Source organism: Streptomyces deccanensis (genome assembly GCF_022385335.1).
In the GTDB taxonomy this organism is placed as follows: Bacteria; Actinomycetota; Actinomycetes; order Streptomycetales; family Streptomycetaceae; genus Streptomyces; species Streptomyces deccanensis.
In genome coordinates this window covers 4228728-4344070 of record NZ_CP092431.1, presented here as the reverse complement: position 1 = coordinate 4344070, position 115343 = coordinate 4228728, and the positions used below count along the sequence as shown (strand labels likewise).

General features: G+C 71.3%; 96 protein-coding genes, 1 tRNA gene, 1 pseudogene and 1 riboswitch (2 of these 99 cut by a window edge). Of the genes and pseudogenes, 61 read left to right on the top strand and 37 right to left on the bottom strand.

The annotated features are described in order from the left end of the window. Positions 1 to 2917: the 5' portion of a S41 family peptidase gene (locus L3078_RS19265; protein ID WP_239755129.1), read on the bottom strand. The gene continues 446 nt to the left of window position 1, outside the view; only the first 2917 of its 3363 coding nucleotides appear in the window; it begins with the start codon at positions 2915 to 2917; the stop codon falls past the left edge of the window. A gap of 770 nt (positions 2918 to 3687) precedes the next feature. Here L3078_RS19265 and L3078_RS19260 point away from each other — a divergent pair. The 3 genes from L3078_RS19260 (at position 3688) to L3078_RS19250 (ending at position 7457) form a co-directional block, all read left to right on the top strand. Next, positions 3688 to 4293, top strand: coding sequence for a TetR/AcrR family transcriptional regulator (locus L3078_RS19260; protein WP_239755128.1), 606 nt, complete (start codon positions 3688 to 3690; stop codon positions 4291 to 4293). A 167-nt stretch (positions 4294 to 4460) separates the two neighbouring features. Beyond that, complete coding sequence (locus tag L3078_RS19255) at positions 4461 to 6782, top strand: MMPL family transporter (RefSeq protein ID WP_239755127.1); 2322 nt, start codon at positions 4461 to 4463, stop codon at positions 6780 to 6782. A 147-nt stretch (positions 6783 to 6929) separates the two neighbouring features. Then, positions 6930 to 7457: a DinB family protein gene (locus L3078_RS19250; RefSeq protein ID WP_239760379.1), complete on the top strand. Its 528-nt coding sequence runs from the start codon at positions 6930 to 6932 to the stop codon at positions 7455 to 7457. A 28-nt stretch (positions 7458 to 7485) separates the two neighbouring features. On the opposite strand, the gene L3078_RS19245 is transcribed toward L3078_RS19250, so the two are convergent. Then, positions 7486 to 7950: a hypothetical protein gene (locus L3078_RS19245; protein ID WP_239755126.1), complete on the bottom strand. Its 465-nt coding sequence runs from the start codon at positions 7948 to 7950 to the stop codon at positions 7486 to 7488. A gap of 71 nt (positions 7951 to 8021) precedes the next feature. Here L3078_RS19245 and L3078_RS19240 point away from each other — a divergent pair, with 71 nt between their 5' ends. The 3 genes from L3078_RS19240 to L3078_RS19230 all read left to right on the top strand — a co-directional run bounded on the left by L3078_RS19240 (position 8022) and on the right by L3078_RS19230 (position 9930). Further along, positions 8022 to 8549: a hypothetical protein gene (locus L3078_RS19240; protein WP_239755125.1), complete on the top strand. Its 528-nt coding sequence runs from the start codon at positions 8022 to 8024 to the stop codon at positions 8547 to 8549. Positions 8550 to 8607: 58 nt separating this feature from the next. Next, positions 8608 to 8925, top strand: coding sequence for a hypothetical protein (locus L3078_RS19235; protein WP_239755124.1), 318 nt, complete (start codon positions 8608 to 8610; stop codon positions 8923 to 8925). Between the two features lie 108 nt (positions 8926 to 9033). Beyond that, the gene (locus L3078_RS19230; RefSeq protein ID WP_239755123.1) at positions 9034 to 9930 is read left to right on the top strand and encodes an intradiol ring-cleavage dioxygenase; all 897 of its coding nucleotides are present in this window, start codon (positions 9034 to 9036) and stop codon (positions 9928 to 9930) included. On the opposite strand, the gene L3078_RS19225 is transcribed toward L3078_RS19230, so the two are convergent. Continuing rightward, entirely contained in the window at positions 9914 to 10612 is a 699-nt protein-coding gene (locus tag L3078_RS19225; protein ID WP_239760378.1) for a histidine phosphatase family protein, read from the bottom strand. The genes L3078_RS19230 and L3078_RS19225 overlap by 17 nt on opposite strands. Before the next feature lie 247 nt (positions 10613 to 10859). After that, positions 10860 to 11207: an SsgA family sporulation/cell division regulator gene (locus L3078_RS19220; protein ID WP_239755121.1), complete on the bottom strand. Its 348-nt coding sequence runs from the start codon at positions 11205 to 11207 to the stop codon at positions 10860 to 10862. Between the two features lie 285 nt (positions 11208 to 11492). Between L3078_RS19220 and L3078_RS19215 the strand changes: the two genes are divergently transcribed. The 6 genes from L3078_RS19215 to L3078_RS19190 all read left to right on the top strand — a co-directional run bounded on the left by L3078_RS19215 (position 11493) and on the right by L3078_RS19190 (position 16765). Beyond that, positions 11493 to 12569, top strand: coding sequence for an energy-coupling factor ABC transporter permease (locus L3078_RS19215; protein ID WP_239755119.1), 1077 nt, complete (start codon positions 11493 to 11495; stop codon positions 12567 to 12569). A 1-nt stretch (position 12570) separates the two neighbouring features. Beyond that, positions 12571 to 13332, top strand: coding sequence for a cobalt ECF transporter T component CbiQ (gene cbiQ / locus L3078_RS19210; protein ID WP_239755118.1), 762 nt, complete (start codon positions 12571 to 12573; stop codon positions 13330 to 13332). Beyond that, a complete protein-coding gene (locus L3078_RS19205) occupies positions 13320 to 14114 on the top strand; it encodes an energy-coupling factor ABC transporter ATP-binding protein (RefSeq protein ID WP_239755116.1) in 795 nt (264 codons plus the stop codon). The genes cbiQ and L3078_RS19205 overlap by 13 nt, the downstream gene beginning before the upstream one ends. Positions 14115 to 14331: 217 nt before the next feature. Further along, on the top strand, positions 14332 to 14805 hold the full coding sequence (locus tag L3078_RS19200) for a MarR family winged helix-turn-helix transcriptional regulator (protein ID WP_239755115.1): 474 nt from the start codon (positions 14332 to 14334) through the stop codon (positions 14803 to 14805). Positions 14806 to 14973: 168 nt separating this feature from the next. After that, positions 14974 to 15456, top strand: coding sequence for an organic hydroperoxide resistance protein (locus L3078_RS19195; RefSeq protein WP_239755114.1), 483 nt, complete (start codon positions 14974 to 14976; stop codon positions 15454 to 15456). Between the two features lie 133 nt (positions 15457 to 15589). Next, a complete protein-coding gene (locus tag L3078_RS19190; RefSeq protein ID WP_239755113.1) occupies positions 15590 to 16765 on the top strand; it encodes a serine hydrolase domain-containing protein in 1176 nt (391 codons plus the stop codon). Positions 16766 to 16977: 212 nt separating this feature from the next. Here L3078_RS19190 and L3078_RS19185 read toward each other — a convergent pair whose 3' ends face one another. The 5 genes from L3078_RS19185 to L3078_RS19165 all read right to left on the bottom strand — a co-directional run bounded on the left by L3078_RS19185 (position 16978) and on the right by L3078_RS19165 (position 20333). After that, complete coding sequence (locus L3078_RS19185; RefSeq protein ID WP_239755112.1) at positions 16978 to 17988, bottom strand: helix-turn-helix domain-containing protein; 1011 nt, start codon at positions 17986 to 17988, stop codon at positions 16978 to 16980. Between the two features lie 124 nt (positions 17989 to 18112). Next, positions 18113 to 18388 carry a DUF1876 domain-containing protein gene (locus L3078_RS19180; protein WP_033532019.1) on the bottom strand — a complete coding sequence of 92 codons (276 nt, stop codon included), beginning with the start codon at positions 18386 to 18388 and terminating at the stop codon, positions 18113 to 18115. A gap of 100 nt (positions 18389 to 18488) precedes the next feature. Then, a complete protein-coding gene (locus L3078_RS19175) occupies positions 18489 to 19334 on the bottom strand; it encodes a DMT family transporter (protein WP_239755111.1) in 846 nt (281 codons plus the stop codon). Next, entirely contained in the window at positions 19331 to 19849 is a 519-nt protein-coding gene (locus L3078_RS19170) for a YbaK/EbsC family protein (RefSeq protein WP_239755110.1), read from the bottom strand. Before L3078_RS19170 ends, L3078_RS19175 begins: the two co-directional genes overlap by 4 nt. Before the next feature lie 106 nt (positions 19850 to 19955). Beyond that, positions 19956 to 20333 (bottom strand): MerR family transcriptional regulator, encoded by a 378-nt coding sequence (locus L3078_RS19165; protein ID WP_239755109.1) that lies wholly within the window; start codon positions 20331 to 20333, stop codon positions 19956 to 19958. A gap of 76 nt (positions 20334 to 20409) precedes the next feature. Between L3078_RS19165 and L3078_RS19160 the strand changes: the two genes are divergently transcribed. Together L3078_RS19160 and L3078_RS19155 are read left to right on the top strand one after the other, a co-directional pair. Further along, positions 20410 to 21138 carry an SDR family oxidoreductase gene (locus L3078_RS19160; protein WP_239755108.1) on the top strand — a complete coding sequence of 243 codons (729 nt, stop codon included), beginning with the start codon at positions 20410 to 20412 and terminating at the stop codon, positions 21136 to 21138. A gap of 189 nt (positions 21139 to 21327) precedes the next feature. After that, entirely contained in the window at positions 21328 to 21987 is a 660-nt protein-coding gene (locus L3078_RS19155; protein ID WP_239755106.1) for an RBBP9/YdeN family alpha/beta hydrolase, read from the top strand. A 48-nt stretch (positions 21988 to 22035) separates the two neighbouring features. Here L3078_RS19155 and L3078_RS19150 read toward each other — a convergent pair whose 3' ends face one another. From L3078_RS19150 to L3078_RS19140, 3 genes are all read right to left on the bottom strand, one after another. Beyond that, the gene (locus tag L3078_RS19150; RefSeq protein ID WP_239755104.1) at positions 22036 to 23775 is read right to left on the bottom strand and encodes a penicillin-binding transpeptidase domain-containing protein; all 1740 of its coding nucleotides are present in this window, start codon (positions 23773 to 23775) and stop codon (positions 22036 to 22038) included. Between the two features lie 236 nt (positions 23776 to 24011). Then, positions 24012 to 25646 (bottom strand): penicillin-binding transpeptidase domain-containing protein, encoded by a 1635-nt coding sequence (locus L3078_RS19145; RefSeq protein ID WP_239755102.1) that lies wholly within the window; start codon positions 25644 to 25646, stop codon positions 24012 to 24014. Between the two features lie 249 nt (positions 25647 to 25895). Further along, a complete protein-coding gene (locus tag L3078_RS19140; RefSeq protein WP_239755101.1) occupies positions 25896 to 27635 on the bottom strand; it encodes a dolichyl-phosphate-mannose--protein mannosyltransferase in 1740 nt (579 codons plus the stop codon). 391 nt (positions 27636 to 28026) lie between these two features. On the opposite strand from L3078_RS19140, the gene rsmI reads away from it, so the two are divergent. The 14 genes from rsmI (at position 28027) to L3078_RS19070 (ending at position 46664) form a co-directional block, all read left to right on the top strand. Continuing rightward, positions 28027 to 28872, top strand: a complete 846-nt coding sequence (rsmI, locus tag L3078_RS19135) for a 16S rRNA (cytidine(1402)-2'-O)-methyltransferase (protein WP_239755100.1) — start codon at positions 28027 to 28029, stop codon at positions 28870 to 28872. Between the two features lie 326 nt (positions 28873 to 29198). Beyond that, the gene (locus tag L3078_RS19130) at positions 29199 to 29615 is read left to right on the top strand and encodes a hypothetical protein (RefSeq protein WP_239755099.1); all 417 of its coding nucleotides are present in this window, start codon (positions 29199 to 29201) and stop codon (positions 29613 to 29615) included. A 67-nt stretch (positions 29616 to 29682) separates the two neighbouring features. Further along, complete coding sequence (locus L3078_RS19125) at positions 29683 to 30558, top strand: TatD family hydrolase (RefSeq protein WP_239755098.1); 876 nt, start codon at positions 29683 to 29685, stop codon at positions 30556 to 30558. A gap of 155 nt (positions 30559 to 30713) precedes the next feature. Then, the gene (locus L3078_RS19120) at positions 30714 to 32030 is read left to right on the top strand and encodes a resuscitation-promoting factor (RefSeq protein WP_239755097.1); all 1317 of its coding nucleotides are present in this window, start codon (positions 30714 to 30716) and stop codon (positions 32028 to 32030) included. 255 nt (positions 32031 to 32285) lie between these two features. Continuing rightward, positions 32286 to 33173, top strand: coding sequence for a 16S rRNA (adenine(1518)-N(6)/adenine(1519)-N(6))-dimethyltransferase RsmA (gene rsmA, locus L3078_RS19115; RefSeq protein ID WP_239755096.1), 888 nt, complete (start codon positions 32286 to 32288; stop codon positions 33171 to 33173). 52 nt (positions 33174 to 33225) lie between these two features. Beyond that, positions 33226 to 34140: a 4-(cytidine 5'-diphospho)-2-C-methyl-D-erythritol kinase gene (locus L3078_RS19110; protein ID WP_239755095.1), complete on the top strand. Its 915-nt coding sequence runs from the start codon at positions 33226 to 33228 to the stop codon at positions 34138 to 34140. A 104-nt stretch (positions 34141 to 34244) separates the two neighbouring features. Further along, positions 34245 to 35651: an acyltransferase family protein gene (locus L3078_RS19105; protein WP_239755093.1), complete on the top strand. Its 1407-nt coding sequence runs from the start codon at positions 34245 to 34247 to the stop codon at positions 35649 to 35651. A 230-nt stretch (positions 35652 to 35881) separates the two neighbouring features. Beyond that, positions 35882 to 36661, top strand: a complete 780-nt coding sequence (locus L3078_RS19100) for an MHYT domain-containing protein (protein ID WP_239755092.1) — start codon at positions 35882 to 35884, stop codon at positions 36659 to 36661. 116 nt (positions 36662 to 36777) lie between these two features. Then, complete coding sequence (locus L3078_RS19095; protein ID WP_239755091.1) at positions 36778 to 38781, top strand: sensor histidine kinase; 2004 nt, start codon at positions 36778 to 36780, stop codon at positions 38779 to 38781. 378 nt (positions 38782 to 39159) lie between these two features. Further along, complete coding sequence (locus L3078_RS19090) at positions 39160 to 39753, top strand: DUF2269 domain-containing protein (protein WP_239755090.1); 594 nt, start codon at positions 39160 to 39162, stop codon at positions 39751 to 39753. Further along, complete coding sequence (locus L3078_RS19085) at positions 39753 to 41567, top strand: ABC-F family ATP-binding cassette domain-containing protein (protein WP_239755089.1); 1815 nt, start codon at positions 39753 to 39755, stop codon at positions 41565 to 41567. Before L3078_RS19090 ends, L3078_RS19085 begins: the two co-directional genes overlap by 1 nt. Before the next feature lie 254 nt (positions 41568 to 41821). Further along, positions 41822 to 43633, top strand: coding sequence for an outer membrane protein assembly factor BamB family protein (locus L3078_RS19080; protein ID WP_239755088.1), 1812 nt, complete (start codon positions 41822 to 41824; stop codon positions 43631 to 43633). Between the two features lie 55 nt (positions 43634 to 43688). Further along, positions 43689 to 45677: an outer membrane protein assembly factor BamB family protein gene (locus tag L3078_RS19075; protein ID WP_239755087.1), complete on the top strand. Its 1989-nt coding sequence runs from the start codon at positions 43689 to 43691 to the stop codon at positions 45675 to 45677. A 291-nt stretch (positions 45678 to 45968) separates the two neighbouring features. Next, the gene (locus L3078_RS19070) at positions 45969 to 46664 is read left to right on the top strand and encodes a helix-turn-helix transcriptional regulator (protein WP_239755086.1); all 696 of its coding nucleotides are present in this window, start codon (positions 45969 to 45971) and stop codon (positions 46662 to 46664) included. Between the two features lie 28 nt (positions 46665 to 46692). Here L3078_RS19070 and L3078_RS19065 read toward each other — a convergent pair whose 3' ends face one another. The 3 genes from L3078_RS19065 to L3078_RS19055 all read right to left on the bottom strand — a co-directional run bounded on the left by L3078_RS19065 (position 46693) and on the right by L3078_RS19055 (position 49008). After that, complete coding sequence (locus L3078_RS19065) at positions 46693 to 47877, bottom strand: serine hydrolase domain-containing protein (RefSeq protein WP_239755085.1); 1185 nt, start codon at positions 47875 to 47877, stop codon at positions 46693 to 46695. A gap of 71 nt (positions 47878 to 47948) precedes the next feature. Then, positions 47949 to 48149 carry a DUF397 domain-containing protein gene (locus L3078_RS19060; RefSeq protein WP_239755084.1) on the bottom strand — a complete coding sequence of 67 codons (201 nt, stop codon included), beginning with the start codon at positions 48147 to 48149 and terminating at the stop codon, positions 47949 to 47951. A 7-nt stretch (positions 48150 to 48156) separates the two neighbouring features. Next, entirely contained in the window at positions 48157 to 49008 is an 852-nt protein-coding gene (locus tag L3078_RS19055; RefSeq protein WP_239755082.1) for a helix-turn-helix domain-containing protein, read from the bottom strand. 214 nt (positions 49009 to 49222) lie between these two features. Between L3078_RS19055 and L3078_RS19050 the strand changes: the two genes are divergently transcribed. The 3 genes from L3078_RS19050 (at position 49223) to L3078_RS19040 (ending at position 51272) form a co-directional block, all read left to right on the top strand. After that, positions 49223 to 49633, top strand: a complete 411-nt coding sequence (locus L3078_RS19050; RefSeq protein ID WP_239755080.1) for an ATP-binding protein — start codon at positions 49223 to 49225, stop codon at positions 49631 to 49633. A 32-nt stretch (positions 49634 to 49665) separates the two neighbouring features. After that, positions 49666 to 50544, top strand: a complete 879-nt coding sequence (locus L3078_RS19045; protein ID WP_239755079.1) for an RpnC/YadD family protein — start codon at positions 49666 to 49668, stop codon at positions 50542 to 50544. 299 nt (positions 50545 to 50843) lie between these two features. Further along, positions 50844 to 51272, top strand: coding sequence for a VOC family protein (locus tag L3078_RS19040; RefSeq protein WP_239755078.1), 429 nt, complete (start codon positions 50844 to 50846; stop codon positions 51270 to 51272). Between the two features lie 83 nt (positions 51273 to 51355). Here the strand turns inward: L3078_RS19040 and L3078_RS19035 are convergent. The 4 genes and pseudogenes from L3078_RS19035 to L3078_RS19020 all read right to left on the bottom strand — a co-directional run. Next, positions 51356 to 51734, bottom strand: a pseudogene (locus L3078_RS19035) (transposase); the annotation flags it as partial. 28 nt (positions 51735 to 51762) lie between these two features. Beyond that, complete coding sequence (locus L3078_RS19030) at positions 51763 to 52305, bottom strand: MOSC domain-containing protein (RefSeq protein ID WP_239755077.1); 543 nt, start codon at positions 52303 to 52305, stop codon at positions 51763 to 51765. Between the two features lie 99 nt (positions 52306 to 52404). Continuing rightward, positions 52405 to 52737: a hypothetical protein gene (locus L3078_RS19025; RefSeq protein WP_239755076.1), complete on the bottom strand. Its 333-nt coding sequence runs from the start codon at positions 52735 to 52737 to the stop codon at positions 52405 to 52407. Between the two features lie 15 nt (positions 52738 to 52752). Continuing rightward, positions 52753 to 54519: a sodium:solute symporter family protein gene (locus L3078_RS19020; RefSeq protein WP_239755075.1), complete on the bottom strand. Its 1767-nt coding sequence runs from the start codon at positions 54517 to 54519 to the stop codon at positions 52753 to 52755. Between the two features lie 95 nt (positions 54520 to 54614). Here L3078_RS19020 and galT point away from each other — a divergent pair, with 95 nt between their 5' ends. From galT to galK, 3 genes are all read left to right on the top strand, one after another. Beyond that, complete coding sequence (gene galT, locus L3078_RS19015) at positions 54615 to 55676, top strand: galactose-1-phosphate uridylyltransferase (protein WP_239755074.1); 1062 nt, start codon at positions 54615 to 54617, stop codon at positions 55674 to 55676. Next, positions 55673 to 56635 carry a UDP-glucose 4-epimerase GalE gene (gene galE, locus L3078_RS19010; protein ID WP_239755073.1) on the top strand — a complete coding sequence of 321 codons (963 nt, stop codon included), beginning with the start codon at positions 55673 to 55675 and terminating at the stop codon, positions 56633 to 56635. The genes galT and galE overlap by 4 nt, the downstream gene beginning before the upstream one ends. 137 nt (positions 56636 to 56772) lie before the next feature. Next, positions 56773 to 57933: a galactokinase gene (gene galK, locus L3078_RS19005; protein WP_239755072.1), complete on the top strand. Its 1161-nt coding sequence runs from the start codon at positions 56773 to 56775 to the stop codon at positions 57931 to 57933. Between the two features lie 8 nt (positions 57934 to 57941). On the opposite strand, the gene L3078_RS19000 is transcribed toward galK, so the two are convergent. Beyond that, a complete protein-coding gene (locus tag L3078_RS19000; RefSeq protein WP_239755070.1) occupies positions 57942 to 58385 on the bottom strand; it encodes a GNAT family N-acetyltransferase in 444 nt (147 codons plus the stop codon). A gap of 261 nt (positions 58386 to 58646) precedes the next feature. On the opposite strand from L3078_RS19000, the gene L3078_RS18995 reads away from it, so the two are divergent. After that, positions 58647 to 59423: a LuxR C-terminal-related transcriptional regulator gene (locus L3078_RS18995; RefSeq protein WP_239755069.1), complete on the top strand. Its 777-nt coding sequence runs from the start codon at positions 58647 to 58649 to the stop codon at positions 59421 to 59423. Here L3078_RS18995 and L3078_RS18990 read toward each other — a convergent pair. Beyond that, the gene (locus tag L3078_RS18990) at positions 59382 to 59879 is read right to left on the bottom strand and encodes a MarR family winged helix-turn-helix transcriptional regulator (protein WP_239755068.1); all 498 of its coding nucleotides are present in this window, start codon (positions 59877 to 59879) and stop codon (positions 59382 to 59384) included. The two genes, L3078_RS18995 and L3078_RS18990, sit on opposite strands and share 42 nt — an antisense overlap. Positions 59880 to 59982: 103 nt before the next feature. Here L3078_RS18990 and L3078_RS18985 point away from each other — a divergent pair, with 103 nt between their 5' ends. The 3 genes from L3078_RS18985 (at position 59983) to L3078_RS18975 (ending at position 63690) form a co-directional block, all read left to right on the top strand. Then, a complete protein-coding gene (locus L3078_RS18985; protein WP_239755067.1) occupies positions 59983 to 60801 on the top strand; it encodes a trans-aconitate 2-methyltransferase in 819 nt (272 codons plus the stop codon). After that, positions 60798 to 61100 carry a VOC family protein gene (locus L3078_RS18980; protein ID WP_239755066.1) on the top strand — a complete coding sequence of 101 codons (303 nt, stop codon included), beginning with the start codon at positions 60798 to 60800 and terminating at the stop codon, positions 61098 to 61100. The genes L3078_RS18985 and L3078_RS18980 overlap by 4 nt, the downstream gene beginning before the upstream one ends. 502 nt (positions 61101 to 61602) lie before the next feature. Next, positions 61603 to 63690 (top strand): glycosyltransferase family 4 protein, encoded by a 2088-nt coding sequence (locus L3078_RS18975; protein WP_239755065.1) that lies wholly within the window; start codon positions 61603 to 61605, stop codon positions 63688 to 63690. Positions 63691 to 63916: 226 nt separating this feature from the next. Here the strand turns inward: L3078_RS18975 and L3078_RS18970 are convergent, their stop codons facing one another. Together L3078_RS18970 and L3078_RS18965 are read right to left on the bottom strand one after the other, a co-directional pair. Further along, a complete protein-coding gene (locus L3078_RS18970; RefSeq protein ID WP_239755064.1) occupies positions 63917 to 64594 on the bottom strand; it encodes a TetR/AcrR family transcriptional regulator in 678 nt (225 codons plus the stop codon). Further along, positions 64591 to 65622 (bottom strand): acyl-CoA desaturase, encoded by a 1032-nt coding sequence (locus L3078_RS18965; protein WP_239755063.1) that lies wholly within the window; start codon positions 65620 to 65622, stop codon positions 64591 to 64593. Before L3078_RS18965 ends, L3078_RS18970 begins: the two co-directional genes overlap by 4 nt. Positions 65623 to 66006: 384 nt before the next feature. On the opposite strand from L3078_RS18965, the gene ppc reads away from it, so the two are divergent. After that, the gene (gene ppc / locus L3078_RS18960; protein WP_239755061.1) at positions 66007 to 68739 is read left to right on the top strand and encodes a phosphoenolpyruvate carboxylase; all 2733 of its coding nucleotides are present in this window, start codon (positions 66007 to 66009) and stop codon (positions 68737 to 68739) included. 226 nt (positions 68740 to 68965) lie between these two features. On the opposite strand, the gene L3078_RS18955 is transcribed toward ppc, so the two are convergent. The 7 genes from L3078_RS18955 to L3078_RS18925 all read right to left on the bottom strand — a co-directional run bounded on the left by L3078_RS18955 (position 68966) and on the right by L3078_RS18925 (position 74652). Then, the gene (locus tag L3078_RS18955; protein WP_239755060.1) at positions 68966 to 69499 is read right to left on the bottom strand and encodes a hypothetical protein; all 534 of its coding nucleotides are present in this window, start codon (positions 69497 to 69499) and stop codon (positions 68966 to 68968) included. An 80-nt stretch (positions 69500 to 69579) separates the two neighbouring features. After that, positions 69580 to 70182: an aminoacyl-tRNA hydrolase gene (gene pth, locus L3078_RS18950; protein WP_239755059.1), complete on the bottom strand. Its 603-nt coding sequence runs from the start codon at positions 70180 to 70182 to the stop codon at positions 69580 to 69582. 93 nt (positions 70183 to 70275) lie between these two features. After that, entirely contained in the window at positions 70276 to 70869 is a 594-nt protein-coding gene (locus tag L3078_RS18945) for a 50S ribosomal protein L25/general stress protein Ctc (protein WP_239755058.1), read from the bottom strand. A gap of 177 nt (positions 70870 to 71046) precedes the next feature. Continuing rightward, positions 71047 to 72021: a ribose-phosphate diphosphokinase gene (locus tag L3078_RS18940; RefSeq protein ID WP_239755057.1), complete on the bottom strand. Its 975-nt coding sequence runs from the start codon at positions 72019 to 72021 to the stop codon at positions 71047 to 71049. Between the two features lie 110 nt (positions 72022 to 72131). Further along, positions 72132 to 73580 carry a bifunctional UDP-N-acetylglucosamine diphosphorylase/glucosamine-1-phosphate N-acetyltransferase GlmU gene (gene glmU, locus L3078_RS18935; RefSeq protein ID WP_239755056.1) on the bottom strand — a complete coding sequence of 483 codons (1449 nt, stop codon included), beginning with the start codon at positions 73578 to 73580 and terminating at the stop codon, positions 72132 to 72134. A gap of 123 nt (positions 73581 to 73703) precedes the next feature. Then, a tRNA-Gln gene (locus L3078_RS18930) sits at positions 73704 to 73776 on the bottom strand. 15 nt (positions 73777 to 73791) lie between these two features. Further along, entirely contained in the window at positions 73792 to 74652 is an 861-nt protein-coding gene (locus L3078_RS18925) for a hypothetical protein (RefSeq protein WP_239755055.1), read from the bottom strand. 168 nt (positions 74653 to 74820) lie between these two features. Between L3078_RS18925 and L3078_RS18920 the strand changes: the two genes are divergently transcribed. Next, complete coding sequence (locus L3078_RS18920; protein WP_239755054.1) at positions 74821 to 76179, top strand: sensor histidine kinase; 1359 nt, start codon at positions 74821 to 74823, stop codon at positions 76177 to 76179. A gap of 217 nt (positions 76180 to 76396) precedes the next feature. Here L3078_RS18920 and L3078_RS18915 read toward each other — a convergent pair whose 3' ends face one another. Then, positions 76397 to 76891: an SUKH-3 domain-containing protein gene (locus L3078_RS18915; protein WP_239755053.1), complete on the bottom strand. Its 495-nt coding sequence runs from the start codon at positions 76889 to 76891 to the stop codon at positions 76397 to 76399. A gap of 150 nt (positions 76892 to 77041) precedes the next feature. Further along, positions 77042 to 77542: a YwqJ-related putative deaminase gene (locus L3078_RS18910; RefSeq protein WP_239755052.1), complete on the bottom strand. Its 501-nt coding sequence runs from the start codon at positions 77540 to 77542 to the stop codon at positions 77042 to 77044. A 323-nt stretch (positions 77543 to 77865) separates the two neighbouring features. Between L3078_RS18910 and L3078_RS18905 the strand changes: the two genes are divergently transcribed. The 3 genes from L3078_RS18905 (at position 77866) to L3078_RS18895 (ending at position 83070) form a co-directional block, all read left to right on the top strand. After that, positions 77866 to 78897, top strand: a complete 1032-nt coding sequence (locus L3078_RS18905; RefSeq protein WP_239755051.1) for an SMI1/KNR4 family protein — start codon at positions 77866 to 77868, stop codon at positions 78895 to 78897. A gap of 7 nt (positions 78898 to 78904) precedes the next feature. After that, a complete protein-coding gene (locus tag L3078_RS18900) occupies positions 78905 to 81979 on the top strand; it encodes an SUKH-4 family immunity protein (RefSeq protein WP_239755049.1) in 3075 nt (1024 codons plus the stop codon). Positions 81980 to 82194: 215 nt separating this feature from the next. Continuing rightward, complete coding sequence (locus L3078_RS18895; RefSeq protein ID WP_239755048.1) at positions 82195 to 83070, top strand: V-type ATP synthase subunit E family protein; 876 nt, start codon at positions 82195 to 82197, stop codon at positions 83068 to 83070. Between the two features lie 362 nt (positions 83071 to 83432). On the opposite strand, the gene L3078_RS18890 is transcribed toward L3078_RS18895, so the two are convergent. The 3 genes from L3078_RS18890 to L3078_RS18880 all read right to left on the bottom strand — a co-directional run bounded on the left by L3078_RS18890 (position 83433) and on the right by L3078_RS18880 (position 87601). Further along, complete coding sequence (locus tag L3078_RS18890) at positions 83433 to 85016, bottom strand: sodium/solute symporter (RefSeq protein ID WP_239760377.1); 1584 nt, start codon at positions 85014 to 85016, stop codon at positions 83433 to 83435. A gap of 89 nt (positions 85017 to 85105) precedes the next feature. Then, positions 85106 to 85549, bottom strand: a complete 444-nt coding sequence (locus L3078_RS18885) for a DUF485 domain-containing protein (RefSeq protein ID WP_239755047.1) — start codon at positions 85547 to 85549, stop codon at positions 85106 to 85108. A gap of 264 nt (positions 85550 to 85813) precedes the next feature. Then, positions 85814 to 87601, bottom strand: coding sequence for an MFS transporter (locus L3078_RS18880; protein WP_468164170.1), 1788 nt, complete (start codon positions 87599 to 87601; stop codon positions 85814 to 85816). Between the two features lie 555 nt (positions 87602 to 88156). On the opposite strand from L3078_RS18880, the gene L3078_RS18875 reads away from it, so the two are divergent. Next, positions 88157 to 88945: an ABC transporter ATP-binding protein gene (locus tag L3078_RS18875; protein ID WP_239755046.1), complete on the top strand. Its 789-nt coding sequence runs from the start codon at positions 88157 to 88159 to the stop codon at positions 88943 to 88945. Beyond that, positions 88942 to 91521, top strand: coding sequence for an ABC transporter permease (locus tag L3078_RS18870; RefSeq protein ID WP_239755045.1), 2580 nt, complete (start codon positions 88942 to 88944; stop codon positions 91519 to 91521). The genes L3078_RS18875 and L3078_RS18870 overlap by 4 nt, the downstream gene beginning before the upstream one ends. 103 nt (positions 91522 to 91624) lie before the next feature. Here L3078_RS18870 and L3078_RS18865 read toward each other — a convergent pair whose 3' ends face one another. Then, positions 91625 to 93115 carry a DUF2079 domain-containing protein gene (locus tag L3078_RS18865; protein ID WP_239755044.1) on the bottom strand — a complete coding sequence of 497 codons (1491 nt, stop codon included), beginning with the start codon at positions 93113 to 93115 and terminating at the stop codon, positions 91625 to 91627. Between the two features lie 331 nt (positions 93116 to 93446). Here L3078_RS18865 and mfd point away from each other — a divergent pair, with 331 nt between their 5' ends. Next, positions 93447 to 96980, top strand: a complete 3534-nt coding sequence (mfd, locus tag L3078_RS18860; RefSeq protein WP_239755043.1) for a transcription-repair coupling factor — start codon at positions 93447 to 93449, stop codon at positions 96978 to 96980. Between the two features lie 133 nt (positions 96981 to 97113). Next, positions 97114 to 97833, top strand: coding sequence for an HNH endonuclease family protein (locus L3078_RS18855; RefSeq protein WP_239755042.1), 720 nt, complete (start codon positions 97114 to 97116; stop codon positions 97831 to 97833). A 198-nt stretch (positions 97834 to 98031) separates the two neighbouring features. Here the strand turns inward: L3078_RS18855 and L3078_RS18850 are convergent, their stop codons facing one another. Next, on the bottom strand, positions 98032 to 98769 hold the full coding sequence (locus L3078_RS18850) for a hypothetical protein (RefSeq protein WP_239755041.1): 738 nt from the start codon (positions 98767 to 98769) through the stop codon (positions 98032 to 98034). Between the two features lie 239 nt (positions 98770 to 99008). Between L3078_RS18850 and L3078_RS18845 the strand changes: the two genes are divergently transcribed. The 14 genes from L3078_RS18845 to L3078_RS18780 form a co-directional block, all read left to right on the top strand. Beyond that, positions 99009 to 101036 carry an N-6 DNA methylase gene (locus tag L3078_RS18845; protein ID WP_239755039.1) on the top strand — a complete coding sequence of 676 codons (2028 nt, stop codon included), beginning with the start codon at positions 99009 to 99011 and terminating at the stop codon, positions 101034 to 101036. A gap of 254 nt (positions 101037 to 101290) precedes the next feature. Then, on the top strand, positions 101291 to 101962 hold the full coding sequence (locus L3078_RS18840) for a hypothetical protein (protein WP_239755034.1): 672 nt from the start codon (positions 101291 to 101293) through the stop codon (positions 101960 to 101962). A 44-nt stretch (positions 101963 to 102006) separates the two neighbouring features. After that, entirely contained in the window at positions 102007 to 103500 is a 1494-nt protein-coding gene (locus L3078_RS18835) for a serine/threonine-protein kinase (protein WP_275593224.1), read from the top strand. A 136-nt stretch (positions 103501 to 103636) separates the two neighbouring features. After that, complete coding sequence (locus L3078_RS18830) at positions 103637 to 104308, top strand: SurA N-terminal domain-containing protein (RefSeq protein WP_239755033.1); 672 nt, start codon at positions 103637 to 103639, stop codon at positions 104306 to 104308. A 111-nt stretch (positions 104309 to 104419) separates the two neighbouring features. Continuing rightward, complete coding sequence (locus L3078_RS18825) at positions 104420 to 105436, top strand: nucleoside triphosphate pyrophosphohydrolase (RefSeq protein ID WP_239755032.1); 1017 nt, start codon at positions 104420 to 104422, stop codon at positions 105434 to 105436. A gap of 126 nt (positions 105437 to 105562) precedes the next feature. Beyond that, on the top strand, positions 105563 to 106855 hold the full coding sequence (locus tag L3078_RS18820) for a cytochrome P450 family protein (protein ID WP_239755031.1): 1293 nt from the start codon (positions 105563 to 105565) through the stop codon (positions 106853 to 106855). A 218-nt stretch (positions 106856 to 107073) separates the two neighbouring features. Further along, positions 107074 to 108132: a LysM peptidoglycan-binding domain-containing protein gene (locus L3078_RS18815; protein WP_239755030.1), complete on the top strand. Its 1059-nt coding sequence runs from the start codon at positions 107074 to 107076 to the stop codon at positions 108130 to 108132. Between the two features lie 182 nt (positions 108133 to 108314). Beyond that, positions 108315 to 108514: riboswitch (cyclic di-AMP (ydaO/yuaA leader) on the top strand. A gap of 4 nt (positions 108515 to 108518) precedes the next feature. After that, complete coding sequence (locus L3078_RS18810) at positions 108519 to 109211, top strand: transglycosylase family protein (protein WP_239755029.1); 693 nt, start codon at positions 108519 to 108521, stop codon at positions 109209 to 109211. Between the two features lie 424 nt (positions 109212 to 109635). Then, the gene (eno, locus tag L3078_RS18805; protein ID WP_239755028.1) at positions 109636 to 110916 is read left to right on the top strand and encodes a phosphopyruvate hydratase; all 1281 of its coding nucleotides are present in this window, start codon (positions 109636 to 109638) and stop codon (positions 110914 to 110916) included. A gap of 119 nt (positions 110917 to 111035) precedes the next feature. Beyond that, positions 111036 to 111518 carry an FtsB family cell division protein gene (locus tag L3078_RS18800; RefSeq protein ID WP_033524878.1) on the top strand — a complete coding sequence of 161 codons (483 nt, stop codon included), beginning with the start codon at positions 111036 to 111038 and terminating at the stop codon, positions 111516 to 111518. Between the two features lie 58 nt (positions 111519 to 111576). After that, on the top strand, positions 111577 to 112107 hold the full coding sequence (locus tag L3078_RS18795) for a DUF501 domain-containing protein (RefSeq protein WP_239755027.1): 531 nt from the start codon (positions 111577 to 111579) through the stop codon (positions 112105 to 112107). Next, on the top strand, positions 112104 to 113045 hold the full coding sequence (locus L3078_RS18790; protein WP_239755025.1) for a Ppx/GppA phosphatase family protein: 942 nt from the start codon (positions 112104 to 112106) through the stop codon (positions 113043 to 113045). Before L3078_RS18795 ends, L3078_RS18790 begins: the two co-directional genes overlap by 4 nt. Before the next feature lie 481 nt (positions 113046 to 113526). Next, complete coding sequence (locus tag L3078_RS18785) at positions 113527 to 114912, top strand: NAD(P)/FAD-dependent oxidoreductase (protein ID WP_239755024.1); 1386 nt, start codon at positions 113527 to 113529, stop codon at positions 114910 to 114912. Positions 114913 to 115247: 335 nt separating this feature from the next. Beyond that, positions 115248 to 115343: the start of a class I SAM-dependent methyltransferase gene (locus L3078_RS18780; protein WP_239755023.1), read on the top strand. It continues 1206 nt past the right edge of the window; the window shows 96 of its 1302 coding nt (coding positions 1–96); its start codon is at positions 115248 to 115250; its stop codon lies off the right edge, out of view.

Below are 115343 nucleotides of genomic sequence, written 5' to 3'. Positions count from 1 at the left end.
TCCTCGTCAGGTCCCACCCCAGGATGGTGCGGGTCAGCTTCTCCACCACCAGTTCGCTGATGTGGCCGCCCGCGTTGCCGCGCACGTCGACGATCAGGGCGGGCCGGGAGACCTCCAGGCGCAGGTCGCGGTTGAACTGGGCCCAGCCGGAACCGCCCATGTCCGGGATGTGCAGATAGCCGCAGTGGCCGCCGCTCAACTCCCGTACGACCTCACGGCGTTTGGCGACCCAGTCCTGGTAGCGCAGGGGGCGTTCGTCGATGAGGGGGACCACGGCGACCCGGCGGGGGCGCTCCTCCCCCTCGGTGTCGGAGGTGTCGGAGTTGTCGGACGTGTCGGTGGGGCCGTCGGGGGAGTGGTGCGCGAAGGTCAGCTCGACCGTCGTGCCGCCCGCGCCCGCCAGCAGGGGGTACGGGCCCGTCGTCGGGTCCACCGGACGGCCGTCGACGTGGGTGAGCGCCGCGCCCTCCCGGATGCCGGTGCCGGCCAGGGGCGAGCGCGCCTTGGAGTCGGAGGAGTCGCCGGGCAGGATGCGGCGGATCGTCCAGTCGTCGCCCCGGCGGACGAAGTTGGCGCCCAGGAAGCCCTGGCGGCGCTGGTAGTGGGGCGGGCCCTCGTTGCGGCGCGACGGGGAGACATAGGCGTGGGAGGTGCCGAGTTCGCCGAGCACCTCCCGCAGGAGGTCGGCGAACTCGTCGGGGGAGGCGACCCGTTCGACCAGCGGGCGGTACTGGGCGAGGACCCCGTCCCAGTCGATGCCGCTCATCCTCGGGTCCCAGAAGTACGCGCGGATCAGCCGGCCGGCCTCCTCGTACGACTGGCGCCACTCGGCGCCCGGGTCGACCTCGTGCGGGATGCGCCGCAGGTCGATCCAGACCGTCGTGTCGCTGTCGCCCAACTCGGTGGCGGGTACGGCCCGCAGGTCGCCCTCGTCCACGACGACGAGCCGTGAGCCGTCGCCGCTGACCGCGAACCAGTCCAGGTGGTCGACGAGTTCGGACTTCTTCGCCCTGCTGATGTTGAAGTATTCGAGGGTCGGGCGCCCGGTCATGTCGTCCGGGTTGGCGAAGGTCTCGCCCAGGGCGCCCGAGATCGGCCAGCGCAGCCAGACCAGGCCGCCGCCCGCGACCGGGTACAGCGCCGAGTACTTCGAGGCGGTGACCGGGAACGGCGTGACACGGTTCGCCAGGCCCTCCGTCTCCACGGTCACCGTGCCGTCGGAGCCCTCGTCCTCGGTCGGGTCCATGCCCCCGGCGACCGGGCGGCCGTCCGGGTTCAGGGCGAAGGGGGAGGGCGTGGCGGAGGAGAGCGGGACCAGGTAGGGGCGGCAGCCGAGCGGGAAGGACAGGTCGCCGGTGTGCACGTCGTACACCGGGTCGAAGCCGCGCCAGGACAGGAAGGCGAGGTAGCGGCCGTCGCTCGTGAACACCGGGTTCTCGTCCTCGAAGCGGCCGTTGGTGACGTCGACGACCGTCCGGTCCTTCATCCGGGCCATCTTGATCTGGCGCAGGCTGCGGCCGATGCCGGGGTGGGACCAGGTCAGCCAGGCGCCGTCGGGGGAGAAGGCGAGGTCGCGGACGGGGCCGTTGAGGGAGGTGATGAGTTCGGTGACCTCGCCGTCCGACTCCTCGGTCTCCGCGGCCGCGGCGGCCTTGTCGGGCACGGTCAGCAGGAGGACGCGGCCGTCGTGCGAGGCGACGGCGAGACGTTCGCCGCGCGGGTCGGACACGAGCTCCAGGACGCGGCCCAGCTCGCCGGAGGCGAGGCGGCGGGGCTCGCGCGCGCCGGTGGCCCGGGGGAGGTGGGCGATCTCGATCGCGTCCTCGCCGTCCGCGTCCGTCACGTACGCCACCTGGCCGCTGGAGCCCAGCATCTCCGGCAGCCGGACGCGGACGCCCGGGGTGTCGGCGATGGTGCGGGCGGGGCCGTCGCGGTGGGTCAGCCAGTAGAGGCTGCCGCGTACGACGACCGCGCTCGCCCGGCCGGTGTCGTCCACGGAGATGCCGTCGACGTGCTGGGCGGCCGGCACCTGGTACGGCCGCCGTCCGGTGCGCGCGCCGCCGAGCCGTACGTCGAGGCGGCGCGGGACGGCGTCGGCGGCGAGGTCGTCGACGAGCCACACCTCGCCCGCGCACTGGTACACCACCCGCGTGCCGTCGCTGGCCGCGTGCCGGGCGTAGAACGCGTCGTGGTCGGTGTGACGGCGCAGGTCGGAGCCGTCGTAGGCGCAGGAGTACAGGTTGCCGACGCCCTCGTGGTCGGAGAGGAAGGCGATCCGGCCGCCGACGAACATGGGCGAGTGCAGATGGCCGTCGAGGTCGGCCAGCAGCCGCTCGCCGTGCAGCCAGAGGCGGCCCGTGGCGCCGCCCCGGTAGCGCTTCCAGGAGGCCGGTTCGTGCGGGGGCGTGCCGGTGAGCAGCAGGGTGCGGCGCTCGCCGTCGATCTCGGCGGACTGGATGTCGGAGACCGGGCCCCAGGGCAGTTTGCGGCCGGGGTCGCCGTCGGGGCGGACCTTGTAGGCCCACGTGAAGTACGAGAACGGCTCGCCGTGGGAGGCGACGGCCAGGATGTCCGAGCGGCCCTCCCGGTCCGGGGGCGTCCAGCCGCGGACCTCGGTGTCGGGGCTGCCCCAGTGGGTGAGCCGGCGCGCGGGGGCGCCGCCGTCCACCGGGGTCAGGTGGATCTCCGGGAGGATGCTTCGCCAGCTCGTGTACGCGATGTGCCGGCCGTCGGGCGAGAAGCGCGGGGTGGCGACCTTCGTACGGTCGACGGTGAGCCGCCAGGCGCGGTCCGAGCCGTCGAGCGGGGCCAGCCACAGGTCGTCCTCGGCGACGAAGCAGAGGTGGTCGCCGCTGAGGTGGGGGTGGCGGAGGTAGCCGGAGTCCCGGCCCGTTCCTTGCTCGTAACTGTCGCTCACCTACCCATGTTTTTCCGACCGGGGGGCACCGGCAACTTCTACGCTCGGCGCCTGGGGCCGGGGGGCGACGGGGTGATCGACGGGGCGGCGGCCGGGTGATCGACGGGTGATCGGCTGGTGACTGATGAGTAGATCGGCCGGGTGACCCGTGGGTGGCTGGCCGGGTGGCCGGTGGGTGGTCGGCCGGGCGACCCGTGGGTGGTCGACCGGATGGGCCGACCCTCGCCCCCGTGTGCGGTGGGTGCTCGACTGGATGGCCGACGGGATGACCGGCCCCGCGACCCGGCGCGTGAGCGACCGCTTCACCGGCGACCGTGTGCGCACGGCGTGGGCGACTGCGTCGCCGCCCGTGTGACGACTGCTTGACCGGGCCGTGTGCCCACCGCGTGGCCGCCTGTGTGCCAACTGCGTGGCCGGTCGTGTGCCCACCGCGTGGCGGACCGCTTGACCGACCGTGTGCGCCCCGCGCGGCCGACCGCTTGGCCGCCGGTGTGCCCACCGCGTGTGCCCTCCGCGTGTGCCGACCGTGGGCTGACCGCGCGTGGCCGGACCCCGTGCCACCGCGTGGCCGACCGCCTGTCCGTCGCGTCGCCGGCCGCGTGACCCAGCGCACGAACGAAACGGTTTCGTTTTCTTCGGGTCTCGCGCTATCGTTAAGCGTACGAAACCGTTTCGTTCGGGAGCGGGTGTCCGGCCGGTGTCATGCGTGCCGTGTCGCACGGCCGGTAGCCTTGGCGCCTCGAACGCGCAACCGCAGCAAGGGGAGTGGGATGACTGAGACCGCGACGGCGCGCCGCAGTCGGATCACGCCCGAGCGCGAGGCCGAGCTCTACGCGGCCGTCCTCGACCTGCTCCGGGAGGTCGGCTACGACGCCCTCACCATGGACGCCGTGGCCGCCCGCACCCGGTCCAGCAAGGCCACCCTCTACCGCCAGTGGGGCGGCAAGGCCGAGCTGGTCGCGCGGGCGATGCGGCACAACAAGCCGCACTCCGACATCGGCTCGGTCGACACCGGATCCCTGCGGGGTGACCTGCACGCCCTGGTGATGACCACCGATGACTGCACCATGGAACAGAACAACGCGCTGATGCGGGGTCTGGCCATGGCGGTGCACGGAAACCCCGACCTGCTGAAGGCCTTCCGTGAACTGATCATCGAGCCGGAGATGCTGGAGCTCCGCCGTGTGGTGCAGCGCGCCGTCGACCGGGGCGAGGTCCGTCCGGACAACCCCGCCATCGACTACGTGGTGCACATGTTCGTGGGCGCCTTCGTCGCGCGGGGCATGATCGAGGACCGGCCGCCCACGCAGAGCTTCCTCCGGACGTACCTCGACGCCGTGGTGCTCCCCTCCCTCGGCGTGTCAACCACCCGCTAGATCCCCGTAGTTCGGCACGAACCCCGTCCGACCCACCGCTCAAGTCGTCGGGCTGATCACCCCTGCCCCACCGTGCCCCACCCCGCCCTGCCTCCTTCCTCCCCACGGCACGGGCTGATCCGTCCTGCCCTCCTGCACCTCCACGACCTGAACGGGAGTACGCCCCCGTGGCCACATTCCTCTACAAACTCGGTCGACTCGCCTTCCGGCGACGACACTTCGCAGCCCTGATCTGGGTGGCCCTGCTGACGCTCGCGGGCGTCGGTGCCGCCTCCGCGCCCGCCGCGGGCTCGTCCTCCTTCTCCATCCCCGGCACCGAGGCCCAGAAGGCCTTCGACCTGCTGGAACAGCGCTACCCCGGGATGAGCGCCGACGGTGCCACCGCCCGGGTCGTCTTCAAGGCGCCCGAGGGCGAGAAGATGGCCGACGCCGCCAACAAGGCGATCGTCGAGAAGACCGTCGCGGAGCTGGGCGACGGCTCCGAGGTGGTCTCCGTCAGCGACCCGTTCACCACCAGGGCGGTCAGCCGGGACGGGACGATCGCCTACGCCTCGGTGACGTACAAGGTCCCGGCCATGGAGCTGAAGGACTCCTCCAGGGAGGCGCTGGAGGCCACCGCGCACAAGGCGCAGGACGCCGGGCTGACCGTCGAGATGGGCGGCGACGCCCTCCAGGCCGAGCCCGAGACGGCCGTCGCCGGTGAGATCATCGGCCTGGCCATCGCCGCCGTCGTCCTCGTCATCACCCTGGGCTCGCTCGTCGCGGCCGGGCTGCCGCTGCTGACGGCGATCATCGGCGTCGGTATCGGTGTCTCCACCATCACCGCCCTCGCGAGCGCGCTCGACCTCGGCGACACCACCTCGACGCTCGCCCTGATGATCGGGCTCGCGGTCGGGATCGACTACGCGCTGTTCATCGTCTCCCGCTACCGGTCCGAACTGGCCGAGGGGCGTGAGCGCGAGGACGCGGTCGGCCGGGCCGTCGGCACCGCCGGGTCGGCGGTGGTCTTCGCGGGCCTCACCGTCGTGATCGCGCTGGCCGGCCTCGCGGTCGTCAACGTCCCGATGCTGACCAAGATGGGTCTCGCGGCGGCCGGCACGGTCGTCATCGCGGTCCTCATCGCCCTCACCATGATCCCGGCGCTGCTCGGCTACGCGGGCCGCAAGGTCCGGCCGACCGGCGAGAAGGGCGGGCTGCTGGGGCGCCGCAAGGGGAAGGGCTCCGCCAACGCCTCCGCCGAGGGACCCGCGAACGGCTCCGCCGGGGAGCACACGGAAGGGGCCGGCTCCGCCAAGGGGGCCGTCGCGAGCAAGCCCAGCCTGGGCACCCGCTGGGCGAGCTTCGTCGTCCGTCGTCCGGTCGCCGTGCTGCTGCTCGGCGTGGTCGGCCTCGGCGCGGTCGCGCTCCCCGCCACCCGGCTCGAACTCGGCCTGCCCGACGACGGTTCGCAGCCGACGTCCACCACGCAGCGCCGGGCGTACGACCTGCTCTCCGAGGGCTTCGGGCCCGGTTTCAACGGCCCCCTGATGGTCGTCGTCGACGCCGAGGACAGCGCGTCGCCGAAGGAGGCCGCCACCGCGGTGACCGACGAGATCAAGGGGCTCAAGGACGTCGTCACGGTGACCCCGGCGACGTTCAACAAGGCCGGTGACACCGCGATGATCACGGTGATCCCGGAGTCCAAGCCGTCCTCGACACAGACCGAGGACCTGGTGCACGCCATCCGTGACGCGGGCGCCGGCGTGGCGGCCGACACGGACGCGAAGGTGCTGGTCACCGGTGCCACCGCGATGAACATCGACTTCTCGCAGAAGCTCACCGACGCGCTGATCCCGTATCTGGCGCTGGTGGTGGGGCTCGCCTTCCTCCTGCTGATCGTGATCTTCCGGTCGATCCTGGTGCCGCTGAAGGCGGCCCTCGGCTTCCTGCTCAGCGTGCTGGCCGCGCTCGGCGCCGTGGTCGCGGTCTTCCAGTGGGGCTGGCTGGCGGGGCTCATCGGGGTCGAGGAGACCGGCCCGATCATGTCGATGATGCCGATCTTCATGGTGGGTGTCGTCTTCGGTCTGGCGATGGACTACGAGGTGTTCCTCGTGACCCGGATGCGTGAGGCGTACGTCCACGGCGAGAACCCGCACCAGGCCGTGGTGACCGGCTTCAAGTACAGCGCCCGGGTGGTCGCGGCCGCCGCGGCGATCATGATGGCCGTCTTCGCCGGCTTCATCGGCTCCGGCGAGTCGATGATCAAGATGATCGGCTTCGGGCTCGCCATCGCCGTCTTCTTCGACGCGTTCGTGGTCCGCATGGCCATCGTCCCGGCCGTCCTCGCCCTCCTGGGCGAGAAGGCCTGGTGGCTGCCGAAGTGGCTCGACCGCGCGCTGCCCAACGTCGACGTCGAGGGCGAGGGCCTGCGGGCGCACGACGACGCGGCGAGGACGTCGGCCGAGGACGACGAGGACAAGGACGAGGACAAGCCGCTGGTACGCGTCTGACGCGCGGCGAGGACCGCCGGTGAGGGCCCGTGGGGACGGGCGCCCTCACCGGCTCTCGCGTGCCGGGGTAACCATGACGGTGTGACCGAAGAGACGGAACAGACCGAACTGACCGAGCGGACCGAGCGGACCGAGCGGACCGCACAGATCAGCAGCACACCCCAGGGAACCCGTGACGACCGCGTCGGGCCGCCGCATCGCGGCACCGAGCGTGAGACGCTCCGGGCCTTTCTCGACTATCACCGCGCGACACTCGCCATGAAGTGCGCGGGGCTGACGGACGAGGAGCTGCGGCGGCGGTCGATGCCGCCGTCCACGCTGACCCTGCTGGGCCTCGTACGGCACATGGCCGAGGTGGAACGGGCGTGGTTCCGCCGGGTGTTCGAGGATCACGACGCGCCGATGGTGTGGTCGAAGGAGATCGACTTCCAGGCGGCGTACGACGCGAGCGCCTCGACGCGGGCGGAGGCGTTCGGGGCGTGGGAGGCGGAGGTGGAGACCTCGCGGCGGATCGAACGGGAGGCGGAGTCACTGGACCTCGTCGGCCACCAGCCGCGCTGGGGCGAGGACGTCTCGCTCCGCATGGTCATGGTCCACGTCCTGCTGGAGTACGGCCGCCACAACGGCCACGCGGACTTCCTGCGGGAGGGGGTGGACGGGACGGTGGGGGCGTGAGGGGCCGGGGCGCGGGGGCCGTCGTCGCCTAGAGGTGCTGCTTGGCGGTGTTGATGAGGTGGGCGATGCCGTCCCGGGTCCGCACCCGGCGCTCGACGAACTCCGGCTTGCTGTCGGTCTTGAGGACGGCGGTGACCTCGGCGAGTACGGTCTCGGCGGCCCGGCTCAGTTCCTCGTCGGCCGTGAGCATCTGTACGCGGAACAGGGCCTCCTGCGCGGCGGACCGCAGGTCGTACGCGCGGACGCGGACCGTGTCGGGGTCCTCGGGCGGGGGCTGTTCGTGCTCGCAGAACCACAGGTGGACCAGGGCGCGGCGGTAGTTGATCAGCGCGCCGGCGTACACGGAGTAGGCGTCGAGACGTTCCTGACGGAGCTTCTCGCGACGGGTGAACTCGTGGGTCCGGTCGGTGGCGCGCTGTTGATGGGCGAGCGTCAGCCCCGACCCGAGCAGCGTCCCGAGCACGGCCATGGCACTGGCGATGATGGTCTCCACCCGCCAAGCTGATCACGCGACGACAGCCCACGACAGTGGCTACCGGCGAAGCACGAGGGGATGGGGCGGGGGTGGCGGGATGGTCGGAGAGGCTGCGGCAGGCGTTCCTGAGGTTCGACCGGCGCCACGGTGGGGCGGAGCCGCCCCCGAGGGCGCAGGTGTTCCTGGCCCGGCATCCGGTGGCGGCCGGAGTGGTCTTCGGCGTGCTGCTGGGCGGCCTGGTCGGGTGGGCGCTCGCCGCGTTCCACGATCCGGCGCGGCTGCTGAGGGTGGTGGCGGTCGGTCTGTGCGGAGGCCTGTTCATCTGGCTCGTCTGCCGCTTCGAACGCCGCCGCCAGGCCCACTACGTCCGTGCCGGAGGCTTCCGCTGGGACGCTCCCCGGCCGCTCGTCCGGGACGCGGACACCCTGCCGGTCTGGCTGGAGGGCCTGCTCTGGCTCAGCCACTGGACCGTCTGCCTCGTACTGCTCTGGCTCGTCGGCCGACTGCGGGACCCGCCCTTCACCTGGGTCCAGTGCGCGGTCTACGCCGCGTTCATCGTGGTCGGCGGCTGGGCCGTGCACCTGGTCAAGGAGCGTCGCCGACGCCGAGGAGGCTGAGGAAGGGGCTTGCGACCAGGGAGGCAGAGGTGGACGTCGAGCCAGTGGTGGGGAGAGCGTGAGCTCCTTCGGAGTCCGGTCAGGGGGCCGTGCGGACCGGCGAGTCGCCGTCGGTGTCGGCGCCGGGAACGTCGTGCTGTGCTGTGTGCTGCTCCTGGTCGCCATCGGCGCGCTGTTCGTGGAGCCCACCACCCGGGCCGAGGAGACCGAGGCCGGGCAGCTCGCGGGCCGGATCTACGGGTGCTGGTTCCTGGGTGGGCTGGTCCTGTTCCCGGTGTTGCGGATGACGCGGACGTGGGTCGTCCACCTGGCCACGATGATCGTGACGCCCGTCGTGCTGTTCGCGTTCGTGGTGCTGTCGGCGGTGGCGCTGTGACGCGCCCCGACGCCCACGTCATGGGGAAGGCCTGGGAATCGCACAGGAAGTGCTCATAGCATCACGCGCATTCCATGACGGGAACATTCGGAAAGCGCGGTTCCGTAGATGAGCACAGCATCCAAGAGCGGTGGCGGTCAGGCGCACGGGCACGGGCATGGCCACGACCACCACCACGACGACGAGTTGGACAGAGGGCTCTCGTACGACCTGCCCGTGTTCGCCCGCCGTCGCATGATCAGACTGCTGGCCGGCGCGAGCATGGTCCCGCTGGTGGCGGCCTGTTCCTCGGACGACTCCGGCAGCGGCTCCGCCTCGGACCCGGCCTCCGCCGGCTCGTCCTCGTCCTCCTCGTCGTCCGGCACCTCCGGCGCCGACTGCGAGGTCATCCCCAGCGAGACGGCCGGCCCGTACCCCGGTGACGGCTCGAACGGACCGAACGTCCTCGAGGACAGCGGAGTCGTCCGGCGCGACCTCACCAGGAGCTTCGGCTCCTCCAGCGGTGTCGCCGAAGGCATCCCGCTGACGATCACGCTGACGGTCGTCGACCAGTCCTCCGGCTGCGACGCCCCGAAGAAGGGCGCGGCCGTCTACCTGTGGCACTGCGACCGGGAGGGCAGGTACTCGCTCTACTCCGACGGCGTCACCGAGGAGAACTACCTGCGCGGCGTCCAGGAGACCGACGCCGAGGGCCGGCTCACCTTCACCTCGATCTTCCCCGGCTGCTACCCCGGCCGCTGGCCCCACATCCACTTCGAGGTCTACGACAGCCTCGACGACGCCACCGCCACCCGGGACATCGCCGTCACCTCGCAGCTCGCCTTCCCCAAGGACGTCTGCGACACCGTGTACGCGACGGACGGCTACGGCGACAGCGTCCAGAACCTCGGCGAACTCTCCCTGGAGACCGACATGATCTTCAGAGACGGCTACGACCAGCAGCTCGCCACCGTCGAGGGCAGCACCGACAAGGGCTACACGGCCACGCTCACCGTGGCGGTGTAGGCGGCGTGGTCGGGGAGCCGGCCGGTTCCGGCGGGGCGAGGTGTGTCGTGTCGCCCCACCGCGCCAGCCGCAACCGCCGCCCGTCGTTCTCCCACCGCGAGACCGAGGCGTTGGGGACGGGCGGCAACCGGTCGGGGGCCGTCGCGCCGAGCCCCGCGCACACGAGGCGTACGGCGACGGCGATCGCGTCGTGGGCGATCAGGAGGACACGGCGGCCGGGCGCGACACGGTCCAGCTCGCCCACGAAGTCCCGTATCCGCAGCACCACATCGGCCAGCGCCTCACCGCCCGGCGGGCGGTAGAACCACTCGCCGACCTGGGCCCGCCGGGCCGCCTCCTCCGGTGCGCGGGCCCGCAACGCGGCCGGCGGGTGCATCTCGAACATCCCCATCTCCCGGTCCCGCAGCCGCTCGTCGACCAGCAGCGGGGGCGGGACCACACCGGGATGCCCCGCCATCACCTCCCACGTCTGCCGCGCCCGCGCGTACGGCGAACACACCACCAGATCCGGGCCCACGGGACCGGGCAACCCCGCCAGCCATCCACCCAGCGCCACGGCCTGCGTGCGGCCCAGGTCGGAGAGGGGGACGTCCGCGCCGCGGCCTGGGAGGGGCACCGTCGACCCCGTCCGCTCGGCCTCGTCGTAGGCCACGTTCGCCGTGCTCTGCCCGTGCCGCACCACCCACAGCGCGGCGAGTGCGTACGGCGGCGCGAGGCCCTCACCGGGCGCCGACGCGAGCCCCTCACCCGGGGCCGATGCGAGCCCCTCACCGGGCGCCGACGCCAGCCCCTCACCGGGCGCCGTCGTGCTCCCCGTACCGGTGGCGTCGTCCATCCGCGCTGTCATGTGTCCCCCATGCCTCGGCGACCCGGGCCTCCGTGTCGGTCGCCGTCATGCATACCCCCGGGGGCGCCCCGGACGCTTCGCGTCAGTGCGGCACCGGCGTCGCCGTGTACGTCCGCCGCAGGAAGCGGATCAGCGCCTTGGTGTCGAACTGCATCACCGCCACCTCCCCCTTGGCGGAGTGGAACTCCATGACGGCCTGGACCCGGCCGCAGGGCCAGATGCTCACGGGGCCCGAGGTGGTCGGGGTGCGCAGACCACGTTCGAGGAGCTCACGGGAGAAGGACCACTCGTCGGGGCCGGGGAGCCGTACGCGTACGGCCGAGGCATCGGTGTCGGGGTCGTAGCGGAGAAGGACCGGCACGGTGTCCCGGTCCTCGGGGGAGTCCGTGACGACATGGGCCCGGGCGTACTGCTCGACGGTGACGGACATCGAACGGCTCCTCACGCTGAGTGACACAAGCAGAAGCTGTGAATCCGCTGTCCACTGCCTCTCCAATGTCGCATATTTTCGGCCGCGCGCTCCCGGAAGTCCTGGAAGGGCGCTGCAAGGTGCCTGTAAGAGCCACCGGTGAGCCACGGCATCCGGCGACCCCTTGGCTAATAGGTAGGTCGGCGCTCTTGCAAGAGGGTCGCAATAAGGCTCTATCATCGTAAGGTTCCAGCCAGCGCGTCCCCACTCGGTGGCCCGGCCCCCACCAGGAGAGCGAGCCCTCGTATGCATGTCCCCGACGGATTCATCAACGCCCCCGTCTCGGCGGTCGCCGGAGTCGTCGCCGCCGGTGCGGTCGCCGTGAGTCTGCGTGGTGCCCGGCGTGAGCTGGACGAGCGGACGGCGCCCCTCGCCGGGCTCGTCGCCGCGTTCATCTTCGCGGTGCAGATGCTGAACTTCCCCGTCGCGGCCGGGACGAGCGGACATCTGCTCGGCGGGGCCCTGGCCGCGATACTCGTGGGCCCCTATACCGGGGTCCTCTGTGTGTCCGTGGTGCTCCTCATGCAGGGCATCCTCTTCGCGGACGGCGGTCTCACCGCCCTCGGCGTGAACATCACGATCATGGGGGTGGTCACCTCCGTCGTCGGTTACGCCGTCTTCCGCGCGCTGGTCAGGATCCTGCCCAGGACGAGGCGCTCGATCACCGCCTCCGCCTTCGTCGCCGCGCTGATCTCCGTGCCCGCCTCGGCCGCCGCCTTCACCCTCGTCTACGCGATCGGCGGCACCACGGACGTACCGATCGGCTCGGTCCTCACCGCGATGGTCGGCGTCCACACCCTCATCGGCATCGGTGAGGCCGCGATCACCGCCGCCACGGTCGGCGCGGTCGTCGCCGTACGCCCCGACCTCGTGCACGGCGCCCGGGGCCTGACCGCCCCGCTCAAGCTCCGGGTGAACGGCGAGCTGGTGGACGCGCCCGCCACCGCCCCCGCCACCCAGCCGGCCGGCCCGCCCGCCGCGGCCCACTCGACCCGCAAGGTGATCCTCGCCGGCCTCGGCGTCTCGCTCCTCCTCGCCGGAGTCGTCAGCTTCTACGCCTCCGCCGACCCCGACGGTCTGGAGAAGGTCGCCGCCGACAAGGGCTTCGACGCCAAGGTCGAGGACCATGCCGCCGCCGACTCCCCGCTCGCCGACTACGGCGTCGAGGGCCTCTCCGACGCCCGTCTCGCCGGTGGCCTCGCGGGCGTGATCGGGGTCGGCGTCACCGTCGTCGCCGGCACGGGGATCTTCTGGGCCGTCCGCAAGCGGCGCGCCGGAGAGGACGACGCCGCGTCCCCGACCTCCGTGCCCGAGAACGCCTGACATGGGCGCCGGCCACGTCCACAAGCTCTACCGGCACGCGCACTCGCCCGTGCACGCCCTGCCGCCGCACACCAAACTCGCGGCCGTCTTCGCCTTCGTGGTCGTCGTGGTGTCGACGCCCCGGGAGGCGATGTGGGCGTTCGGGCTGTACGCCGTGCTGTTGGGCGTGGTCGCGTACGTGGCCCGCGTGCCCGCCGGGTTCCTGCTCCGGCGGCTGCTGATCGAGGTCCCGTTCGTCGCGTTCGCCGTGCTGATGCCGTTCGTGGCGCAGGGCGAGCGCGTCGAGGTCCTCGGGATGTCGCTGAGCGTCAGTGGACTGTGGGGCGCCTGGAACGTCCTCGCGAAGGGGACGCTGGGCGTCGCCGCCTCCGTCCTCCTCGCCTCCACCACCGAACTCCGCGAGCTGCTGCTCGGCCTGCAACGCCTCAAACTCCCGCCGCTGCTCGTCCAGATCGCGTCCTTCATGATCCGCTACGGCGATGTGATCACCGACGAATTGCGGCGCATGCGGATCGCGCGCGAGTCACGCGGCTTCGAGGCGAGCGGCGTACGGCACTGGGGAGTGCTCGCCAAGACGGCCGGGGCGCTGTTCATCCGCTCCTACGAACGGGGCGAGCGGGTCCATCTGGCCATGGTCAGCCGGGGGTACGCGGGCACCATGCCCGTCATCGACGAGGTGACCGCGTCCCGGGCGCAGTGGTCGTACGCCTTCGCCCTCCCGGTCGCCGCGCTCGTCGTCTGTCTGCTGGGATGGAGCCTGTGACCGCGTCCGAGAACTCCGTGCCCCCATCCCTCGAAGTGCCCCCGTCCCTCGAAGTCGCCGGGCTCGCCTTCGCCTACCCGGACGGCCATCAGGCCCTGTTCGGGGTCGACTTCACCGTCGGACGCGGCGAACGCGTCGCGCTGCTCGGGCCGAACGGGGCCGGCAAGACCACCCTCGTGCTGCACCTCAACGGCATCCTCACCGGGGGCGCGGGCACGGTGACCGTCGCCGGGATGCCCGTCGGCAAGCGGCACATGGCCGAGATCCGGCGGAAGGTCGGCATCGTCTTCCAGGACCCCGACGACCAGCTCTTCATGCCGACCGTGCGGGAGGACGTGGCCTTCGGGCCGGCGGCGGCGGGCATGGCGGGGGCCGAGCTGGAGGCCCGGGTGGACCGGGCCCTCGAACAGGTCGGCATGGCGGAGTTCAAGCAACGGCCGCCGCACCACCTGTCCTTCGGGCAGCGGCGGCGGGTGGCCGTGGCGACGGTGCTCGCCATGGAGCCGGAGATCCTTGTCCTCGACGAGCCGTCCTCCAACCTCGACCCGGCGTCGCGGCGCGAACTGGCCGACATCCTGCGGTCGTTGGACGTCACAGTCCTCATGGTCACGCACGATCTGCCGTACGCGCTCGAACTGTGCCCGCGGTCGCTGATCCTCAGCGAGGGGGTGATCGCGGCGGACGGTCCGACGGGGGAACTCCTCGTCGACGACGCGCTGATGCGTGCGCATCGGCTGGAACTGCCGTTCGGGTTCGATCCACGGTCGGTGCGGGTGGGGTAGGGGCGGCGGTCGGGGGTTCGGGGTGCGTCGTCGGGTGCGGGTGCGGGTGCGGGTGCGGGTGCGGGTGCGTGGGGCTTCTCGCGCAGTTCCCCGCGCCCCTGAAAAGCAGGGGCTGCGCCCCGTGCTTTCAGGCCCGCAGCGCCTGACGCTTTCAGGGGCGCGGGGAACTGCGCGAGCGACCCCACCGGACCCGCGGACGAAAACGGCGTCCGCGACAATGGACCCTGTGACAGACCAAGCGGATGCGCCCCGGCATGGCTCACTGCTCCTAGACGAGCAGTTGTGCTTCGCGCTCTACGCGGCCCAGCGCGCGGTCACCGCCGCGTACCGCCCGCTGCTCGACGAACTCGGCCTGACCTACCCGCAGTACCTGGTCATGCTCTCCCTCTGGGAGCACGGCGAGACCAGCGTCAAGGAGCTGGCGGGCACCCTGCGGCTCGACTACGGCACGGTCTCGCCGTTGCTGAAGCGGCTGGAGGCGGCCGGACTGCTGCGTCGGGAGCGGTCGCCGCGCGACGAGCGCTCGGTGCGGATCGCCCTCACCGGCCGCGGTGAACAGCTCCGCGACCGCGCGGCCGCCGTCCCCGCCACCCTCGCCGCCACGACCGGCCTGCACGGCCCCGAAGTGGCCCGGCTGCGTGAGGAGCTGTGGCAGCTGACGGCGCGGGCGACCAAGGCGGCGGGCCGCTGAGCGCGCCCGCGGCGGGCCGTTGAGCGCGGCCGAAGGTGACCTTGTGTTACCCATGGTTACTACCCCCTGGTAACCGCTGTCCCCTACCGACCGGTACCTTGTGCACGATGTATTCGTGCGCGCCTGTCCTGGGGAGGCCACGCGCTCGTCCCGGGGGAGGCCAAGGGAATGACTGACGACACCGCGGTGGAGACCCGTTCCGATACGCGTCCCGACACCCGCACCGACACCCGCCCGACGAAGATCATGTACGTCGCCGAGGCCACCGCGCACGGCGGTCGGGACGGCTACATCAGCAGTCAGGACGGCCAGATCGACCTCAAGGTCGCCATGCCCCCGGCGATGGGCGGCGACGGCGACGGCACCAACCCCGAGCAGTTGTTCGCCGCCGGGTACAGCTCCTGCTTCCACAACGCGCTGGTCCTCGTCGGCCGCCGCGCGGGCTACGACCTCACCGGCTCCACCGTCGCCGCGAAGGTCGGCATCGGCCCCAACCAGCAGCGCGGTTACGGCCTCGCCGTCGCCCTCAGCGTCTCCCTCCCGATCATCGACCAGGAGATCGCGGCCAAGCTCGTCGACGCGGCTCACCAGGTCTGCCCGTACTCGAACGCGACCCGCGACAACATCGACGTCACGATCGTGCTGGGCTGAGGCGACCCACCCGGCAGGCCCGGCCCCGGCCGGAGGAATCCGGGGCCGCGCGTGTACGTTGCACCCGTCGTCGTGGCGAGTTCGTCGTGGCGAGTACGGCAGTACGGCGGGTGAACGGACAGGGAGCGCCGACGTGGACGTGAACGGCATGGTCGCCGAGGGCTTCGAGCCGGTCAGGGCCGCGTTCGTACGCAACTTCGAGGCGCTCGGCGAGCGGGGCGCGGCGGTCGTCGTGTACCGGCACGGGCGCAGGGTCGTCGACCTGTGGGCCGGCACCCGGGACGTCGACGGCACCGAACCCTGGCAGCGGGACACCGCCCAGATCATGCGCTCGGCGACCAAGGGCGTCGCCGCCGCCGTACCGCTGCTGCTGGCCGAGCGCGGGGAACTGGACCTCGACGCGCCGGTGGGCCGGTACTGGCCGGAGTTCAAGACGCAGGGCAAGGACCGAGTGTTGGTGCGGCACGTGCTCAACCACCGTGCCGGGCTCCCGGTCCTCGACCACCCCCTCACCCCCGCCGAGGCGCTGGACCCGCGCCGGGGCCCGGAGGCCGTCGCCGCGCAGGCCCCGGCCTGGGAGCCCGGCACCGCCCACGGCTACCACCCCCTCACCTACGGCTGGCTGCTCGACGAACTGGTCCGGCGGGTGACCGGCCGGGGCGCCGGCGAGTGGATCGCGTCCGACATCGCCGCCCCGCTGGGCCTGGCCGGGGACCTGTGGCTGGGCCTGCCGGACTCGGTGGCGGCGACGGGCCGGGTCGGCCGCGCCGGACGCCTGGAGTCGGCTCCCGAGCCCACCGGCGGCCTCCGGGTCCGCGCCAAGCGGTCGGTCACCGAGGCCTACGACGACCCCGACTCCCTCACGCGTCGCGCGTTCGCCGCGATCACCCCGTTCCCCGACCAGAACGACCCCGCGTACCGCGCGTCCGCGCTCCCGGCGACAAACGGCATCGCCACGGCGGACGGCCTGGCCCGCTTCTACGCGGCGCTCGCCGGAGAGGTCGACGGCGTACGGCTGTTCGCCCCGGCGACCCTGGCCGCGGCCCGCGCCGAGGAGTCCTCCGGTCCCGACCGCGTCCTCGTCATCAACACCCGCTTCGGACTCGGCTACATGCTCCACGGCACCGCCTCCCCGCTGCTGGCCCCGACCTCTTTCGGCCACCCCGGCCGAGGCGGCCCGCTCGGCTTCGCCGACCCCGAGTCCGGCATCGCCTTCGGCTACGTCACGAACGGCTACCGCAAGACGGTGACGGCGGACCCGAGGGCCCAGGCACTGGTGGCGGCGGTGAGAACGGCGCTGAAGGCGTGACGGGCGGCGGGGGCCACCGGCGCGCGGCGGCGCCGCGGAGCGCGGTCGTCACGGCGAGCGGCCGGACCGGCCCAGGGCTCCCCCGCGTTGTCCTGGCCCGATCCCGGAGGTCCGGACGGCCGCCCTCCGCGGCGGCGATCACCAGGATGCGCCGAAATCCCCCGCATGTCGTTGGCAGACGGTCCACGGTCACTTGGCAACGAGTGCACTGCTCACGCCCCGTCGGCGGCCACCCGGCGGCGCAGCTCACTTGGCGGCACCCCGTACGCCGTACGGAACGCCCGACTGAACTCGGCCGCCCGCGGAAACCCCCAGCGCGCCCCGATCGCGTGGATCGGCGTGGCCCGCAGCACGGGGTCGGGGGCGGTGAGATCGCGGTACGCGTTCCGCAGCCGCTGGTCGCGGACGTACGTCGCGACGGTCAGGCCCTCCGACTGGAACAGCCGGTGCAGATAGCTGCGTGAGATGTGGTGGGCGGTGGCGATGGCCGCCGGGGTGAGGTCGGGGTCGGCCAGATGCCGCCGTATGAACACCTTGACGTTCAGCAGCAGCGTCCGCCGGTGGGCCTCCGGCGTCAGCCGCGGCTCCGTGTCGGCGACGTGGCCGAAGAGCGCGGTGACCAGATCGGCGACGACCGTGCCGAGGCGGGGCGCGTCGGCCGGCCCGTACGGGCTCGTGTCCTCCGCCAGCCGCAGCAGGAACTGCGCGAGCAGCGCGCCGACGCCCTCCCGCCCCGACAGACGGTTGCCGACCACCCGGTCCGCCTTGTGCGCGGGCAGGGCGACGAGGGAGCGCGGTATCTCGACGCCGACGGTGGTGACCGGTTCGGTGCCGGTGAGGATGTCGTACGCCATCGAGGTGCAGTTGACGTGGAAGTCCTGCGCCTCGTACGCGATTTGCTGCCTGCCCCAGCTGGCGGCGCCCTCGCCCTGGAGGAGGAGGGAGAGATGGAACGTCTCCGGGTCGGACTGCCGCACCATCCTCGGCGTGCGGCGGAAGACGATCGGGTCGAAGGTGGCGGACCAGATCGTCACGTCGCCGAGGGCGATCAGACGCTGGTGGGCGTGATAGTCGGCGGCGGGGTGGTGGCCGCGGTCCGCCGTCGACAGGGGGATGGGGACCAGATCCATGGGCGCGTGCGTCCGCCGCAGCAGCTCCGCCCAGGCCTCGAACCGGGCGTCCACCGGGAGGTCCACGGACCGGAAGACCGACTCGTGCAACACGGAGTCAGTCAACCACAGGGCGGAACCTGGCCTGTTGGGCGCCCGGGACCCCGGCCGCGCGGGGGCGGCCGGGGTGGGACGCGCCTCGTCGCCGGGCGCTCGTGGGTGGTCTGTGCAGAGGGCTTCAGAGGGCTATCGGGTGGGACGTCCTGCCCGATGCCTCGTCTATCTCGTCGTGGGCCTTGGTGAGGAGCTTCATGGCGAGCTCGTTCAGGGCCCTGGCCCCGGCTATCTCCTCGCCGACCCGGGGCTGGTTGGCGTCGGTCTGGTGACGGCTGGCGTAGCCGTTGGCCCGCACCTCCTTCCCGTCGGGGAGCCGTACGAGGGCCGCCGCCCGTGTGCGCTGATCGTCCTCCTGGAACTCCAGCTCGATGTGCCATCCGACTGCGGTCTTCATCATCACGATCACCTCCGGAACCGCTCTTTCCAGAGTGCTCCTCCCCGCCGGGGGATGCACGGCCTGTGCGGTGTCCGTCCCGCCTCCTCGGCCTGCTCGGCGCCTACCCGGCCCGCAGCATCAGCCCGATCCCCACCACCAGCAGCCCCGCCGCCACCAGCCGGGGCGCCCCGAACCGCTCCTTGAAGAACACCGCCCCGATCGCCGCCCCCACGATGATCGACGACTCCCGCAGGGCGGCGATGGGTGCCAACTCCGCCTTGGTCTGGGCCCACAGGACCAGCCCGTACGCCACCACGGACAGCGCCGCGCCGAGGAGGCCCACCCCGGCGAACGGTCGGAGCAGCGCGACCGTCTCCCCGCGCCACCGCCAGGCCGCGTACGCGGGGATCGCGAGCCCCTCCAGCGCCATCAGCCAGGCGATGTAGCTCATGGCGGACCCGGAGGCCCGGACACCGAGACCGTCGACGACCGTGTACGCGGCGATCGACAGGCCCGTGGCCAGCGCCGCCCCGATCGCCGCCCAGTGCGGCCGGCCGCCGCGCAGACCCCACAGCGCGACCCCGGTCAGCCCGGCGCAGCTGAGCAGGATGCCGGCCGCCGCCCAGCCGTCCGGCACCTCGTGCGCGAAGACGGCGGCGAGGACGGTGACGACGAGGGGCGCCGAGCCGCGCGCGATCGGGTACGCCTGGCCGAAGTCGCCCAGCCTGAAGGACGTCATCAGCAGCACGTAGTACACGAGGTGGATGACCACCGAGGCGATCAGGTACGGCCACGCGGCGGAGTCCGGGAGCGGGACGAACGGCACCATCGCGAAACCGATCAGCGCGCCGCCGCCGGATATGAGCGTGAACCCGACGAGCTTGTCGGTGATCCGGTGGGCGATCGCGTTCCAGCTCGCGTGGGTGACGGCGGCGAGCAGCACCGCCGCGGTGACGAGGGGCGTCACGCGTCGCGCTCACGCTCGCGGACGTCCACCAGGGTGGCGCCCGCGTGTGCGATCAGCGCCTTCGGGTCCATGGGGAAGACGGTGTACGGGGTGCCGGCCGCCGCCCACACCGTCGCGTGGGCGAGGAGCGAGCGGTCCGCGAGGACACGTGTGCGCGTCCGGTGCCCGAAGGGCGGGACGCCGCCGATCGCGTACCCGGTCGTCTCCCGTACGACGTCGGCGCGGGCCCGGGTGACCTTCGTGGCGCCGAGTTCACGCCGGACCAGTTCCACGTCGACGCGGGACGCGCCGTCCATCAGCACCAGCACGGGGACGCCGTCCGCCGCGAAGATCAGCGACTTGCAGATCTCGCTCAACTCGCAGCCGAGGGCGGCGGCGGCCTCCGCGGCGGTGCGGGTGGCTTCCGGGAAACGGCGGATGCGGGGGTGGAGGTCGCCGAGGCCGAGGGTGGTGAGGGCCTCGGCGAAGCGGGGGTGGGCTGAGGAGCCGTCGGTGTCCTGCGCGTCGGTGGTCATGCGCGCACGGTAGTGGTGGGTGTAGCGGCCATGCGACTGGGTTCCCGCGCCCCTGCCGTCGGCTCGGATCGGCGGCTCCGGCCTCAGAGGTCTGGCGCGGCCGCGCCTACGGGTGCGTGTCCGTGATCGCGATGACCTTGTCGAGGTGGTCCAGGGCTGCCTGCAGGTCGTCGATCTGCGCCTGGATGCGCTCGCGCTCGGCGCGCAGCATGGCTCGTTGCCCGGCGTCGGTGTGCCCGGAGGCCCAGCACGGCATGAGTTCGGTGATCCTCCGGCTGGTCAGGCCGGCGGCGAACATCTGCTGGAAGAACCGGACCAGGGCGATGGCGTCCTGCCGGTACAGGCGCTGGCCGGACGGGCTGCGCTCCGGTACGAGCAGCCCTTGCTGCTCGTAGTAGCGCACGGCGCGCACCGAGACACCGGCACCTCGCGCCACCTCGCCGATGCGGATCAGCCGCTCGGCCGCGGCCCCTGTCACCGTCATGGTGATTCCTCTCACCCCGGGCCCTGACGATCAGCACTTGCCTCTGACGTTGGCGTCAGGTTTTAGCGTACCGGCCATGGACATCAACAACTCCGTCGCCCTTGTCACCGGAGCCAACCGCGGCCTGGGCCGCGCCTTCGCCCAGCGCCTGCTCGAACGGGGCGCCCGCAAGGTCTACGCGACGGCCCGTCGACCGGAGACCGTGGACCTGCCCGGGGTCGAGGTGCTGCCCCTCGACATCGCCGATCCCGCGTCCGTGAGGGCCGCCGCCGAGGCCGCCCCGGACGTCTCGCTGCTCATCAACAACGCGGGAATCAGCACGGGGACCGACCTGGTGACCGGTTCGCTGGACGCGGTGCGGCACGAGCTGGAGACCAACATGTTCGGCCACCTGGGAATGATCCGGGAGTTCGCGCCGACGCTCGCCGGCAACGGCGGGGGCGCGATCGTCAACGTCCTCTCCGCCATGTCGTGGTTCGGGGGCAAGGGCGCGGGCGCCTACCACCTGACCAAGGCCGCCGCCTGGGCCATGACCAACGGCGTCCGCCTGGAACTCGCCGAGCAGGGCACGCTCGTCACAGCGGTGCACCTCGGCCTGGCCGACACCGACATGGCGGCGGGCTGGCCCGTGGCCAAGCTCGCGCCGTCGGACCTGGCCGACGCGGCGCTCGACGGCGTCGAGGCGGGCTCCGCCGAGGTACTCGCCGACCAGTGGAGCCGGGACGTCAAGTCCCGGCTGCCGCTGACGCCGGAGGAGTTCAACGCCGCGATGGGCCGCGCACTGGCGGCGCTGATGGCGGCCTGAGGAGCCCCCCCCCGCGGGCCGCACGGACTTCGGCCGGCTGTTTCGTCATCCGTCGCCTGTCGCCCGTCGCCCGTCGCCCGTCGCCCGTCGGACTTCGGTCGGCTGCTTCGTCAGCCGTCTCCCGAACGAACCCATCCAGCCACAGAGACGGCACTGGACCGAGAGATCCGTTTCGCTGACGATCGGGGGATGACAGAAACCCCGGCCGCCGACGACACCCGCGCCTTCCTCATCCTGCACGGCTGGCAGAACCACCGCCCGCCCACCCACTGGCAGCACTGGCTGGCCGACCGCCTCACCGATCTGGGCCACGAGGTCGCCTACCCCCAGCTCCCGGAGGCGGACGACCCGGACCTGGAGCGCTGGCTGGCGGAACTGGACGCGCTGCTCGGCGAGTTGGCGGGGCGGCGGATCACCGTGGTCTGCCACAGCCTGGCCTGTCTGCTGTGGCTGCACGCGGTCGCCCGGGACGGCATCCTGTCCGGGCCGGTCGACCGCGTCCTCCTCGTGGCCCCGCCGTCCCCCGAGTTCGCCCTGAAGCAGCCGGAGATCGCCGAGTTCGCGCCACCGCCGCTGACCCCGGAGCGGCTGGCCGCGTCGGCGACGTACACCCGGGTCGTCGGCAGCGACAACGACCCGTACTGCCTGCCGGGCGCGGCCACCGCCTACGCGCAGCCCCTCGACCTGCCCGCCGACGTGCTGCCGGGCGAGGCCCACCTCAACCCGGACTCGGGCTACGGCCCCTGGCCGTCGATGCTCGACTGGTGTCTGCGCCCGGCGTCCGAGGCGTACGAGGACATGCCGATCCGGGAGCGCTCCGCGCAGCGGACGGACGCGGCGGGCGACTGAACCGCCCGCTACCGGACCCCACCATCGCCCGCCGGCCGTCGGCCAGGGTCAGCCGCCGCTGCCCGCCTTGAGCAGGGCGGCCACGATCGGGCCCGCCGACTCGCTGCCGTGGCCACCCTGTTGGACGACTCCGGCGGACGCCAGGTCGCCCTTCCAGGCGGTGAACCAGCCGTTGGGCTCCTTCTGGCCGTCGACCTCGGCGGAGCCGGTCTTGGCGCCGTAGTCGGGGCCGAGACCCGACATCGCCTCGGCCGCCGTACCGGCCGCGGCGGTGTACTGGAGGAGTTCGCGGAGCTGGGCGCGGACCGTGGCGGACATGGGCCGGGAGGCGGTGGCCAGGGTGCGGTCGTCGACGGACGGCGGGACCAGGTAGGGCTGCTTGAAGACGCCCGTCTTGGCGGTCGAGACCACCGACGCCATGTTCAGCGGGTTCATCCGCACCCCGCCCTGGCCGATCAGCGAGGCCGCCATCGGAGCGTCGCTCTGCACCGGCACCGCGCCGTCGAAGCTGGAGACGCCGATGGCCCAGTTGTTCAGGCCGAGCCCGAAGACCTGCTGGGCCTCCTGGGTCAGGGAGTCGTCGTCCAGCTTCTTCGCCTGGGAGATGAAGGCGGTGTTGCAGGAGCGGGCGAAACTCGCCTTGAACGTCCCGCCCTTGATCTCGAACTTGTCGTCGTTCTGGAACTTCCAGCCGCCGTACGACGAGAACTTGGGGCAGGGGTGGCCCTTGTTCGCCGAGGCCAGGCCCTTGTCGATGAGCAGGGCCGACGACACGATCTTCATGGTGGAGCCGGGGGCGAGCGAGCCCTGGAACGCCACGTTGAAACTGCTGGAGTTGGCCGCCGCGAGGATCTCGCCGGTCGAGGGCCGCATCACGACCACCGACGCCCGCTTCGTGGCCGCCACCTTCTCCTCGGCGGCGGCCTGCAGCGACGGGCTGAGCGTCGTCTTCACCTCACCCGGGGTGCCTTTGCTCAGCTCCAGCAGCGTCTTGTCGGCGGCCTTCTCCTTGGTGGACTTGGTGGAGTTCGCGGAGTCGGTCGCGTTGCCGGACTTCGAGGACTTGGCGGAGTCCTTGGGGTCGGCGCGGACGATCCGCAGTTCGACGCCCGCCTTGCCGCCCGCCTTCTTGCCGTACTTCTCCCGCAGACCGTCCAGCACCGAGCCCAGCGACGGGTACTTCTTCGTCGTCAGCTCGCCGCCGTCCCGGTCGAGGGCCTTCACCGGGGGAGTGCCCGCCTCGCCGGTCACCAGCCGGTCGCCCTCGGCGAGTTCGGGGTGGACGACGGACGGCTGCCAGCCGACGACGGGTTCGCCGTCCTTCTCCGCCCGTACGACGGTCAGGGCGGACTTGTAGGTCAGCGGCTTCTCGGTGCCCTTGAAGGAGACCGTGCCCTTCACCGTGAACGGCACGGTGTCGCCCGAGCGCTTGCCGCGGGTGAGGGTGACGTCCTTGATGTGGGCGTCCTTGGTGAAGCCGGTCAACGCCGTGGTGGCGGCCGCCGAGTCGTTCGTGGCGGCGGCGGCCTTCGCGACCGTGCCCTTCTGCCAGGCGGTGAGGAACGTGGTCGCGGCCGTGCGGACCTCGGCGGCGGACAGGGGGCCGCTCTTGACGGCCTTGGCGTCGGCCGAGCCGTCCTCGGCGGCCGCGCCCGCGCCGAACACCGTGTACACGGCCATCGCGCCGCCGCCGAGGGCCGCGACGGCGACTCCGCCCAGCACGAGGTGCCGCCGTGACCTCCCCGACTTCGCGGCCTTCCGCTCGTCGACACGCCTTCTCTTACCCACGCTCCCGACCTTCCGCTGCCCCCGGCTGCCTCTCGTCGCTCAACGAGAACCACCACACTAGAGTCCCGCGGATCACTCCGTGGGGTTGGGCCGAAGAGGGTGCGTTGTCGGGTGCGGGTGCGTGGGGCTTCTCGCGCAGTTCCCCGCGCCCCTGAAAGACCAGGCCCTGCGGGCCTGGAAGGCGACGGCCCTGCGGGCCTGAAAAGCACGGGGCGCAGCCCCTGCTGGCCCGCCCCTCACCCCCCGGCCTTCAGCACATCCACCACGATCGGCCCGGCCGCCTCACCGCCGCGGCCACCGCCCTCCGACATCGCCGCCGCGGCCACATCGCCCCGGAACCCGGTGAACCAACTGTCCGCCACCGCCTGCCCGTCGATCTCCGCGGACCCGGTCTTCGCCCCGATGTCCCCGCTCAGCCCGGCCATGACGGTCGCGGCGGTCCCCTGCGTCGCGGTCAGTCTCATCATCTGCTTCAACTGCGACGACGTACTGGCCTTCAGCCCCTCCGCAGTCGCCAACTCCCGGTCGTCCAGCTTCGGCGACACCAGATACGGCTGGCGGAACCGCCCCGTGATCGCCGTGGACGTCACCGACGCCATGTTCAGCGGGTTCATCAACACATCGCCCTGCCCGATGGCGTTGGCGGCCCGGTTCGGCCCGCCGGACGGCGGCACCTTGCCGTCCATGGAGGCGATGCCCGTCTTCCAGTCGTCCCGGCCGATCCCGAACCGGTTCTGCGCCTCCTCGGTCAACGAGGCGTCGGTCAGCGGCTTCTCGTCGATCAGCTTGATGAACGCCGTGTTGCAGGACCGCTCGAAGGCGTTGGCGAGCGTGGCGTTCGAGGTCTCGTCGGCCTTCAGACCCGGCAGGTTCTTGAAGGTCTGGCTCTGCCAGGTGGCCGTGTCGGGGCAGGGGGCGGGGCCGTTCATCGAGGTCACGCCGTTGTCGATGAGCATGGCGGCGGTGACGATCTTCATCGTGGAACCGGGCGGCAGTTCGCCCTGGAAGGCCGCGTTGAAGCCGTCCTGGCGGTTGTTGGCGACGGCCAGCACCTCCCCGCTGCTGGGCTGCAGCGCGACCACGGACGACTCGCCGAACTTCTTGACCGCGTTCTCGGCGGCCTCCTGCACGCGCGCGCTGAGCGTCGTCTCCAGCTTGCCGGCCTTGCCCTCGGCGAGGGTCAGCAGCGTGGTGTCGCCCGCGTTCGTGGTGGTGTGGCGGACGCCCAGCTCGATGCCAGGGGTGCCGCCCGCGTCGGCGCCGTAGCGTTCGCGCAGGGTGTCGAGGATCGGTCCCAGGGAGGGGTACTTCTCCTTGGTCAGCACCTTGCCGTCCCGGTCCACGGCCTCGATGGGCGGCGCCGCCGCCTCGCCGACGAACAGGCGGTCGCCGGCCTTGAGCTCGGGGTGCACGACGGTCGGCCGCCAGTCGACCAGGGCGCGACCGGTCGTCTTCCCGCGCACGACGGTCAGCCGGCTCTTGTAGGCGAGCTTCTTGGTCTTGCCGTCGTACGACACCGTGGCGGCGACGGAGTACGGGACGGTCCTGTCCCCGGAGCCGGTGGGCTCGCCCGGCTCGATCTTCACGTCCGCGATCCGGGCGGCGTCGACGAAACTGCCGAACACGGCCTGCGCGTCCGCCGCGTCGTTCGTGTACGAGGAGGCCGTGGCCGCGTCCCCCTTCTCCCAGGCGGCGAAGAACTTCTCCGTGGTCTCCCGCACCTCGTCCGCACTCGGCGGCCCGCTGCGCTTCTCGACGCCCCCGCCGTCCCCGTTGAGCGCGGTCACGAAGTTGTACCCGCCGTACCCGGCGCCCCCCACCATCGCGGCGAACACCCCGCCGACTATGGCGACCTTGACCCCCTTGCGCATGACGCGTTCCCTTCCCCGTTACCCCGTAGTGGCTCATGTGCGACCCCGAACGCCCTTTGAACACGTTCAGAAACCGCTTGCCGAGGCTCACTGTAAACACGAGCCAGTAACGCGTGGGAAAAATGCGCCCTGTGTGTGCCCTGATTGTTAGCCCAGAGCCCCCGCTGGCCCGGATTCAGGCCACCACGACCCCGTATCCGGCCACACGAGGCGCGGCCGCCGACCGCACCTCGCCACGTCCCCGAGTGGCTAGACCCACGTGTCCAGCCACATCCGGGACCGCCAGCTGTCGATCGGGATGGGCTGGCCGGTGTAGAGAGGCCAGAAGTAGATGAAGTTCCAGGTGATGAGGAGGATCAGGACGCCGGCGGCTGCGGCGCCTGCTACTCGGCGGCGTTCCGGGGCGCCCGGGGGGCCGAGGATCGCGCCGATCATCATCGTGACGGCGAGGCAGAGGAAGGGGAGGAACACGACGGCGTAGAAGAAGAAGATCGTGCGTTCCTGGTAGAGGAACCAGGGGAGGTAGCCGGCGGCGATGCCGCAGGCGATCGCGCCGGCGCGCCAGTCGCGGCGGAAGAACCAGCGCCACAGGACGTAGAGGACGGCGAAGGCGGCGGCCCACCACAGCAGGGGCGTGCCGATGGCCAGGACCTCGCGGGCGCACTTGTCGACGGTGTCCGCCGGGCAGCCGTCGTTGCCGGGGGACGGGGACTCGTAGAAGTACGAGACCGGGCGGCCGAGGACGATCCAGCTCCACGGGTTCGACTGGTACGTGTGGGGCGAGGACAGGCCGACGTGGAACTCGTAGACCGCGTGCTCGTAGTGCCACAGGCTGCGCAGCCAGTCCGGCAGCCAGCTGAACCAGCCGCCCCTTCCCTCGGTCGCGGCCCAGTCGCGGTAGTAGCCGCCGCTGCCGTCGTCGGGGGAGAGGATCCAGCCCGTCCAGGAGACCAGATACGTGACGATCATGACCGGGACCGTGGAGAGGAACGCCAGGCCCAGGTCGCGTTGCATCGTCGCGATCAGCGGCTGGCGGGCGCCGGCGACCTTGCGGGCCGCGTAGTCCCAGAGCACCGTCATGATTCCGAAGAACACCATGAAGTACAGGGCGTTCCACTTGGTGCCGAGCGCCAGGCCCAGGCAGAGTCCGGCCAGCCAGCGGTACGGGCGCCAGCCAAGGCGGGTGGTCTCGGCGATGAGGGAGTTGGGGCGTACGACCCCGTCGCCGTCCGGGGGGAGGGCCGCGGCCAGGCGTGCTCGTGCCCTGTCGCGGTCGATCACCAGACAGCCGAACGCCGCCAGGACGAAGAACATCAGCACCTGGTCCAGCAGCGCCGTACGGCTCATCACGAAGTGCAGGCCGTCGACCGCCATCAGGCCGCCCGCGAGGCAGCCGAGGAACGTCGAGCGGAAGATACGGCGGCCGATACGGCACAGCATGAGGACGGAGAGCGTGCCGAGCAGGGCGGTCATGAACCGCCAGCCGAACGGGTCGAAGCCGAACATCAGCTCGCCCAGACCGATCACGTACTTGCCGACGGGTGGGTGCACCACGTACGCCGGGTCCGTCGGGATCGGGACGTTCCCGTTGTTCTGGAGGATCAGCTCGTTGGCGTTCTTGGCCCAGTTGACCTCGTAGCCGCGGTGGACGATCGCCCACGCGTCCTTGGCGTAGTACGTCTCGTCGAATATCACCGCCTTGGGGCTGCCCAGGTTGTAGAACCGCATCAGCCCGGCGACCAGCGTGACCAGCAGGGGGCCGCCCCAGGACGACCAGCGGACGAGGCGGGCCGCGACCTCCTCGCGCAGCCCGAGGACGGCCCAGAAGCGCGGGCTGGGGCGGGTGTACGGGGGCACCAGCCGGCCGCGGACGTCGCCTCTCGGCGGTGCCGTGTAGCCGAAACGGCGCAGGCGGTGCTGCCACGACGGCCGCGGGTCTTCGGTGGCCTGGTCCTGCCGGGTGTCCGTGGAGGACGCGGTACTGGTCACCGCGCCATCGTAGGGAACACGGCTGTGGGAGTCCCGCGGGATGAGGATGTGGCCCGGCCGTCGCCGTGCCCGCGCCCCGGTTTCGTCCAGGCCTTCGCCGTCTCCGGCTTCTCGGTTTCGTCGAGGTCCTCGTCGTCTCCGGCTTCTCGGGTTCGCCCTGGTTCTCGGCGTCTCTGGCGTTCGGCTTCGCCCTGGTTCTCGCCGTGCCCGGCTCTGGGTTTCGTCCCGGTCTTCGGCGTTTCCGGCTTCTCGGGTTCGCCCTGGTTCTCGGCGTCTCGGCGTTCGGGTTCGCCCCGGTCCTCGCCGTGCCCGGCGCTCGGTTTCGTCCCGGTCCTCGTCGTCCCCGCCAGCGGCTGCGCCCCGGTCACGGCGTGGCTGGGAGGATGGGGGTGTGACTGGAATCCTTGTGTTGGCAGGTACTCCCATCGGTGAGATCGCGGACGCGCCGCCCCGGCTCGCCGAGGAGTTGGCCGGGGCGGATGTGATCGCCGCCGAGGACACGCGACGGCTGCGGCGGCTCACCCAGGCGCTGGGGGTGCAGCCGGGCGGGCGCATCGTCTCCTACTTCGAGGGCAACGAGGCCGCGCGTACGCCGGAACTCGTCGAGGCGCTGGTGGGCGGCTCCCGCGTGCTGTTGGTCACGGACGCGGGGATGCCGTCGGTCTCCGACCCCGGGTACCGGCTGGTCGCCGCCGCCGTGGAGAAGGACGTCCGGGTCACCGCCGTACCCGGGCCCTCGGCCGTCCTCACCGCCCTCGCGCTGTCCGGGCTGCCCGTCGACCGGTTCTGCTTCGAGGGGTTCCCGCCGCGCAAGGCCGGCGAACGGCTCGCCCGGCTCCGCGAGGTCGCGGAGGAGCGGCGCACGCTCGTGTACTTCGAGGCGCCCCACCGCCTCGACGCCACGCTCGCGGCGATGGCCGAGGCATTCGGCGCGGGGCGGCGGGCCGCCGTGTGCCGGGAGCTGACCAAGACGTACGAGGAGGTCAAGCGGGGGTCGCTCGGGGAGCTGGCCGAGTGGGCGGCGGACGGTGTGCGTGGGGAGATCACCGTGGTGGTCGAGGGGGCGCCGGAGCGGGGGCCGGAGGAGCTCGACGCGGAGGAGTTGGTGCGGCGGGTCCGCGTGCGCGAGGAGGCGGGGGAGCGGCGCAAGGAGGCGATCGCGGCGGTGGCGGTGGAGGCGGGGGTGCCGAAGAGGTTGGTCTTTGACGCTGTGGTCGCGGCGAAGAGGGCGACGTAGGGGCACCCAGTAGCTCGGGGGTTCGGGTGCGTGGGCGGGTGCGGGTGAGTGGGGGCTTCTCGCGCAGTTCCCCGCGCCCCTGAAAAGCAGGGGCTGCGCCCCGTGCTTTTCAACCCGCGGCCAGCGCATCCGGAACCGCGTGGCCCATGCCCCGGCAAAGCCGAGCAAAGCGCAGGCCTCGTATCGACGGGCTTCCCACAAGGGGAGGCCAAATGCCCTTCAACAGTCGGCAGATGGGGTGCACTCCGGGTCCGCCAGGGCGTCCACTGGGTGGTGAGGACGTACACGTCGCGTCCCCACCGTCCAGCGGACAAGAGGAGCTGGCAATGACCGAGATCGCAGAGCGCGCAGTGCTGCGCGACACCGCCACCGCCGTCGTTCACGAGTCGTACGCCTTCGCCTGCATGAAATGCGGGCACGGCTGGGAGCAGTCGTACGAGATAGAGCACCACAACGACGCCCAGGGGCGCGACTTCGTGATGTACGTGGCCGACGACACGGTCGTGCCGTCCCCGCTGTCCAGGCCCACGTGCCAGAACTGCGACGGTCATGTCGTCCGGATCATGAGGGCGGGCCAGGTGTCGTCGGTGCGGGACGCCGAGCGTCGTCGGCACCTGCCGAAGCCCCGTCCGGTGGCGGACGCCGACACCCCGGAAGCGGCGGAGGGACAGGACCAGCCGCACGACCACCACCACTGGCACCTGTCCGATCTGCTCCACCCGTTCCACCGCAAGGCGAGCTGACCTCCCCCCAGCGAGCCTGTGGGGCATGCCCCGATCGTGCGACACGTGCGATTCGTAGGATCGGGGCATGCCCTCGAACGACAAGAACGCCGCGCCCCCGCTCCCCGAACCCCTCCGGGTGGCGGTCGCCGACTCGCACACCCATCTGGACATGCAGTCCGGCACCGTCGAGGAGGGCCTCGCGAAGGCCGCGTCCGTGGGGGTGACGACGGTCGTCCAGGTCGGCTGTGACATCAAGGGCTCCCGCTGGGCCGCCGAGACGGCCGAGCGGTACGAGGCCGTGCACGCGACCGTCGCGCTGCATCCCAACGAGGCGCCGCGCATCGTCCACGGCGACCCGGACGGCTGGTCCCGGCAGGGCGCGCGGACGCCCGGCGGTGACGCGGCGCTCGACGACGCCCTCGCCGAGATCGACAGGCTGGCCGCGTTGCCGCAGGTCAAGGGCGTCGGGGAGACCGGGCTCGACTACTTCAGGACCGGGCCGGAGGGCAAGGCCGCCCAGGAGCGGTCCTTCCGCGCGCACATCGAGATCGCCAAACGGCACGGCAAGGCGCTGGTCATCCACGACCGCGACGCCCACGACGACGTGTTGCGGATCCTGAAGGAGGAGGGCGCGCCCGAGCGGACCGTCTTCCACTGCTACTCCGGCGACGCCGAGATGGCCGCGGTCTGCGCCGCGCACGGCTACTTCATGTCCTTCGCCGGGAACATGACGTTCAAGAACGCCCAGCCGCTGCGCGACGCCCTCGCCGTCGCGCCCCTCGAACTCGTCCTCGTGGAGACCGACGCGCCCTTCCTGACGCCCGCGCCGTACCGCGGACGGCCCAACGCGCCGTATCTCATTCCGATCACGGTTCGGGCGATGGCCGAGGTGCGGGGCATCGACGAGGACGCCCTGGCGACGGCGATCGCGACGAACACGGCGAGGGCGTTCGATTACTGACGGGTCACGTTCCGTCAGCCGTCCGGGGGACCCAAAAAGATGATCAGCGGCCCGTGTCGCGACACTGAGTGACCGCGTTGCTTTGGAGGGTGACCGAAGTCCGCTAGGTTCACGTCGCCCGACCCGGACCCGGATCCCCTCTGGAGCGTGTCGTCGTGAGCAATGCGCAGTCGCCGTACGAGGCCGAGACGCTGCCCTACGGGGTGTACGCGGACACCTACCGGCCCGCCTACGAGGATCGGCTCGGCCGGGAAGCCCCGGACGAGGGTGAGGATCCGCAAGGGGGCCACGATCCGGAAGGTGGCGACGAGCCGGCCCGTGAGGGTGGTCGGAGCGCGTCCCGGCGGGCCCTGCGGCGCAGGCGGGCCGCCGCCGACCGGCCCGGCTCGCTGCGGCGGCTGGTGCCGCAGGCCCTGGTGGTGGCCTTCCTCGCGGGCGGCACCTCCGCGTTCGTGGCGAAGGACAAGGCGATCGAGCTGACCGTCGACGGGCGGCCCCGCACGCTGCACACCTTCGCCGACGACGTCACCGAACTGCTCGCCGACGAAGGGGTCGCCTTCGGCGCGCACGATGTCGTCGCGCCCGCCCCCGGTACGGCGCTGAGCAGCGGGGACGAGGTCACCGTGCACTACGGGCGGCCCGTGGCCCTCACCCTCGACGGGCAGCGCCGCAAGGTGTGGACGACCGCCCGCACGGTGGACGGGGCGCTTCAGCAGCTCGGGGTGCGTGCGGAGGGCGCGTACGTGTCGACCTCGCGCTCCCAGCGGATCGGGCGTGCGGGGCTGGAGCTGGACGTCCGCACCGAGCGCACGGTCACGATCATGGCGGACGGGCGGACGCGGACGATCCGTACGAACGCGGCGACCGTGGGGGAGGCCGTGGAGCAGGCCGGGGTCACCCTGCGCGGGGAGGACACCACGTCGGTCGCGTGGTCGAGCTTCCCCCGGGACGGGCAGACGGTGACGGTGTTGCGGGTCACCGGGTCCGAGGAGGTCCGGGAGACGCCGATCCCGTTCCGGGTGCGCCGGACCGAGGATCCCTCGCTCTTCCGGGGCACGGAGGTCGTGGAGCGGGCCGGTCGGCCGGGGGTGCGGCGGGTCACGTACGCGATCCGGACGGTCAACGGGGTGCGGCAGCGGCCGCGGCTGGTGCGGAGCGAGGTCGTTCGTGAGCCGCAGGAGCAGGTGGTGAAGGTGGGCACGAAGGCGATGCCGACGTCCGTGGCGGGGGCGGAGGGGTTGAACTGGGGTGGTCTCGCCGCGTGCGAGTCGGGAGGACGGCCGAACGCGGTGGATCCCTCCGGGACGTACGGCGGGCTGTATCAGTTCGACACGGGGACCTGGCGGAGCCTTGGGGGGAGTGGGCGGCCTCAGGACGCGCCGGCGGCGGAGCAGACGATGCGGGCGAAGAAGCTGTATGTGCAGCGGGGGGCCAGTCCTTGGCCGCATTGCGGGGCTCGGTTGCGGGGTTAGGGCGCGTTCTGGGGTGGGGGGTGCCGGGTTCGTCGGCGGGTGCGGCCCGGTGGGGCTTCCCGCGCAGTTCCCCGCGCCCCTGAAAAGCAGGGGCTGCGCCCCGTGCTTTTCAGGCCCGCAGGGGCCTGGGCTTTCAGGGGCGCGGGGAACTGCGCGAGACGCCCCACCGGAGCCGCAGTCGCCAACGAACCCGCACCCCCGAGCGACCAGGCGCCCAAGAACCGGGCGAAGCCCCCCGCCCCGTACCCTGGTGCCGTGAGCAGCCCCTCCCCCGACGCCCTCCTCGGCCCCGCCGACGTCCGCGAACTCGCCGCCGCGCTCGGCGTGCGTCCGACCAAGCAGCGCGGCCAGAACTTCGTGATCGACGCGAACACGGTCCGCCGCATCGTGCGGACCGCAGGCGTTCGCCCCGAGGACACCGTCGTCGAGGTCGGCCCGGGCCTCGGCTCGCTCACCCTCGCCCTCCTAGAGGCGGCGGACCGGGTCACGGCCGTCGAGATCGACGACGTACTCGCCGCCGCCCTGCCCGCCACGATCGCCGCCCGCATGCCCACCCGCGCCGGGCGCTTCGCCCTCGTCCACTCGGACGCGATGGACGTGACGGAACTCCCCGGCCCGGCCCCCACCGCCCTCGTCGCGAACCTCCCCTACAACGTCGCCGTCCCCGTGCTCCTGCACATGCTCGAGACCTTTCCCACCATCGAGCGCACCCTCGTGATGGTCCAGGCCGAGGTCGCCGACCGGCTCGCCGCCGGCCCGGGCTCGAAGGTGTACGGCGTGCCGTCGGTGAAGGCCAACTGGTACGCGGAGGTCAAGCGCGCCGGCGCGATCGGGCGGAACGTATTCTGGCCCGCGCCGAACGTGGACAGCGGGCTCGTCTCCCTGGTCCGCCGTACGGAGCCGATCAAGACCACCGCCGCCAGGCGGGACGTGTTCGCGGTCGTCGACGCGGCCTTCGCCCAGCGGCGCAAGACCCTGCGGGCCGCCCTCGCCGGATGGGCCGGTTCCGCGGCCGCCGCCGAGGCCGCCCTCGTCGCCGCCGGGGTCTCCCCGCAGGCCCGCGGCGAGTCCCTGACGGTCGAGGAGTTCGCCGCCATCGCCGAGAACCGCGTCACCGAGGACGCCGGCGCGACCGGCCGATGAGCCGCCACAAGCCCCGCCACCCCCAGCCCCAGCACGAGGAGTCCCGTCAGTCGTGAGCGTCACCGTTCGCGTTCCCGCCAAGGTCAATGTGCAGCTCGCGGTCGGCGGTGCCCGGCCCGACGGGTTCCACGACCTGGCCAACGTCTTCCTCGCCGTCGGGCTGTACGACGAGGTCACCGCCACCCCCGCCGACGAACTGACCGTCACCTGCGAGGGCCCCGGCGCCGACCAGGTCCCCCTGGACCGGACCAACCTCGCCGCCCGCGCCGCGCTCGCGCTCGCGCGGCGGCACGGGATCGAGCCCGCCGTCCGACTGCACATCGTCAAGGACATCCCCGTCGCCGGCGGCATGGCCGGCGGCAGCGCGGACGCGGCCGGCGCGCTGCTGGCCTGCGACACGCTCTGGGGCACGAACACCCCGCGCAGCGAACTTCTCGACATCTGCGCCGAGTTGGGCAGCGACGTGCCGTTCAGTCTGGTGGGCGGGGCCGCCCTCGGGACGGGCCGGGGGGAACGGCTGCGGCCCCTCGACGTGGGCGGGACCTTCCACTGGGTGTTCGCCGTCGCCGACGGCGGCCTCTCCACGCCCGCCGTCTACCGGGAGTTCGACCGGCTCCACGAGCACGACGTCGTCCCCGAGCCCGTCGCCTCCGAGGTGCTGCTCGACGCGCTCGCCAAGGGCGACGTGGACGCGCTCGCCGCGTTCCTGCCGGGCTCCAACGGCCTCCAGCCCGCCGCCCTCTCCCTCTTCCCGGAACTGGCCGACACCCTCGCCGCAGGCCACGCGGCGGGCGCTCTCGCCGCGCTCGTCTCCGGCTCGGGCCCGACCACGGCCTTCCTCGCCCGGGACGCGGAGTCGGCCCGTGCCGTCGCCGACGGTCTCCTGGCGTCCGGTACGTGCAAGTCCGCCCGCGTGGCCGACTCGCCCGCGCCCGGGGCGACCGTGGTCCAGGGGCTACAGCCGTAGGCGCGGCGATCACCAAAAGCACGGGCAACCACCGTAGGTACTCAGACTCGACGTGAGTACGGAAGCGCTGCCGCCCACCCCGGCGCCCGCGCGACCGTACTCCCATGACCGCAACAGCCAGCGCCACAGCCGGCGCACGGGCCGGCGCGAGCGAACTCGCCGCCGCCACCCCGGCCTCCCGCGACCGGTACGTCGACCTCCTCCGCGTCGCCTCCCTCGGCACGGTCGTCCTCGGCCACTGGCTGATGGCGGCCGTGACCACCGGAAACGGCGGCGGTGTCGAGGTGGGCAACCTGCTCGCCGTCGAGCCGGGGCTCCAGATCCTCACCTGGGCCCTGCAGATCATGCCGGTGTTCTTCTTCGTCGGCGGCTTCTCGCACGCCCTCTCCTACCGCTCGCTCAGCCGGAAGGCACCGGACGGCGCCTCCGTCTACCCCGCGTTCCTCCGGGCCCGTCTGCAGCGGCTGTTGCGGCCGACCATGGTCTTCATAGGGGTGTGGGGCGCCGCCGCCGTGGTCCTCCATCTCGCGGGACAGGGCGGCGGGTTGCTCGACGTGGCGCTGCGACTGGTCGCGCAGCCGCTGTGGTTCATCGGGATCTATCTGGCGATGGTCGCCTTCACACCACCGCTGTTGAGGTTGCACGAGAGGTACGGATGGGGCGCGTTCGGCGGGCTGGTCGCGGCCGCCGCGCTCGTGGACGTCCTGCGCTTCGCGCTCGACGTGCCCTTCGTCGAGTTCCTCAACTTCGCCTTCGTGTGGCTGGCGATCCACCAACTCGGGTTCCTGCGTGCCGACGGACGGCTGACGCGGCCGTATCTGCTCGCCGGTGCCGGGCTCGCGGGGGCCGCGCTGCTGGTGGCGTACGGGCCGTATCCGCTGTCGATGGTCGGGATGCCGGGCGAGAAGGTGTCGAACATGGCGCCGCCGACCTTCGCGCTGCTGTGCCACGGGCTGTGGCTCATCGGCGCGGTGGAGTGGGTGCGCGGGCCGGTCGCGCGGTGGCTGGAGCGGCCGAAGGTGTGGCGGACGGTCGTGGCGGCCAACGGCATCTCGATGACCGCGTTCCTGTGGCATCTTTCGGCCATGCTAGGGGTGTACGGCGTACTGCTCGCCCTGGACGTCGACCTGCCGACGCCCGCGACGGGCACCTGGTGGGCCCAACTGCCCCTGCGGATCGTGGCCGCGGCCGTCCTCACGGCGGTTCTCGTCGCCGCCTTCCGGAGCTTCGAACGGCCTGCGGCCCGCCCCTCCCGACCGTCGTCTCAGCCCTCTCTGCCGAGCCGTTCCAGCAGGTCGGGCGCGTATTCCGGGCCTGCCGCGGCTCTCGGGGTGACGCTGTGTCTGTTCGGGGTGCTGGGGCTCTCCATGGTCGGATTCGGTGGGCTGTTCGAGGGGCGTACGGCCCTGTTGATCGCCGTTCAGGTCAGCGCGCCGGTGGCCGTGGCCATGACGCTCGCCGGGTGGGCGCTGGTGGAACTCATTGGTCGTGGCACACGGTCAAGTGCCTGACCGGAGCGGTCCGGTGGAGGAAATGTGCAGGTCACGCAATGGTCTGCCAAACCCCTCAGTTTGTAACCCACGCCACAGTACTTTAATGTTCACGGAAGTCCCTTCTGGTCCCCTTCGGGCGATTCGCCGCTCATTTTCGGGTGGCATGATCTCGATCCCCGGTGCCTCGTTACCGGCGGTACTTCCCGTGTGCGTGGTGTCGTCCCCGCGGCGGGCGAGAGGGGTTCCTCATGGAACACATCAACCACTTCAGCGCCGGATGGGTCACCCCCGTCCTCTCCTACGTCATGGCCTGCGTCGGCTCCGCGCTCGGACTGCGCTGCACCGTCAGGGCACTTGAGGCCGAGGGCGCCTCCAAGCGGAACTGGCTCACGCTGGCGTCGTTCGCGATCGGCTCCGGCATCTGGACCATGCACTTCGTCGCGATGATGGGCTTCGGCGTGCAGGGCACCCCGATCCGTTACGACGTCCCCATGACCGTGCTCAGCCTGGTCATGGCGATCGCCGTGGTCAGCGCCGGTGTCTTCACCGCCGGCTACGGCCGCTCCCGGATCCGCGCGGTGGCCTTCGGCGGCCTCGGCACCGGCCTCGGCGTGGCCGCGATGCACTACACCGGCATGGCCGCGCTCGACCTGCACGGCGAGATCAGCTACGACCCTTCCCTGGTCATCGCCTCCGTGGCGATCGCCGTCGTCGCGGCGACCGCCGCGCTCACGCTCACGCTGATCGTGCGGGGCGGGGTGCTCGCCGCGATCGCCGCGCTGGTCATGGGGCTCGCGGTGAGCAGCATGCACTACACCGCGATGTACGCCGTGAGCATCGATCTCGCGCCCAGTACGGCTCAGTTGGCGGGGGCGACCGCCACGGAGTTCCTGTTCCCCCTGGCCGTGCTGCTGGGGTCGTTCCTCTTCCTGACCTCGGCGTACGTGGCGCTTTCGCCGACGGGCAAGCGGGCGGAGTCCTCCTTCGCCGACGAGTTGCTGCGTGAGGTCGAACTGTCGACGGCGTGAACGTCGGCGCTCCGCTGTGAGCGCCGTCTTTTGCTGCGGGCCCGTGGGGGCTGGTCGCGCAGTTCCCCGCGCCCCTTCGGGGCGCTCGATCCTCTCTCTCCCGATGAGGTCCCCGAATGAAAATCTTCCGTGCGACCACCCGGCTGCTGCGCCCCAGATCCGTACGGGCGAAGATCGTCGCCCTGTTGATGCTGCCGATCGTGTCGTTGATGGCGTTGTGGAGCTATGCCGCCGTGACGACCGTGGCCGCCATCGGTGACACCGAGCGGGCCAAGGACGTCAACAGCGAACTGCTCGAGCCGGTCGCCGAGTTCGTGACCGCGCTGCAGGCCGAGCGGACGGCCGCGATGCGGTACTCCGCCAAGCGCACCGAGCCAGGTCTCGACGAGCTGAGGGCCGATCAGCAGACCACCGACAAGGCCGTGACGGCGCTCCGCGCGGGCCTCAGCTCCTCCAGTTCGGACGCCGCCCTCATCGATCCGGGGCTGCCCGACCGCCTGGACACCCTCGAAGCCGACTTCAGCGACCTCGCCACCCTGCGCGCGGACACCGGGTCGGGCGCGAAGGATGCCGTGGCGTCGGCGTACACCAGGTACTCCACCGTCATCGACCACGCCTTCGCCGTGACCGGCGCGCTCACCAGCGAGAAGGGCACCGACGCGACCTCCGAGGCGCGGGTCGTCCTCGAACTCTCCCGGGCCCGCGACGCCGTCGCCCGCGAGCAGGCGCTGCTGGCCGCCGCCACCGCCTCCGGGACGCTGGGCAAGGAGCAGTACGCGCTGTTCGTCGGCGCCGTCGCCACCCAGCGCGAACTGCTGAAGCCGGCCGTCGCCGACCTCAAGGCCGAGCACCGGCCCGCGTACGACGAGCTGCTGGACAGCGACAGCTACGCCGCCCTCGCCAAGGTCGAGGACGGGGTGACCGACGTCGGCGCGGGACCGGTGTCGACGGCCGTGCTGAAGGACTGGGACGCCTCCTCGAAGGCCGTGCTGGAGGGCCTGGCCGCAGCCGAGGAGAACGCGGGAACGGGCGCGGCGGCCAAGGCGGACGTCTTCGGCTGGGACACGCTCGGCGCGTCCGGCGTCGCCGTCGTCCTCGGCCTCGCCGGTGTGCTCCTGTCGCTGCTGGTCTCCGTGGGCGTCGGGCGCGGCCTCATCGTCGAACTCCTCGACCTGCGCAACTCCGCCCTGGAGGTCGCCGGGCGCCGGCTGCCGCAGGCCATGCGCAAGCTGCACGCCGGGCAGGGCGTCGACATCGACGCCGAGGCCCCGATGCGGCGCCTCGCCGGTGACGAACTCGCCCAGGTGGGCACCGCGCTCACGGCCGTGCAGCGGGCCGCGCTCAAGGCGGCCTCCGAGCGCGCCGAACTCCTCAGCGGCATCTCCGGGGTGTACGTCAGCCTCGCCCGCCGCAGCCAGGTGCTGCTGCACCGGCAGCTCGACCTGCTCAGCGTGATGGAGCAGCGCCAGCAGGAACAGCAGAACCACGCCGAGCTGTACGACCTCTACCGGATCGACTACCTCGCCACGCGGATGCGGCGCCACTCCGAGTCGCTGCTCATCCTGTCGGGCATCGCACCTGGCCGGGGCTGGCGCGACCCGATCGCGCTGACGGACGTCCTACGGGCCGCGGTCGCCGAGATCGAGGACGCGACCCGGGTCCAGGTGTGGGCCGTACCGAAGGTGTCGCTGAACGGCGGTTCCGTCGCCGACGTCATCCATCTGCTCGCCGAACTCGTCGAGAACGCCGCCGCGTTCTCCCCGCCCTCCACCAAGGTGCAGCTGCGCGCGGCCCGGCTGCGGGACGGCATCCTCATCGAGGTCGAGGACAGCGGCTTCGGCATGAACGAGGAGGCGATGGCCGAGGCCAACGCCAAGCTCCGGTCCGAGAAGGTGGACCTCCTCGACGCCAAGCAGATCGGCCTGTTCGTGGTGAACCGGCTCGCCGACCGCCAGGGTCTGCGCGTCGAATTGCGGCAGTCGACCAACGGAGGCGTCGCCGCGGCCGTCTTCATCCCCGAGAACCTGATCCGCGACGACATGCCCGTCCACCGCGAGTCAGCCGACGACGGCCGCTCCCTGGCCCCGGCGGCGGCGCTGATCCAGCAGCGACGCCGATAGGGCCTCACGAGACCGCCGTGCGCCCCGGGTGCCGATACCCCGGGGCGCACGGCCTTCGTGCGCGATCTCGCCGTGGGCGACTGCGGCTCCGGCGCGACTTCTCGCGCAGTTCCCCGCGCCCCTGAAAAGCCGGGGCTGCGCCCCGCGCTTTTCATGCCGCAGCCCCGCCGCTTTCCAGGCCGCTGGGCCGTGGTCTTCCAGGCCCGCAGGGCCCTGGTCTTTTAGGGGCGCGGGGAACTGCGCGAGAAGCCCCACCGGCCCGCACCCGGCAACGCACCGCACCCCCCCCACCCCCCCCGCCGTACTCCCCCCTCCGTACGCCCGAATACTCCCGCCGGCAGACGCCCCACCGCCCCCACCCCCGGCACCGTGGCCAACATGAAGACGAACCCCCGCCCCCAGCGCGGCCCCCTACGCCGCCCCGCACGCCGCGCCCTCCTCGTCGTGCATGTCGTCGGCGCCGCCGGATGGCTGGGGCTCACCCTCGGCCTGCTCGCGCTCGGCGTCACCGCGGCCACCACGTCGTCCGCGGCCGCGGTGGACGCGTCCGTCCGTGCCATGAAGCTGTTCGCCGACTGGCTCCTGATCCCGGTCGGCCTGCTGACGTTCACCAGCGGTCTGGCGCTGTCGCTCGGCACCCCCTGGGGCCTGGCCCGCCACCGCTGGGTCTGGACGAAGTTCTGGCTGACCCTGGCCACCCTCACCGCCACCGTCCTCGCCCTGCGCCCCGGCGTGAACGCGGCCGTCACCGCCGTCGCGGCCGGCGGCCCGCTGCCCGACGCCGGGGACGTCCTCATGGGCCCGGTCGTCTCGCTCTCCGCGTACGTCTTCATGACGGTGATCTCGGTGCTGAAACCCTGGGGCCTCACCCGGCGCGGCCGCCGCCTGCGTGCGACCGCCCGCCGCCCCGTCACACCCGTGCGCCCCGCCGACTACCCTGGAGGGTCGATCGTCCCCGTGGCAGGAGAGTAATGGCCGTCAACCTGGTCAATGTCGAGAACGTCAGCAAGGTGTACGGCACCCGCGCCCTGCTCGACGGGGTCTCGCTCGGCGTCTCCGAAGGGGACCGGATCGGCGTCGTGGGGCGGAACGGGGACGGCAAGACCACCCTGATCCGGATGCTCGCCAAGCTGGAGGAGGCCGACACCGGCCGGGTCACCCACTCCGGGGGCCTCCACCTCGGCGTGCTCACCCAGCACGACTCGCTCGACCCCACCGCCACCGTCCGGCACGAGGTCATCCGGGACATGGCGGACCACGAGTGGGCGGGCAACGCCAAGATCAGGGACGTACTGACCGGCCTCTTCGGCGGGCTGGACCTGCCCGGTTTCCCGCAGAGCCTCGACACCGTCATCGGCCCCCTCTCCGGCGGTGAGCGGCGCCGCATCGCGCTTGCCAAGCTGCTCATCGAGGAGCAGGACCTGATCGTCCTCGACGAGCCCACCAACCACCTGGACGTCGAGGGCATCTCCTGGCTCGCGAACCATCTGCGCGAGCGCCGCTCCGCCCTCGTCTGCGTCACCCACGACCGCTGGTTCCTGGACCAGGTGTGCACCCGCATGTGGGACGTGCAGAAGGGCACCGTCTTCGAGTACGAGGGCGGCTACTCCGACTACGTCTTCGCCCGTGCCGAGCGGGAGCGGATCGCCGCCACCGAGGAGACCAAGCGGCAGAACCTGGTCCGCAAGGAGCTGGCCTGGCTGCGGCGCGGCGCCCCCGCCCGTACGTCGAAGCCCCGCTTCCGCGTCGAGGCGGCCAACGAGCTGATCGCGGACGTACCGCCGCCGCGCGACACCAGCGAGCTGATGAAGTTCGCGTCGACCCGGCTCGGCAAGACCGTGTTCGACCTGGAGAACGTCACCGTGCAGGCCGGTCCGAAGGTGCTGCTGAAGCACCTGACCTGGCAGCTCGGGCCGGGCGACCGGATCGGCCTCGTCGGTGTCAACGGTGCCGGCAAGACCTCCCTGCTGCGGGCCATGGCGGAGGCCGCGCGCAGCGAGGGGGAGAAGCAGCCGGCCGCCGGGCGGGTCGTCACCGGCAAGACCGTCAAGCTCGCGTACCTCTCCCAGGAGGTCGCCGAACTCGACCCGAACCTGCGCGTCCTCCAGGCCGTGCAGCAGATCCGCGACCGCGTCGACCTCGGCAAGGGGCGCGAGATGACGGCGGGGCAGCTCTGCGAGACCTTCGGCTTCAACAAGGAGAAGCAGTGGACGCCGGTGGGCGACCTCAGCGGTGGTGAGCGGCGACGGCTGCAGCTGCTGCGGCTGCTGATGGACGAGCCCAACGTCCTCTTCCTCGACGAGCCGACGAACGACCTCGACATCGAGACGCTCACGCAGCTGGAGGACCTGCTCGACGGGTGGCCCGGGTCGATGATCGTGATCTCCCACGACCGGTTCTTCATCGAGCGGACCACGGACAAGGTGTTCGCGCTCCTCGGTGACGCGGCGCTGCGGATGCTGCCGCGGGGGATCGACGAGTACATCGAGCGGCGCCACAAGATGGAGGAGGCCGCGGCGGCGTCCGCCGGGGTCGCCGTGAAGCCCGCCGCCGAGACCGCGTCGCAGAAGAGCGCCGCCGACGTCCGTGCCGCGAAGAAGGAACTCCAGAAGATCGAGCGGCAGTTGGACAAGGTCTCCGAGAAGGAGGCGAAGTTGCACGCGCGGATCGCCGAGAACGCGACCGACTTCTCGAAGGTGGGAGAGCTGGACGCCGAGTTGAGGGCGTTGCTGGGCGAGAAGGAGGAGCTGGAGATGCGGTGGCTTGAACTGGCGGACGACGCGTAGTCGGTCGATCCGGGCGGGTATCCGCCGTGGGGGCCCGTGTTCGAGGCCGAGGCCCCGCGCGCGTCCCGTGAAGGGGGCGTGAAGGAGCGTAACGGGCGCATCACGGGCCGGTTCTCCCTTGGGAACAGGGGAGCGACCGGCCCCATGTGCGAGCGCGTCGCAGTGATAGAAAGAGCCGTCTGAGAACGGTCTGAGAAGCGACACCACGCGTGGTCACGGGTGGCTCGAAAGCAGCGAACAGGGGGAGAGCGCTGATGGTTCAGCCGCCCGATCATCCGCCGCAGGGTGGTTACGGAGTTCCGCAGAATCCACCACCGCAGTCGCAGCCGCAACACCCGCAGCAACCGCAACAGCCGTACGGCTACCCGCAGACGCCCCCGCCGCAGGGCCCGCCCGCACCGGGTCCCGGCTACGGCTACCCCCCTCAGCAGCCGCCCGCGCAGCCGGGTCCGTACACCCAGCCCGGCCCGTACGGCCAGCCGCAGCAGCCCGGCCCGTACGCGCAGCCCGGCCCGTACAACCCGGCGTCGCAGGCCGGTTACGGCTACCCGCAGTCGCAGTACGCGGGCGCGCCCACGCCCCCGCCGGTCGGTGGCGGCCCCGGAGGGTCGAAGAACCCCTTCAAGGGCAGGCCCGCGGTGGTCGTCGGGGCGGCCGTGGCCGCGCTCCTCGTGGTCGGCGGCGCCGTGTTCGCCGTGACGAGCCTCGGGGACGACGGCGAGAAGAAGCCCGTCGCCAAGGAGAGCACCGGCCCCTCCGGGGACGACAAGCCCTCCGACACGCCCTCCGCGCCCGTCAACCAGGGCGACGGCAGCGGCGACGGCGGCGAGGACCTCGACATCTCCGACCTCAACGCCGACCGCAAGGACGGCGAGGCCAAGGTCCTCTGGTACAAGAGCGCGCCCGACGCGCCCGGTTCCGGCGCGAGCGCCCCCGGCCTGTTGGTCACCGACAAGGTCGCGGTGAAGCCCGCGTACAAGCAGCTGTTCGCCTACAACGTCGGTGACGGCGACCCGGCCTGGGACCCGATCGAGTTCCCCGGCAAGATCTGCGCGGTCACCCCGGAGGCGACCGCCGACGACCGGGCCGTGGTCGCGTACCAGAAGAGCACCTCGAAGAACGCCGAGTGCGACCAGCTCCAGCAGCTCGACCTGAACACCGGCGCCAAGGGGTGGTCGGCCGAGCTGGAGAAGGGCGACCTGTTCGACAGCGCCCACAGTGTCTCCCTGGCCCTCGCCGGCGACACCCTCGTGGTGGGTCGTTCGCAGTCCGGGACGGCGTACGACGTCAAGACCGGCAAGAAGCTGTTCGACAAGAAGACCTACGGCCAGTCCTGCTACCCGTCCGGGTTCGCGGGCGGCACGCGGCTGGTCGTCGTCTCCTCCTGCGCGGTGACCACCGACAAGGAGCACGACGAGGTCCAGGAGCTGGACCCGAGGACCGGCAAGGCCAAGTGGACGCGGAAGATCCCCAAGGGCTGGAAGGTCGAGAACGCGTACTCCGTGGACCCGCTCGTCCTCTACCTCACCAACGAGGAAGAGAACACCTGGAACATCTCCACGTTCAAGGCCGACGGATCGACCCGTTCGCAGGTCGACTCCGACGCCTCGTTCGCCCCCGAGTGCGACAGCGGGATCCTTTCCGGGAACCTCGCAGGCTGCACCGGTGTGGCGAGCGACGCGAACACGCTCTACCTGCCGACCGAGGAGAAGGACGGCACGAACCAGATCGTCGCGCTGAACCTCGCCACCGGCAAGGAGAAGTGGCGCGTCAAGTCGCCCGCCGCCGACGCGGTGATGGAGCCGGTGCGGACCGAAGGCGGCAAGCTGATCGCGTACGTGGAGCCGTCGTCCGACGCGGGCGGCCGGATCGTGTCGTTCCCGACCACGGGCGGCAGCCCCGCGCCCACCGAGCTGCTGCGGATGCCGGCGAGCGCCGCGGCGATCGAGAGTTCCTTCTACTCGAGGGCCATCGACTACGTGGACGGACGTTTCTACATCTCCTCGACCCTGCTCAGCGGTGCCGACGAGTCGAAGGAGAAGTTGATGCTGGCCTACGGCAAGTGACAGCCCCGCTCGTCCCCCACCCGACCACCGAGATCCGCTCCGAGGTATCCACGTCATGACGCAGCCGCCGCCCCCGCCGAACCAGCCGCCGGGCCCGCCCCCGAACGAGCCGCCCGCCCCGTCCCTGTCCAAGGACCAGCCCCCGGCGCAGGGCCAGCCGCCCGCCCAGCCTCCGGCTCAGCCGCCGGCCCCGGGCCAGCAGCCCCCGCAGAGCCCCCCGCCGCAGGGCGGTTTCGGCGCGCCCACACCCCCGCCGGCCGGCGGCTTCGGTGCCCCGACGCCTCCGCCGCAGGGCCCGCCCGCGCCGGCCCCGGGCTACGGCTACCCGCAGACGCCCCCGCCGCAGCAGCCCGGCTACGGCTACCCGGGTCAGCCCGGTCAGCCCGGTCAGCCGGGTGCCTACGGCCAGCCGCAGCCCGGCCCGTACGGCCAGCAGCCGCAGCCGGGTCCCTACGGGCAGCAGCCGTACGGCTACCAGCCGCAGACCATGCCGATGCACCCGCAGGTGGGCCACCCGGGCGGTCCCGGCGGTCCCGGCGGCCCGGGCGGCAAGAAGAAGGTGAACACCGCGGCGATCATCATCACCGCGGCGGTCGCGGCCATCGCGCTCATCGTCGGCGGTGGCGTCTACATCGCCACCTCCAGCGGCGACGACGACAACGGCAAGAACGACACCGCCAGTTCGGAGGGCACCTCCGGCGGCAAGGACGACACCAAGAGCGAGGACGACGGCGGCTCCTCGTCCGGCGGTTCGTCGTCCGGCGGCGTGGAGATCCCGACCACCGCGCAGGAGAAGGCACCGGCCAGCCCCAGCGCGAAGATCCTCTTCCAGGTGCCCGCGCACGAGGTCAAGGAAAAGCTCCAGATCGACAGCGTCAAGGGCTCCTGGCTGACGAAGACCACGTACGCCAAGTCCGCGCTCAACAAGATCGTCGGCTACGACCCGGACAGCGGCAAGACCAAGTGGACGCTGGACCTGTCCGGCCAGACCTGCGCGGGCTCCCGTGAGATCACCACCGAGGGCATCGCCGTCGTGGTGACCGAGGCGGCCAAGCGCAAGAACAACGACGACCGCCAGCCCTGCACCGAGGTCACCGCGTTCGACGTCGAGACCGGCAAGGAGGTGTGGACCAAGAGCGCCGACCTCAGCGGCAGCAAGGTGCCGTTCGGCGAGGTCACCATCTCCGGTACGACGGTCGCCGCGGCCGGCGGCTACTCCGGTGGCGCCGCGTTCGACGTCAACTCCGGCAAGGTGCTGTGGTCGCCGAAGGCCGGCCAGTGCACCGACGAGGGCTACGCGGGCGGCGCCCAGCTGATCGCGGTCCGCAAGTGCGGCGACTACGGCAGCGAGACCTTCGAGATCCAGCTGCTCGACCCGAAGTCGGGCAGCGTCAAGTGGACGTACAAGGTGCCCTCCGGCATCCAGCGCGCCAAGGTCATCTCCACCAACCCGGTCGTCTTCGGTGTGGTGACGGGCAGCGACGTCCCGCTGACCGGCACGACCGACATCTTCTCCCTCGACGACAAGGGCAAGCTGCGCGCCAAGATCTCCATCCCGGACGACAAGTACGAGTACGAGTGCCCCGTCCGCGGTGTCTGGGCCTGCAAGGGCATCTACGTCGGCAACGACAAGGTGTACATGCCGACCAAGAGCCACGACGGCACCGGCTCCTACAGCTCCACCAACGAGATCGTCTCCTTCTCGCTGGCCACGGGGAAGCCCACCGGTGACCGTGTGGACGCGGGCGACGACCACGAGCTGTTCCCGATCCGGATGGACGGGCCGAACGTCATCGCCTACAAGGACGGCCCGTACGACAAGGGCGCCCAGATCGTCTCCATCGACGGCAAGACGCTGAAGCAGACCAAGCTGCTGGAGACCCCGGCCTCCGAGTCGGTGCTCCGCGCGATCAGCGCCATGACGCCGACGATGAGCGAGATGCTCTACACCGACGGACGCTGGTTCATCGGCTCGGAACTGGTCAGCAAGCCCTACTCGGACGACGAGAAGGAGTACACGGCGCTCGGTTTCGGGGCGAAGTAACCCCACGCGCCCCCTCGGCCTCGTTCCACGGCCCCGCCCCAGCTCAGGGGCGGGGCCGTGCACGTATCCCTCATCACGCTCGAATCGGAGGGAATTTCGGTAATCCGGGCACTTCTCTCCCGTAGGGGGAGCGCAACGTCGAACAAGCGTGTAGCTTCCGGGGGCATGAAGAGCGGGCGTCGACCGGCGAGTCGACGGGAAGTCGGGGGGCTTCTGTCCGCGAGGTCCGGTGGGCGGCCATAGTGGGCAACCATCTGGGGGACTGTGGGGGACTGGGGGTGGGGTGGCTCGATGGGAGTGCGGCTCATGGTGGTCGACGACCACCGACTGCTGGCCGAGGCGTTGGCCTCGGCCCTGAAGCTGCGGGGACACCGGGTGCTGGCGGCGGCGGCGCCCGCCGCGGGCGCGGCGGAGCTGGTGATCACCAGGGCACCGGAGGTGTGCCTGATCGGCACGGCGACACCCGCCGAGCCGGGGATCTTCGACCCGGTGGTGAAGATCAAGCGCGAACGCCCGCAGGTGGCGGTCCTGGTCCTCGGACCGGTCCCAAACCCGCGCGGCATCGCGGCGGCGTTCGCGGCCGGGGCGTCCGGCTACGTCCGCCACGACGAACGCATCGAGGGCGTCGAACGCGCCATCATGAAGGCCCGAGCGGGTGAGGCGGCGGTGGCGCCCCAACTCCTCCAGAGCGCCTTCGGCGAACTCCTCAACCCGGCGGCCCAGCCGGACGACGAGGGCCAACGCCTGCTCCAGATGCTGACCCCGCGCGAGGTCGAGGTCCTGGTCCGCGTCGCGGAGGGTGAGGACACGCGTCTCATCGCGGCGGGCATGGGCATCGCCCCGTCGACGGCCCGCACGCACGTCCAACGCGTCCTGATGAAGCTCGGCGTCGGCTCCCGCCTGGAGGCGGCGGCGCTCGCGGCCCGCACGGGGCTGCTGGACCGGGCGGGACCGGTGCCCCCGGGGGTGCCGGGGGCGGGACTGTAGTGCCGCTGCGTGGCGCGCGGCCGGGTGGCTATGCCCCCGGCCGCGCGCACAGCGCGTGGTCGACCAGGTCCGTCATGGCCCCGATCTGCCGTACGGCGGTCCGCTCGTCGCCCGGCCGGCTGTGCACGGCGACGGTGACGGAGGTACGGCCGTCCCGTGTCGTCCCCGGCCACGCCAGAAAGCCGAAGCCGCTGCCGCTGTGGCCCCAGTAGCCGCCGCCGCAGGTCAGGGGCGTCCAGCCGATGCCCAGCCCGTAGCGCGAGCCCGGCACCTCGCCGGGGGTGTCGGGCACGGCGACCGTACGCAGCATCTCGGCGAGCTGGGCGGGGGCGAGGAGCCTGCCGCCGAGCAGCGCGGAGAAGAAGCGGTTGGTGTCGGCGGTGGTGCTGATCATCGACCCGTCGGCATCCCCGTCGAAGGGGAGGTAGGCGAGGGTGGTGTCGGTCATGGGGGCGTCGCCCCCCGCGTCGAACTGCTGGTAGTTCCGGGCATGGGGCCGGGGAAGCCGGGGATCGTTGCCCGGAGCGAAGGTCCGCGTGAGCCGCAACGGCCGCAGAATCCGCTCCCGGACCTCCTGATCCCACCCCTTCCCGCTGACCGCCTCGATCACCATCCCGGCGAGGATGTAGTTGGTGTTGGAGTACTCCCAGCGGGCGCCCGGCTCGAAGACGGGAGGATGCGTCATGGCGAAGGCGACGCGCTGCGCCGAGGTGTACGTGGTCGACCGATGCTTGAGATACCCGGCGGCGCTCAGCTCGGGGACGACGTCGGAGATGTAGTCCGGCAGCCCGCTGGTGTGCTGGAGGAGCTGCCGCACGGTGACCCGGCGGCCGTCGTTCCCGTTCCCCTCCACCACCCCCGGCAGCCACCGCTCCACCCGGTCCTCCAGCGACAGCCGCCCCTCACCGACGAGTTGGAGGAGGACGGTGGCGACGTAGGTCTTGGTGGTGCTGCCGATCCGGATGTACTCACCGCGCGGCACGGGCACGCGGGTCCGGAGATCACCGACCCCACTCCGCACGGTCCGCGTCCCGCGAGGCCGGTCGACCCGCACGGACACACCGGTCACACCGGTGTCCCGAAGAGCGTCGGCGTCCCGCTGGAGCGGGTCCGCCGCGGCGCGGGCATGGGCCGGGGCGAGGGTGGCGAGGAGGGCGAGAGCGAGGGCGACGACGGTGGTCGAGGCGGTGCGACGGCTGTGGGGGGTACGCATGGAGCCACCGTAGAAACGCGCGTACCTCACCAGCCATGCGGCACGCCCCCGTATGCCGCCGGGGGCTTTCCTCAGCTCGTCGTACGAACCCCGCCCGCCTTTATGTGGAGGAGGAGTCCGGCGAGGGGGGTGGGGGTGGTGCGGAGGTGGGTGGCGGGGGTGGTGGATTCACGGAGGGCTATGCCCCCGGCGGCGGTGGCGATTTCGACACAGGTGTCACCTTCGCCGCCGTCAGAGAACGTCGACTTCTGCCAGCGCGGGGTGTGCTTCATCGGTGTCTCACAGCTCCTTCGCCAAACGCTGGATGAAGTCCCGCGACGCCACGGGTTCGAGCGCCGCCTCCTCCACTCTACGAAGGAGTGTTCGGAGCCGTTGCAGCTGCGGTTCCTCATCGACGAAGACGACGCCGGTGGGGGCGTCCCGGAGGACGGTGTCCAGTCGCGGCACTGGTCCACCGGTGTACATCATCGAGGCGCCGGCACCGGCGAAGCCGTCCTGGTCGATGGGGATGACGCGCACGGTGACGTTGCCCTGTTCGATCCGGTCCAGGATCCAACGGAGTTGAGCCACGGAGGTCTGGCGGTCGGCTACTCGGATGCGCAAGGCAAACTCGTGGACGATCGTCTCGTACGGGGTAGGAGTGTCGCCCTCGATGACTGAGCGCCTCTTCAACCGGTACTCGACCCGAGGCACGAGCTCGCTCTCGGGTAGCTCCGGGCGCATGTACCTGAAGACCGCTCGGGCGTAGTCCGGGGTTTGGAGCAGCCCCGGGACGCGGTTGATGACGATCTCGCGCAGATACGTTGCATGGTGCTCCGCTTCCGCCACGTCCAGGTTCACCTGAGGCAGGACGCCTCGGTACCTGGTCCACCAGCCGCGTGCGCGTTCGCCGGCCATAGCCGCGAGCGCGTCGATCAACTCCTCGTCGGCGCACGCGTAGTGAGCTGCGAGGCGGCGGATGCGTTCCGCACTCACGGCCGCGATGCCTGCCTCCACCTGACTCATCTGCGTCGAAGTCGAGTTCAGAAACGCCGCTACCTCACGGGCCTTCAAGCCGGCGGCCTCGCGCAACCTGCGCAGCTCCGCTCCCAGGCGCACTTGCCGCGCGGTGGGGTTGCTCCGTGCCGCCATGTACTCCCCAACGTCCTTGTCGGCATGCCACGTTCGGGTGCCAGATTACGGCAGCGGGTTGCAGAGGCAGAAATTAATGCCCTACCGTCAGTGATGCGCCGCACACGCTGCGGTGTCATCCGGTGCTCCGGAAGCGCACCACTCCGTCATGCCCCGACGGTTGAGGCAATGCCACCGGACCGCCCCCCGACCCCCACCCCGAAGGGATCTCCCCATGCCCGAAGTGGCTTCCGAACCCTGGGAGTACGTCCTCCACATCCCCCACGACCCCCGAGCCGTCACCGTCTCCCGCCGCACCCTCCGCCTGATCCTCACCGCGCACGGCCTGGCCGCCCTCCTCGACCCCGCCGAACTCCTCGCCACGGAACTGATCGCGAATGCCGTACTCCACACCAAGGGCCCGGCGGCTCTGCGCGTCCGTTGGTCGAACGGCACGCTCTGGATCGGAGCCTGGGACGCGGACCCCGAACCCCCGGAACCCCCATGCCACTTGGCGAAGCCCGACACGGAGACCGGCCGAGGCCTCGCCCTCGTCCGCGCCTGCACGGACATCTGGGGCTGGCAGCCGTCGTCCCGCTTCGGCCGACGCGGCAAATACGTGTGGTGCGAACTGATGGCCGCCTAGCTCGTTGAACACGCCGACAGAAAGGAGAGCCGATGGTCAGCTCGTCGCACGAGGCACTGCACCGGATCTTCCAGAAGGACCCCGCGCTGCTGACCCGGGCCCTGGAGCGGGTGTTGCGCGTGCCTTTTCCCGAGCCGCACGAGTTCGCCGCCATGAACGTCGACCTCACGGAGATCGCGCCCGTCGAGCGGCGCGTGGACACACTCATGCGGGCGGAGGCCGACGAGGGGACGTATCTCCTGATCGTCGAGTCACAGGGGAAGAAGGACGAGGGCAAGCGCCGCAGTTGGCCGTATTACCTCAGCTACCTGTACGCGAAGTACCACTGCGACCCGGTGCTCATCGTGATCACCCAGAGCGGCGCCACGGCCCGCTGGGCGGCGGAACCCATTCATCTCGGAGTGCGTGGTCGCCCCTCGCTGACGGTGCGACCACTGGTGCTGGGCCCGGACAACGTACCGGTCATCGCGGACGAGAGAGCAGCCGAACGGGACGTACCCCTCGCGGTGCTCTCGGCGATGACGCATGGCAAGGGCCGCAAGGCTGCCGCCATACTGGAATGCCTGGTAACCGCCCTGCGCACCGTTGACGCGGAGAGCGCGGCGGTCTTCGTGCAGTTCGTCGACTCGTGCCTGACAGACCCGGAGGCACTGAAGATCTGGAGGGAACTGATGACGAATACGCAGTACTTCTGGCGACACCCGCTCGCTGAGCAGACGCGCGAGGAGGGCCGGGTGGAGGGCCGGTTGGAGGGTCGAGCCGAGATGATCCTCGAGATTCTCGAGTTGCGGGGCATCCAGGTGCCGGACCATGTCCGCGAACGCGTCACCGACTGTCCTGACCGGGCCCAGCTCATGATCTGGGCGGAACGAGCCCTTCGGGTGACCGCCGCCGAGGATCTGTTCCGCTGATCGGCCAGGGCGCGTATCGGGTCGTGATCAGTAGAGCCGTGACGACCCGCTATGACGTCATGACGGCTTGATCCGCGGGCGGGCACGGCCAAGAAACGATGTTGCCCACGCATGTGATGGTCACTAAGGTCGGTCAGGTGACTGCCGGGTCGGCCTTGGGCCACGCACGAGTGAGGTTCCCGGCCTCGGCGTGAGCACGAGGCGGGCAAGAGGCCCGCCCCCTTCTCCGTGTCTTAGCTCCCGGCGCCCGTACAGGGCGCCCCATACCAGCGGATCCCAAGACCGGAGACACACCACTGATGTCCTATGACCAGCAGTACACGCATGAACCCGAGCTGCCGGCGGCTGGCGTCCAGCTGAACCACACGGCCATCTACGCAAGCGACCGGCACCTGTCTGCCGAGTTCCTCGCCGTGGTGCTGGGCTTGAAGGTCGGCGCCCCGTTTGGGCCGTTCCTGCCCGTCGACCTCGGCAACGGCGTGACGCTCGACTTCTATGAGAAGAGGGACGAGCCGATCCAGTCGCAGCACTACGCCTTCCTCGTCCCTGACGAGCAGTTCGACGCCGTTATCACCCGTCTGGAGGTGGTCGGGGTCACCTACTACGCCGACCCCGGCCACACCGAGCCCGGCCAGATCAACCGTCTGTTCGGTGGTCGTGGCGCCTACTTCGACGACCCGGACGGTCACAACATGGAGGTCATGACCCGGCCTTACGTCCGCCCTTAGGGCGCGACAGGGCTGTGATCAAGGGGCGCCTCGGGTGAGTTCTTTGAGCTTGTTGATCAGGCGCTCGACGGTGTTCCTCTCCTGCGTTTGCGCAAGTGAGACCGGTTGCCGCGGGACGAGCAGGCATTGTCCCCGGCGACCGCGTCCGGCCGGGTGCGGGGGCGGCCGACGGGGCCGCGAACCGCGCAGTGACGACGTCCTCGCCGCTTCGCCGCCTCCGCGATCAGGCCCTCCAGCAGGGCCTCGAAGACGCCGGCGTCACGCCACTGCCGGAAGCGGTTGTGCACGGTCGACCAGGCGCCTAACTCCTGCGGCATCTCCCGCCACCCCGCCGGTCTTGAACCGCCACATCACACCCTCGAACTGCTGCCGGAGCCGCTCGGGATACGGGCCGTACTCGCCGATCGGCAGGTACGGCCCCATCAACTCCCAATCTGCATTCGTCAGTTGCACTCGCGTCACGCAAGAAATTGACATCTGCGGTGGGACGTCAGACCCGTTCCAAGGGGCGGTGCGGCCCGTTCGGGAGTTCCGCCTTGATCGGGTCGCCCGGCCGCACCACGCCGCCCTCCTTCACGATGCTCATGATTCCGGCCCGGAGCACGACGTTCCCGGCCGCGTCGCGGCCGACCACCCGCTTCATCAACCCGGCCTGGAAGTTGTCGATCTGCACGCAGGGGTTGCGCAGGCCGGTCACCTCCAGGACCGCCTCGTCCCCGATGCGCAGCAGCGTGCCCACCGGCAGCCCGAGCAGATCGATGCCGGTGGTGGTGATGTTCTCGCCGAGGTCACCGGGTGCCACCGTGAACCCCTCCGCGCCGACCTCCGCGAAGAGTTCTTCATGGATCAGGTGGACCTGGCGCAGGTTCGGCTGGGTGGGGTCCTGCGCGACCCGCGAACGGTGCTTGACCGTCACCCCGGCATGCACATCACCTTCCACCCCGAGCCCGGCGAGCAGTGTGATGCTGTCCCGGTTCGGCTTGGTGAACGAGTACGCGCCGTTGCTGCTGACCGCCGTCACTGTCCCGTACACCCTTGGATCCCCCTCCTCGGTGACCGTCACCAGCCACGACCCTAGCCTCGGCCGGGCGAGATACAAGGGCCGTAGCGCTCCCGGCCCTCACGCCCGGCGTCATCTGGAGTCCCGCTCCCCCTCCGACCGCTCCCCCTCCACCGGCGGAGCCGCCGGCCGTAGCCACAGCCAGCCCAGGAAGAACACGCCCAGGGCCAGCATCCCCAAGCCCGTCCACAGGTTGATGTTCACCCCCACCGCCTTGTCGATCTCCGCGTCGGACGCCGTGAGGCCGGCGAGGGTGACGATGACGCCGTAGAGGACGAAGAGGCCGCCGATGATGCGGCGGATGTCGAAGAGGCGGGCGGCGGTCGCGGACCTGCCCTGGAGCTCGGTGACCTCGCGCTGGACGTCACGTTCGGAGTATCCGGAGGAACCGGAGTGATCGGTCATGGTGCTCCTCGGTGCCTAGAACGAGAACGGGATGTAGCACGCCGCCGCCAGGACGATCGCGCCCCAGCCGAGCAGCGCCGGTCGGCGGTACCACGCGTCGTCGCCCTCGCCCGGCGGCTCGTCCATGCCGGGGGAGCGCGTGCCGTAGACCAGGCCCTGGAGGTCCGCGTCCGGCTTCGGGGCCGTGAAGAGGGAGACGGCCACCATGAGCACGGCGCCCGCCACGAACCCCGCGATCGCGGAGACGAAGTTCGCGCCCTGGTCGGTCGGGATGTCGATGACGTCCTGCTTGTAGAGGACGAAGTAATTGAGCATCGCGGCCGTGGTGCCGGCCAGCAGACCCCAGAAGCCGGACTTCATCGAGGCCCGGCGCCAGAACATGCCGATGATGAAGACGACGAACATCGGCACGTTGAAGAAGGAGAACAGCGTCTGGAGGTAGCTCATGATGTTGGAGAAGGAGGAGGCCAGGAAGGCCGTGCCGATGGACGCCAGGACACCGATCGCCGTGATCAGGCGGCCGAAGCGCACGTAGTAGCCGTCCTCCCGGTCCCGCACCACGTACTTCGCCCAGATGTCCGTGGTGAAGACCGTGTTGAAGGACGAGACGTTCGCCGCCATGCCCGCCATGAAGGCCGCCAGCAGGCCGGTGACGGCGATGCCGAGGACGCCGTTGGGCAGCAGGTCCTCCATCAGGTACGGGATCGCGTCGTTGTACTGGAGGTCGGACTCCGAGGTGCCGATCCGCGGGACCAGGACCGCCGCGACCAGGCCCGGGATCATCACCAGGAAGACGATGAAGATCTTCGGGAAGGCCGCGATGAGCGGGGTGCGCTGGGCGGCCGAGAGGTTCTTCGCGCTCAGCGCGCGCTGGACCTCAGCGAAGTTCGTCGTCCAGTAGCCGAAGGAGAGCACGAAGCCGAGACCCAGGACGATCGTCAGCCAGTTCGCGCCGAGCGGGTTGTCGCTGCCGATGCCGGTGCCGCCCCACGCCGTGACGAAGTCGGGTCCTCGGCTCTCGGTCAGGGAGTCGGAGAGGCCGTCCCAGCCGCCGACCTTCTTCAGGCCCAGCACGGTGATCGGGATCAGGGCCGCCAGGATCACGAAGAACTGGAGCACCTCGTTGTAGATCGCCGAGGAGAGTCCGCCGAGGGTGATGTACGCCAGTACGAAGATGCCGGCGACGACGATCGACACCCACTCCGGCCAGCCCAGCAGCGCCTCCACGACGATGGCCAGCGCGTACAGGTTCACCCCGGCGATCAGGATCGCGGCGAAAGCGAACAGGACCGAACTCAGCAGGTGCGCGCCCCGGTCGAAGCGCAGCAGCAGGAACTCGGGGACCGAGCGGACCTTGCTGCCGTAGTAGAACGGCATCATCACCAGGCCGAGGAAGACCATGGCCGGGATGGCGCCGATCCAGTACCAGTGCGTGGTGTAGACGCCGTACTGCGCGCTGTTGGCGGCCATCCCGAGGATCTCGGTGGCGCCCAGGTTGGCCGCGATGAACGCGAGCCCCGTCACCCAGGCCGGCAGTGAGCGCCCGGAGAGAAAGAAGTCCAGGCTCGTGCGCACCGACCGCCGGGCGGCGAACCCGATGCCGAGGACGACGACGAAGTACACGGCCAGGATCGTGTAGTCGAGCCAGTCGACGGGGAGCCGCAGCTCGGCCGCGAGATCGGCGAGACCGGCGGTGCCGGAGGGGTCGGCGGGACCAGCAGGGCCGGCGGGGCCGGAGGGATCCGCGAGATTCTCCATGCGCAGCTCCACTTCAGTTGGCATCTGGTGATCTTTGTTTGATTGTGATGGTGACGAACGTCGGAACTTGTGCTTTGATGTGTTTGGTTCTGTTTGATGGGTGGGATGGGGAGTCCGGCGTGAAGAAGACCTCGACCCGGCTGGCCGACGGTCGTGAGCTGATCTACTACGACCTGCGCGACGACACCGTGCGCGACGCGGTGGACAAGCGGCCCCTGGAGCGCACCGTCACCACTTCGGAGGTACGCCGGGACCCGCTGCTCGGCGACTCCGTCGCGATCGCCTCGCACCGGCAGGGCCGCACCTACCACCCCCCGGCGAACGAATGCCCGCTCTGCCCCTCCGAGGGCGACCGGCTGAGCGAGATCCCGGACTCGTCGTACGACGCCGTGGTGTTCGAGAACCGCTTCCCCTCGCTCGCCGGCGACTCCGGCCGCTGCGAGGTCGTCTGCTTCACCTCGGACCACAACGCGTCCTTCGCCGACCTGACCGAGGAGCAGGCCCGCCTGGTCCTGGAGGCCTGGACCGACCGCACGGCGGAGCTGTCCCATCTCCCCTCCGTCGAGCAGGTGTTCTGCTTCGAGAACCGCGGCGCCGAGATAGGCGTGACCCTGGGGCACCCCCACGGGCAGATCTACGCGTACCCCTTCACCACCCCCCGCACCGCGCTGATGCTGCGCTCGCTGGCGGCCCACAAGGACGCCACCGGCGGCGAGAACCTCTTCGACGCCGTCCTGGAGAGCGAACTCGCGGGCGAGCGGATGGTCCTGGAGACCGAGCACTGGGTCGCCTTCGTGCCGTTCGCCGCGCACTGGCCGTACGAGGTGCACCTGTACCCGCGCCGCCGGGTGCCGGACCTCCTCGGGCTCGACGAGGACGCGCGCTCAGAATTCCCCCAGGTCTATCTGGAACTCTTGAGGCGCTTCGACCGGATCTTCGGTGAGGGTGAGCCTCCGACGCCGTACATCGCGGCCTGGCACCAGGCCCCGTTCGGCACCCTGGAGGAGTTCGAAGGTGTCCAGCGCGAGGATTTCGCGTTGCATCTGGAGCTCTTCACCATTCGCCGCACCACCGGCAAGCTGAAGTTTCTCGCGGGTTCCGAATCCGGCATGAACGTGTTCATCAACGACGTGCCGCCGGAGCGCGCGGCCGAGCGACTGCGAGAGGTAGCGAGTTCATGAGCGGTAAGTACCTGGTCACCGGTGGCGCGGGGTATGTCGGCAGCGTGGTCGCCCAGCATCTGCTGGAGGCGGGCCACGAGGTCGTCGTCCTCGACAACCTCTCGACCGGCTTCCGCGAGGGCGTGCCCGCCGGCGTGTCCTTCATCGAGGGCGACATCCGCGACGCCGGCAAGTGGCTCGACGGCTCCTTCGACGCCGTCCTGCACTTCGCCGCGTTCTCGCAGGTCGGCGAGTCCGTCGTGAAGCCCGAGAAGTACTGGGACAACAACGTCGGCGGCACCATGGCGCTGCTCGCCGCGATGCGCGAGGCGGGCGTCCGCAAGCTGGTGTTCTCCTCCACGGCCGCCACCTACGGCGAGCCGGAGACCACCCCCATCGTGGAGTCCGCGCCGACCAGGCCCACCAGCCCGTACGGCGCCTCCAAGCTCGCCGTCGACCACATGATCACCGGCGAGGCCGCCGCCCACGGCCTGGGCGCCGTCTCGCTGCGCTACTTCAACGTCGCCGGGGCGTACGGCACCTGCGGCGAGCGCCACGACCCCGAGTCGCACCTCATCCCCCTGGTCCTCCAGGTCGCTCAGGGCAGGCGGGACGCGATCTCCGTCTACGGCGACGACTACCCGACCCCCGACGGCACCTGCGTCCGCGACTACATCCACGTCGCCGACCTCGCCGACGCCCACCTGCTGGCGCTGGACGCCGCGCGGCCGGGCGAGCACCTCATCTGCAACCTGGGCAACGGCAACGGCTTCTCGGTGCGCGAAGTGATCGAGACCGTCCGCCAGGTCACCGGCCACCCGATCCCCGAGGTCGTCGCCCCGCGCCGGGCCGGCGACCCCGCCACCCTGGTCGCCTCCGCCGCCACGGCCCGCGAACGGCTCGGCTGGAACCCGTCACGCGCGGACCTCGCGGAGATCGTGGCGGACGCGTGGCGCTTCACGCAGGAGCGGGCGCAGTAGCGCGCGGTAACAGAATGGGGCGCGGCAGCTCCCAGGGGCGCACACTCGCGCCCGTTCGCGCCCAGTAGTGTGCCGGCTCGGCCAGTTCATCGGCCGAGCCGGTTCGTCGGTCGAGTACGGAAAGGTCAGGGCAGGGGATGAGCGAGGCTGTCGTCGTCGCCGAGCGGTTCGAGGAGCTCTACGGGGCGGCGCCGGAGGGAGTGTGGGCCGCGCCGGGCCGGGTGAACCTCATCGGCGAGCACACCGACTACAACGACGGCTTCGTCATGCCCTTCGCCCTCCCGCACACCACGGTCGCCGCGGTCTCCCGGCGCACGGACGGCGTCCTGCGCCTGCACTCCGACGACGTCGAGGGCGGCGTGGTGGAGCTGTCCCTCGACGCGCTGACCCCGGAGGCCGACCGCGCCTGGACGGCGTACCCGTCGGGCGTCGTCTGGGCCCTGCGCGAGGCGGGCCACACGGCCGTGACCGGCGCGGACGTCCATCTGACCTCCACGGTCCCGACGGGCGCCGGCCTCTCCTCCTCGGCCGCCCTGGAAGTCGTCGTGGCCCTCGCCCTCAACGACCTCTACGACCTGGGCCTCAAGGGCTGGCAGCTGGCCCGCCTGTGCCAGCGCGCGGAGAACGTCTACGTCGGCGCCCCCACCGGGATCATGGACCAGACGGCCTCCGCGTGCTGCGAGAGCGGCCACGCCCTGTTCCTCGACACCCGGGACCTGTCCCAGCGGCAGATCCCCTTCGACCTGGCCGCCGAGGGCATGCAGCTCCTGGTCGTCGACACCCAGGTCAAGCACTCCCACAGCGAGGGCGAGTACGGCAAGCGCCGCGCCGGCTGCGAGAAGGGCGCGGCCCTGCTCGGCGTCGACGCGCTGCGGGACGTCGCCTACGACGAGCTGGACGCGGCACTCGACCGCCTCGGCGACGACGAGGAGGTCCGCCGCCTCGTCCGTCACGTGGTCACCGAGGACCAGCGCGTCGAGCGCGTGGTCTCCCTCCTGGAGTCGGGCGAGACCCGCGCGATCGGCCCCGTCCTGGTCGAGGGCCACGCCTCCCTCCGCGACGACTTCCGTATCTCCTGCCCCGAACTGGACCTCGTCGTCGACACCGCCCTCGCGGCCGGCGCCCTCGGTGCCCGGATGACCGGCGGCGGCTTCGGCGGCTCCGCGATCGTCCTCGTCGACGCCACCGACGCGGACGCGGTCACCAAGGCGGTGGAGGAGGCCTTCGCCGACGCCGCCTTCACGGCCCCGCGCGTCTTCGTGGCGGTCCCCTCGGCCGGAGCCCGCCGGGTCTCCTGACCCGAGTCCTAGCCGAGCCGCTTTGTCAGGGTGTACTCGGTGATCCCCGGCGGATAGTCGGGGATCACGCACACCACCTCATAGCCCAGGCGCTTGTAGAACTCCGGCGCCTGGAAGTCCCAGGTCTCCAACCGGGCCGACCGGCAGGCGCGTTCGCGGGCGGCCAGGTGTTCGGCCCGGGAGAGGATGCGCGAACCCAGGCCCGCCCCCCGGTGGCGTTCGTCGACCCAGAGGTGGACGACGTGCAGCCAGCCGGCCCAGGTGTGACCGACCAGGCCACCGGCCAGTTCGCCCGCCTCGTCCAGGGCCCACACATGCAACGGGACCTCTCGCGCCTCCGGGGTTCCGCGCAGGTCGCGCAGGACCGGCGACGCGGCGGTGTTGCTGGCGCGCAGCCGCGAAAGCAGCAATTGGCTTCGTTCCCTGTCGACTTCTGTCTCCATACGAAACATGCGGCACACGATAAACGCGCTGGACAACCAGTTCTGCAAATGAGCTTCCGCTCCTGCCCCCCGGCCTTACTCTGATGAACAGCGCCGGTGGGGGCCGGTGCTGATCAGGGGGCGAGACAGTCGGGTACGACGCCCGGAGTGGGGGTAGCGGTTCAGCACGGCGGCGGCCGTGCGGCTGCGACGCCCCGTCCCAGGTGTAAACCGGGGCACGCTCCGGGCGTCGTACGCGCGCCGGTCGTCCCCCGACCAGTGGGGGTTTCAGTGGTTCGCATCCGAGTCCTGGTCGTCGACGACCACCGTATCTTCGCCGAGTCGCTCGCGGCGGCGCTGGCCGCCGAGCCCGACGTCGACGTGTCCGCGGCCGGCAGCGGCCCCGCCGCGCTGCGCTGTCTGGACCGCGCGGCGGCGGAAGGGCGCAAGTTCGACGTGCTCCTGGTCGACGCCGACCTGGGGTGCCATGCCCATGTCCCCGGCGCGCGTCCGGCCGCCGTGCCCGTCCCGGAGGGCGGCGAGGACGGCCTCGTGGACGGCATATCGCTCGTCGCGGGCGTCCGCTCGGGACAGCCGAGCGTACGGACCGTCGTGCTCGCCGAGAAGGACGATCCGCGCCGGGCCGCGCTGGCCCTCCAGGCGGGCGCGTCCGGCTGGGTCGCCAAGGACTGCTCGCTGTCCCGGCTGCTCACCGTCATCCGGGGCGTGCTCCGCGAGGAGACGCATCTGCCGCCCGCGCTGCTCACGGGCGTCCTGCGGGAGTTGACCGCCGCGCGCAAGCACCGCACGGAGAGCGAGCGGCTCGTCGAGTCCCTCACCCCGCGTGAGCGGGAAGTGCTCCGGTGCATGGTGGCGGGACTGGGGCGCAAGGCCGTCGCCGAGCGCCTGTTCCTCTCCCCGCACACCGTCCGCACGCATATGCAGAACGTCCTCGGAAAACTGGGCGTGCACTCCACCCTCGCCGCGGTCGCCCTCGCGCGCCGGGCCGGGGTCGGGCCCGTGGACCTAGCCGGGGATGTTGTCGAACGGGGCGGTCAACTGGCGTAGCAGGCCCGCCAGTTCGCCGCGCTGGGTGCGGGACAGTTCGGCCAGGATCGCGCGTTCCTGGTCGAGCAGCCCGGCGAGCGCCTGGTCCGCCCGGTCCCGGCCCTCGTGCGTGAGCCGGACGAGCACGCCCCGGCGGTCACTGGGGTCGGGCAGCCGCTCGACCAGGCCCTTCTTCGTGAGCCGGTCGATGCGGTTGGTCATCGTGCCCGACGTCACCAGCGTCTGCGTCAGCAGCTGACCGGGCGAGAGCTGGTACGGGTTCCCGGCCCGCCGCAGCGCCGTCAGCACGTCGAACTCCCACGGCTCCAGCTGGTGCTCGGCGAACGCCAGCCGGCGCGCGCGATCCAGGTGCCGGGCCAGTCTGCTCACCCGGCTCAGTACTTCCAGCGGCTCCACGTCGAGGTCGGGGCGCTCCCGGCGCCACGCTGCGACCAGCCGATCGACCTCGTCCTCCATGACGATCAGTGTAGTGGTTGTGTCGACGTGAAGTCTCTTGATGTCGAGATGATTAGGGCCAAGTCTCTTGACTTCGAGATAAGTGCGGGTCGAAAGTGGGGCCATGAAACCCACCACGCCCACCTGGGACCCCCAGCAGTACCTGCGGCACGCCGGGCACCGCGCCCGCGCCTTCGTGGACCTGCTCGCCCACATTCCCGACCCGCCCGCCACGCACCCCCGCGTCGCCGACCTCGGCTGCGGCCCCGGCAACGTCACCCGGCTCCTCGCCGACCGCTGGCCCACCGCGCGCATCACCGGATACGACAACTCGCCCGAGATGCTCGACCGCGCCCGGGCCGACCACGAGGGGCCCACCCCGGGCGGCGGCGGTATCGACTTCGCCGCGGCGGACGTCCGCACCTGGGTGCCCCCGGAGTCGTACGACCTGATCGTCAGCAACGCCACGTTCCAGTGGGTGCCCGGACATCTCGACCGCTTCCCCGCCTGGATCGACGCGCTCGCCCCCGGCGGCACCTTCGCCTTCCAGGTCCCCGGGAACTTCGACTCGCCGAGCCACCGCCTCATGCGCGAACTGGCGCACTCCGCCCGCTGGAAGGACCGCCTCGGCACGGTCCTCCGCCACGACGACGCGGTCCACGCGCCCGTCGACTACCACGCCGCCCTCGCCGACCTCGGCTGCGAGGTGGACGCGTGGGAGACGACGTACGTCCACCTCCTCCAGGGCGAGGACCCGGTGCTCGACTGGGTCAAGGGCACGGGGCTACGCCCGATCCTCACCGAACTGGGCCCGGACGCGGCCCCCTTCGTCGCCGAGTACCGCACGGCCCTGCGCGAGGCGTACCCGCCCACGCCCCACGGCACCCCGTTCCCGTTCCGCCGCATCTTCACCATCGCCCACAAGCCGGCCACGGCCCGATGATCACCGCCGTCGACCACGTCCTGCTCGCCGCCCCGCCCGGCACGGAGGACCGGCTCCGGGCGTACTACGTCGGCGTCCTCGGTATGGCCGAGATCCAGAAGCCGCCCGCGCTCGCCGTACGGGGAGGATGCTGGTTCGCCGCGGGGGACGTGGTGCTGCACCTTGGGGCGGAGCCGGGATTCCGGCCACCGAAGAAGGCCCACCCCGGGCTGCGAGTGCGCCACGCGCACCACCGGGTCGGGGGTCGTTGTGAGGGTGCGGGGCGGTGGGGCTTCTCGCGCAGTTCCCCGCGCCCCTGACGGGGCGCGGAAACGGGTCCCGCTGCCCACCGGATCGTTCGAAATTCCGTGACTGAAACGGAGTTTTGTATTCCGTGCTCGGCTGCCGCTCTGGGGGCTCCGGTGTGGTGTGGCTGATATTGTTCTTTGGCTTTCGTTTGTTAAGGATATATTCTCAGTTCACTTTTTGATGTCTCCCGCCGGTAGTTAGGGGAAGTGGGATTCCGTGCTGTGACCAGGGGGGATCTGGGCCAGTGAGCACTTGCTGAGCCGCTCGGCGCGCTTGACGGGGTTTGTGACGCGCGCCACATAGGCTTTTTGTCGTCCGGTCGGGATTTCGCTCCGCGTATCTCCGTGCGGATTCCCCGGTCGGCCGATTTCCGCTGCGCCGAATCATTCATTTCTTGATTGTCGACCACGTATCGCGTATATAGCCGCGCCCGCGCGCACCCCATGCCTGACCGCCAGGGGGTGCGGGCGCGATGCCGCCCGCGCCCGGGCGGGTCACCAGGGGGAAAAACATATGAAGATCGCGTTCCTGATCAACAACGCCTTCGGCATCGGAGGCACGATCCGCTCGACCGCCAACCTGTCCGCCGCGTTCGCCGAACGGCACGACGTGGAGGTCGTCAGCGTCCACCGTTCCCGCGACGAACCGGCCCTCCCGTTCGACCCGCGCGTCCGTCTGACCTCGCTGATCGACCTGCGCGACGGCAGCCCCGGATACGAGGGCGACCACCCGCTGACCCAGCGGCCCGGCACGATGTTCCCGTACACGGGGGCCACGGGGAACCTGCCCTACACCGGCCTCCAGGACGAACGCATCGGCGGCTTCCTCGCCGACACGCAGGCCGACGTCGTCATCGCCACACGCCCCGACCTCAACGGCTACCTCGCCCGCGACGGCCGGCGCCACTATCTGAGGGTCGGCCAGGAACACCTCAGCCTCGACCAGTACAGCGAACCGCTGCGGAGCAACCAGAACCAGGCGATCGGCGGCCTCGACGCCTACGTCACCGTCTCCGAGGCCGACGCCGCCCAGTACCGCGCAGCCCTGCCCGACGTCCGCACCACCATCGTGTGCGTCCCCAACGGGGTCCAGGCCCCCGCCGTCCAACGCTCCACCCTCGACTCCCGGGTCATCGTCGCCGCCGGCCGGCTCATCCCCATCAAGCGGTACGACCGGCTGGTGAACGCCTTCGCCAAGGTCGCCGCAGACCACCCCGGCTGGACCCTGCGGATCTACGGACGCGGCCCGCAGAAGGAGAACCTGCGCGAGCTGATCGACCGGCTCGGACTGCACGACCGGGTGTTCCTCATGGGAGCGGTCTCCCCGATCGAGACCGAATGGGCCAAGGGCGCCGTCGCCGCCGTCTCCTCCGACATGGAGTCCTTCGGCATGACCATCGTCGAGGCCATGCACTGCGGAGTGCCGGTCGTCGCCACGGACTGCCCGCACGGACCCGGCGAGATCATCACCCACGGCGAGGACGGCATCCTCGTCCCGCTCGACGGTGACGTCGACGCCTACGCCGACGCGCTGAACCGCGTCGTCACCGACGAGGCCCTGCGCGCACGGCTCGGCAAGGCGGCCCTCACCAAGGCCGAGACCTACGCCCCGGCCGTCATCGCCCACCGCTACGAGGCCCTCTTCGCGGAGCTCTCCGGCTCCCGGCGCCGCCGATGGGACGCCGCCGCCCGGCTGAAACGACTCGCCGCCCTCGCCGTCCGGCCCCGCCCCACCAAGGCCGCCCCCGCCGCCGAGGCCGACGGGAGCGCTCCCACGCCCACCGCGCACGCCCGCGCCACCGGCGACGGCGGCCTCACCGTCCTCCTCGACCTGGCCGAGCTGCCGTCCGGGCCCCTCGAATTCATCGCCCGCCTGCGCCGCGACCCCGGCAAACGGCAGGTCAGGGTGCCGCTGCTGCCGAGTGCCGACGCGCCGGACACCGTGGCGCGGGCGACCCTGCACCCCGCCGAGCACACCCTCGCCGAGGGCCGCTGGGACTGCTACGTCGCGCCGCGCGGCACCGACAAACGGGTGCGGCTGGGCGCACGGCTGGTGGAACAGGCCGCGCTGGTCGGACAGGCCCCGCGCGTCGACGAAAGGGGGGTCGGGGCGTGGATCCCGTACCCCACCGTCGACGGGTTCCTCGCCCTGCGGACGTGGCTGCGGCCCGCGCACGCGGAGATCGACGCGGTCGAGGTGGGGGAGGGGGCGGTGACCGTGACCGGAACGGTCCTGGGAGACGCCGAGCCCCTGGCCGCCGGTGTCGGGGAGGGAGCCGTGGTGCGTGTGGTGTCCCGGGCCGACAGCGCGTACGACTTCACGGTGGCCGCGCGGGCCGTGGGGGAGCGGGGGTTCCGGTTCACCGTTCCGTACGCCGAGCTGATGGCTCGGCGGAGTGTCGAGCACGATCTGTGGGATCTGCGGCTGGGGGATGTGCCGGTGGGCCGCATCGGGGGTGATGTGGTCGAGCGGCGGAAGACGGATGTGGTGCCTGGGCAGGTGTTCGAGCACGGGGAGCGGGGGGTGACGCGGGTGCGGCCGTACTTCACCGTGAACAACGAGCTGGCGCTCAGTGCGAAGGATGTGGACGGGGGCGCCTAATAGCTCGGGGGTGCGGGTGCGTCGGCGGGTGCGGCTCCGGTGGGGCTTCTCGCGCAGTTCCCCGCGCCCCTGAAAGACCAGGCCCTGCGGGCCTGAAAGACCGGCCCTGCGGGCCTGAAAAGCACGGGGCGCAGCCCCTGCTTTTCAGGGGCGCGGGGAACTGCGCGAGAAGCCCCACCGGGCCGCACCCGGCGACGAAACAGGCACCCCCCACGCACCCCCCGGCTCAAAACTTCCGGTGGCCGATCAGGCGGGGCTTCTGGTTGAGGCCGTCCAGCCCGTGCCACGCCAGGTTCACCAGATGCGCCGCCACCTCCGCCTTCTTCGGCCGGCGGACATCCAGCCACCACTGGCCGGTCAGGGCGACCATGCCGACCAGCGCCTGCGCGTACAGCGGCGCGAGCTTCGGGTCGAAGCCGCGGCTCTTGAACTCGCGGCCGAGAATGTCCTCCACCTGCGTGGCGATGTCGGAGATGAGGGACGCGAAGGAACCCGTGGACTGCGGGATCGGGGAGTCGCGGACCAGGATGCGGAAACCGTCCGTGTACTCCTCGATGAAGTCGAGGAGCGCGAACGCGGCCTGTTCCAGCAGTTCACGCGGGTGCCCGGCCGTCAGCGAACTGGTCACCATGTCCATCAGCCGGCTCATCTCACGGTCCACCACCACCGCGTACAGCCCTTCCTTGCCGCCGAAGTGCTCGTACACCACCGGCTTCGACACCCCGGCCTTCGCCGCGATCTCCTCCACCGACGTCGCCTCGAAGCCCTTGGCGGCGAAGAGGGCGCGCCCGACCTCCAGCAGCTGCGCCCGGCGCTCGGCGCCCGTCATCCGGGTGCGGCGAACACGCCGCGGCTTGTCATTGCTCGGGGTGCTGCTGGAGTCGGTCGCCACGGCGTCAATCATGCCGCCTCGGCGGACGCCTTCCGGGCTTCGGAGCCTTCCTCACCCGTCTTGCGCCTGGAATCGATACGCGAGCGTGACGGCCAGCGGACGTCGTACGCCCAGCCGAACACCTCGAACCACCGGATCAGCCGAGCGGAGGAGTCCAGCTGGCCGCGCTCCACCCCGTGCCGGGCGGAGGTGGGGTCGGCGTGGTGAAGGTTGTGCCAGGACTCGCCGCACGAGAGGACAGCCAGCCACCAGACGTTGCCGGAGCGGTCGCGGGACTTGAAGGGCCGCTTGCCGACCGCGTGGCAGATCGAGTTGATCGACCAGGTCACGTGGTGCAGCAGGGCCACCCGGACGAGCGAGCCCCAGAAGAACGCGGTGAACGCGCCCCACCAGGACATCGTCACCAGGCCGCCGATCAGGGGCGGGAGGGCGAGGGAGAGCATCGTCCAGTAGATGAACTGGCGCGAGATCGCGCGCAGCGCGGGGTCCTTGATCAGGTCCGGCGCGTACTTCTCCTGAGGGGTCTGCTCCTCGTCGAACATCCAGCCGATGTGCGCCCACCACAGGCCCTTCAGCAGTGCGGGGAGCGTCTCGCCGAACCGCCACGGCGAGTGCGGGTCGCCCTCGGCGTCGGAGAACTTGTGGTGCTTGCGGTGGTCGGCCACCCAGCGCACCAGCGGACCCTCGACCGCCATCGAACCGGCGATCGCCAGCGCGATCTTCAGCGGGCGCTTGGCCTTGAACGAACCGTGCGTGAAGTGCCGGTGGAAACCGATCGTGATGCCGTGGCAGCCCAAGTAGTAGAAGAACACCAGCAGGCCGAGATCCAGCCAGCTCACGCCCCAGCCCCAGGCCAGCGGCACGGCCGCGAGGAGCGCCAGGAACGGGACGATGATGAAGAGGAGCAGGGTGATCTGCTCGATCGAACGCTTCTGCTCGCCGCCCAGCGTGGCCGACGGCGCGGGGGAGTCGGTCGCTGCGGAGCCTGGAGAACCTGTCGCATTCGGCGCGTCTTCGATCACATCGGACCTTGAGCTCATGGGGCGTCCCCTGGGGGGTCGAGGATGGAGAGAGGGGGGAGGTGCCTACGGCAACAGCGTGCGGGGGATACCTGACGGCTTTCCCTACGGTTCCGTAACCTACGGCATCGTAAGTATGGCAGCGCGGTGCCGGGCGGCAAGAGCCCACTGTCTGCGCGTCCCAGGTGTAACGGGCGGGCTCGATGGACAGGTGGCACTCAGTGCCGCACAAGTGGCACCCGTCGCCGGGGGCGCCCAGGTGGCCGCCTATCCTTGGACTCGTTCGGACAGCGCGGTCCGCTCTGAATCCTGCCCGGCCGCCGGGCCACACACCGCGGCCCAGACCGCCGGGCCCCCACCCGGGTTCCCCTCAGCCGAGCTTCAACACTGCAAGGAGCCGCACCTGTGAGCAGTGCCGACGACCAGACCACCACGGTCAGCAGCGAGCTGCGCGCCGACATCCGGCGCCTGGGTGACCTACTGGGCGAGACCCTCGTACGACAGGAGGGCCCCGAACTCCTGGACCTCGTCGAGCGCGTCCGCCGCCTGACCCGCGAGGACGGTGAAGCCGCCGCCGAATTGCTGCGCGGCACCGAACTGGAGACCGCGGCCAAGCTGGTCCGCGCCTTCTCCACCTACTTCCACCTCGCCAACGTCACCGAACAGGTGCACCGAGGCCGCGAGCTGAGGGCACGCCGTGCCGCCGAGGGCGGCCTCCTCGCCCGTACCGCCGATCGCCTGAAGGACGCAGACCCCGAACACCTGCGCGAGACGGTCGCCAACCTCAACGTCCGCCCCGTCTTCACCGCCCACCCCACCGAGGCCGCGCGCCGCTCCGTCCTCAACAAGCTCCGCCGCATCGCCGCGCTGCTGGAGACCCCGGTCATCGAGTCCGACCGCCGCCGCTACGACATCCGGCTGGCCGAGAACATCGACCTGGTGTGGCAGACGGACGAACTCCGCGTCGTCCGCCCCGAGCCCGCCGACGAGGCCCGCAACGCCATCTACTACCTCGACGAGCTGCACGCGAACGCCGTCGGCGACGTCCTGGAGGACCTCACCGCCGAACTGGAACGCGTCGGCGTCACCATCCCCGACGCCACCCGCCCCCTCACCTTCGGCACCTGGATCGGCGGCGACCGCGACGGCAACCCCAACGTCACCCCCCAGGTGACCTGGGACGTCCTCATCCTCCAGCACGAGCACGGCATCAACGACGCCCTCGAACTCATCGACGAACTGCGCGGCTTCCTCTCCAACTCCATCCGCTACACGGGCGCCACCGAGGAACTGCTCACCTCCCTCCAGGCCGACCTCGAAGCGCTGCCCGAGATCAGCCCCCGCTACAAGCGCCTCAACGCCGAGGAGCCCTACCGGCTCAAGGCCACCTGCATCCGGCAGAAGCTGGAGAACACCAAGCAGCGCCTCGCCAAGGGCACCCCCCACGAGGACGGCCGCGACTACCTCGGCACCGCCGAACTGCTGCGCGACCTCACCCTCATCCAGACCTCCCTGCGCGAACACCGCGGCGGCCTCTTCGCCGACGGCCGCATGAACCGCACCATCCGCACCCTCTCCGCGTTCGGCCTCCAGCTCGCCACCATGGACGTCCGCGAACACGCCGACGCCCACCACCACGCCCTCGGCCAGCTCTTCGACCGCCTCGGCGAGGAATCCTGGCGCTACGAGGACATGCCCCGCGAGTACCGCCACAAGCTCCTCGCCCGAGAGCTGCGGTCGAGGAGGCCGCTGGCGCCCACGCCCGCGCCGCTGGACGCCGACGGCGCCAAGACCCTCGGCGTGTTCGAGACCGTCAAGAAGGCCCTCGCCGTCTTCGGCCCCGAGGTCATCGAGTCGTACATCATCTCGATGTGCCAGGGCGCCGACGACGTCTTCGCCGCCACCGTCCTCGCCCGTGAGGCCGGACTCATCGACCTCCACGCCGGCTGGGCCAAGATCGGCATCGTCCCGCTGCTGGAGACGACCGACGAGCTCAAGGCCGCCGACACGATCCTGGAGGAGATGCTCGCCGACCCGTCCTACCGGCGACTCGTCGCCCTGCGCGGCGACGTCCAGGAGGTCATGCTCGGCTACTCCGACTCCTCCAAGTTCGGCGGCATCACCACCTCGCAGTGGGAGATCCACCGGGCGCAGCGCCGCCTGCGCGACGTCGCCCACCGGTACGGCGTACGGCTGCGGCTCTTCCACGGCCGCGGCGGCACCGTCGGCCGCGGCGGCGGCCCCTCGCACGACGCGATCCTCGCGCAGCCCTGGGGCACCCTGGAGGGCGAGATCAAGGTGACCGAGCAGGGCGAGGTCATCTCCGACAAGTACCTCGTCCCCTCGCTGGCCAGGGAGAACCTGGAACTGACGGTCGCCGCGACCCTCCAGGCCTCCGCCCTGCACACCGCGCCCCGCCAGTCCGAGGACGCCCTCGCCCGCTGGGACGCCGCGATGGACGTCGTGTCGGACGCGGCGCACGCCGCGTACCGCAAGCTCGTCGAGGACCCGGACCTGCCGACGTACTTCCTCGCCTCCACGCCGGTCGACCAGCTCGCCGACCTGCACCTCGGCTCGCGGCCCTCCCGCCGCCCCGGCTCGGGCGTCTCGCTCGACGGCCTGCGCGCCATCCCCTGGGTCTTCGGCTGGACCCAGTCACGGCAGATCGTGCCCGGCTGGTACGGCGTCGGCTCCGGCCTCAAGGCGCTGCGCGAAGCGGGCCTGGACACCGTGCTCGACGAGATGCACGAGCAGTGGCACTTCTTCCGCAACTTCCTCTCCAACGTCGAGATGACGCTGGCCAAGACGGACCTGCGGATCGCCCAGCACTACGTCGACACGCTCGTCCCCGACGAGCTCAAGCACGTGTTCGACACGATCCGCGCCGAACACGAGCTGACCGTCCGCGAGGTGCTCCGCGTCACCGGCGAGGACAAGCTGCTGGACGCCAACCCCGTCCTGCAGCAGACCTTCTCCATCCGCGACGCCTACCTCGACCCGATCTCCTACCTCCAGGTCGCGCTGCTGAAGCGGCAGCGGGACGCGGCGGCTGCGGGGGAGGCGGCGGATCCGCTGCTGGCGCGGGCGTTGCTGCTCACGGTCAACGGGGTGGCGGCGGGACTGCGCAACACGGGCTGATTCGTGGGGTTCGATGGCGGCTGACGGCCCGGTGGGGGCTGGTCGCGCAGTTCCCCGCGCCCCTAAAAGACCAGGCCCTGCGGGCCTGAAAGACCACGGCCCTGCGGGCCTGGAAAGCGACGGGGCTGCGGGCCTGAAAAGCACGGGGCGCAGCCCCTGCTTTTCAGGGGCGCGGGGAACTGCGCGAGAAGCCCCACCGGCCGTCAGCCGAATACGCGCCGCAAGGTCACAGCGCCACCCACGCCGCCGTGATCAGCGCGACGCCGAGCCCACCCAACACCCACGCCGACCGCACCATCCGCAACCCACCCGCCACCACCACCGCGGCGAGCAACAGCGCGCCGCCCAACGGCACCCACGCGTGCAGCAGCCCCGCAGGCCCCGTCCGTACGACATCGCTGCTGCCCGGCTTCACGACCACCGTGTACGTCGCACCCGTCTCCACCGCCACCGACCGCTCGATGTCGACCCGCTCCCGCGCCCGCGACCCCGTCGACACCGGCTCGTACGGCCCCCAGCAGGTCTCATCGGCGCACCGGGCCACCGTCATCGTGCCCTGCTCGCGCCCCTTGCTCAGCATCACGTGTTGCGCGCAGCCCCAGGAACCCCACACCCCGGCGATCAGGAGCACCACCGCGATCGCGCCCATGGCCACCAGCCGCCCGTACCGCAGCGCGGCCGACGCGCCGGCGCCGCTCGGGCGCGCACGGCGCCGCGAACGGTGAGCGGGGGCTTTGCTGTCAGGCATGGCGGGGATCATTGGCCATGGCACTGCGGTCGGTCAAGCCTCACAGGCCGGCGCGCAATGGCGGATGAACCGGGACATCTACGGAGAACAGCTCAGGAGTTGTACGTCCCCTGCGCCCGCTCCAACCCCTCGATCACCAGGCACTCCACCGCGTCCGCCGCCCGGTCCACGAAGTAGTCCAACTCCTTGCGCTCCGTGGCGGAAAAGTCCTTCAGCACGAAGTCCGCGACCTGCATCCGGCCCGGCGGACGACCGATCCCGAACCGCACCCGGTGGTAGTCCGACCCCATCGCCTTCGTCATCGACTTCAACCCGTTGTGACCGTTGTCACCCCCGCCGAGCTTCAACCGCAACGTGCCGTAGTCGATGTCCAACTCGTCATGGATCGCCACGATGTTCGCCATCGGCACCTTGTAGAAGTCCCGCAACGCGGTCACCGGCCCGCCCGAAAGGTTCATGTACGACATCGGCTTGGCCAGGATCACCCGGCGGTTCCCCGGACCCGGCGGCCCGATCCGCCCCTCGACCACCTGCGCCTGCGCCTTCCCGGCCCGCTTGAACCTCCCCCCGATCCGCTCGGCCAGCAGATCGGCCACCATGAACCCCACGTTGTGCCGGTTCGCCGCGTACTCGGGCCCGGGATTGCCGAGTCCGGCGATGAGCCAGGGGGCACTCGGATCGGTCGTCACGTGCATGTCTCCTTGATACGCGGGCGGATGCTCGGATACGCGCCAGCCGCCGCCCCCCGGAGGGAGCAGCGGCTGACGAACCGATGACGGAGCCGGGGCTCAGGCCTCCGCGGCCTCGTCGCCCTCGGCGGCCTCCTCCGACGGCTCCTCCGCCTGGGCGGCCAGAACCTGGAGCACGACGGCGTCGCCGTCGACGGCCAGCGTGGTGCCCTTCGGCAGGGTGATGTCCTTCGCGAGGACGGACGCGCCGGCCTCCAGGCCCTCGACGGAGACCGTCACGGACTCGGGGATGTGCGTGGCCTCGGCCTCGACCGGCAGCGCGTTCAGCACGTGCTCGAGCAGGTTGCCACCCGCCGCCAGCTCACCCTCGGTGTGCACGGGGATCTCGACGTTGACCTTCTCGCCCCGCGTGACCAGCTGCAGGTCGACGTGCTCCAGGAAGCCCTTGATCGGGTCACGCTGCACGGACTTCGGGATCGCCAGCTCGTTGGACTTGCCGTCGATGTCCAGGGAGATCAGGACGTTCGGCGTACGCAGCGCGAGCAGCAGCTCGTGACCCGGAAGCGTCAGGTGGATCGGGTCGGAACCGTGACCGTAGAGAACACCGGGAACCTTGGCGTCACGGCGGATACGGCGGGCGGCACCCTTGCCGAACTCGGTACGCGTCGACGCGCTGAGCTTCACCTCGGACATGATCACTCCTCGTAGAGAACTGGGGAAACGTGGTCACCCGGCCAAACCATCGGCCTGCTACGAAGAGCGCGTCGATAACGGACCGCCGCACCCACAGGTACGGCCTCCCTCGCCGAGCAACTGTGACAGCTTACGCAGCGGGAAGGCCGTACAAGAAATCGATCTAGACCAGGACTCTCACTGCTCGTCGAACAGGCTCGTCACCGAACCGTCCTCGAACACCTCACGCACCGCGCTCGCGATCGTCGGCGCGATCGACAGCACCGTGATCTTGTCCAGCTCCAGCTCGCTCGGCGTCGGCAGCGAGTTGGTGAACACGAACTCACTCACCTTCGAGTTCTTCAGGCGGTCGGCCGCCGGACCCGACAGCACACCGTGCGTCGCCGTCACGATGACGTCCTCCGCACCGTGCGCGAACAACGCGTCCGCCGCCGCACAGATGGTGCCGCCGGTGTCGATCATGTCGTCCACCAGCACACACACCCGGCCCTTGACCTCACCCACGACCTCGTGGACGGTCACCTGGTTCGCCACGTCCTTGTCACGCCGCTTGTGCACGATCGCCAGCGGCGCACCCAGACGGTCGCACCAACGGTCCGCCACCCGCACCCGGCCCGCGTCCGGCGAGACCACCGTCAGCTTGTTCCGGTCCACCTTCGCGCCCACGTAGTCCGCCAGCAGCGGCAGCGCGAACAGGTGGTCGACGGGCCCGTCGAAGAAGCCCTGGATCTGGTCCGTGTGCAGATCCACGGCCAGGATCCGGTCCGCACCCGCCGTCTTCATCAGATCCGCGACCAGACGCGCCGAGATCGGTTCACGACCACGGTGCTTCTTGTCCTGCCGCGCGTAACCGTAGAACGGCACGATGACGGTGATCGAGCGGGCCGACGCACGCTTCAGCGCGTCGATCATGATCAACTGCTCCATGACCCACTTGTTGATCGGAGCCGTGTGGCTCTGGATCAGGAAGCAGTCCGCACCACGTGCCGACTCCTCGTAGCGGACATAGATCTCACCATTGGCGAAGTCGAAGGCCTTCGTCGGGACGACCCCGACACCCAACTGCTGGGCGATCTCCTCGGCAAGCTCGGGGTGGGCGCGGCCGGAGAAGAACATCATCTTCTTCTCGCCGGTCGTCTTGATCCCGGTCACAGCACTGTCTCCTCAGAGGTTCTCAGCCGGGCAGGCGGAAATCGCTGGCTCAGCTGGGGTGCGGGTGTGCACTTATCACGGTACGACGTCCTTGGCGCACCTGTTTCCAGTCAGCTTTCGCTCTCGCCCTCCCGAGAAGCCGCCTCGGCCGCCTTCGCCGACGCGCTCCCCGGACGCTTCCGTGCCACCCAACCCTCGATATTCCGCTGCTGGCCACGGGCCACGGCCAGCGAACCGGGCGGCACATCCTTCGTGATCACGGACCCGGCGGCGGTGTACGCACCGTCCCCGACCGTGACAGGAGCCACAAACATGTTGTCCGAGCCCGTCTTGCAGTGCGAGCCGACGGTCGTGTGGTGCTTGTTCTCACCGTCGTAGTTCACGAAGACACTCGCCGCGCCGATGTTCGAGTACTCACCGATCGTCGCGTCACCGACGTAGGAGAGATGCGGGACCTTCGTCCCCTCCCCGATCGTCGCGTTCTTGGTCTCGACGTACGTGCCGATCTTCGACTTCAGCCCGAGGCGCGTGCCGGGACGCAAGTACGCGTACGGCCCCACGGTCGCCTGCGGCCCCACCTCGGCACCGTCCGCCACGGTGTTGTCGACGCGCGCGCCGGCCCCGACCGTCGTGTCCTTCAGCCGGCTGTTCGGACCGACCTCCGCGCCCTCCGCGAGATGCGTGGCGCCGAGGAGCTGGGTGCCCGGGTGTACGACCGCGTCCTGCTCGAACGTCACGGTGACGTCGACCCAGGTGGTGGCGGGGTCGATCACGGTCACCCCGGCGAGCATGGCCTCGGTGAGCAGCCGGTCGTTCAGGATCCGGCGGGCCTCGGAGAGCTGCACACGGTTGTTGATCCCCGCGATCTCCCGGTGGTCACCTGCCACGGAGGCGCCGACCCGGTGGCCCGCCTCCCGCAGGATCCCGAGCACGTCCGTCAGGTACTCCTCGCCCTGGCTGTTGTCGGTCCTGACCTTCCCCAGGGCGTCCGCGAGCAGCTGGCCGTCGAACGCGAACACCCCGGAGTTGATCTCACGGATCGCGCGCTGCGACTCGGTGGCGTCCTTGTGCTCCACGATGGCCGTGACGGCACCGGAGGCGCCGTCCCGCACGATGCGGCCGTAGCCGGTGGCGTCCGGGACCTCGGCGGTCAGCACGGTCACGGCGTTGCCGTCGGCGGAGTGGGTGGCCGCCAGCGCCTGGAGGGTGGCGCCGGTGAGCAGCGGGGTGTCGCCGCAGACGACGACCACGGTGCCGTCGACGACGCCGCCCAGCTCCTCCAGGCCCATCCGTACGGCGTGCCCCGTGCCGTTCTGCTCCGCCTGGACCGCCGTGCGGACGCCGGGGTCGATCTCGGCGAGGTGCGCGGTGACCTGCTCGCGGGCGTGCCCCACGACGACGACCAGGTTCTCGGGCTCCAACTCGCGCGCGGCGGCGAGGACGTGGCCGACCAGGGAGCGGCCACTGATGCTGTGCAGAACCTTGGGTGTGGCCGACTTCATACGGGTGCCCTCACCCGCTGCGAGTACGACGACGGCTGCCGGGCGGGTTGCGCTCACGGGGATGCCCTTCGGCTGTGGATGTGTGGGGTGTGGACATCCGCAGGATACCGGGGCGTTCGGAGGGGGAAATGTGAGCGGGCCCTGACCCGTGTTGCTGGGGTCAGGACCCGAACCACGCAGCTCCGCCGCTAGGACTCGAACCTAGACCGAACATCTCCAAAGGATGCCGTGCTGCCAATTACACTACGGCGGATTGCTGCCCCAAACCCTACCTGAGCCGAACCGCGACGTCCGCAGCAATCCCCTTCCACCAGCCCTCGATGCGGCAGTACAAATCGCCTCCCTGCTGCACCCTGATGACAAGGCAGCCTCGATAGTCCTCACCGGTGTTCTTCCGGACGGTCTTCGGGTTGTGCTTCTTGAGCGTGGTCGGCTGGAGCAGCTCGCGATCGACGCCTACCAGATCCGCCCAGTAGGTCTCAGCTGCGGTGATGTCGGCGCTTTCATGGATCATCACGCGGAAGCGGAGGCGTTTGCGCTCCACGCCCAGCAGATCGAGCCAGGCCAGGAAGGTGTTGATCATGTCGGGATCGCTGTTGATGAAGTTGACGGCCTCGCGGCGCGCGTACGGCTTGCTCTTCGCGCCTTCCGCCCAGTAGAGCCCGACGCCCAGGACGAAGAGCTCACGGTCGGTCAGGCTGCCGAGTTCTTTGGCGGCGCCGACCTTCACGTTCCTGCGCTCGGTCGCCTGGGCCTGGCGGACGACAGCCAGACCCTCCCGCATGAGCGCCTGCTGTTCCTCCGGGGTGTAACGCGGCTCCGGCTTCGGCAAATCCCGTACCCACAGCGAGATCGAGCTCTTCGAGCAGCCCAGTTCGAGCTGGATCTGGTCGTACGTCCAGCCCTGGAGGCGTAGGTCCCTCGCTCTTGCTTTGAGGTCGTCCTTCGCGTTGGGGCGCTTGGTCCATTCCGGGGGCGGCTCGCCCTCCAGGAGGCGGTTGAGGATGTCGTTGTTGTCGACGTGGAGGCGGTCGCGGATCTGCCGGCGGCTGAGCCCCTCGCGGCGCAAGGTGATCGCCCGCTCGCGCAGAGCCTCGAAGTCGGCGTACTTGCTGTGTGGATGTGCCATGGGCATACCGTCCGGGCGGAATGCGGGGTTCCGGGGTCGAACGGTGGGCGATTCAGCAGTTCGAGGGAAAGGGGGTGGTTTCGCTTCTGTTCGAGGGTGGGGCGTGGTGTGGGCCACTACGGGAAACTCGCCGGAAAAGCGGGGGCGCTCGAACGTAGGCTTGGGTGTATGACCACGACGGGGGAAGACCACACCGCGGCCGGGACGGGGGACAGGGCCGGACCGTGGTGGTGGGAGCGGTGGCGGGGTGCCGCCCTCGACGGCGGGCTGGCGCTGGTGTCGGCCGTCGAGTGTTCGATCGAGGGTGTCGAGTTCGCACGGAACGCCGCGCTGCCGGAGGCCGTGGGGGTCGTGTTCGGGGCGCTCGCCGGTTCCGTGCTGTTGGTGCGGCGGATGTGGCCCGTCGCCGTCGTGCTGGTCTTCATCGCCGTCGCGCCCGCCCAGATGGGGTATCTGATGGGGCTCGTCGGGCTCTACACGCTGGCCGCGTCGGAGGCGCCGCGGCGGATCATCGGGGCGCTGTCGGGGATGGCGTTCGCCGGTGTGTTCATCGTGTGGTTCGTGGAGGCGACCCGGAGCAATCTGCAGGGGGACGGGGCGGTCGGCGGCGGGGACGCGTTCGCCGTGTTCCTGGCGTCCACGATGGCGATCGGGCTGACCGCGCCGCCGGTGCTGCTGGGGCTGTACGTCGGGGCGCGGCGGCGGTTGATGGAGAGTCTGCGGGAGCGGGCGGATTCGCTGGAGCGGGAGCTGCAGTTGCTCGCGGAGCGGGCGGAGGAGCGGGCCGAGTGGGCTCGGGGTGAGGAGCGGACCCGGATCGCGCGGGAGATGCATGACGTGGTGGCGCACCGGGTGTCGTTGATGGTCGTGCACGCGGCGGCGCTCCAGGCGGTGGCGCGGAAGGATCCGGAGAAGGCCGTGCGGAACGCGGCGCTGGTGGGGGACATGGGGCGTCAGGCGTTGACCGAGTTGCGGGAGATGCTCGGGGTGTTGCGGTCGGGGGAGGGGTTCTCGTCGATGGGGCGGGAGCGGCCGGGGTCCGGGTCGTTGCCGGCGCCGGTGCCGTTGGCGGCGGTGGGGGCGGCGGCCGCGGCGGCGGCTTCGCGGGCCGAGGACGAGGCGGCGGAGGGGCCTTGTCTGGCCGAGCTTGAGGTGTTGGTGGGGCAGTCGGCGGCCGCGGGGATGGTCGTGGAGTTGTCGGTGGAGGGGGAGGTGCGGGTGTACGCGGCGGAGGTGGAGCAGACGGCGTACCGGGTGGTGCAGGAGGCGTTGACCAACGTCCACAAGCATGCGGCGGGGGCGAAGACGCGGGTGCGGTTGGCGCATCGGACGGCGGAGATCGCGATGCAGGTGGAGAACGGCCCGCCGCCGGAGCCGGGCGCGGCGGGGGCCGCGCGGCTGCCGAGCGGGGGGAACGGCTTGCTCGGGATGAAGGAGCGGGTGGCCGAGCTGGGCGGTGTGTTCGTGTCCGGGCCCACGGACGCGGGGGGCTTCCGGGTGTCGGCGGTGCTTCCGGCCGCGCCGTGAGGGGCGTAGCCCCTGCTTTTTCAGGGGCGCGGGGAACTGCGCGATCAGCCGCGTACGACGGGTGTCCGCCGATGTCCTGAGGCCCTATGGCGGGACGGCGCGACGCGAAACGGCGGATGGCGGCCGACGGTCGGAACCCCTACGGCGGCCGGTGCTCAGCGGCGGCCGGCGCCCGCGGCGGCCCCTCAGCCTGCGGCCCCCTCAGCCTGCGGCCCCCTCAGCCCGCGGTCAGCCGTACCGGTGCCGAGCCCGCCAGGAGTGTGGTGAGGGCGGCGTCGACGTTGGGGCCCAGGTACCAGTCGCCGGTGTGGTCGAGCGCGTAGGTGCGGCCCTCGGTGTCGATGGCGATGAGGGCCCGTGTGGCGATCTCGTGGCCGAGGGGGCAGACCTCGGTGTCGAGGGCGCGGCCGAGGTCGCCGAGGGTGCGGGCCATGTGGAGGCCGTGCAGCGGGTCTAGGTGCAGGTCGGCGGGGGCGAGTCGGCGGCCGGGGCCCTGGGCGGTGAGGTGCAGGCCGCCGAACTCGGCCCAGGCCTCGACCGCGGCCGGGAAGACGGCGTGGCGGTGTCCGGCGGGGGAGGTGTGCTCGCGCAGGGTGTCGGCCCAGATCTCGGCCTGCTTTATGTCCCAGCGGCCCGGTTGCCATCCGGCGGCACGCAGGGCGGCGTCGACGGGAACGGAGAAGCGCGTGGTGGAGGTGCGGTCTGTGTGCATCTGCCCTTTGTTCGTCGGTGGTTCGTGGTGCTTCGCGTGGTGCTTCGTGGTGGTTCTGTTCTCAGGCGTCCGAGAGGCTTTCGAGAGGCTTTCGAGAGCGGTTCGTGCGCCGTTCGTGTCTTCTGACGCGTGCTGCGGGTGCCCGGGTTCCTAGTTGTCCTGGGAGGGGTCCACGACGCGGACGCCGAAGTGGGCGCTGAGGGCCGCGCAGGAGCGGCAGGGCGGGGCGAACGCGCCGTGCAGGGGGTCGCCGTCCTCGCGGATGTGGCGGGTGGTGAGTTTGGCCTGCTTGAGGGCCTTGCGGGCCTCGCCGTTGGACATGGGTCTGCGGGCGGCGCGCCTGCTGCGGGCCGCGTCGGCGCCGGTGATGTGGCGGGAGATGAGGATGGCCTCGGCGCAGCGGCCGGTGAAGCGGTCGCGCCGGTCGGTGGCGAGGGAGTCGAGGAACTCCTGGACCAGGGGGTGCAGGGGCGGGGCCTGGTCGCCGCGGGCGGCGGTGCCGGTGAGGGTCTCGCCGCGTACGGAGAGGGCGGCGGCCACGGTCGGCAGGATGCCGTCGCGGCGGTGGAGGAGGGCGGGAGCGTGCGGCTGTTCCGCGGTGCTCCAGCCGATGCGGGGGTCGCCCGAAGGTCCCGCCTGCGTCGCGCTCATGGTCGTGTTCCCCTCCTGTTGCATCCCCCGCCAGGGGACACAGAGTGCCAAACGGCGTGCCCGGTGCGGAAGCTGGGGCTGGACGACACGCCCGTTCTTCGGCGTTGCGTGAGGGTGGTGTGACGGCTGGTCACGGTGGCGGAGGCCCGATGACCGGTGTCGCCGTACCGCATAGGCTGTCGACAACCGCGATCCGTTCGGTCTTGCGATCGAGGGCGGACAGAACAGGCCGTACCAGGGCCTTTTCTGTTGTCGGGGAGCAGTACGACACAGCACAACGCAGCCAGAACAGGTCTCACAGAACGCCGCAGGGGGCTACCGCCATGACGACAGGTCGGCTCGGGCAGCAAGCCGCGCCGCCGAACGCGGCCTACGCCGGGCAGGTCGTGCAGTTTCCGGACCCGGTCCGGGCGGCGCGTCATCCGAGGGGTGTCCGTGTTGACGCGCACGGCTTTCCGGACTTCTCGCCGTACGCGCGTGCCGCGGCGGAGATCGCCGATCCCCCGGAGGGGTTCGGGGTGGACGAGCTGCGGTTGACGGACTACGTGTCCGCGAACGCGGCGCTGGCGGCGTCGGGACATGAACTGTGGGACACGATCCCGCCGGTGGCGACGCCGCACGGCTGGACGTGGCACCACGCGCCGGGCGGTCGGCGGCTGGAGCTGGTGCCGGTCGAGGTGAAGGCGTTGCTGCGGCACCACGGTGGTATCGCGACGGCGCGTGTCGACCAGCACAAGCGCGGCACGCGGCCGTTGCAGGAGACCCGGCCGGCGCACTTCGGGCTGCCGAAGTCGTCGGCGGTGGCGGTGACCGAGGCGCAGGTGCAGGGGGTCGAGGAGGATCTCGGGTACCGGTTGCCGGGCGCGTACCGGTCGTTCCTGAAGGCGGCGGGCGGTTGTGCTCCCGTGGGGGCGGCGCTGGACGCGGAGTTGGGGCTGCTGGTGGACCAGCCGTTCTTCACGGTGCGGGACGAGGCCGCGGTCAACGACCTGGTGTACGTCAACAAGTGTCTGCGGGACCACCTCACCAAGGACTATCTGGCCGTGGCGTTCGCGCAGGGCGGGATCCTCGCGGTGAAGGTGAAGGGCGACCGGATCGGGTCGGTCTGGTTCTGCGCGTACGACGACGCCCGTGACGTCGATCCGTCGTGGGCGCCGGCCGAGCGGGTGGAGCGGTTGCTGCTCCCCGCCGGTGAGGACTTCGACGCGTTCCTGTCCCGGCTGGCGGGCAATCCGCCGGAACTGGAGACGGTGGCCAACCTGATGGTGGACGGTGGCTTCGCGCGTGCCGTACCGGTCGCCGCGGGCGCGTCTGCGGCGTCCTCGGCGTCCTCGGCGTCCTCGGTGGGGGAGTGAGTTTTCGATGGTGACGTTCGCTCAGGCGCAGGAGCGCGCCGAGGAGTGGATCAACGGCGATCTGCCGGGCTACCAGCACCGTGAGGTGCGGGTGCGGGAGTTCGACCTCGGGTTCGTGGTGTGGGCGGAGGACCGGGCGGACGGCCCGCGTTCCGACGGTGGCGCGCAGCGGCTGGTCATCGCCCGGGACAGCGGGGAGGCCACGCTGTGGCCGTCGCTGCCGGTGGGTGAGGTGATCCGCCGGTTCGAGGAGGAGTACGGCCGTACGGAGGCGGCTTCGGCCGCCGCGCCGGCGCCCCCGGCGCGGGTGGACCTGAACCAGACGTCGTTCCTGCTGACTCCGCCGGAGTGGTTGCAGGACGCGGCGGACAGGATGGGTATTCCGGACCACCGGGCGGGTGCGGGTGCGGGTGCGGGGGCCGGGTCCGGCTCCGGTGCCGGTGCGTCCGACGGTGCCGGGTCCCGTCCGGCTGCCGTCGGCGCCGCTGCCGGCGATTCCGGTGCCGGTACGGGTGGTTCCGGCTCGTTCGGGGTCAACGGGGTCAACGGGGCGTCCGGGGGCGGCGGTTCGCTGCCCGAGACGATGGCGGGGCCGGTCGGGCAGTCGCCCTCGGTCGGCCGTGGGACGCCCGACGCACCCGCCGACGCCACGCCGTGGCCGGCCGCCGCCTCGGCGGAGGACGAGGTGCGGGACGCGGTGCCGCCGAGGGACGCCGTACCGCAGGACGCGGTGCCCGCCGGGGCGACGCCGTGGGCCGGGACGGACACCAACGCCGAGGCCGAGGACGACCGTTCGGTACCGCTGCCGGACACCGTGTTCGCGCCCCAGCTGTCCGAGGTGAGCGACACGGACGACGCCCCGCCGCCCAGCGCGCTGCCGGAGGCCAAGACCGCGCTGATCTCCGGGGGCAGCCAGCTCCCGCGTACGACGGTGGCGCCGGCGCTGGGCGCCCCCGCCCCCGGCCCCGACGCGGGCGCACCGGGTGGCCCCGCGCAGCCGTCACAGCAACCTCCGTCCGGGCCGGGGACCCCGCCGCCGGGTGCGCCGCAGTCGTACGGCTATCCGCAGGGACCGGGAGCTCCGCAGGGGCCCGGTGCTCCGTCCGGTCCGGGGACTCCGCCGCCGGGCGCGCCGCAGTCGTACGGGTACCCGCAGGGGCCCGGCGCTCCGCAGGGCCCGGGGACTCCGCCGCCCGGTGCGCCGTCGTACGGGTATCCGCAGGGCCCGGGTGGGCCGCAGGGGCCCGGTACGCCGCCTCCTGGGCCTTCGTCGGCGCCCCACGCCGGTGACATCGCCGACGCCGCCACGAGCAAGGCCGCGCCGCCGCCGCGCCGGGGCGGGGCGGCCGGTGCGCCGCCGCCTCCGGCTCCGCCCGGGGCCCCGGGGACGCCGGGTGCCCGGCCGGGTGCCACGCCTCCGCCGCAGTCCGGTCCCGGTGCTCCGGGCACCCCGGCGGGCGGCTATGTGCCGACCCAGATGGTCTCCTCCCTCGGTCCGGACGGCCCCGGGGGCCCGGGTGCTCCCGGACAGCCCGGTGGACCCGGTGGAGCCGGTGGGCCCGGCGGTCCTGGTGCCCCGGGCGCTCCTGGTGCGCCGAATCCGCCGGGGGGTACGCCCGCCGGTGGTGTGCACCACGCCGCGACGATGCTGGCCGGTCCCGCCGTGGGCGGACCGGGTGCGCCGCTGCCGCCGGGGCCCCCTGGGGCTCCGGGTCGGCCGGGTGTTCCTGGCGCCCCCGGTGTCCCCGGCGCTCCGGGGCAGCCCGGCGTCCCCGGTCACCAGGGCGGTCCGCACGCCCCTGGTGCTCCTGGCGTCCCGGGTGCTCCCGGTGCGCCGAATCCGCCCGGGGGTACGCCCGCCGGTGGTGTGCACCACGCGGCGACGATGCTGGCCGGTCCCGCCGTGGTCGGACCCGGTGCGCCCGGGGCCCCGCAGCCGCCCGGTCCGCCCGGGATGCCGCCGGGGGCTCCCCACGGGATGCCCGGACAGCCGATGCCCGGACAGCCGATGCCTGGTCAGCCGGGTCAGCCCGGACCGGTTCCCGGTCAGCCTGGGCCGCCGATGGGGGCTCCGCCCGCGTACGGCTATCCGCAGCCGCCCGCCGGGCAGCCGACCGTGGGCCCCGGCTACCAGGCCGTCCTGCGCTTCCGTGCTCCGGACGGGTCCGAGCAGCAGGTGATCCGGCGTTCGGCGCCGGGCACGCCGCACCCGGAGTGGCAGATCTTCCACGAGCTGCGCGGGATGAACATCCCGCCGGAGGCCGTGCTGGAGCTGCACACCGAGTTGGAGTCGTGCGAGCTGCCGGGGGCGTACTGCGCGCGGATGATCCGTGAGCAGTGGCCGAACGCGCGCATCACGTCCATCGCCCCGTACGGCAAGGACCACGCGAGCCGGCAGCAGGGCATGGCCCAACTGCTCGCCCATCAGGGCGAGTTGCACCAGGTCGCGGACGGTCCCGCGCGGCCCGCGCCGGTGCGGGCGCCGTTGCCGCCGGTGCAGCCGGCGCCGCCGGTCCCGCCGGAGGTGATCGGGCAGGAGCTGGCGGCGGCGTTCGGGCCGGGGGTGTTCCGGTTCGACCAGCAGGCTGTGTCGCGGCAGGGCGTTCCGCCGATCGTGGCGCACACGCTGGTCGTCGCCGGGCTGCCGGTGGACATGGGTCCCTTCTTCTGGGCGCAGGCCCAGCCGGGGCGCCCGGTGCCGACGCTGGCGGAGCTGGCGCAGGAGCGCGGGGTGCAGCCGGCGGCCGACGCGGGCTCGTACCTGGTGATGGGCAGCGACTTCGGCAAGGCGCTCTGTGTGCAGTACGGCACGGCGAACATCGTGGCCGTGCCGGTGGAGGCGGGGCCGGGCGGTGCGCCCGTGCCGCCACAGTTCGTGAACACGGGGCTGCCCGAGTTCGCGCGCTGCCTGGCGCTGCTCGGCCGGATGTGGCGGCTGCGGTTCGGTCTCAACCAGGAGCAGGCGGGGCGTTGGACCGTCGACTTCCAGGCGCAGCTCGCCGCCCTCGACCCGGCGGCGCTGGCCTCGCCGGAGAGCTGGTGGTCGGTGCTGCTGGAGCAGATGTGGGACGGGTTGCTGTGACCCGTCGCGGCTGACCTCCACGTCGGCCGCCCCGTACGCAGGACGAGAGGGCCCGGCCCGGACACGCAGGTGATCCGGGCCGGGCCCTCACGCGTGTCCCGCCGACTGCTCCCGTGACCTCGCACGGAGTGTCGCGTTATGAACACTTTGGTCCGATCCATCAAGATGTGGCGCGAAATCATCATTTCGTGTGCGTCCGGCGGAGAGGGCCCAGCATGAGCAGCGCACCGACGGCACCCCATGACTTCGAGTTCGATGTCGTACGGCGTGGCTACCGTCCCGAGGAGGTCGACGCCCACGCGGCGGCCCTCTCCAGGGACCGGGACGCCGCCTGGGAGCGGGCCGCCCGGCTGACCGTGCTGGCCCGGGAGATGGGCACGGACCTCGCCCTGCTGCGCGAGACGGTCGCCGGGCTCACCCCGCAGACGTACGAGGCGCTCGGCGGGCGGGCACGGGAGCTGTTCGAGCTCGGTGTCGCGGAGGCCGAGGCCGTCCGCGAGGGCGGGCGCGAGGACGCCCGGCGGATCGTCACCGACGCGGAGGAGGCCGGGGAGCGGCTGCGGGCGGCCGCCCAGGCGTACGCCGACGGGGTCCGGGGCGAGGCCGAGGAGCGGGCCCGGCAGGTGTTGCTGGCGGCGCAGGCCGAGGCGGACGAGCTGCGGATCGAGGCCCGGCGTGGGGTGAAGGAGGGGCGGGGCGAGGCGTTGGCCGCGCTGCGGGAGACGCGGGAGCGGGCGGAGGGGATGCTCGCGGAGCTCCAGAAGGAGTACGACGAGCGGGTGGCCGGGATCGAGCGGGAGGTCGCCGAGCGGGAGGCCGCGTTCGACGCGGGGCTGGCGGACCGGGTGGCTCGGGCGGAGGCGGAGCTCGCCGCGGCCGAGCGGGGGTTCGCTGACGCGGAGGCCGATGCGGTGCGGATGCAGGAGGAGGCGGAGGAACGGGCCGCCGAGGCGTTGGCGGAGGCTCGGCGGCGCGAGGAGTGGGTGGCTCGGGAGACCGAGAGGGTGTTGCGGGAGCACGGGGAGCGGTGGGACGACGTCCGGGCACACATGGACTGCATCCGGGAGAGCCTGTCCGCGTTGACCGAGTGAGGGGGGTGGGGGCGTGTGGGGTGCGTCGTCGGGTGCGGGTGGGTGGGGCCGTTGGGGGTGCGTCGTCGGGTGCGGGTGGGTGGGGCTTCTCGCGCAGTTCCCCGCGCCCCTGAAAAGCGCTGGTGCGCGGTGGTTTGAGGGGGACGGGGGACTTGCTCGTCCTTGAAAAGCGCTGGTGCGCGGCGGTTTGAGGGGGACGGGGAGACTCGCTCGCCCCTGAAAAGCGCCGGTGCGTCGCGGCGGTTTCAGGGGGACGGGTGGATCGCCTGCCCTTGAGATGCCCCGAGCCCGGCGTTTCAGTGCGGCCGGAGACCCGCTCGTTCCTGGAAGAGCCCCGGCCCCCTCGAATGCCGGACCCCTCGTCAGTCGCCTCTTCTTGTCGCGCCCGCCAGGATCCAGCCCTCCACCGCCTCGTACTGTCTGCGTTGTTCTTCTGCCTTGGTGCGGCCCGAGAGGGTGGTGCCCAGCCAGCCGAAGGCGAAGCCCAGGGGGATGGAGAGCAGGCCGGTGGTGGTGAAGGGGAACCAGTTGAAGTCGGCTTGGGGGAAGGCCGCGTGGGGGGAGCCCGAGACCAGGTTGGTGCCGGTCATGAGGACGAGGACGGAGAGGGTGCCGCCGACGAGGGTGTACATCAGTCCCGTCCGGGTGTAGCGGCGCCAGAAGAGGCCGTAGACGAGCGCGGGCGCGATGGCGGAGGCGCCCAGGCAGAAGGAGAGGGTGACCAGGGGCTGGAGGTTGCGGTGCTGGACCATCGTGGCGAGGACGATCGCCGTGACGCCGACCGCGCCCGCCGACAGCCGGGCGATGGTCATCTCGCGGCGGGGCGTGAGCGGCTTGGTCGCGCGGGCCGCGAAGACGTCGTGGGCGAGGGAGTTGGCGCAGGCGAGGATCATGCCGGCCACGGAGGCGAGCAGCGTCAGGAAGACCGCCGTCGTCACCGTCGTGAAGAGCAGCGTCTCCGCCGTGGACACCTCCGTGCCGAACGCCGCCATCGACCCCATCAGATAGGCCGTGTTGCCCTGGGGGTCGGCCGCCGCGATCACCTCGCGGCCGATCAGGGCCGTCGCGCCGAAGCCGATCACCGAGATGATCAGGACGAAGAGGGCCACGGAGGGGACCGCCCAGGACAGCGAGCGGCGGACCTGGCGGGCGCTGTTCGCGGTGTACATGCGCATGGTGACGTGCGGCAGGCAGGCGCCGCCGAGGACGACCGTCAACTGGGCGCTGATCATGTCGAGTTCGGGGAACGGGCCGCCCGAGAACTGCAGACCGGAGTGGAGGTAGCCGGTGCCGATGCCGCTCTTCTCCGCCGCCGCGCCGAGCAACAGGCCGGGGTTCCAGTCGAACTTGTGCAGGATCAGGACGGCGATGAGCGCCCCCGAGCCGAGCAGCATCACGATCTTGAGGATCTGGATGAGGGCGGTGCCCTTCATGCCGCCGATCGCCGCGTAACCGATCATCAGCGCGCCGACGATCACCACGACACCGGTCTTCAGGCTCTCGCTGGAGAAGCCGAGGATGAACGCCAACAGGTCGCCGGTGCCCGCGAGTTGGACCAGCATCATCGGCATCAGCGCGGCGATCGTGACGACGCAGGCGACGATGCGTACGGAGCGGCCGGGCATCCGCCGGGCCAGCGCGTCGCCCATCGTGAACCGGCCCGCGTTGCGCAGGGGTTCGGCCAGCAGGAACATCAGCAGCATCAGGGACAGGGCGGTGCTGAGGGCGAGGACGACGCCGTCGTAGCCGAAGAGGGCGATCACTCCGCCGGTGCCCAGCACGGTCGCCGCGGAGATGTAGTCGCCGGCGATGGCGAGGCCGTTGCGCATGGGGGAGAGCGAGCCGTAGCCGGTGTAGAACTCGTCGAGGTCGTCCCGGTCGGGGCCCGTCATCACGCACAGCAGGAGCGTGATGGTGGCGACCGCGGTGAAGCCGACGAGCGACATGGCGCGGGCCGAGCCGCTGAACTCGGCGAGTCCGCCCACGGCCGTGGTGGAGGGGCCGCCGGCGGTGAGGACGGCGGTGGTGGCGATGTTCATCGAACCGTCCCCCGCCTCGCGTCGACGGCCGCGAGGTCGCGGATGCGGTCGGCCAGCGGGTCGACGCGCAGGCGGGCGGTGTGCTCGTAGAGCCAGATGGCGAGGCAGGTCACCGGTACCTGGATGAGGCCGAGCAGCAGGCCCGTGGAGAGTCCGCCGCTGACCTCGCCCGTCATGAACGAGGGGGCGAAGGCGGACAGGAGGAGGAACAGCACGAAGTAGCCGAGGGCCGTCAGTGTCGCCACCCGCCGCTGCCAGCGGTAGGCGCCGCGCAGCACCCGCAGGTCGCTGTGGTGGCCGAGGGGGGCGTGGCGGGGGGTCTCCGACGTCGGTTGCGGCTCCGGTTCCCGGGGGGCCCAGGGGTAGGTCTGGTACGAGGGGGACGAGGTGTGCGGCGGGTACGGCGTCTGGTGCGGGGGTGACGAGAACGGGTCGGTCATCCCTTGGTCTCCTTGCGCGGCTCGGGTCCGTTGTGCGGACCGCAGGGAGGGGGGCGGGCGTGAACGCTACTCGTGGGTTCGGCGAAGCGCGAGCCTTTCGGCAAACTGATCGGTCGGTATGCGCTTACTTGGAGGATCTGGCGCTGACCTGGGGTGTTACCCGGATTAACTCAGGTTTTTGAACGAGGGTCAGAAGGGGGTTGTGGGGGTACGCCGTCGCAGGCGGGCCATGGCGCCCTCCGTCGCAGGCGAGCCGATGCCCCCTCAGTCCTTCAGCACCGGAAATCTCCGAGGCGCCACCACCAGCAGGACGAGGAGCGCCGCTGTCGCCGCGCAGGCCGCGCCCAGGTACACCGCGTGCACGGCGTCCGCGATCGCCGCGCGGATCGGCTCGGGGGCCGGGCCGGTGCCGAGGCCGTGGGTCACCGCGTCGAGGTTTCCCGAGCCGCCCAGCCGGGACGCCAGCACCCCGTTCGCGACCGCGCCGAAGGCCGCCGCGCCCAGGGTCTGGCCGGTCTGGCGGCAGAAGAGGATGGAGGCGGTGGCGGTGCCCCGCTCCTCCCACTCCACCGACGACTGCACGCCGATGATCAGGGGCAGTTGGAAGAGCCCCAGCGCGGCGCCCAGCAGGAGCATCAGCAGCGTCGGCTGCCAGGGTTCGCCGGGGTAGGGGAGGAACGCGAACGCGAAGAGGACGAGCGCGGCAGCCGTGATGCCGAGGACCGACGTGTTCCGGAAGCCGATGCGGCGGTAGACGTGCTGGCTGAGGGCCGCCGACAACGGCCAGGTCAGCGTCCAGACGGAGACCACGAAACCGGCGGCCACCGGCGCGAGGCCCAGCACCGACTGCGCGTAGGTCGCCAGGAACACCGTGGGCGCCACCATCAGCAGGCCCAGCGCGCCGAGCGCCAGGTTCACCGCCGCGATCGTGCGGCGGCGCCACACCCAGCCCGGGATGATCGGTTCGGCGGCCCGGCGTTCGATCAGCACCAGCACGCCGATCAGGGCGACACCCGTGCCCAGGAGGGTGATCGAGGGCCAGGAGAGCCAGGACCAGGCCACCCCGCCCTGCACCAGCGCCGTCAGCAGGGCCCCTCCGCAGGCGAGGATGGTCAGGGCGCCCGCCCAGTCGATCCGGGGCCGGCCGCTCGTCGACTCCCTCGGCGGCTCGTGGAGGTGACGGGCCAGCAGCCACAACGCCGCGGCGCCGAGCGGCAGGTTGATGAGGAAGATCCAGCGCCAGTCCGCGTACGTGGCCAGGGCGCCGCCCACGCCGGGGCCCGCGACCGCCGACACCGCCCACACCGTGGACAGTTTGGACTGGATCTTGGGCCGTTCCTCGAGCGGATACAGATCCGCCGCCAGTGTCTGCACGGTGCCCGCGAGGGCGCCGCCGCCCAGGCCCTGGACGACCCGGAAGGCGATCAGGGCGGCCATGTTCCAGGCCAGCGCGCACAGCAGCGAGCCCAGCAGGAACAGGGCGGCGCCCACGACGAGGACCGGTTTGCGGCCGAAGGTGTCGGAGAGCCTGCCGTAGACGGGGAGGGTGACGGTGGCGGCGAGCAGATAGCCGGAGAAGAGCCAGGAGAAGACGGAGAAGCCACCGAGGTCGGCGACGATCTGCGGTACGGCGATCGCGACGATCGTGGCGTCCAGCGCGGCCAGCCCCATGGCCAGCATCAACGCGGCGGTGACGGCCCTGCGACGACCGGCCCCGAGGTGCTGCCGCGCGGGGTCGCGCGGTGCGGGCCGTCCCACGTCGCGCGGTGCGGGCCGTCCTGCTTCACGCGGTGCGGGCCGTCCCACGTCGCGAGGCGCGGGCCGTCCCACGTCGCCGACCGGATGGGGGTCCTCCGGGCGGCCGCCGACTGCGTGACCGTCCGGCGGCCGGCCGCCGACCGGGCTGCCGTTCACCACGCGGTCGTCCGTGGCAGGGCGGCAGCCCTTCGCGCGGTCGCCGATGGCAGGGCCGTCCACCGTGCGGTCGTCTGTCGCTGGGCGGTCCGGCCGCCGGTCGTCGACCGGGCTGCCGTTCACCACGCGGTCGTCCATGGCGGGGCGGCGGTCCTTCGCGCGGTCACCCATCATGCGGCCGTCCGCCAGGCGGTCGTCGATCGGGCCGTCGTCCGCCGCGCGGTCGCCCCTCGCAGGGCCCTCCGGTGGGTGGTCGGCGACCGGATCGCCGGGCTCCGCTTTGTCGTTCACCAAATGCCTTCCCCTTGCACCTATTCGCCGCCGACCACCATGCCATTGACCCTGACGCCACGGCAGGGTGCAGCCTGGTCGCACCGGAGGGAGGAGGTGAACCCCGAGGTCGTCTCCTCCCGGGGGGCGAGATCCCCTAGGGGTACCTCCGTACTACGGCCGGGGGAGGGTTCGTACCGGCGGAGGACGAGACGGCGGGCCTCCCGTCCTTAACCTGGCTTTACGCCGCTGGGGGGCGGTGCACCGGAGCGGTGGGGGTGGGGTTTTCCCCAGCAGAAGACTGCGCCGGGCACCAGCGCGCCGGACCCCCTCCGGGGACCAGACTCATCGACGTACCGATCGGCAAGCCGCTACGACCGTGGCGACACAGCAGCATCCGCTGCCCGACTTAGGAGACATACCGTGACATCGGCTGTGACCATCACCAGGCACGGGGGTACTGGAGGGACTACGGCCGTTGCCGCGCGGGCGCGGCAGGTCGTGAAGGCGTACGGGTCCGGTGAGACCCGCGTCGTCGCCCTCGACCACGTGGACGTGGACATCGCGCGGGGCCAGTTCACCGCGATCATGGGCCCCTCGGGGTCCGGCAAGTCCACCCTCATGCACTGCCTCGCCGGACTCGACACCGTGACGTCGGGTCAGATCCACCTCGACGACACCGAGATCACCGGGCTCAAGGACAAGAAGCTCACCCAGCTGCGCCGGGACCGGATCGGGTTCATCTTCCAGGCGTTCAACCTGCTGCCGACGCTGAACGCCATAGAGAACATCACCCTCCCCATGGACATCGCGGGGCGGAAGCCGAACAAGGAGTGGCTGGGGCGGGTCGTCGAGACCGTCGGGCTCTCCGACCGGCTCAAGCACCGGCCCACCCAGCTCTCCGGCGGCCAGCAGCAGCGCGTCGCCGTGGCCCGTGCCCTCGCCGCCCGGCCGGAGATCATCTTCGGCGACGAGCCGACGGGCAACCTGGACTCCCGCGCCGGCGCCGAGGTCCTCGGCTTCCTGCGCAGGTCGGTCGACGAGCTGGGCCAGACCATCGTGATGGTCACCCACGACCCGGTGGCCGCCTCGTACGCGGACCGGGTGCTGTACCTGGCCGACGGCCGCATCGTCGACGAGATGTTCAAGCCGACCGCCGAGGCCGTGCTGGACCGCATGAAGGACTTCGACGCCCGGGGGCGTACGTCATGAGTGTCATGAAGACCTCGATGCGCAACTTCTTCGCGCACAAGGGACGGATGGCGCTCTCCGCCATCGCGGTCATGCTGTCGGTGGCGTTCGTGACGGGGACCCTCGTCTTCACCGACACGATGGGCACCACGTTCGACAAGCTGTTCGCGGCCACCTCCTCCGACGTCACGGTCAGCGCCAAGGGCGCCTCGGACAGCGGTGAGACGCAGTCCGACAACGGCAAACCGCCGGTCATGCCCGCGTCGGTCGTGGACAAGGTGGGCGGCGCGGACGGCGTGAAGTCGGCCGAGGGCACCGTCTTCTCCACCTCGGTGACGGTCGTCGACGCCGACAAGGACAACCTCTCGCCCACCAGCGGCGCCCCGACCATCGTCGGCAACTGGAACGCCAACGACGCCCGCACCATGAAGATCTCCTCCGGCAACGCCCCGCGCGGACCGGACCAGATCATGGTCGACGCGGACACCGCCGACAAGCACGGCCTGAAGCTCGGCGACGAGATCGGCGTCATCAGCGCCGTCGGCACGCACGAGGCGAAGATCTCCGGCATCGCCGACTTCCAGGTCACCAACCCGGGCGCCGCGATCTTCTACCTCGACACCGAGACGGCGCAGAAGAGCCTCGTCGGCGAGACCGGCGTCTACACCAACGTCAACATCACCGCCGCGAACGGCTTCACGGACGCGCAGGTGAAGAAGAACGTCTCCGCCGAACTCGGCAGCGCCTACAAGGTGCAGACCGCCAAGGAGATCGCGGACGCCAACGCCAAGGACGTCGGCGAGTTCATGAGCGTGATGAAGTACGCCATGCTCGGCTTCGCCGGGATAGCCTTCCTGGTCGGCATCTTCCTGATCATCAACACGTTCTCGATGCTGGTCGCCCAGCGGACCCGTGAGATCGGCCTGATGCGGGCCATCGGCTCCAGCCGCGGCCAGGTCAACCGGTCGGTCCTCGTCGAGGCGCTGCTCCTGGGTGTCTTCGGCTCGATCCTCGGTGTCGCCGGCGGTGTCGGGCTCGCCATCGGCCTGATGAAGCTGATGAGCGCCACCGGCATGAACCTGTCCACCGACGACCTCACCGTCGCCTGGACCACCCCCGCGGTCGGTCTGCTCCTCGGCATCGTCGTCACCGTCCTCGCCGCCTACGTGCCCGCCCGGCGCGCCGGCAAGGTCTCCCCGATGGCCGCCCTGCGCGACGCCGGCGCCCCGCTGGACGCCAAGGCCGGCCTCGTCCGCGCCGTGATCGGCCTGGTCCTGACCGGCGCCGGCGGCTACTGCCTGTACCTGGCCTCCGCCGCCGACAAGGCGAGCGAGGGCTCGATGTGGCTGGGCGGCGGGGTCGTCCTGTCCCTCATCGGCTTCGTCGTCATCGGCCCGCTGCTGGCCGGAGCGGTGGTGCGGGTGCTGGGCGCGGTCGTCCTGCGGGCCTTCGGTCCCGTCGGCCGGATGGCCGAGCGCAACGCGCTGCGCAACCCCCGCCGTACGGGGGCCACCGGCGCCGCGCTGATGATCGGCCTCGCCCTGGTCGCCTGCCTCTCCGTCGTCGGCTCCTCCATGGTCGCCTCGGCCACCGAGCAGCTCGACAAGACGGTCGGCACGGACTTCATCATCCAGTCCGACACCGGCCAGCTGATCACCCCGCAGGCCGTGCAGGCCGCGAAGTCCGCCGAGGGCGTCAAGAACGTCACCGAGTACAAGTGGACCCAGGCCGACTTCACCACCCCCGACGGCAAGACGCTCGAGAAGACGGCGATCACCGCCGCCGACCCGAGCTACGCCACCGACCTCGCCACCGAGGTCGTCGCGGGCAAGCTGGCCGACGCGTACAAGCCCGACTCGATGTCCGTCCACGAGAAGTTCGCGAAGGACCACGACGTCACGCTCGGCTCGAAGATCGCCGTCGCCTTCAAGGACGGCCGCACGGCCGACCTGACGGTCCGCGCCATCACCAGCAGCGACGTCGTCATCGACGCCGGGGCGATGTACACCTCCATCGACACGATGGCGAAGTACGTCCCGGCCGACAAGATGCCGCTGGACCAGCTGCTCTTCGCCTCGGCGAAGGAGGGCCAGGACGCGGCCGCGTACAAGTCCCTCAAGGCCGCGCTGCACGACTACCCGCAGTACGAGGTCCGCGACCAGACGGACTACAAGGAGGCCCTGAAGGGCCAGATCGACCAGCTCCTGAACATGATCTACGGCCTGCTCGCCCTGGCGATCATCGTCGCGATCCTGGGAGTGGTGAACACGCTGGCCCTGTCGGTCGTCGAGCGGACCCGCGAGATCGGTCTGATGCGCGCCATCGGCCTCTCCCGCCGCCAGCTGCGCCGAATGATCCGGCTGGAGTCGGTCGTCATCGCCCTCTTCGGCGCGCTCCTCGGTCTGGGGCTGGGCATGGGCTGGGGCGCCACCGCGCAGCAGCTCCTCGCCCTGGAGGGCCTGAACGTCCTCGACATCCCGTGGCCCACGATCATCGGGGTCTTCATCGGCTCGGCCTTCGTGGGCCTGTTCGCCGCACTGGTCCCGGCGTTCCGGGCGGGCCGCATGAACGTCCTGAACGCGATCGCCACCGAGTAGTCAACGACCACCACCGAGCACGGGGGAACGGGGGCACGGGGGAAACCGGGGGAGAGCCCGGCGCCGGGAAGCGGAGGCTTCCGGGCGCCGGGCTCCACCCGTGTCAGGACGACGAGCGCTCGGTGGTGACTGAAGAGGTGGTGGCCGGAGAGGTGCGCTCGAGGAGCACGAATCCCTGGATGACACCCCGGAGGACGTACGTGTCGCGCGGATGCAGCTGTCGCGCGTACGCGGGGACGTCCTTCACCCAGCGCGAGTTGTTGTTGAAGACGATGTAGTCGGGGGCGAGGCCCTTGGTCCGGCCGATCCAGAAGACCCGGCAGCGGGAGGTCAGCCGGGCGATCGGGCCGATGTTGGCCTCGACGGTCGCCCCGTCGGGGATGGTGGCGATCATCTTGTCCACGGCCTTGACGTCGTCCGGCACCCGGTAGGCGTCCGCCTTGGTCAGGTTGCCCAGCGGCAGCGCGGTCGTCAGCGCGAGCGAGGCCGCGAGGACGGCCGTCGGCAGATGGACGGCGTACGAGCGCAGCCACGGCCGGGCGCTGTGGCGGGCACCCGGGAGCGCGTCGACGAGGGCGAGGGTGATGATCGGCATCAGGACGGCGCTGTAGTGGAAGGTCGTGCCCCAGTAGTTGTCGTCGGCGGACACGAACCGCCAGCCCAGGGTGGGCAGCACGGCGAGCAGGATCGGGGAGCGCAGGGCGAGCAGCCCGCTGGTCGGGATCAGCAGCCAGAGAACGGTACGGATCTTGACGTCCAGGCCGTCGAGGGGGCCCGCACCGCCGACCTTGGTCAGATAGTCGGAGGAGCCGGTGGTGTTGAAGGCCGGGATGATCATGGTGAAGGCGAGCAGGGTGGCGACGGCGCCGAAGGACGCGACCGCGACGGCGTACGGCACCACGCGGGCCGCTCCCTGCCGTCGGGCCCGGAACGCGACGACGGCCGCGATCATCGCCAGCGTCAGCCCCTGGTCCTCCTTGACCAGCACCAGCGGCAGTCCCCACAGGAGCGCCGCCCGCCAGCGCCGGCGCAGCAGGGCCTCCAGGGAGAACGCGATCAGCGGGACCGCGAAGCAGATCTCGTGGAAGTCGAAGTCGACGGCGTTCTGCAGCCCCCATGACAGCCCGTACGCCACCCCGAGCGCGAGCCCCCGCGCCCGCCCCAGCGCCCAGGTCGCCGCGCGGGTCACCGGCACCGCCGACAGCGCGAACAGCGCGGCCTGGATCACCAGCAGCGTCACGGGTGACGGAAACACCCGGTAGAACGGCGCGAGCAGCATGGTGACCGGGCTGAAGTGGTCCCCGAGGACGTTGTACCCCGGCCCCTTCAGCTCGACGATCGGCGCCTGGAGGTGCGCGTACGCCCGCACCGCCTGCTCGTAGATCCCCAGGTCGTACGACCGCGTCCCCAGCCTCAGATACCGCCCGACCGACACGATCGTGTACGCCACGAACAGCCCGACAGCGATCAGATACGGCTCCCGCCCCGCGAGGGAGAACCGCCGACCGGGAGCAGCGGGCGCGCCCGACACCGCGACCGGCCCGGGTATGAGCGAGGGCACCGACGGTTGCGTGGACGGGGCGCTCGAAACCATGGGGACTCACGTTCGGGTGGAGACAGGGGATGCCCATAGAGACTAGGCGGCCTGAAAAACAGGGGGCGCAGCCCCCGCTTTTTCAGGGGCGCGGGGAACGGCGCGAGAACCCCCACCGAACCCGCACTCACCCACCCACCCCGCGCGGAGCGCGAAGGGGGTCGAAGGGGCGCAGCCCCTGGGGACGGGACGGGTAGGGGCGGCGGGGGCGAGAACAACTCCCCCGCACCCCCCACACCACTCGTCGTACCCTGGACACCCCCGGCCTTTCACACGAGTCCGGGCGTTCGTGTTGCCCCCACCTTGCCCACCCGGACGGGAAACGCCCCGAATGAGTCTCCACGGCCTGCTAGACGCCGTAGTCCAGGACGCCCCCCTCGCGGAAGCGATCAGGGCGGCGTCGGACGGCCACCGCACCCACATCGACCTGGTGGGCCCCCCGGCGGCCCGCCCCTTCGCCGTGGCCGCCCTCGCCCGCGACGCCGGCCGCCCCGTACTCGCCGTGACGGCGACGGGCCGTGAGGCCGAGGACCTGGCGGCGGCCCTGCGCTCCCTGCTGCCCCCGGACGGCGTCGTGGAGTACCCGGCCTGGGAGACCCTCCCGCACGAGCGCCTCAGCCCGCGCAGCGACACCGTCGGCCGCCGCCTCGCCGTCCTGCGCCGCCTGACCCACCCCCGCCCGGACGACCCCGAGACCGGCCCGGTGTCGGTGGTCGTCGCCCCGATCCGTTCGGTCCTCCAGCCGCAGGTCAAGGGCCTGGGCGACCTGGAGCCGGTCGCCCTGCGCACCGGCGAGACGGCCGATCTGAACCGTACGGTCGAGGCGCTGGCGGCAGCCGCGTACTCCCGGGTCGAGCTGGTCGAGAAGCGCGGCGAGTTCGCCGTGCGCGGCGGCATCCTGGACGTCTTCCCGCCGACCGAGGAGCACCCCCTGCGGGTGGAGTTCTGGGGCGACGACGTCGAGGAGATCCGGTACTTCAAGGTCGCCGACCAGAGATCCCTGGAGGTGGCCGAGCACGGCCTCTGGGCCCCGCCCTGCCGTGAGCTCCTCCTCACGGACGACGTGCGCGCCCGCGCGCGCGACCTCGCCGAACGCCACCCCGAGCTGGGTGAACTGCTGGGCAAGATCGCCGAGGGCATCGCCGTCGAGGGCATGGAGTCCCTCGCGCCGGTCCTCGTCGACGACATGGAGCTGCTGATCGACGTCCTGCCGAAGGGCGCGATGGCGATCGTGTGCGACCCGGAGCGGGTGCGCACGCGCGCGGCGGACCTGGTGGCCACCTCGCAGGAGTTCCTCCAGGCGTCCTGGGCGGCCACGGCCGGCGGCGGCGAGGCGCCCATCGACGTCGGCGCGGCCTCCCTGTGGTCCATCGCGGACGTCCGCGACCGGGCCCGTGAGCTGGACATGATGTGGTGGTCGGTGTCGCCGTTCGCCGCCGACGAGGAGCTGGACGCGGACACGCTGAAGCTCGGCATGCACGCCCCCGAGACCTATCGCGGCGACACCGCGAAGGCGCTCGCCGACACCAAGGGCTGGCTGGCCGACGGCTGGCGCACCGTGTTCGTGACCGAGGCCCACGGCCCGGCGGCCCGCACGGTCGAGGTCCTCGGGAGCGAGGGCATCGCGGCCCGCCTGGAGGCCGAGCTGGCGGAGATCTCCCCGTCGGTCGTGCACGTCGCGTGCGGCTCGATCGACTACGGCTTCGTCGACCCCGCCCTGAAGCTCGCGGTCCTCACCGAGACCGACCTCACCGGCCAGAAGGCGGCCGGCAAGGACGGCGCCCGGATGCCGGCCCGCCGCCGCAAGACCATCGACCCGCTCACCCTGGAGGCGGGCGACTACATCGTCCACGAGCAGCACGGTGTCGGCCGCTACATCGAGATGGTCCAGCGGACCGTGCAGGGCGCGACCCGCGAGTACCTGGTCGTCGAGTACGCCCCCGCCAAGCGCGGCCAGCCCGGCGACCGCCTCTACATCCCCACCGACCAGCTGGAGCAGATCACCAAGTACGTCGGTGGCGAGGCGCCCACGCTGCACCGGCTCGGCGGCGCCGACTGGACGAAGACCAAGGCGCGCGCGAAGAAGGCGGTCAAGGAGATCGCCGCCGACCTCATCAAGCTGTACTCGGCCCGGATGGCGGCGCCCGGCCACGCGTTCGGCGCGGACACGCCCTGGCAGCGCGAGCTGGAGGACGCCTTCCCGTACGCGGAGACGCCCGACCAGCTGACGACGATCGCCGAGGTCAAGGAGGACATGGAGAAGACGGTCCCGATGGACCGCCTGATCTGCGGCGACGTCGGCTACGGCAAGACGGAGATCGCGGTGCGGGCCGCCTTCAAGGCCGTCCAGGACGGTAAGCAGGTGGCGGTGCTGGTGCCGACGACCCTGCTGGTGCAGCAGCACTTCGGCACGTTCAGCGAGCGGTACTCGCAGTTCCCGGTGAACGTGAAGGCCCTGTCCCGCTTCCAGACCGACACGGAGGCCAAGGCGACCCTGGAGGGCCTGCGGGAGGGCGGGGTCGACATCGTCATCGGCACCCACCGCCTGTTCTCCTCCGAGACCAAGTTCAAGGACCTGGGCCTGGTCATCGTCGACGAGGAGCAGCGTTTCGGCGTCGAGCACAAGGAGCAGCTGAAGAAGCTCCGCGCCAACGTGGACGTGCTGACGATGTCCGCGACCCCGATCCCGCGCACGCTGGAGATGGCGGTGACGGGCATCCGCGAGATGTCGACGATCACGACGCCCCCGGAGGAGCGCCACCCGGTCCTGACCTTCGTCGGACCGTACGAGGAGAAGCAGATCGGCGCGGCGATCCGCCGTGAACTGCTGCGCGAGGGCCAGGTCTTCTACATCCACAACCGGGTGGAGTCCATCGACCGCGCGGCGGCCCGGCTGCGCGAGATCGTGCCCGAGGCACGGATCGCGACCGCCCACGGCCAGATGTCGGAGCAGGCCCTGGAGCAGGTCGTCGTCGACTTCTGGGAGAAGAAGTTCGACGTGCTCGTCTCCACGACGATCGTGGAGTCGGGCATCGACATCTCCAACGCGAACACGCTGATCGTGGAGCGCGGCGACACCTTCGGCCTGTCGCAGCTGCACCAGCTCAGGGGCCGGGTCGGCCGAGGCCGCGAGCGCGGCTACGCGTACTTCCTCTACCCGCCGGAGAAGCCGCTGACGGAGACCGCCCACGAGCGCCTCGCGACCATCGCCCAGCACACGGAGATGGGCGCCGGTATGTACGTGGCCATGAAGGACCTGGAGATCCGGGGCGCGGGCAATCTGCTGGGCGGCGAGCAGTCCGGCCACATCGCGGGCGTCGGCTTCGACCTGTACGTGCGGATGGTCGGCGAGGCGGTCGCGGACTACCGGCGGCAGCTGGAGACCGGGGAGATCGAGGAGGAGCCGCCGCTCGAGGTCAAGATCGAGCTGCCGGTCGACGCGCACGTCCCGCACGACTACGCGCCGGGCGAGCGGCTGCGGTTGCAGGCCTACCGGGCCATCGCCTCCGTGAACACCGAGGCCGACATCGCCTCCGTGCGCGAGGAACTCGTCGACCGGTACGGCAAGTTGCCCGAGCCGGTGGAGAACCTGCTGCTGGTGGCCGGGCTGCGGATGCTGGCCCGTGCCTGCGGCGTCGGGGAGATCGTCCTCCAGGGCACCAACATCCGCTTCGCGCCGGTGGAGTTGCGGGAGTCGCAGGAGCTGCGCCTGAAGCGGCTCTACCCGGGCACGGTCATCAAGCCGGCCGCCCACCAGGTGCTGGTGCCGCGCCCGAAGACGGCGAAGGTGGGCGGCAAGCCGCTGGTCGGGCGAGAACTGCTGGGCTGGACCGGGGAGTTCCTGGCGTCGATCCTGGGGTCGTAGGACGTGTCCGCGAGGTCCCGTCCGCCGCGCGGCGGACGGGACACCCGTTCCCGCAGGCCGCGGTGTCGAGCAGGACAGACGGGGAACCCACGCAGGACCGCGTGCGAGCACAGACAGAGGAGAGGGGTGTCGCGTGGTGCGTCTGAGGGGTGGGATCGCCACCGTCGCTCTGGTGCTGGTCGCCGCGACCGGCTGCGAACTGGACAACGCCGGCGGCTCGGCCGGACCGCAGGAGGTTCCCGGCGGGGGCGGTGCCGCGTTCGCCGCGGCGGAGGCGCTGACCGTCAAGGGCCGGGCGCCCAAGAACAATTACGACCGTGGCGAGTTCGGCAGTCCCTGGGCCGACACCGACTCCAACAGCTGCGGCACCCGCGACGACATACTCAAGCGCGACTTGGACCAGGTGAAGTTCCGGGCCGACGACTGCACGGTGGTCTCCGGTGTGCTCGACCCGGACCCGTACACCGGGGAGGACGTGCCGTACGTCCGGGGCCGCAGCAAGATCGACGTGGACCACATCGTGGCCCTCTCCGACGCCTGGCAGAAGGGCGCCCAGCAGTGGGACGACAGCAAGCGCATCGCGCTGGCCAACGACCCGCTCAACCTGCTCGCGGTGGACTCCGGCACCAACCGCGGCAAGGGCGACGGTGACACGGCCACCTGGCTGCCGCCCAACAAGGCCTACCGCTGCACCTATGTGGCCGCCCAGGTCGCCGTGAAGACGAAGTACGGCCTGTGGGTCACCTCCGCCGAACAGGACGCCATGAAGCGCGTCCTGAGCACCTGCCCGGAGCAGAAGCTGCCCACCGGCGGCAACCCGACGAAGGCGCCGGCCCGCTTCCACGCGGACTGACGCCCCGGCGGTGCCGCTAGGGCCCTTCTGACGGATCTCCGCGGCGTCGCGACGCCCGGCACGCACTCTCGCCGCACCGGACGAAAGCCCTAGTAGCTCCGCTACGAGGACTTCCGCCCGGCACGCCGAGAGCACGCACCGAACGCCGCTCCTTCTCCCGCGGAGATCCATCAGAAGGGCCCTAGACGGCGGGGCGGGTCAGCTGAAGTCCTTGTCGAGGTCGATGACCTTGCCCTTGGGGGCCTCGGCCGGCACCGGCTTGTCGAAGTCGGTGAAGACGAGGTCGCCGGGCTCCTTGGCGGACTTGCTGACGACCCGCAGCAGGTACGGCTTGCCCTCGGTGGCGACGTACAGGGTGTAGCTGTCCTTGCCGTCCTTCTCCTTGAGGGTGATCGCGGGCGTGCCGTCGACCTCGGCGGTCTTGCCGCGCGTGGCGTCGGAGTTCACGTCGTCGAAGTCGGCGAGGACGGTGTCGAGGTCGCAGAAGCTCGCGATGTCCTTGGAGTCCGCGGACTTCGCGGACGTCTTGGTCCACTTGCCGGCGAGCATGTCGACGACCATGTCGGCCTCCTCCTTCGAGGAGTCCTTCGACTGGGCGCGCAGGAAGGCCTCGTCGTACTTCATGTAGAGGGTGTCGCCGACCTTGATCAGCTCGGCCTGGCCCTCGCCGCCCATGCTCATGGTGCCGGCGCAGTCGCCCTTCTTGTTCATCGCCATGTCCATCTGGACCGTGCCGCCGGCGGCGTCGTCCTGGATCTCGCCCTTCATCCGGAGCGATTCGGCGTCCGAGGTCGCCTTCACGGCCTTGTCGGCGATCTCACCGCCGGTCAGGCCCGGGAAGGGGCCGTCGGCCTTGTCCTCGCCGGGCAGGCAGCCGGTGAGGGAGAAGGTGGCCGCGGCGGCGATGCAGAGAGCGGCGAGAGCGGTGCGACGCATGGGTGTTCCCCCTGGGAATCGATGAGTGGTGCTGATCGGCGTGCGTCGGTGCACGACGCGGCCGACGTGTGGCCATCCGGTTCGGGCGGCCCGTCGTTCGATGGGTCAATGACAGCAGAGCTTGTGAACCGAGTCAACACGGTTCACGGATCCTTGTGCGTACACGGCGTGAAGGGGTAGATCTTGCGTCCGTCGGTATGCTCGACGTCACACCACCAGGTACGAGGGGAGCCGGGCGCGTGCAGGGGAACGGGACAGAGGTCACGGCCGCGGACATCGCGCGGCTCGCCGGGGTGGGTCGTGCCGCCGTCAGCAACTGGCGCCGACGGCACGCCGACTTCCCCAAACCGGTCGGCGGCACCGAGACCAGCCCGGCCTTCGCGCTCGGCGAGGTCGAGGCATGGCTGCGCGACCAGGGCAAGCTCGCCGAGGTACCCCTGAAGGAGCGCGTCTGGCAGCAGGTCACCGGCCACCCGGAGGGCCCCGTCGCCGCTCTGGTGCACACCGGCTGCGCCCTGCTCCTGCTCCACGAACGACCCCTGGCCTGGCTGGAGTTGAGCGCTGTCCCCGACGACGGGGAACTGGCCCGCACGCTGTCCGGGGCGCTCGGGGAGGTCCTCGCCCCGCGCTTCGGCCCGGGCCGCGAGCCCGCCGTGTCCGCGCCGCGGCCCGCCCAACTCCTGCCCTCGGTCCCGCTGCTGCGCGGCGCCACCGAACTCGCGGCCGATCTCGGCGCACGGCAGACCTTCGAGTTCCTGCTCGCCCGGCACCTCGACGCCAACCCCCGCCAGTACACGCTCACTCCGGGCGAGCTCGCCGAGCTGATGGCCGAACTCGCCGGGCCCGCGCGGTCCGTGCTCGACCCGGCCTGCGGCACCGGCGCCCTCCTGCGCGCCGCCGCCCGCCCCGACCAGGAGCTGTACGGCCAGGACAGCGCCGGCGAACTGGCCGCCCTCACCGCGCTCCGCCTCGCCCTGCGCACCGGGAGCACCGTGCGCACCGCCCCGGGGGACAGCCTCCGCGCGGACGCGTACGAGCACCTCAGGGCCGAGGCCGTCCTGTGCCACCCGCCGTTCAACGAGCGCAACTGGGGCCACGACGAACTCGCCTACGACCCGCGCTGGGAGTACGGCTTCCCGGCCCGCACGGAGTCCGAACTCGCCTGGGTGCAGCACGCGCTGGCCCGCCTGGAGGACGGCGGCACCGCCGTGCTGCTGATGCCGCCCGCCGCCGCGAGCCGCCGCTCGGGGCGCCGGATCCGCGCCGACCTGCTGCGCCGGGGCGCCCTGCGCGCCGTGATCGCCCTGCCGGTCGGCGCGGCACCCCCGTACAACATCCCGCTGCACCTGTGGGTGCTGCGCAGGCCCGGCAGGGCTGCCGTGCCGCAGCGGTTGCTGCTCGTCGACACCGGGCGGCTCGTGCCCGAGGGGCGGAGCGGGTTCGACTGGGCGGCCGTGCGCACCGCCGTGCTCGACGCCTGGCGGCCCTTCGACCGCTCGGGCGAGACGACGCACCGGCCGGGGCTCAGCCGCGCGCTGCCGGTCATCGACCTGCTCGACGACGACGTGGACCTGGCCCCCGCCCGGCATCTGCCGCCCCCGGCCGCCGGCGGCGGCACCGAGGAACTGGCCGCCGTGCGCGAACGCCTCGGCGAGACCCTCCGGTTGACCGCAGACCTCACGCCCCCGCTCGCCGAGGAGGCCCGGACCGCGCGCTGGCCGCTCACCACGGTCGGCGAACTCGCGCGCGGGGGAGCCCTGGTACTGCGCACCGGCGGGAACGGCCCCCACGCGCGCGTGCTCACCGACCACGACGTCCTGGCCGGCACCGCACCCTCGGGCACGCTCCCCGAGACCGGGGGCGAGCCCCCCGTGCTCGTGGTGCCAGGCGACGTCGTCGTCCCCGTCCTCGGCGGCGGAGGGGTCGCACGGGTGATCGACGAGGAGACCGCGGGCGCCGCCCTCGGCCGCAACCTCACCCTGCTGCGCCCCGACGCGGCCGCCCTCGACGCCTGGTTCGTCGCCGGCTTCCTGCGCTCCACCGCCAACAGCCGCCAGGCCAGCAGCTACGCCTCCACCGCGACCCGGCTCGACGTCCGCCGCCTCCAACTGCCCCGCCTGCCCCTGGACCAGCAGCGCCGCTACGGCGAACGCTTCCGCGCCCTCGCCGCGTTCGAGGACGCCCTCCGCCGGGCCGGCCGCCTCGGCGAACGCCTGGTGCGCGGCATGTACGACGGCCTCACGGACGGCACGGTCGCCCCGGACTGAGCCGCCGGACGGCGGCTCGGGAACCGCCAACTCGCCCCACGCTCCCCGCCCTCACGCCCAGCGGACGGAACCACTCCGCCCGCGACGGCGTGACCAGCACTGCGGTACCGCACATGACCAGCACGCGGTACGGCACATGACCAGCACTGCGGTACTACAACGGTTGTCCACAACCCTGGACCTCATGTCGTGGTCGACCGATACCCTCGGGACGACATCGCACATCCGCTCTCACCAGGCCCTCAGGAGCAGCCATGCAAGGCCACGGCTACGCGCCGACACCGCCCCCCGGCCCCGAGCAGGGGGGCCAGGTCACACTCCGTGTGATCTTCGTGGTGGTCGCCGTCATGAGCTGCGGTCTGCTCGCCTGGGCCTGCCTGCTGCGGCTCGCCTCGGTGACCCGCAGGCCCCGCGACTGGTGCCTGTTCGCCCTGGCGATCATCCACATCATCGTGACGCTCTACATCATCGGCACCGACCCGGGCGAGGAGGAGTTCACCACCTGGCGCGGTGACGTCGGCATGGGTCTGCTCCTCGGCGGACTCGCGGCCATCGTCGCGTACTACCTGTACGCGGACATACGCCACTTCAGCCGCGCCCGGACGGTCCAGGCGTCGCCGTACGCCCAGACCACGCTGTACTCGGGGCAGACCGGGTACGGCACCCAGCCGTCCGGCTACAGCACCCAGCCGTCCGGCTACAGCACCCAGCCGTCCGGCTACAGCTACCCGCCGGTCCAGGTCCCCCAGCCGTACACCTCCAACACCCCCACTCCGCCGGTCCCGCAGCCGCCCGTGCAGCAGCCCCCGCCGCCGCACCAGCAGGCCCCGGAGCCGCAGCGTCCCGGCCCGGCGCGTATCGACCAGGTCCGCGCCGAGCTGGACGAGCTCAGTGACTATCTCCGCAACCACGAGGGAGACCGGTGACCCAGGGGCCGGGGACCGGACGCCTGATCACCGGCCGCTACGAACTGTCCACGCTCATCGGACAGGGCGGCATGGGCCAGGTGTGGACCGCCTACGACCAGCGCCTCGACCGGCGGGTGGCGGTCAAACTGCTGCGCCCGGACAAGGTCGCGGGCCAGGAGGCCGACGAACTGCGCCGCCGCTTCGTGCGGGAGTGCCGCGTCACCGCCCAGGTCGACCACCCCGGCCTGGTGACCGTCCACGACGCGGGCAGCGAGGGCGAGGAACTCTTCCTCGTCATGCAGTACGTCGACGGGGCCGACCTCGCCGACCACCTCGCCGAGCACGACCCCTACCCCTGGCAGTGGACCGTCTCGGTCGCCGCCCAGCTGTGCGCCGTGCTCTCCGCCGTGCACGCGGTACCGATCATCCACCGCGACCTCAAGCCGCGGAACGTGATGGTCAAGCAGGACGGCACGGTCACCGTGCTCGACCTCGGCGTCGCCTCCGTCATGGACACCGACACCACCCGCCTCACCCACACCGGCTCACCCATCGGCAGCCCCGCCTACATGGCCCCCGAGCAGGCCATGGGCGGCGCGGTCGGCCCGTACACCGACCTGTACGCCCTCGGTGTGCTGATGCACGAACTGCTCAGCGGGAACGTCCCGTTCACCGGCTCGACAGCCCTCGGCGTGCTGCACCGCCACCTCTACGAACCGCCGGTCCCGGTCCGCCGACTGCGCCCCGAGGTCCCCGAGAACCTGGAGGCCCTGGTCCTGCGGCTGCTCTCCAAGGACCCGCAGCACCGCCCGTCCTCCGCGCAGGAGACCTACGAACAGCTCCTCCCGCTGCTCCCCGCGCGCGGGATGCCCACCGGCTCCCCGCTCGACCCCACGCGCCCCTTCCTGCGCCCGCACGCCCCGTGGCCGGACCGCGCCCGCATCCCCGCGCCGCAGCCGTCCGCCGCCCCCGACCCCGCGCCCGCCGCCGACAAGCCTGACGTCGCCGGCGCCGTCGACGAGGTCAAGCGGCTCCTCGGCGAGGGCCGGATCACCCAGGCCGTCGACATCCTCGGCGCGATCCTCCCGGCCGCCGCCGCCCAGCACGGCGAGCACTCACCCGTCGTCCGCACCCTCCGCAAGCAGTACGCGGCCACCCTCATGGACGACGGCCAGTACCGCCGCGCCCTGCCCGAGCTGCGCCGCCTCGCCGACGAGCGCGCCGCCGAGGCCGGCCAGGCCGACACGCAGGCCCTGCGCTACCGCTACGACTCCGCCCAGTGCCTCGAACAACTCGGCGAACCGGCCGCGGCCCTCGCCGAGTACCGCTCGCTCCTGCCGTACTACGAGAACCAGTACGTCGGCGGCGACCCCGAGCTCTCCCTCGACGTCCGCCGCCGCATAGGCCACCTGCTCCTCGCCCTCGGCGACCGCGGCGCCGCCCACGAGACCCTCGGCCGTCTTCTGCTCGACGTGGAACGGCTACGGGGACCGGGCCACCCGCTGGCGAACGAGGTCCGGCGCACGTTGCAGTGGCTGGGCCAGGTACGGGGCTGAGCCGGACGGGCACGAGGCGGTGCCGGAAGTCGGCGTGAATCGTTGGTCGAATGGCTGGCCGAGAGCAGGGCCACTGCCTACCATCGATCACCGCAAGACTTTGTGCACCGCCGCACAATCTCCTCGGGAGGCCAACTTGCACCGCCGCCGTCGCACCGCGCTCCTCCTCACCGCCGCGCTCACCGCCGCGGCCCCGCTCCTCACCGCCTGCGGGGGCGACGCCCATCCCGGCGCGGCGGCCGTCGTCGGCGACGACCGGATCACCGTCGCGCAGCTGGAGAGCCGGGTGAACGAGGTGCGCGCCGCCCAGCGCGCCGCCAGCACGGACGAGAGCCAGTACCAGCAGGCCGTCGCCCAGAGCAGCGCCCTCACCCGCAACACCCTGAACGGCATGGTCCTGGAGAAGGTCCTCGACCGGGCGCTGGAGGACGCGGGCGTGACGGTCTCCCGCAAGGAGGTCCAGCAGTACCGTTCCAGCCTGGAGTCGGACGCCGGCGGCGCCGAGGCCCTCGAAACGGCCTATCTGCAGCGCTACAGCGTCGCCCCCGAGCAGCTGGAGGACAGCCTCCGCAGCGATGTCGAGGTCCAGAAACTCGCCACCGCCCTCGGCGCCGACCTGAACAGCCAGGAGGGTGGCGCGATCTTCTGGAAGGCCCTCTCGGACGCCTCCCGGAAACTCGACGTCGACCTCAACCCCCGCTACGGCAGCTGGGGCGTCGACAAGGCCTCCGGCCGCGTGGGCCTGCTGGAGGCCAAGACGCCTTGGCTGAAGGAGGTCACGGGGACGGGGTCGCAGCAGCCTGCGTGACGGGCGGGCCGACCTGCCTCTCCGCAGCCTGCGTGACGGGCGGCCACCCGTCCTCTCCGCAGCCTGTGGATAACTTCCGGGGTCGTCGGTGACGTGGGTTACGTTCGTGGGGTGAACGCACACCGCCCCGACGGCGACCCCGTCCCCACGGCCCCCGAGACGTCGTCCTCCGACCCCGGCCGGGTCGTCCTGCTGACCACCAGCCACCGCGTCGCGCCCGGCCTGCTGTCCTGGCCCGCCTGGCAGGCACTGCACGGGGCGGACCGTGTCCTGTGCGCGGACGAGGCGCACCCTCAGCTCCCCTATCTGCGCGAGGCCGGCGTCACGGTCGAGCGGGCGACCCCGACCGCCGAGGAACTGGTCGACGCCTGCGCCGGCGACCGCACGGTGGTCGTGGTGGCCACGGCCGAGGGCGAACCCCGCCTCACCGACGGCCTCGCCCGCCTCGCCGGCTCGGGCCGCCTGCGGATGCCGTCCCTGGAGCTGCTCCCCGCCTCGTACGATCTCCCCGGCGCCCGCCTCCTCGACCTCGTCCAGGTCATGGACCGCATCCGCGCCGAGTGCCCCTGGTCCTCGCAGCAGACCCACAAGGGCCTCGCCAAGTACGGCATCGAGGAGGCGTACGAACTCGTCGAGGCCATCGAGGAGGGCGACCGCGACGAACTCCGCGAGGAACTGGGCGACGTCCTCCTCCAGGTCGTCTTCCACGCCCGCATCGCCGAGGACGACCCGGACACCCCCTTCTCCATCGACGACGTCGCCGCCGGCATCATCACCAAGCTCATCCACCGCCACCCCCACGTCTTCGGCGACGCCACGGCCACCACCCCGGAGGAGGTCAAGGCGCACTGGCTGCGCACGAAGGCGATAGAGAAACGCCGGGAGTCCGTGACCGACGGCGTCCCCCTGGGCCAGCCCGGCCTCGCCCTGGCCGCCAAACTCTCCTCCCGCGTCCGCACGGCCGGCCTGTCCGTCCCGATACCCCAGGGCCACGACATCGGCTACGAACTCCTCACCCTTGCCGCCCGCGCCGAGGCCGAGGGCGTCGATCCCGAGGCGGCCCTGAGAGCGGCGTCCCGCGCCTACCGCGACGCGATCCGAGCCGCGGAGGGCCTGGACGAGCGCTGACATGCCGCGCAGCGGGAGAACCCCCGACCTGGTGCGAGGGAGGCCGGGCCGCGACGGTGGTCGGAGCTGGCGCGAGGGAGGCCGGGCCGCGACGGCGGTCGTCGGGCGGCCCGCTACCGTCGACGGGTGACCGACCATCCCTCGTCCCTCAGCAGCCCCGCGCCCTCCCTCTTCACCTGGGAGTTCGCCACCGATCCGTACCCGGCGTACGCCTGGCTCCGGGAGCACGCCCCGGTGCACCGGACGCGGCTGCCCAGTGGGGTGGAGGCCTGGCTGGTCACCCGCTACACCGACGCCAAGCAGGCCCTCGCCGACGCGCGCCTGTCGAAGAACCCCGCGCACCACGACGAGCCCGCCCACGCCAAGGGCAAGACCGGCATCCCCGGTGAGCGCAAGGCCGAGTTGATGACCCATCTGCTCAACATCGATCCGCCGGACCACACGCGGCTGCGCCGTCTCGTCTCGAAGGCGTTCACACCCCGCCGGGTCGCCGAGTTCGCCCCCCGGGTGCAGGAGTTGACCGATCAGCTCATCGACCGCTTCGCGGAGACGGGCGAGGCCGATCTCATCCACGACTTCGCCTTCCCGCTCCCCATCTACGCGATCTGCGACCTCCTCGGCGTCCCCCGCGAGGACCAGGACGACTTCCAGGACTGGGCAGGCATGATGATCCGGCACGGCGGCGGCCCGAGGGGCGGCGTCGCGCGGTCGGTGAAGAAGATGCGCGGTTACCTCGCCGACCTCATCCACAGGAAGCGTGAAGGCCTCACCGAGCACCCCGCCCCCGGCGAGGACCTCATCTCCGGCCTCATCCGTGCCTCCGACCACGGCGAGCACCTCACCGAGAACGAGGCCGCGGCCATGGCGTTCATCCTGCTCTTCGCCGGCTTCGAGACGACCGTCAACCTCATCGGCAACGGCACCTACGCCCTGCTCACCCACCCCGACCAGCGCACCCGCCTCCAGGCCTCCCTGGCAGCGGGGGAGACCGCGCTGCTCGAAACCGGCGTCGAGGAACTCCTGCGCTACGACGGCCCCGTCGAGCTGGCCACCTGGCGGTTCGCGACCCGCCCCCTCACCATCGGCGGACAGGACATCGCCCAGGGCGACCCCGTCCTCGTCGTCCTCGCGGCCGCCGACCGCGACCCCGCCCGCTTCGAGGACCCCGACACCCTCGACCTCTCCCGCCGTGACAACCAGCACCTCGGCTACGGCCACGGCATCCACTACTGCCTCGGCGCCCCCCTCGCCCGCCTCGAAGGCCAGACCGCGCTGGCGACGCTCCTCACCCGCCTCCCCGACCTCCGACTCGCTGCGGAGCCGGCCGACTTGCGATGGCGAGGAGGGCTCATCATGCGCGGATTGCGCACGCTTCCGGTGCAATTCACCCCGCAGGGGCGGTCCGAGAGCATTTCGTGAGGCGGCTCGTGAGCGGTACGTAGTAGTACCCGGGCAGCCCGTAGCACTACCGCATTCCGCGACGGAAAATGACACTCCCTCAAGTCTGTGATCTTCACGTGATCTGCGCTGCATTAACTTGTGACAACTGATCGACTCCGGCTACGTTCACACGTCAGTACGAAGGGGTCACCCCACACCCTTCGTACGGTCACTGCTGTCGTGTGAAAGGCAACCGCATGCTCTCCGGGAACGGTCGTCACCGTCGCCCCCGTCAGGCACCCGCCCTCCTGGTCGCGGCCGGAGTGACCGGCTCGGCCATCGCGATCCCCCTGCTCGGCGCCACCGGCGCGAGCGCGGCCAGCGGAACCACCTGGGACCAGGTGGCGGAGTGCGAGAGCGGTGGCTCCTGGAGCGCGGACACCGGGAACGGACGCTACGGCGGCCTCCAGCTCACCCAGGCGAACTGGGAGAAGTACGGCGGCCTCGACTACGCCGCGACCGCCGACCAGGCCAGCCGTTCGCAGCAGATAGCCGTCGCTGAGAAGGTGCTCGCGGACCAGGGCGTCGGCGTCTGGTCCACCTGCGGCCTGCTCCACAACCTCGGCGGCGACTCCGGTTCCGCCGACGTGGACACGGGCGTCGCGGACGACTCGACGAAGTCGGGCAGTGCATCCGGCTCGTCCAGCTCATCCGATTCATCCGGTTCGTCGGATTCCTCCGCTTCGACCGACGGGGCCGATTCGGCCAAGTCCGGCGACTCGGACGACTCCAGCGCGCCCGGCGGCTCGACCTCCGACGCCTTCGACGGGTCCACCAAGGCCAAGACCGGCTCGGGCGCCGACGCCGACTCGGGCGACACGGGTGGCTCGGGCGACTCGGACGGCTCGACGAGCTCCGAGGCCACGAAGTCACCCAAGTCGGACGATTCGTCGCAGAGTGACGACTCTTCGGCCGACGAGAGCGAAGCCGGCACCGGTCGTCACCGCGGCGCCAGCGCCGACGAGAGCCCCGCCGCGGGCACGGAGGCCGACACGGACGCGGCCGACGACTCCCGCGCCGACTCCACCCCCTCCGGCCGTCACGCCTCCCGTGGCGGCGACGCGGCGCGCGAGGGTGTCGACGGCGCCTACACCGTCCGCGCGGGCGACAGCCTGACGCGGATCGCGAACTCGCTCGACCTGGACGGCGGGTGGCGCAAGCTCTACTCCGAGAACGAGGGCACGGTCGGAACTGACCCGGACCTTATCCTTCCCGGTCAGACCCTCGAAGTCGGTGCCGAAACGGGCGAAAAGTAGCGACAGTTCGGGTCACTGTTCGCCCCTTAATGCCCGTTTTGATCTAGGTGGGAGATGAATCACAGACCCCCTGATCGTCTTTGAAATCCGGGCAATCACGTGTTTACGGTCGTGACCGCTCGCCACAGCGGGCCCCTGCGGTCGGTACGCCGAATCCTGCCAACGGCCGCAAGGAACAGTCGTCGCGTCAAGCGCCGTAGGCAGGAGCGGGGGACCCAAGGTAAGTGCCGGGTCCGGTGGTTGCGGCCCTTCGGGGGCGCACGTCCGGAACCGGCTCGGGGTGAAGCCGCGCGAAGTGGGCCGAGAGGCGCACGAGCGCGGCCGGGCAACTCAACCGGCCCGAACCCGACAGCTCACCTCGCAGGCGTCGGTGAGGGGATCTCTCCATGCTGTTTTCCAGCAAGGGCAAGCACCGTCGTCCGTCCAAGGCCGCCCGCGCCATCGCCGTCGCCGGCGTCACCGGCGCCGCCGCCGTCGCCGCCCCGCTGATGGCCGCCGGCAGCGCCTCCGCCGCCACCGCCTCCGAGTGGGACGCCGTCGCCCAGTGCGAGTCCGGCGGCAACTGGTCCATCAACACCGGCAACGGCTACTACGGCGGTCTGCAGTTCTCGGCCTCCACCTGGGCCGGGTACGGCGGCACGAAGTACGCCTCCACCGCCGACCAGGCCACCAAGGCGCAGCAGATCGAGATCGCCGAGAAGGTCCTCGCGGGCCAGGGCAAGGGTGCCTGGCCGGTCTGCGGCAAGGGCCTGTCCGGTGCCGCGTACAACGGTGCCGCCGCCTCCTCCGGCTCCTCGAACTCCGGCTCCTCGCAGCAGAACACGCAGGAGAGCACCAAGAAGAGCACCGAGGACACCCGCGCCTCCCGCTCCTCCGAGCGCGCCACCGTCGAGACCCCAACCGGCAAGAAGGTCAAGAAGGGCGACGGCGAGTACAAGGTCGTCACCGGCGACACCCTCAGCGCCATCGCCGAGAAGAAGAACGTCAAGGGTGGCTGGGAGAAGCTCTTCGAGCTGAACAAGGACATCATCGACGACGCCGACTTCATCTACCCGGGCCAGCAGCTCCACCTGAGCTGACCCCCTGGCGGAGGCGACGGCCACCGCACGCCTGCCGCCCCCACGGCCGCCCCCACGGCCGGGCAGGCGGGGCGGGTTCGGCTGGGCCGAGAAATTCGGGCCGCTTCCCAGCTGAACCACAGCCCGCTCACATCCGTGTCCTCCATAGTGAAGACCTCGTGAGGGCCGTCCCCCCGTCTCTCGCGAGCTCCCCGCCTCGGTGCGCATTCCCCCGTACGCACCGGGGCGGGGCTTTTTCATGTCCGCCCCCTCCTTCTGTTCACTTTCCGGCCCACCCCCCTTTGTTCCGAGCTGGAACAATAGGTACGGTCTCTCTGTCCACGGGACGGTCGGTCGGCTGCCGACGAGCCCGGGGCGGTTAGGCTCTAGTCGCAAGGCCCGCGGGCCCCGCACTTCCGCGTCACATTCCATGAAGGAGATGCTCGTGCCGTCCATCGACGTCGTCGTAGCCCGGGAAATCCTCGACTCGCGAGGCAACCCCACCGTCGAGGTCGAGGTCGGCCTCGACGACGGCAGCACGGGTCGTGCCGCCGTTCCGTCCGGCGCCTCCACCGGTGCCTTCGAGGCCATCGAGCTTCGTGACGGCGACCCGAACCGCTACCTCGGCAAGGGCGTCGAGAAGGCCGTCCTCGCCGTGATCGAGCAGATCGGCCCGGAGCTCGTCGGTTACGACGCCACCGAGCAGCGCCTCATCGACCAGGCGATGTTCGACCTGGACGCCACCGACAACAAGGGCTCCCTCGGCGCCAACGCCATCCTCGGCGTCTCCCTCGCCGTCGCCCACGCCGCCTCCGAGGCCAGCGACCTCCCGCTCTTCCGTTACCTGGGCGGCCCGAACGCGCACCTGCTGCCCGTTCCGATGATGAACATCCTGAACGGCGGCTCGCACGCCGACTCCAACGTGGACATCCAGGAGTTCATGATCGCCCCCATCGGCGCGGAGTCCTTCTCCGAGGCCCTGCGCTGGGGCGCCGAGGTCTACCACACCCTCAAGAAGGTGCTGAAGACCAAGGGCCTGTCCACCGGCCTCGGCGACGAGGGCGGCTTCGCCCCGAACCTGGAGTCCAACCGCGCCGCCCTCGACCTCATCATCGAGGCCATCAAGGAGGCCGGTTACACCCCCGGCGAGCAGATCGCCCTGGCGCTCGACGTCGCCGCCTCCGAGTTCTACAAGGACGGCGTGTACGTCTTCGAGGGCAAGGAGCGCTCCGCCGCCGAGATGACCGAGTACTACGCCGACCTCGTCGAGGCGTACCCGCTCGTCTCCATCGAGGACCCGCTGTTCGAGGACGACTGGGCCGGCTGGAACACCATCACCACGAAGCTGGGCGACAAGGTCCAGATCGTCGGCGACGACCTCTTCGTCACCAACCCCGAGCGCCTCGCCCGCGGCATCGAGGAGGGCTCCGCCAACGCCCTGCTGGTCAAGGTCAACCAGATCGGTTCGCTGACCGAGACCCTGGACGCCGTCGAGCTGGCCCAGCGCAACGGCTTCAAGTGCATGATGTCCCACCGCTCCGGCGAGACCGAGGACGTCACCATCGCCGACCTCGCCGTCGCCGTGAACTGCGGCCAGATCAAGACCGGCGCCCCGGCCCGCTCGGACCGCGTCGCCAAGTACAACCAGCTGCTGCGCATCGAGGAGATCCTCGACGACGCCGCGGTCTACGCCGGCCGCTCGGCCTTCCCCCGCTTCAAGGGCTGACCCGTACAGGGTTAAGGCTTAGCCAGTCGTACGTACGTCCCCGTACCGGTCCCGTACCGTGTGCGGGGACGTACGCGCGTGCGCGCGGGAGAAGGCAGAAGCGGAAGGGGAAGCGGGACATGGCCGTGAAGGACCGGGACCGGGACCGTTTCTCCACCGCGACGCGGCTGAAGGTGCTCGGTGAGCAGACGGCCGCCCGGGTCTACCGCTCCCAGACCAAGCGCCAGGCCCGCCGCTCCCGACTGACCGGCCGGGCCGCGCTGCTCGCCCTCGTCCTCTGCTCGATGATCGTGGCGCTCGCCTATCCCATAAGGCAGTACGTCTCCCAGCGCGCCGAGATCGCCGACATGCAGCGGCAGCGCGAAGAGGCGCGCGAGCGGGTCGAGGAGTTGCGCGACCTCAAGGCGCGCTGGCAGGACGACGCGTACGCCGAGCAGCGCATCCGCGAGCGGCTGCACTATGTGATGCCGGGCGAGACCGGTTACACGATGATCGACCCGGACGCGGCGAAGCAGTCCCGTACGACCCAAGGAGCGGCCGACCGCCCCTGGTACACCAACGTCTGGGACGGGGTCGACAAGGCCGACGCCGCCGACAGCTGAACGGCCACCTTCGTGACCGTCAACCGATGAGCCACACCGAGGACTTGAGTAGCAGGTTATGCAGACCCCTCCGCCGCCCACCCCGCGCACCGAGCCGACCGACGCCGACGTCGAGGCCTTCCAGCAGCAGCTCGGCCGTCCGCCGCGCGGTCTGCGCGCCATCGCGCACCGCTGCCCCTGCGGACAGCCGGACGTCGTCGAGACGGCGCCGCGCCTGCCGGACGGGACGCCCTTCCCCACGACGTACTACCTGACGTGCCCGCGCGCGGCCTCCGCGATCGGCACGCTGGAGGCGAACGGCGTGATGAAGGAGATGACGGAGCGGCTGGCGAACGACCCCGAACTGGCCGCCGCCTACCGGGCCGCGCACGAGGACTACATCGCCCGCCGCGACGAGATCGAGGTCCTGGAGGGCTTCCCCAGCGCGGGCGGCATGCCGGACCGGGTGAAGTGCCTGCACGTCCTCGTCGGCCACTCGCTGGCCGCCGGTCCCGGCGTCAACCCGCTGGGCGACGAGGCGATCGCGATGCTGCCGGAGTGGTGGGCGAAGGGCCCGTGCGTCACGCTGCCCGAGGGGGACGACCAGTGACCCGGGTCGCCGCCGTCGACTGCGGTACGAACTCCATCCGGCTCCTCGTCGCCGACTGCGACCCGACCACCGGTGAACTCGTCGAGCTGGACCGGCGGATGATCATCGTCCGGCTCGGCCAGGGAGTCGACCGCACGGGACGGCTGGCCCCCGAGGCGCTGGAGCGGACCTTCGCGGCCTGCCGCGAGTACGCGGCCGTCATCAAGGAACTGGGCGCCGAGCGCATCCGTTTCGTCGCCACCTCCGCCTCCCGGGACGCCGAGAACCGGGACGAGTTCGTGCGCGGGGTGTTCGACATCCTCGGCGTCGAGCCCGAGGTGATCTCCGGCGACCGCGAGGCCGAGTTCTCCTTCACCGGCGCGACCAAGGAGCTGACGGGGCGCACCGACCTCACCAAGCCCTATCTGGTCGTGGACATCGGCGGCGGCTCCACCGAGTTCGTCGTCGGCGACGACCAGGTGCGCGGCGCCCGCTCCGTGGACATCGGCTGCGTACGGCTGACCGAGCGGCACCTCGTCCGGGACGGGGCGGTGGTCGACCCGCCCGGCCCGGAGCAGATCGCCGCGATCCGCGCCGACATCGAGGCGGCCCTCGACCTCGCCGAGCGGGACGTGCCGCTGCGCGAGGCGCACACCCTGGTCGGGCTCGCCGGTTCGGTCACCACCATCTCCGCGATCGCCCAGGACCTGCCCGCGTACGACTCGGCGGCCATCCACCACTCCCGGATCCCCTACGACCGGGTCCGGGAGATCACCGAGTGGCTGCTGCGCTCGACGCACGCGGAGCGGGAGGCCGTCCCCTCCATGCATCCCGGCCGGGTGGACGTGATCGCGGCGGGCGCCCTCGTCCTGCTGTCGATCATGGAGCGGATCGGGGCGACGGAGGTCGTGGTGAGCGAACACGACATTCTGGACGGCATCGCCTGGTCCGTGGCGTAGCTCGCGGGTGGCCGCCGGGATCCTCCCGGCGGTCGGCGGGCGCCTGTGAGGTGTTGTTTACTACTCGCCGGTAGCCTCGCTTGAGCTGTTCGGATAACGTATGAGCGCGTCCGAGGGGTGCTCCGGCGCCCCTCGTCGACCCGGCGCCGAGAAAGTTCGTGAAGTTCTTCACAAGAGAATCGCCCCTGTTGAGCGATGTTTTGAGGCTCCGCAGAGCGTTCCGGGGATCCAGGGGGTCAACAGGGCGTCCCCGAGCGGGTTTCGCAGGGGTCTCGTCCGTGTGAAACCGAAGGGTGGTCCAGAGCCCTCGGGAGACCGGAACGGCAGTTCACGCGGCCTTGACAACGGTCAAACCCCCCGGTCGGTCCCCTGGTGGAGCGAGGGCCCGGGAAAAGGGGTCGCGCAGTGTAGCAGAGGGGGTGGGGAAGCTTGTGAAGGGGCGCACGAGCGACCCCCGTATGGCGGGTACATACTCGATGGCATGAGCACCACGGAGCGTCCCAGGATCCTCGTAGTAGGCGGTGGGTACGTAGGCCTGTACGCAGCTCGGCGCATCCTCAAGAAGATGCGCTACGGCGAGGCGACCGTCACGGTCGTCGACCCCCGGTCGTACATGACCTACCAGCCCTTCCTCCCCGAAGCCGCCGCCGGCAGCATCTCCCCCCGGCACGTCGTCGTCCCGCTGCGACGCGTGCTGCCGAAGGCGGAGGTCCTCACCGGTCGGGTCACCACCATCGACCAGGACCGCAAGGTCGCCACCGTCGCGCCGCTCGTCGGCGAGGCGTACGAGCTGCCCTTCGACTACCTGGTGATCGCGCTCGGCGCGGTCTCCCGCACCTTCCCGATCCCCGGCCTCGCCGAACAGGGCATCGGCATGAAGGGCATCGAGGAGGCCATCGGCCTGCGCAACCACGTCCTCGAACAGCTCGACAAGGCCGACTCCACGACCGACGAGGACGTCCGCCGCAAGGCGCTCACCTTCGTCTTCGTGGGCGGTGGCTTCGCCGGCGCCGAGACGATCGGCGAGGTCGAGGACATGGCGCGCGACGCCGCGAAGTACTACAAGAACGTGTCCCGCGAGGACATGCGCTTCGTGCTCGTCGACGCCGCCGACAAGATCCTCCCCGAGGTCGGCCCGAAGCTCGGCAGCTACGGCAAGGAGCACCTGGAGGGCCGTGGGGTCGAGGTCTACCTCAACACCTCCATGGACTCCTGCGTCGACGGCCACGTCGTGCTGAAGAACGGCCTGGAGGTCGACTCCAACACGATCGTCTGGACCGCCGGCGTCAAGCCCAACCCGGTCCTCTCCCGCTACGGCCTGCCGCTCGGCCCCCGCGGCCACGTGGACGCGTCGCCGACGCTCCAGGTCACCGGCACCGACTACATCTGGGCCGCCGGCGACAACGCCCAGGTCCCGGACGTCGCCGCCCGCAAGGCCGGCGTCGAGAACGCCTGGTGCCCGCCGAACGCGCAGCACGCGCTGCGTCAGGCCAAGGTCCTCGGCGACAACGTGGTCTCCGGCATGCGGGGCTTCCCGCAGAAGGAGTACGCGCACTCCAACAAGGGCGCGGTGGCGGGTCTCGGCCTCCACAAGGGCGTCGCGATGATCGTCATGGGCAAGATGAAGATCAAGCTGCGCGGTCGCCTGGCGTGGTACATGCACCGTGGCTACCACGGGCTCGCCATGCCGACCTGGAACCGCAAGATCCGCGTCTTCGCCGACTGGACGCTCGCGATGTTCCTCAAGCGCGAGGTCGTCTCGCTGGGCGCGATCGAGACTCCGCGCGAGGAGTTCTACGAGGCGGCGAAGCCGGCGCCGGTCGCTGCCGCTCCGGCCAAGACCGAGGAGAAGGCCAAGGCGTCCTGACGTCTTGACCGCTCGCTCTGAAGGGCCTCCCGCCATCCGTGGTGCGGGGGGCCCTTCGGCGTGCGCGTGACAACTCGGGGGTTCGGGGTGCGTTGGCGGGTGCGGGTGCGTGGGGCTTCCCGCGCAGTTCCCCGCGCCCCTAAAAGCACAGGCCCTGCGGGCCTGAAAAGCACGGGGCGCAGCCCCGGCTTTTCAGGGGCGCGGGGAACTGCGCGGCCAGCCCCCACGCGCCCGCACCCGAAGAACACACCTCCCCACGGGAATACGGCACAGCCCCGCAGGTGATTACCGTGGCGTTGGACATTCCGGGATCTGTTGTCACGGAGGTGTGCGCCATGCAGGACGCCGCGTCGCGGCTGAAGACCCTGTTCGAGCAGTTGTCGGGGACCCCGCTCCCGGTCCGGCTGCGGGCCTGGGACGGATCGACGGCC

What these genes read in the sequence shown, in the direction of transcription:
- L3078_RS19260 (WP_239755128.1), top strand. Translation starts at nt 3,688, where the DNA reads ATGACTGAGACCGCGACGGCGCGCCGCAGTCGGATCACGCCCGAGCGC.
- L3078_RS19230 (WP_239755123.1), top strand. Translation starts at nt 9,034, where the DNA reads ATGAGCACAGCATCCAAGAGCGGTGGCGGTCAGGCGCACGGGCACGGG.
- L3078_RS19220 (WP_239755121.1), bottom strand. Translation starts at nt 11,207, where the DNA reads ATGTCCGTCACCGTCGAGCAGTACGCCCGGGCCCATGTCGTCACGGAC.
- L3078_RS19215 (WP_239755119.1), top strand. Translation starts at nt 11,493, where the DNA reads ATGCATGTCCCCGACGGATTCATCAACGCCCCCGTCTCGGCGGTCGCC.
- cbiQ (WP_239755118.1), top strand. Translation starts at nt 12,571, where the DNA reads ATGGGCGCCGGCCACGTCCACAAGCTCTACCGGCACGCGCACTCGCCC.
- L3078_RS19205 (WP_239755116.1), top strand. Translation starts at nt 13,320, where the DNA reads ATGGAGCCTGTGACCGCGTCCGAGAACTCCGTGCCCCCATCCCTCGAA.
- L3078_RS19200 (WP_239755115.1), top strand. Translation starts at nt 14,332, where the DNA reads ATGGACCCTGTGACAGACCAAGCGGATGCGCCCCGGCATGGCTCACTG.
- L3078_RS19195 (WP_239755114.1), top strand. Translation starts at nt 14,974, where the DNA reads ATGACTGACGACACCGCGGTGGAGACCCGTTCCGATACGCGTCCCGAC.
- L3078_RS19180 (WP_033532019.1), bottom strand. Translation starts at nt 18,388, where the DNA reads ATGATGAAGACCGCAGTCGGATGGCACATCGAGCTGGAGTTCCAGGAG.
- L3078_RS19170 (WP_239755110.1), bottom strand. Translation starts at nt 19,849, where the DNA reads ATGACCACCGACGCGCAGGACACCGACGGCTCCTCAGCCCACCCCCGC.
- L3078_RS19165 (WP_239755109.1), bottom strand. Translation starts at nt 20,333, where the DNA reads ATGACGGTGACAGGGGCCGCGGCCGAGCGGCTGATCCGCATCGGCGAG.
- L3078_RS19160 (WP_239755108.1), top strand. Translation starts at nt 20,410, where the DNA reads ATGGACATCAACAACTCCGTCGCCCTTGTCACCGGAGCCAACCGCGGC.
- L3078_RS19155 (WP_239755106.1), top strand. Translation starts at nt 21,328, where the DNA reads ATGACAGAAACCCCGGCCGCCGACGACACCCGCGCCTTCCTCATCCTG.
- L3078_RS19145 (WP_239755102.1), bottom strand. Translation starts at nt 25,646, where the DNA reads ATGCGCAAGGGGGTCAAGGTCGCCATAGTCGGCGGGGTGTTCGCCGCG.
- L3078_RS19130 (WP_239755099.1), top strand. Translation starts at nt 29,199, where the DNA reads ATGACCGAGATCGCAGAGCGCGCAGTGCTGCGCGACACCGCCACCGCC.
- L3078_RS19125 (WP_239755098.1), top strand. Translation starts at nt 29,683, where the DNA reads ATGCCCTCGAACGACAAGAACGCCGCGCCCCCGCTCCCCGAACCCCTC.
- L3078_RS19105 (WP_239755093.1), top strand. Translation starts at nt 34,245, where the DNA reads ATGACCGCAACAGCCAGCGCCACAGCCGGCGCACGGGCCGGCGCGAGC.
- L3078_RS19100 (WP_239755092.1), top strand. Translation starts at nt 35,882, where the DNA reads ATGGAACACATCAACCACTTCAGCGCCGGATGGGTCACCCCCGTCCTC.
- L3078_RS19095 (WP_239755091.1), top strand. Translation starts at nt 36,778, where the DNA reads ATGAAAATCTTCCGTGCGACCACCCGGCTGCTGCGCCCCAGATCCGTA.
- L3078_RS19090 (WP_239755090.1), top strand. Translation starts at nt 39,160, where the DNA reads ATGAAGACGAACCCCCGCCCCCAGCGCGGCCCCCTACGCCGCCCCGCA.
- L3078_RS19085 (WP_239755089.1), top strand. Translation starts at nt 39,753, where the DNA reads ATGGCCGTCAACCTGGTCAATGTCGAGAACGTCAGCAAGGTGTACGGC.
- L3078_RS19080 (WP_239755088.1), top strand. Translation starts at nt 41,822, where the DNA reads ATGGTTCAGCCGCCCGATCATCCGCCGCAGGGTGGTTACGGAGTTCCG.
- L3078_RS19075 (WP_239755087.1), top strand. Translation starts at nt 43,689, where the DNA reads ATGACGCAGCCGCCGCCCCCGCCGAACCAGCCGCCGGGCCCGCCCCCG.
- L3078_RS19070 (WP_239755086.1), top strand. Translation starts at nt 45,969, where the DNA reads ATGGGAGTGCGGCTCATGGTGGTCGACGACCACCGACTGCTGGCCGAG.
- L3078_RS19065 (WP_239755085.1), bottom strand. Translation starts at nt 47,877, where the DNA reads ATGCGTACCCCCCACAGCCGTCGCACCGCCTCGACCACCGTCGTCGCC.
- L3078_RS19060 (WP_239755084.1), bottom strand. Translation starts at nt 48,149, where the DNA reads ATGAAGCACACCCCGCGCTGGCAGAAGTCGACGTTCTCTGACGGCGGC.
- L3078_RS19055 (WP_239755082.1), bottom strand. Translation starts at nt 49,008, where the DNA reads ATGGCGGCACGGAGCAACCCCACCGCGCGGCAAGTGCGCCTGGGAGCG.
- L3078_RS19050 (WP_239755080.1), top strand. Translation starts at nt 49,223, where the DNA reads ATGCCCGAAGTGGCTTCCGAACCCTGGGAGTACGTCCTCCACATCCCC.
- L3078_RS19045 (WP_239755079.1), top strand. Translation starts at nt 49,666, where the DNA reads ATGGTCAGCTCGTCGCACGAGGCACTGCACCGGATCTTCCAGAAGGAC.
- L3078_RS19040 (WP_239755078.1), top strand. Translation starts at nt 50,844, where the DNA reads ATGTCCTATGACCAGCAGTACACGCATGAACCCGAGCTGCCGGCGGCT.
- L3078_RS19025 (WP_239755076.1), bottom strand. Translation starts at nt 52,737, where the DNA reads ATGACCGATCACTCCGGTTCCTCCGGATACTCCGAACGTGACGTCCAG.
- L3078_RS19020 (WP_239755075.1), bottom strand. Translation starts at nt 54,519, where the DNA reads ATGCCAACTGAAGTGGAGCTGCGCATGGAGAATCTCGCGGATCCCTCC.
- galE (WP_239755073.1), top strand. Translation starts at nt 55,673, where the DNA reads ATGAGCGGTAAGTACCTGGTCACCGGTGGCGCGGGGTATGTCGGCAGC.
- galK (WP_239755072.1), top strand. Translation starts at nt 56,773, where the DNA reads ATGAGCGAGGCTGTCGTCGTCGCCGAGCGGTTCGAGGAGCTCTACGGG.
- L3078_RS19000 (WP_239755070.1), bottom strand. Translation starts at nt 58,385, where the DNA reads ATGTTTCGTATGGAGACAGAAGTCGACAGGGAACGAAGCCAATTGCTG.
- L3078_RS18990 (WP_239755068.1), bottom strand. Translation starts at nt 59,879, where the DNA reads ATGGAGGACGAGGTCGATCGGCTGGTCGCAGCGTGGCGCCGGGAGCGC.
- L3078_RS18985 (WP_239755067.1), top strand. Translation starts at nt 59,983, where the DNA reads ATGAAACCCACCACGCCCACCTGGGACCCCCAGCAGTACCTGCGGCAC.
- L3078_RS18980 (WP_239755066.1), top strand. Translation starts at nt 60,798, where the DNA reads ATGATCACCGCCGTCGACCACGTCCTGCTCGCCGCCCCGCCCGGCACG.
- L3078_RS18975 (WP_239755065.1), top strand. Translation starts at nt 61,603, where the DNA reads ATGAAGATCGCGTTCCTGATCAACAACGCCTTCGGCATCGGAGGCACG.
- L3078_RS18970 (WP_239755064.1), bottom strand. Translation starts at nt 64,594, where the DNA reads ATGATTGACGCCGTGGCGACCGACTCCAGCAGCACCCCGAGCAATGAC.
- L3078_RS18965 (WP_239755063.1), bottom strand. Translation starts at nt 65,622, where the DNA reads ATGAGCTCAAGGTCCGATGTGATCGAAGACGCGCCGAATGCGACAGGT.
- L3078_RS18955 (WP_239755060.1), bottom strand. Translation starts at nt 69,499, where the DNA reads ATGATCCCCGCCATGCCTGACAGCAAAGCCCCCGCTCACCGTTCGCGG.
- pth (WP_239755059.1), bottom strand. Translation starts at nt 70,182, where the DNA reads ATGCACGTGACGACCGATCCGAGTGCCCCCTGGCTCATCGCCGGACTC.
- L3078_RS18945 (WP_239755058.1), bottom strand. Translation starts at nt 70,869, where the DNA reads ATGTCCGAGGTGAAGCTCAGCGCGTCGACGCGTACCGAGTTCGGCAAG.
- L3078_RS18925 (WP_239755055.1), bottom strand. Translation starts at nt 74,652, where the DNA reads ATGGCACATCCACACAGCAAGTACGCCGACTTCGAGGCTCTGCGCGAG.
- L3078_RS18920 (WP_239755054.1), top strand. Translation starts at nt 74,821, where the DNA reads ATGACCACGACGGGGGAAGACCACACCGCGGCCGGGACGGGGGACAGG.
- L3078_RS18915 (WP_239755053.1), bottom strand. Translation starts at nt 76,891, where the DNA reads ATGCACACAGACCGCACCTCCACCACGCGCTTCTCCGTTCCCGTCGAC.
- L3078_RS18910 (WP_239755052.1), bottom strand. Translation starts at nt 77,542, where the DNA reads ATGAGCGCGACGCAGGCGGGACCTTCGGGCGACCCCCGCATCGGCTGG.
- L3078_RS18905 (WP_239755051.1), top strand. Translation starts at nt 77,866, where the DNA reads ATGACGACAGGTCGGCTCGGGCAGCAAGCCGCGCCGCCGAACGCGGCC.
- L3078_RS18900 (WP_239755049.1), top strand. Translation starts at nt 78,905, where the DNA reads ATGGTGACGTTCGCTCAGGCGCAGGAGCGCGCCGAGGAGTGGATCAAC.
- L3078_RS18895 (WP_239755048.1), top strand. Translation starts at nt 82,195, where the DNA reads ATGAGCAGCGCACCGACGGCACCCCATGACTTCGAGTTCGATGTCGTA.
- L3078_RS18890 (WP_239760377.1), bottom strand. Translation starts at nt 85,016, where the DNA reads ATGTCGCTCGTCGGCTTCACCGCGGTCGCCACCATCACGCTCCTGCTG.
- L3078_RS18885 (WP_239755047.1), bottom strand. Translation starts at nt 85,549, where the DNA reads ATGACCGACCCGTTCTCGTCACCCCCGCACCAGACGCCGTACCCGCCG.
- L3078_RS18880 (WP_468164170.1), bottom strand. Translation starts at nt 87,601, where the DNA reads ATGGACGACCGCGTGGTGAACGGCAGCCCGGTCGACGACCGGCGGCCG.
- L3078_RS18870 (WP_239755045.1), top strand. Translation starts at nt 88,942, where the DNA reads ATGAGTGTCATGAAGACCTCGATGCGCAACTTCTTCGCGCACAAGGGA.
- L3078_RS18865 (WP_239755044.1), bottom strand. Translation starts at nt 93,115, where the DNA reads ATGGTTTCGAGCGCCCCGTCCACGCAACCGTCGGTGCCCTCGCTCATA.
- mfd (WP_239755043.1), top strand. Translation starts at nt 93,447, where the DNA reads ATGAGTCTCCACGGCCTGCTAGACGCCGTAGTCCAGGACGCCCCCCTC.
- L3078_RS18850 (WP_239755041.1), bottom strand. Translation starts at nt 98,769, where the DNA reads ATGCGTCGCACCGCTCTCGCCGCTCTCTGCATCGCCGCCGCGGCCACC.
- L3078_RS18840 (WP_239755034.1), top strand. Translation starts at nt 101,291, where the DNA reads ATGCAAGGCCACGGCTACGCGCCGACACCGCCCCCCGGCCCCGAGCAG.
- L3078_RS18815 (WP_239755030.1), top strand. Translation starts at nt 107,074, where the DNA reads ATGCTCTCCGGGAACGGTCGTCACCGTCGCCCCCGTCAGGCACCCGCC.
- L3078_RS18810 (WP_239755029.1), top strand. Translation starts at nt 108,519, where the DNA reads ATGCTGTTTTCCAGCAAGGGCAAGCACCGTCGTCCGTCCAAGGCCGCC.
- L3078_RS18800 (WP_033524878.1), top strand. Translation starts at nt 111,036, where the DNA reads ATGGCCGTGAAGGACCGGGACCGGGACCGTTTCTCCACCGCGACGCGG.
- L3078_RS18795 (WP_239755027.1), top strand. Translation starts at nt 111,577, where the DNA reads ATGCAGACCCCTCCGCCGCCCACCCCGCGCACCGAGCCGACCGACGCC.
- L3078_RS18785 (WP_239755024.1), top strand. Translation starts at nt 113,527, where the DNA reads ATGAGCACCACGGAGCGTCCCAGGATCCTCGTAGTAGGCGGTGGGTAC.